Here is a 113,599-nt window from a genome sequence, read left to right on the forward strand (position 1 = left end):
GCTTGTGCTTGCGGCCGGGCTTTGCGTCACTGACCGGGCGCAGGAAGCGGCGATAGGCGGAGTTGCCGATCAGCGCCTTATCGCCGCGCGTCAGCTGACGATCGAGGGCGGCGACCACCTTGCGCCTGGTCTCGGCCTCTTCGATGGCCACCGCCTCGTTGCGGCAGACGATATAGCGCTTGCCCGCGACCTTGACCTCCTTGATGAAGAGCTGGGTCTCGTCGCCACCGGCGCGCTCGAGGCAGAGCGGGGTGTAGGGGCGCTCATCGGCCAGCACCACCTCGCGGACGATGCGGTCGGTGCGTTCCCTTGCGCCGAGCACGTATTCCAGCCCGCGCTCCTCCAGCGCGGCGATCGTCGCGGCACTGATCATGCCGCGATCGGCGACGACGCAGACCCGGCCGATGCCGAAGCGCGACCGCAGGCGGTCGATCACCGGCACCAGCACCGAGACATCGGCGGTGTTTCCTGGCCACATCTCGGTGCAGATTGGCCTTCCGTCCTGATCGATCACCACGCCGAGGATCATCTGCGCGAGCTGTGGGCGGTAATCCTTGGAGTGGCCCCGCGCGCCCAGCGTCTCGCCGCCGGCACCTTCGAAATACAGCGAGGTGGTGTCCATGAACACGACCGAGAGGTCGGTGAACAGATCATGCCGTCGGGCGAAGAGACGCTCTTCCACCAGATCCTTCACCGTCCGTGGCGCAAAGGGCGTGGCATCCCCCTGTTCCTCGTCCGGCAGCTCTTCGCCGAGCCAGGCCATGGCGCGGTAGAGGTGATGCAGGCCGAGCTCCTCGGTGCCGGGAATGTCGTAATCCTCGAGCCATTTGTCGCAGGCGCGATCCGAGCCCGAGACCATGATCCGGTGGAGCACGGTGGCGAACACCGCGCGCTCGACCGGGAACTCGAACTGCCGCCCGGCCAGCAGCTCCTCGAACACAGCAGCGATCCCGCTCTCCTGCCACAGTCGGCCGAACAACAGCGGCGCGCCGATCCGCTTGCAGCTCAGCCCGTCCGGATTGCCTGCCGCCAGCTGGGCCAGGACCGAGGCACGGTCGGCATAGCGCGCGATCGAGGCGGCGAGGCGGTCGAGACCTCCATCGGCCAGGACGACTTCCTTCCGGCCCAGGTTCTTGATGATGCGCTGCTTGCTGCGCCCGTCCTCACGGACGCTCTCGACCAGATAAAGGTAGCTGTAGCCGTTGATTCGCTTCTCGCGCACGAACATGCCGAATTGGCAGCCGAAAACCAATCATAAATCAAGTTAAAAGAAGCAATTTGCGCAATTATTTAGCACCACGTTTTTGCAAAATCCCGACGTGCCTACGAAAATCTCGAGTGAAATCAAAGATCTCAACTTACGATACCGTATCGTTCCGGGTTTGACTGTTTACTCAGCAGTCGGTAATATAGGCGACAGTTGGTGCTTTGAAGAATGATTGCACGAGACGTGGTTTGCGCTTGATGGCGGCGAGTTGGGCTTCGATTTTGTCCTGAAGCTTTTCGCCTTGGCGTAGCGGAGTCCGGGCGACGCCCGTCCGCTTCATGTGGCTCCAGACCAGTTCATCTGGGTTCAGGTCAGGGGCGTAGCCTGGCAGAAAATGCAACGTCAGCATTCCATTGGTCGACGCCACGTAGGCTTTCACCAGCGCTGTTTTGTGGGCAGGCAGCCCGTCGAGGACCAGGTGCACCGGCCTCGTGCGGTGCCGCATCATCCGGCGTAGCAGCGCTACGAACAACTCAGCATTCAGGCCGCCTTCATAAGTGCAATACCAGAACCCGCCGCGGGCTGTCACCGCCGAGGCGGCGCTGATCGATTGCCGTTGGCCCGGACGCTCGACGATCGGCGTCTGTCCCTTCACGCCCCAGGTCTTGCCATGCACGGCGTCGGCCCGAAAGCCGGACTCGTCCCAGAAAAAGACCTCGCCGCCACAGGACTTGGCCTGCCTGGCGATTTCAGGAAACCGCTCACGTCGCCATGCCTCGATCGCCTCCGGATCGCGCTGATAGGCACGCTGCAACGGCTTTTGCGGCGTCAGGCCCAGTTTCGACAGCAGTTCGCCCACAGCCGTCACACCGAGTTTGATACCAAACTTGCGCTCGATCAGTTCGGCCACAACGTGCCGGGTCCACAGCCCGAAATCCAGGCCGTATTGGCGCGGATCGCGGCCATTGATCCAACGCAACACCTGCTGCTCCTGGCGCGGCGTCAGACGCCGCGGCCGGCCGGTTGCCGGCCGTGACCGCAAGGCTTTCACCCCGACCCCAGGCTTCGATGCCGCGCTGAGCCATTTATAGATTGTTGTGCGGCTGAACCCGTATGAGGCAATCACCAAAGAGGCCGCTTCGCCCTCGCGCACCCGCTCTACAGCCATCAGCCGGATGGTTTCCAGGGTGCGATGATCAAATCTGCGACCGTCCCGTTTCATGCCAGAATTATATCATCCCCGCAAACATACGACTAGCAAAATGTCGTCTTAATTACCGACTGGTGAGTAATGAAAATAGCCGGAACCACGGAGATTGCCGTGGGTAATGACCGCCTGGGGCTCGCCCGCCGCGGCGGTTGAACGATCGAGCTTGTTGGCGACGATCGAGGCGAGACTTTTGTAGGTGAACGCACCGATCGCGACGGCGCGGTCGGCTACGGCCTCAGCGCGGGCGGGTTCGAGGTCCTTGAACAATCGGAGAATGCCGAGATAGGTCCGGAACCCCTGTTCGGGATGCGGCCGGCTGGCGAGGATGGCGGTGATCAGCCCTTCGGTATGCGGGCCGATGGAGGCGCCCCAGCGGCGGAACCGCTCCGGCGTCCATTCGGCGTAGCGCCGGTGGGCACTCGGCATGTGCTCGATATCGGTGCCATGCTTGCGGCCGCCGTAGCGACGCTGGTGAACCGCAATGCGCTTGCCGTGGTGGAATATCTCAATGCCGCGTTCGGTCGCGCGGGTATCGACCTGCTGGCGGATCAGTTCATGCGGCACCGAGTAGAAAAACCCGCAGACCTCGACGTGATAATCCAGCGCGACCCGTGCCAGACCCCATTCGGCGAATTCATAGTCGGATGCCGGCAACGCCGCGAGCGCGGGCCGCTCGATCGTCTCGAAGAGATGCCGGCGGCTGACGCCGATCCGGCGCATGACATAGTCGTTGATCCGATCGACCATGCCGGCGATCGCCTGGTTGGCCTCGGCCAGCGAGAAGAACGTCTGCCGGCGCAGACGCCCCAGGATATAGGTTTGAGCAAAGCGTACCCCGGATTCCACCTTCGCTTTATCGCGGGGCCGGAACGGACGCGCAGGGAGCACACCGACCCCGTAATGTGACGCCATGCGCCCGTAGCTGAGGTTGATCTCGGGATCGTAGAACGATGGCTTGTTGACGCCGGACTTCAGATTATCCGGCACTATCAGCCGCGGAACACCGCCAAATGCGCGGAACATGCGGACATGCGCGCCAATCCAGTCCGGCAGCGTCTGGGTCCAACTCGCCTCCGCATAGGTGAAGCTCGATGCGCCGAGCACGCCGACGAAGATCTCCGCCTGTCGAACTTCGCCACTCGCCCGATCGACAATGCCAATCCGCTTGCCGGAATAATCGACGAAGACCTTGTCGCCAGCACGATGATCCTGGCGCATGACCGGTGACAGGCGGGCCTCGAATTCCCTGAACAGTTCGCAGAACCGCGAATATCCGTAACCGTCCGGGTGCTGGTCACGGTACTCCTCCCAAAGCACCTGCAGATTCATCCCAGGCCGCTTCAGTTCGCAGACCAGTTCGTCCCAGGCCGGCTCGGCACGGCGCCGAACCCCTGCTGTCAAATCGCGTCCAACCGTGACCCCTTTTCGCGTCCAATTCCGACCCCTTTGGGCGTTAGACGAGGCGTTATCGACGTGGGCTTATCCACGTAGTGCATAGGGGGGACCCGCGATCTTCGTCGCGCGCCATAGAGCGCGAGCGGCGGAGATCGTGGGGGGTTCCTGTGCGCCCACGTGGATAAGCCGGGTGGGGGTCTGGGGAGGGTTTTTAGTCAGCTTCGGTTCTTGAAGCGCCAGCTTTCGTTGCCGGTTTCGATGATGTCGCAGTGATGGGTGAGGCGATCCAGCATGGCTGTGGTCATCTTGGCGTCGCCAAAGACCTGCGGCCAATCTGCAAAGGCGAGATTTGTGGTGATCAGCAGCGAGGTGTTTTCGTAGAGCTTGCTGATCAGGTGGAACAGGAGCTGGCCACCGGCCTGGCTGAACGGCAGGTAGCCGAGTTCGTCGATGACGATCAGATCGTGGCGAAGCAGCCGTTCAACCAGATTGCCGCTGCGACCGGCGGCCTTCTCCTGTTCCAGCTGGTTGACCAGATCGACGAGATTATAGAACCGGCCGCGCGCCCCGGCGCGGATGACGGCGGCCGCCACGGCGATGCACAGATGCGTCTTGCCGGTGCCGGTGCCGCCGATGAAGATGCCGTTCCGCTTGCCCTCCAGGAAGCTGCCGGTCGCCAGCTCGCGCACCAGTCCCTCGTCGATCGGCGTGCCCTTGAAGGTGAACGTGTCGAGATCCTTCAACACCGGGAACTTGGCGCTGCTGATCCGATAGGTGATCGACCGGGCTTGCCGGAAGGTGCGTTCCGCGCGGATCAGGCTGGCGATCAGACCGTAGAACTCATCGCGCCGCGCCACGCCCTTGCCGGCGATCTCGTCGAAGCTTGCGCGCATGCCGTGCAGCTTCAGCTCGGCCATCGCTTCGAGGATGTCCTGCCGTTCCATCAGGCAGCACTCCTGAGCCTGTCGTAGCGGCCGCAATCGGCAAGGGGCTCGACTTTCAGGCGCAGGGCGTCGGGCGTGATGATGCTCGGCGGCACCGGCGGCTGCAGCCGGCGCGCCAGGATGGCGAGGATGACGTCGCCGCTGGCGATCCCGACCTCGAGCGCCTCGGCACAGGCCGCCTCGACCGCGGCCAGACCGTGATCGAGCACGGCTGCCAGTATCTTGACGAACTGGCGGTCGCCGTCGGCGTGCTGCTTCAGCTTCGCCCGGGCGGCCGCAAGGCCAGGCGGCAGCTGCCAGTCCTTGAACGGCGCGCCATTGCGCAGCGCCCCCGGCTTGCGCACCAGGATCGGCAGGTAGTGCCAGGGATCGTAGATCACCTGGCCACGCCGGAAGTCCCGCGGATGCTCGGCGACGACCTCGCCGTCCAGCAGCACGACAAGGCGCGCCGCATGCGAGCGCACCTGAACCATCCGTCCAGCGGCACGGGCATCGACGCTGTAGCGGTTGTGGTCCGCCATGATCAGGCAGGTCGTGCTCGCACGCACCACCTTCTCGACGAAGCCATCGAACGGTCCGCGCATCGCCATCAGCTGCGGGCGTTCGTCCTCGAACACCGCCCAGATACTCCGGTCCTTGACCTCGGGATGCGGCGTCCGCCTGGCAAAGGCGACGCATTCGTCCTCGAGCCACGCGTTGAGCTCGGCAAGGCTGCCGACCCGCGGCCTGGGCCGGAACAACTGGTCACGCAGATTGCCGACCTGGTTCTCGACCTGACCCTTCTCCCACCCTGCCGCAGGCGTACAGGCCACCGGCTCGACCAGGTGATGCGAGCACATCTGCAGAAATCGCCGGTTGTAGCGACGCTCCTTGCCCAGGAAGATCGCCTCCACCGCCGTCTTCATGTTGTCGTAGATCCCACGCCGGCAAACGCCACCAAAATACGCGAAACCCTTGTCGTGCGCATCGAAGACCAGCTCCTGGGTCTCCCGATGATACGCCCGAACGAACGGCATCCGGCTGTGCGACAGCTTCATGTGCGCAACCTTCACCGTCACCGGCAGCCCCTGCAGCGTGATCGCCTCATGGCTCCAATCGAACTGGTAGGCTTCCCCCGGCGCAAAGCTCAGCGGCACATAAGCCCGCACCGGAACCCGGGCATGTTCACGCCGCCACGCCTTGGCAAATCGATGCACGCTGTCATGCGCGCCCTCATACCCGAGCCCCCGCAGTTCCTCGAACAGACGCTGCGTCGAGCGCCGCCCCCGCCGCGGCAAGCCCGCTTCCCGCTCCAGGATCGCCGTCAGCCGCTCAACCCACTCCCCAAGCTTCGGCGCAGGCTGCACGTCACGCGCATACCGAAACGCCGTCGCCGAACCCCGGACGACCTTGCGCACCGTCGCACGCGAAACCGCCAGACGCCGCACAATCTCCTTGATCGGCAGATGCTCATCAAAATAAGCCCGCCGAATCTCCCCAATCCGATCATCCCCCGAGAAATCTCCCAAACTCACCACGAGCGTTAGGGAGGGTCCTGACACCATTCGTCAGAGGGGTCGAAATTCGACGCGATTTCCGCCCCTCAGGGGGTCACTATTGCAAGCGAATTTACACACCAGGCTGACAAGGAGCCCTGCGGATCAGTATCAATCAGGACCGCAGGCCCGTCTCCAGCAATCTCGGCCGCCACAGCGAGATGCGCAGCAAGAGTGGTTTTCCCTGAACCGCCCTTCTGGCTTGCAAGAACGATAACGTGCATTTTGGCTTTATGTTTAGAACGATTGCGTGTTTTCGTTCATCCCATAAAGCGTGAAAACGTGCAATACCACTATAACGTTTAAACTGAAGTTTTTACTTGGGAATGACCTGAACGTGGCGGATAGCCTCGCGTAGCGCTGATTTCTTGCGAGCGTTTTGTGTCCATAAATGGGGCTTGCGGTGCGACTCGATCTGTGATTCGCTCGGGTTATGTTCATCGATGTGGTTCCGAATGGCCGATCGGCGCCGGCCGTGCTGTTGCGGGAGAGTTTCCGCGAGGGGCGGAAGGTTCACAAGCGTACCATCGCCAATCTGAGCCAGATGCCGCCCGCGTTGATCGATGGCCTACGAGCGCTGCTCGCGGGTGGCGCGGTGGTTGGTGGTGCCGATCAGGCGCTGGAGATCCGGCGTTCGCTGCCGCATGGTCATGTGGCGGCGGCACTCGGGATGATGCGCAAGCTCGGGATACCCCGCCTGCTGGGCCGGAGGGCGTCGCGCGAGCGCAGTCTCGCCCTGGCGCTGATCGCCGGCCGGGTGATCGCGCCGGGATCGAAGCTCTCGACCCTGCGCGGCCTGAACCCGGAGACCGCAACATCGAGCCTCGGGCAGATGCTTGATCTCGGTGTCATTGAAGAGCGCGAGATCTATGCGGCGCTGGACTGGCTGGGCACGCAGCAGGGGCGGATCGAACGGGAGTTTGCAAGGCGCCATCTGCGCGACGGCACGCTGGTGCTCTACGACGTCAGTTCATCCTACCTCGAAGGCCGGCATTGCGAACTGGCACACCACGGATACAGCCGGGATCACCGGCCCGATCGGCCGCAGATCGTCTATGGTCTGCTGTGCGATCGCGAGGGGCGGCCGATCGCAGTGGAAGTGTTCGAAGGCAACACCGCCGATCCGGCGACGATCGCCGCCCAGGTGGAGAAACTCAAGCGCCGGTTCCATCTCGAGCGCGTCGTCCTGGTGGGTGATCGCGGAATGATCACCACGGCGCGGATCCGCGAGACGATCAAGCCGGCGGGGCTGGACTGGATCAGCTGCCTGCGCGCGGGGCAGATCCAGGATCTTGCCGAGGGACCGCTGCAGATGTCGCTGTTCGACGAGCGCGATATCGCCGCGATCACGTCGCCCGATTATCCGGGCGAGCGGCTGATCGCCTGTCGCAACGCCGCCCTGGCGACCGAACGACGGCGCAAGCGCGAGGCGCTGCTCGTGGCCACCGAGACGGAACTGGCGCGGATCCGGGATGCGACACGGCGCAAACGCGCTCCTCTTCATGGCGAGGCCGCGATCGGGCTGGCGGTGGGGGCGGTGATCAACCAGCGCAAGATGGCCAAGCATTTCGATCTCACCATCACCGCCAGCCGCTTCGATTTCCAGCGCAACGCCGCCAGCATCGCGCGCGAGGCGGCCCTCGACGGCATCTATGTCATCCGCACCAGTGTGAGCGCGGACGTCATGAGCGAGACCGAAGCCGTGTCAGCCTACAAGGATCTCTCACGGGTGGAACGGGCGTTCCGGTCCCTCAAATCGGTCGATCTCGCGATCCGCCCGGTGCATCACTGGCTCTCGCCGCGGGTGCGTGCCCACGTCTTCCTCTGCATGATGGCCTATTACGTCGAATGGCATCTGCGCGACGCCCTCAAGCCCCTGCTGTTCCAGGATCACGACCGGCCAGGCGCGGAAACTGAACGCTCATCGCCGGTTGCCCCCGCATCGATATCCCCGGCCGCCGATCGCAAGCGCGGGCGACGCCGCAACGACCAGAACCTGCCGATTTCGAGCTTCACCGACCTGATGGCGCATCTCGCCACACAGACCCTCAACACCGCCTCCCTACCCAAGGCGCCGAACGCCACCTTCACCGCTCTGGCAAACCCCACGTCGCTGCAAACCACCGCCTTCGCCCTGATCGGGATCGACCCCATGCGTGTCCAGTAAGCGGCAAAATCAGATCTCGAAGTTCACCGATAAATACAGGGAATTTGCTTTCGAATCAGTGAAAACTTCAGTTTAAACGATTTTTTCTTTTCGTGCTTTCGTGCTTTCGTGTTTTCGTGCTTTCGTGCTTTCGTGCTTTCGTGCTTTTAGGTATGCCTAAAATGCCGGCCCAACTCAAGCAGCCTCATCGCGACCTGCCTTACGTGGTCGTCCGCCCTTACGTCCGTTCACCTGGGCGCTACTCCGCTTCGCTGACGAAGTTGCCTTGCCGCCGCGGCTCGCAAAAAGCGCAGCGACGCTCGGCGCCGGCAGCATCGCCGGGAGAACGGCCGTCAGGAGACCGTTCACGCCGACATGGATATCGCGATCCTCCAACGCGATCGCCGATCCGTCCGGCCAGAGTTCCAGCCCGGCGAGATCCTCTTTGCTCACGTCCTGAAGCGCCCCGATCCACTGAAGAGGGATCAGAAAACCGGCATTCCGGGTGGTGATGATCTCGAGCGCATCGCGCTCCGGTACGTAGCGAACCGATTGGGCTCGAATCTCCGTCTCCGCCTCGGTCCGACCGGCCGCCAGAGCATTCGCATAGTCCGCATCCGTGATCCGCTGCTTGGTCATGATCGCAATCTCACTTCTCTCGTCGTGCCGTCCCGAAGGATCAGCCGCAGCACTTCATTCCCGGGGTCATAGTCCGCCTCCGCAATCTGACGCGCCCCCGATTCTCGGCCCGGCAGCAGCTCGACGGCTCCGGCATCAAGAACACGCGCCCATTGGTTCGTCAGGCACGTGGTCCGCCGGATCTCCCACCAGGCCTTTCGGCAATCCGGCAAGCGCGCCTCGACCTCGCCGAGGAGACGATTAAGCGTGCGCTGCAGGGGAATGTTCTTCAGCGGCGCGATGCTGAGCAGCGTCACATCGTCACCGAGATACAAAAACCCGATCCGCGCGATCCAATCGTCGCCTCGATGCCGGGCATGAACATGTGGCGGACAGTGATCGTCGGCAAAGACGTAGACCACGGCACCGGTCGCCTCGGACACGAACACCCGACTCATGGCTTGATAATAACCTATCGGCTTGGGTTTTCAAGGGTACGCCGATCAGGCCGAAACCGGATTCATCCCCACATTCTGCGGGCGATGTCCTGCTCTTCGGCGCCGACCGCGTCGGCGTAGATCGCGGTGGTGGAGAGCTGGGCGTGGCCAAGCCATTTCTGCACCAGGTTGAGGGGGATGCCGGCGGAGACGGCGGCCACTCCGAAGCCGTGCCGCAGTCCCTTGGGCGAAGCGTGCGGCCCGGACAGGCCGGCGTCTTCCATGACGTGATGGACGGCACGCCAGCCGGTCATCCGCGACCAGGGCCAGAGCCTTGTGCCGCGTCCCTTATCCCGGCGGGACTGCAGTTCGCGGATCCCGTGAACCAGATCGAGCGCCTCGAGCAGGGCAGGGGGGACGGGCACGGCACGGTAGATCCCCGCGCGGCGCTTTTTCAGCGTTTCGAAGACGATCACCCCGCCGGCGAGGTCGGCCCGGTCGGCGGTCAGCGCCAGCGCCTCGGACAGGCGGCAGCCGGCGAAGGCCAGGGTCATGCAGAGGGTCCGCACCTGACGATCGACGCGTTCGGCCGCGGCGAGGAAGGCTTTCCGTTCGCTCTCGGTGAGATATTTCCGGGCGCCGGTCTCGTCATAGAGGCTCATCCCCTGGGGCCGGGCAGGGTACGGCGCCGGCGGCACGGGAGATGCCGCAGTCGTTGTGGAGCGCCGACGCGCAGCTTTGACCCGCGTTCTCGCCCGGGACGCAGCTGGCCGGCTCACCATGGCAGGGCGGGCTGGTCGCGATAGCCGCGCCGGCGCTTCGCGCGGGCGAGATCGGCGAGGGCATCGAGGGCGCTGCCAAGATCGGGATAGGGGTCAACCCGCAGCCGCGAGCTGGTGCCGATCCGCCCTCAGATCCGGGCGAGCTGGGGCCGGCCGAACAGATCGGGCCAGACCTCGAGCCGGTAGAAGCGCCGTTCGTTCCACTCGGGGCGGATCCGGGTCAACGCGACGCGCTCCGGGAACAGTGACAGCTGCACCGGCGCGGCGCCGCGATTGCGCGGTCGACGCGGGCGCCGACGGCTCCGGGACGGGGTCGCATTCGATCCGATGTCGGGATGAGTCGACGGTTTGGGCGTCATTACCCGAGAATCGTATCAGATCGGGCGCCCGACCGCCAGGCGAAAGTCCGCGGCCACCGCCCAAACCCGCTGCGGGGCAGGGCAGGGTGGTCGCGCGATCTTCCGTGATGATCAGGGCAGGTTTGCCGATCCGGCTACGGCCGGGGCTGGCGTACCGCAATGCTTCAGGCGCATGAATCCGGGCATCCGTCAGGCGAGGGCAGGGGGCCCGCCTGTTACACTATTACCAAACCTGGATCATTGAACGACACAGCTTCCGACCCCTGGCTGCCTTTCGAGGCGGTCAACTTGCAGCGGCTTCACGCGCCGCACAGGCTTCAACCATGTGTCTCGAAAACCGGGCGCGGTACAGGCCACCGCAGCCGAGCGCCGCTGCGCCAGACTCCTGCACGGGTCGCTCCGCGGCGCTCGGCCGCTCCGTCGTTGTCGTTTTCTGATCAGCCATCGTACACCTCCAGCGCGCACAGCGTCCGCTTATGAGGTGTCTCATTCAACCGTGCCGCGGGGGAGTCTGGCTACGAGCGCGCGCCAAGCGGTCGGGATCGGTAGGGGCCGAACGACAAAGTCTGCGCTGTTGGCTTGAAGCCGCAGGAATTATGAAGTAATCTGCAAAATTACAGTATCACCGAATTTTGAATCGGGAAATGATGCACCTGCATTCTACTTGACAGGGGTTTCGGCGGTCGCGGGGGCGGTGCGGTTCGGCCAAGCAAACGCCGATGGGGCGACCAACGGAGTCTACTTAGCCATCGGATGGTTCAAGTGACTATCATCGTAATGACCGAAAGGCCCTGCAATGACTATTGACAAGAAATCCACCGCACTGTCGCGACGGAACGATGCACCGCGAACGCTATTGCAACCGGAGCAATACCCGGTGCCGCAAGGCTGCTGTCCAGCCGACCCGCAAAAGAGTTGGCTACAAGTTCTAAAAGATGACTTTGGAGAAGCCGGTGTGGACTGGTCATTGACCAATATTAGCGACGGCGCCACCGTACGCTTTCGCTCCGATGCACAAGGCGTTCATTGGAGGTTTCTTACCAGTGGTTTGGCCAAGACATAACCTTGACTTTGGCCATTTTTGGTTCACGCGATCAGGTTCAGGCCGTGTTGTCGAAGACACCGTGCTCGAGGGCAGTACGGTAGATGGCGGCTGGCAGTTTGGGGTCGTCGGCGAGATCCTTGCGGGGCTGGTAGCGGCTCGCTGGAACCTGGTTTGATCCGACTGTGGCAGCGGTCTTTGCCGATATCTCCCAAGAGGGATGGTTATGGCAGGGCCTAGCAGCCGAGGGGCTCGACGCACGCGTCCAGGTGCTTGAACCATCCGATCTGGTGTTGACAATCGACGAGGACGGGCTGGATCGTACGACCGCTGCCTTTGCCGACGTCATCGATGCAAAGAGCAGTTTCACGAGTGGCCATAGCCGACGTGTTGCCTTTTATGCAGATGCCATCGGAGCCCGGATCGGCTGGACAGGATCGCAGCGTAGGCGGTCGCGACGCGGCGCGCTGCTCCATGACATCGGCAAACTTGGCGTCTCTAACCTGAAGTTTTTACTTGGGAATGACCTGAACGTGGCGGATAGCCTCGCGTAGCGCTGATTTCTTGCGAGCGTTTTGTGTCCATAAATGGGGCTTGCGGTGCGACTCGATCTGTGATTCGCTCGGGTTATGTTCATCGATGTGGTTCCGAATGGCCGATCGGCGCCGGCCGTGCTGTTGCGGGAGAGTTTCCGCGAGGGGCGGAAGGTTCACAAGCGTACCATCGCCAATCTGAGCCAGATGCCGCCCGCGTTGATCGATGGCCTACGAGCGCTGCTCGCGGGTGGCGCGGTGGTTGGTGGTGCCGATCAGGCGCTGGAGATCCGGCGTTCGCTGCCGCATGGTCATGTGGCGGCGGCACTCGGGATGATGCGCAAGCTCGGGATACCCCGCCTGCTGGGCCGGAGGGCGTCGCGCGAGCGCAGTCTCGCCCTGGCGCTGATCGCCGGCCGGGTGATCGCGCCGGGATCGAAGCTCTCGACCCTGCGCGGCCTGAACCCGGAGACCGCAACATCGAGCCTCGGGCAGATGCTTGATCTCGGTGTCATTGAAGAGCGCGAGATCTATGCGGCGCTGGACTGGCTGGGCACGCAGCAGGGGCGGATCGAACGGGAGTTTGCAAGGCGCCATCTGCGCGACGGCACGCTGGTGCTCTACGACGTCAGTTCATCCTACCTCGAAGGCCGGCATTGCGAACTGGCACACCACGGATACAGCCGGGATCACCGGCCCGATCGGCCGCAGATCGTCTATGGTCTGCTGTGCGATCGCGAGGGGCGGCCGATCGCAGTGGAAGTGTTCGAAGGCAACACCGCCGATCCGGCGACGATCGCCGCCCAGGTGGAGAAACTCAAGCGCCGGTTCCATCTCGAGCGCGTCGTCCTGGTGGGTGATCGCGGAATGATCACCACGGCGCGGATCCGCGAGACGATCAAGCCGGCGGGGCTGGACTGGATCAGCTGCCTGCGCGCGGGGCAGATCCAGGATCTTGCCGAGGGACCGCTGCAGATGTCGCTGTTCGACGAGCGCGATATCGCCGCGATCACGTCGCCCGATTATCCGGGCGAGCGGCTGATCGCCTGTCGCAACGCCGCCCTGGCGACCGAACGACGGCGCAAGCGCGAGGCGCTGCTCGTGGCCACCGAGACGGAACTGGCGCGGATCCGGGATGCGACACGGCGCAAACGCGCTCCTCTTCATGGCGAGGCCGCGATCGGGCTGGCGGTGGGGGCGGTGATCAACCAGCGCAAGATGGCCAAGCATTTCGATCTCACCATCACCGCCAGCCGCTTCGATTTCCAGCGCAACGCCGCCAGCATCGCGCGCGAGGCGGCCCTCGACGGCATCTATGTCATCCGCACCAGTGTGAGCGCGGACGTCATGAGCGAGACCGAAGCCGTGTCAGCCTACAAGGATCTCTCACGGGTGGAACGGGCGTTCCGGTCCCTCAAATCGGTCGATCTCGCGATCCGCCCGGTGCATCACTGGCTCTCGCCGCGGGTGCGTGCCCACGTCTTCCTCTGCATGATTGTTGATTTCCGCTGAGATCTGACCCGGGAAGGCCGGATTTTTCCACTGAGATTTGACCCATGTTTGACTGTTTCCCCGTCTGGAAGAGGCGGGGGCGAACGGAGTGTTGGACATGGCGTTTTTGAGCATTATCCGCCGGTGGCATAAGCGTGAGCATGTGCCGATCCGAGAGATTTCCCGGCGCACAGGCGTGTCGCGGAACACGATCCGCAAATATCTTCGGTCTGATGTGATTGAGCCGAAGTTTCAGGTTCCGGACCGGCCGAGCAAGCTTGATCCTTATGCCGAGAAGCTTTTGGCGTGGCTGCGCCGTGAAGCTGGCCGGCCGCGCAAGCAGCGGCGGACGGTCAAGCAGCTATACGGTGATCTCGTCAGCCTGGGCTATGACGGTTCCTACAATCGTGTGGCGGCCTTTGCCCGGGCTTGGAAGGGGGAGTGCCAACGGCTGCAGCAGACCGCCGGCCGGGGAACCTTCGTGCCCTTGGCCTTTGCGCCTGGCGAGGCGTTCCAGTTTGACTGGAGCGAAGATTTTGCGATCATCGGTGGCGTCCGCGTCAAGTTGCAGGTGGCGCACACCAAACTGTCGCATAGCCGGGCGTTCATTGTTCGGGCCTATCTGCTGCAGACACATGAGATGTTGTTCGACGCGCATAACCACGCCTTCCAAGCTCTCGGCGGCGTACCGCGGCGCGGGATTTACGACAACATGCGCACCGCCGTTGACAAGGTCGGCCGTGGCAAGGAGCGCAGCGTCAACGCCCGCTTCCTGGCGATGACCAGCCATTATCTCTTCGAGGCCGAGTTCTGTAATCGGGCCGCCGGTTGGGAGAAGGGGCAGGTTGAGAAGAACGTCCAGGATGCACGCCACCGCCTGTGGCAGTCCATGCCTCCGTTCGAAAGCTTGGACGCCCTGAACGACTGGCTGGAGCGGCGCTGCGGGAGCTGTGGGAGCAGACCGCGCATGGCAACGAGCCGGGAACCATTGCCGATGTCTGGGCCAGCGAGGTTGAGAGCCTCATGCCTGTGGGCCGTCCGTTCGATGGGTTCGTGGAACACACCAAGCGGGTCTCCTCGACCTGCCTGATCCACTTGGAGCGTAACCGCTACAGCGTGCCGGCCTCTTTTGCCAACCGGCCGGTCAGCCTGCGGGTCTATCCCGACAGGCTGGTGGTGGCGGCGGAGGGGCAAATCATCTGCGAGCATCCGCGCATCATCGACCGGACGCACAACGGCCCAGGGCGCACTGTGTATGACTGGCGGCATTATCTGGCGGTGATCCAGCGCAAGCCGGGCGCCTTGCGCAACGGTGCGCCGTTCCTGGAATTGCCCGATGCCTTCAAGCGGCTGCAGCAACATCTCCTGCGCCGTCCTGGCGGTGACCGGGAGATGGTGGAGATCCTGGCCCTGGTGCTGCACCATGACGAGCAGGCGGTGTTGGTGGCGGTGGAACTGGCGCTGGAGGACGGCGTGCCGTCCAAGACGCATATCATCAACCGGCTCCACCGGCTGATCGACGGCAAACAGGCTCCGCTTCCGGTCATCACCGCGCCACAGGCACTGACATTGGCCAATGAACCCAAGGCTGACGTCGAGCGCTACGATAGCTTGCGCCAATCTGAGGAGGCCCGCCATGCGTCATGATCCCGCCACCGGCGCGCTCGTCATCATGCTGCGCAGCCTCAAAATGCACGGCATGGCACAGGCCGTCGATGAACTGGCCCAGCAGGGTGCCCCGGCCTTCGAAGCCGCCATCCCGGTACTCTCCCAGTTGCTCAAGGCCGAGACCGCTGAGCGCGAGGTCCGCTCCATGGCCTATCAGTTCAAGGCCGCCCGCTTCCCGGCCTATCGCGACCTGGCCGGCTTCGACTTCGCCAGCAGCGAGGTCAATGAGGCCCTGGTCCGCCAGTTGCATCGTTGCGACTTCATCGAACCCGCCGACAATGTCGTGCTCGTCGGCGGCCCGGGCACGGGCAAAACCCACATCGCCACCGCGCTCGGCGTGCAGGCCGTCGAGCATCACAAAAAGCGCGTCCGCTTCTTCTCCACCGTCGAGCTGGTCAATGCTCTGGAGCAGGAAAAAGCTCAGGGAAAGGCTGGGCAAATCGCCGGCCGTCTGATCCATGCCGACCTCGTCATCCTCGATGAGCTTGGCTATCTGCCTTCAGCGCCTCAGGCGGAGCTTTGCTGTTCCATCTGCTCAGCAAGCTCTACGAGCGCACCAGCGTCGTCATCACCACCAACCTGAGCTTCAGCGAATGGTCCGCCGTCTTCGGCGACGCCAAGATGACCACCGCGCTCCTCGATCGCCTCACCCACCACTGCCATATCCTCGAGACCGGAAATGACAGCTTCAGGTTCAAAAATAGCTCCGTGCAGAAATCCCAAAAACGAAAGGAGAAAAATCCAGCCTTGACCCCATCATGAAACTCAAATCATAAACTATGGGCGGGTCAAATCTCGATGGAATTCCCGGGTCAGATCTCAGCGGAAATCAACAACTGGTGGCTGCTTGTGTTGTCGTGCAAGCCAAAGGTCATAGTTTGCCTGCATCCCAAGCCATGCCTGCGCCGTGCTCACGCCAGCCTGTTCAAGCCGGATCGCCAAATCAGGGCTAATGACAGCCCTGGCGTTCAACACGCGCGACAACGCAGCGCGGGACATAGCCAGCCTGTGGGCGGCCTCGGTAACGGAAAGCCCCGCTCGCCGATGACATCCTCTCTGAGCAGTTCGCCAGGATGTGGCGGATTAAGCATCATTTTGCCTTCTCCTGATGGTAGTCTTGATAGTTTACCTGCTGATTCCGGGCTCAATTCGCCCGGGATTCCGAGATTAACTCGCCCGGGATTCCGGGAATTATTCGCCCACCTATTCCGAGATTAATTCGCCCACCTGTTCCGACTTTTATTCGCCCAGGCGGGCGGGGTTGGCCGGGTTGGCTTGAGGTCTCTGCTGGCTGGTTCAGGTTCCCTCCCTTTGGCTGATCGAGGGAGCGGATGAATGCCAGTGGAGCGGATTGCGATGCGCGATGTGCGCGAGATTGTCAGATTGAGGATGGCGGGGCTTTCGACCCGCCAGGTGGGGATCCGGGTCGGGGTTGCGGCATCGACGGTGCGCTTGACGCTGCGGCGACTGGAGGCGGCCGGGCTCGATGGGCCAGGGGCTCTGGCGCTGTCCGAAGCGGCATTGGAAAGGCGCTTGTTCGACGGCGCGGTGGGCAAGCGGCCGGGGCATCGACGTGTGGATGAGCCGGACTGGGGGCGTATCCGCCGCGAGTTGCAGCGCAAGCACGTGACGCTGTCGATCCTGTGGGACGAGTATATTGCCGAGCACCCGGATGGGTATCGCTACAGCCGGTTCTGCGAGCTCTACCGGAGCTGGGAAGCCCGGCTACCGGTGACGATGCGCCAGACCCACGCATCGGGCGAGAAGCTGTTCGTCGATTATGCCGGCGACACGGTGCCGGTGGTGATCGACCGGCTCACCGGCGAGACGCGTGCGGCCCAGATCTTCGTCGCCGTTCTCGGCGCATCGAGCTTCACCTATGCTGAGGCGACCTGGACCCAGACCCTGCCGGACTGGATCGAGGCGCATAATCGCACTCTGGCAGCAATTGGCGGCGTGCCGGCGCTGCTGGTGCCCGACAACGCCAGGGTCGCGATCATCCGCGCCTGCCTCTACGATCCACAGGTCAACCGGACCTACACCGATATGGCGCGCCATTACGGCACGGCCATTCTCCCGGCGCGGCCGCGGCGGCCGCGTGACAAGGCGAAGGTCGAGGTGGCGGTTTTGCTGGCGGAGCGGTGGCTGCTGGGCAAGCTGCGCAACCGGGCATTTTACGGCCTCGCCGAACTGAATGCCGCGATCGCTGAATTCTGCCGCTGGCTGAACGAGGAGCGGGTCGTCCGTCGCCTGGGGGCGACAAGACGGCATCTGCTGGAAACACTCGATCGTCCCGCGCTGAAGGAACTGCCGGCCGAACCCTATGTGCTGGCGCAATGGCGGCGCCGGCGGGTCGGCATCGATTATCACGTCGAGATCGAGAAGCATTTTTACTCCGTCCCCTACCGGCACGCCCGCGCCGAGGTCGAGGCCCGGTTCACCGTGCGCACGGTCGAGATCTTTCTCCGTGGCGAACGGATCGCCGTGCACGCACGCAGGCCGGGTAACGGCAAACACACGACGATCGCCGAGCACATGCCCTCGAGCCACCGGCGTTATGGCGACTGGACCATCGCACGGATCCATCAGGAAGCCGCACGGCTTGGTCCCTCGGTCGCGACACTCTGCACCCTGATCCTCGAACGCCGGCCTCATCCGGAGCAGGGGTTCCGCGCCTGCATCGGCATCCTTCGCCTGGCCCGCAGTGTTGGCGCCGACCGGCTCGATGCCGCGGCCGAGCGCGCGCTCACCATCGGCACCCTGACCTACGGCTCGGTCAAATCCATCCTCGATAACCGGCTGGAGCGAGCCGCCGGCACCGCCAGTCCCGATCCCACCCCGATCCGCCACCCCAACATCCGGGGCGGCGGATATTTCCACTGATGACAAGGAGAAGCCTCATGCTGAACCATCCGACCCTCGATCAGATCCACCAGCTCGGTCTTGCAGGCATGGCCCGCGCGTTCACCGAGCTGCACGCCAATCCCGAAACCCCCAGCCTCAGTCACGCCGAATGGCTCGGTCTTCTGCTCGACCGCGAGATCACCGTCCGACGTGACAAGCGGTTGAGCACAAGGCTGCGCCATGCCAGGCTGCGCCATGACGCTGCAATCGAGGATGTCGATTACCGGAGTGCCCGCGGCCTCGATCGGGCTCTGTTCCAGAAGCTGATCCAGGGTGAGTGGATCGACGCGCACGACAATCTCGTCCTGAGCGGGCCGACAGGGGTCGGAAAATCGTGGCTGGCCTGTGCCCTCGGTCACAAGGCATGTCGCGATGACAGGACCGTGCTCTATCAGCGCGCCCCCAAACTCTTCGCAGAACTCGCGGTCGCCCGCGCCGAAGGGCGTCACGGCCGGATGATCCGCACCCTCGGTGCCGTCAATCTACTGATCCTCGACGACTTCGGCCTTGCTCCACTCGACGCCGGCGCCCGTCACGACCTGCTCGAGATCGTCGAGGATCGCTACGGCCGCCGCGCCACCATCATCACCAGCCAGATCCCCCCGGCGCATTGGCATGAGCTGATCGGCGATCCGACCTACGCCGACGCCATTCTCGACCGTCTGCTCCACAATGCCCACCGCATCGAACTCACCGGCGAAAGCCTGCGCAAGATCCGCAAGCAAACCCCAAAAACCGCTTGACCCAACGAGAACAGGAGAGCAACGAAATCAACAGCCACAGAGACCGCTACCCGGGCGAATAAATCTCGGAATCCCCGGGCGAATAAACGTCGGAATCGTGGGCGAATTAAAATCGGAATCCATGGGCGAATTCTCCGGAATCCGCAAGTTTACCAACTCAACGCCAGTCTCAACGAACCGAAACGTCACTCTCCAACTGGCTCTGTTGCAAATTTTGTGAGCAGGGGGGAGTGACGTATTCTGGATGAGAGCCGGGCTTATCGGGCCGCCTCGCGGTCCGTTTGTTGGCCGATGAGCTGGACTGCGTCGGCAAGGGCGCAGGCGCCGAGGCCGAAGGCACGCTCGACCAGACGTGCCTCGCCGCAAATGTCACGCGTGAGATTGAACATGGCGGCCTGCCCCTTGCGCAAGACCCGCATCACCTCGAAGCCCTTGATCGTGGCATAGGCCGTCTTCAGTGTCTTGAAGCCGCGCACCGGGCGGGTCAGGTGCTTGAGCTTGCCGTGGTGCGCCTCGACGACGTTGTTCAAGTATTTGACCTGGCGATGGCGTCGGTCGGCGCCTTGTCGGTATTGATGATCTCGGGTTTCTCCAAGTCCTTCAATCCGTTCAGTGACTTGCCCGGAAAACGCTTTGCCGCCTTCGTATTCCGCGTTGGCGATAGTTAGGAATCGATCGTGTTCCCCTGCTTGTCGACGGCACGGTACAGATAGGCCCATGCGCCACGGACCTTGATATAGGTCTCGCCGCCCCGCCAGCTCGTCGAGGTTGGCCGCCGCCATTGCCAGCGCAGCAGCTTCTCAATCTCCGGGCATATCGCTGAACCCAGCGGTAAATCGTCGAATGATCAACGTTCACGCCGCACTCAGCCATCATCTGCTCAAGATCCCGATAGCTGATCCCATACCGGCAGTACCATCGCACCGCCCAAAGCACGATCTCACCCTCGTAATGCCGCCCTCTGAACGCTGACACCACCGCTCCTCCTCCAGCCCGCATCCAATCCCATCAGAGACAACCAGAATTCGCAACAGAGCCCTCACGCTGTCCGACTGAATGCCGGGAGGGCGGTCGTAACCGCAACGACCGCTTGGGAGAGCAGGGGAAGATTGCTCGACGGCGTGCGGGGAGGCGAGGGTTGCGATTGCGCTGAGGTTCAGGTCGGCGGCGACTGGCCCAGCCGCACGACGACATGGCGAACCGCGCCGTCGGTAGGAAAGCCTATGGCGTCACCTGTGAAGATCACGCCGTCCACGGTCGTCTCGACGATGCCGCGGCCGACATGGTCCTGGTCTTCGATCCGGATGGAAAGGACGCCGTCCGGCCCCCTGATCTCCGCTTCGGCCAGCCCCCAGGCCCTGGGCAGGCACGGATCGATCAGGAGTGCCCCGTTGCGTAGCCGCAGCCCGAGGATCCCCTCGATGCCAAGCCGCAGGGTCCAGGCCGCCGAGCCGGTGTACCAACTCCATCCGCCTTGTCCGGCATGCGGCGCAACGCTCGCGATATCCGCCGCAAGCACATAAGGTTCCACCCGATAATGCGCGGCATCGGCCCGCGACGCGGCATGCCGGATCGGGCTGAGAAGGTCGAAGATTTCCCATGCGCGATCGCCGTCGCCAAGACCGACGCAGGCAAGGCCAAGCCACGCGGCGGCATGCGTGTACTGCCCGCCGTTCTCACGGATTCCCGGTGGATAGGCCTTGATGTAGCCAGGATCGCGCGAGGTACGGTCGAATGGCGGCCAGAGCAGCCGCACGATCCTCTCGTCCGGGCGGACGAGTTCCCCTGCCGCGGCCGCGACGGCGGTGCGCGCCCGCTCCGTCACGCCCGTCCCTGCGAGAACGGCCCATGATTGCGAGATCGAATCGATGCGGCACTCGGCGATGTCGGAGGCGCCCCATGGCTGTCCGTTATCGTCGAATGCGCGCACATACCACTGCCCGTCCCAGGCGTGCTGTTCGATGGCGTTTCCGAGTTCCTCGGCCCGGCGTGTCCAGCGTGTCGCGAGGTCGCCGCGTTCCAGGCGGGTTGCCAGGCCGGCGAAGCCGCGCATCGTCGCGATGGCGAACCAGGCGAGCCAGACGCTCTCGCCGCGCCCCCGCGCGCCCACCCGGTTCATGCCATCGTTCCAGTCGCCCGCACCCATCAGCGGCAGGCCATGCGCGCCGCGCGTATCCCCATGCTCCAGGGCGCGCTGGCAGTGCTCGAACAGGGACCGGCGTTCCGGTCCCGCATCAAACTGCGCGTAGCGATCGTCCTCGTCCGCCAGCAGCGGGGCGGCGCGCAGGAAGGCCACATCTTCCTGCAGGATCGACGCATCCCCGGTCGCTTCGACGTATCGGGTCGTGACGTAGGGAAGCCAGAGCAGGTCGTCCGAGCACCGGGTCCGCACGCCGCGATCCTGCGGCGGGTGCCACCAGTGCAGCACGTCGCCTTCCTCGAACTGCCGGGCCGCGCAGGTCAGGATATGAGCGCGCGCCCGCGCCGGTGCGACATGAAACAGGGCGAGAATGTCCTGCAACTGGTCGCGAAACCCGAGCGCGCCACCGGCCTGGTAGAACCCCGCCCGCGCCAGGATTCGTGAGGCGAGGGTCTGGTACAGGAGCCAGCGATTGGCCAGCAGGTCGAACGACGCATCCGGCGTGCGCACCCGGACCGCGCCCAGCCGTTGCTCCCAGCAGCGGTTCAGTGCCGCGAAGGCGTGATCGGCATATCCTGCCTGGCGAACGGTTTGCGCCAGTTCGGCCGCATGCGCGCGATCATTTCCCTGGCCGAGAGCGAAGACGACCTCCGCCTCGCCGTTCGCGGCAAGATCGAGATGCACCTGCAAGGCCGCACACGGATCGGCGCCGGCCCGGACGCGGCCGCCCAGATCCCAGCCGAGCAGACCCGCAGGCCGGTCAAGACGGCCTTCGCGCCCCAGGAAATCCTGACGGTCCGTGGTAAGGCTGTGGGGTGCATGGTCGGAGGTCAGGAACGCCACGCGTTCGGTGAAGTCCGGGTTCCATGGATTGCGTGCGAACAGGGCCTGGCATTCGGGATCGTAGTCGCAGACCACCTGCGGGCGGACGATGCTGCCGAGCGCGCCCAGCAGCCACGCGGCGTAATAGGTTGCCGTGATCCGCCGCGCGCGGGGGCGCAGGTTGCGCAACCGCAGCCGCGCCAGCTTCACGGGCTGATCGGACGACACGAAAATCAGCAGTTCCTGCTCCAGCCCGTGACTGTGCTGGCGCCAAATGGTGTAACCCGCGCCGTGGCGGATCTGGCAGGCGGCATCCGCGCCGGCGGGCTCGGGCGTCGGGGTCCAGATCTCGGCGGTTTCCTCGTCGCGCAGATAGACTATTTCGCTCGGTGGATCGGCGACCGGATCGTTGGTCCAGGCGGTGAGGCGGTTTTCCCCGCTGTTGACGGCCCAGGTGTACCCGCCACCGGCCTCGGTGACGAGGCAGCCGAATTCATCGTTGGCCAGCACGTTGCTCCAGGGGGACGGCGTTCGCGTGCCCGGCTCGAGGTGGATGACATATTCGCGCCCATCCTCGGAGAAGCCGCCGAAATTGTTGTCGAACACCAGGCCGGTCGGACGGGTGAGTGGCGGGTCGGCCGGCGCGACCGGCGGTGCGCCGGTCGGCTCGAAGCGCGGCAGCATGGCACGCGGCTCGGCCGCGCGCTCGAGCTGCCGGGAGAGCGAGCCCTGTGTCTCGTCCAGCACGACACGCGCGACGGATTCAAGCAGGCCCCGGTCCTCGCCATGGATCAGGTCGGAAAAGATCAGATGGATTCCGCCGGCACGGCCGAGCAGTTCGTGCGCGCCGCCCTCGTGCAACAGGGCAAGAACACGCTCGCGCACGGGTTCCTCGTATCCCGAGACGCCCACCCGCAGGATCACGAGATCCACCTGAAGCCCGCGTCGCCGCCAGAATTGCAGGGCGCGAACGAGCAGCGGCAGGAGTCCCATTTCATTCTGGCCGCTCGCCCGCAGCAGCAGGATCGGCAGGTCGCCCGAGATCCCGAGCCCCCAGAGACGCGGCTGGCCGAGCCGATTGGCGGCAATCCCGGCCGGTGTGGCGCGCAAGGTCTCATGTGGATGAATGAGCAGCGACGCGAGGGTGGCGATTTCCGGCAGGCGTTCAGGCCGCAGGCCGATCCGCTGCGCCTCCCGCCCCGCCGCGGCGGCTGCGTCACCCAGCGCCCAGTCGAGCGCGGTAAGTTCGGCGTAGCGTTCCGCCAGTTCCAGGACCGACCCGCGGGAGCCGGACACCATGGTCAGGAACGCGAACTGCCGGCGCTCCTGCGGCGCGAGTTCGAGCCGTACCTGCAGGGACATGACGGGATCGAGCGTCCAGCCGACCGTTCCGGCCAGCCCCTCGACGATGCCGCGCGGGCGCCGCATGTCGCCGCCGCGACCGAGGAACGACCGGCGGTCGGTATCGAACCCGGCGAGCTCCATGTCGGGCCGGTCGAACACGACACGATGCAGCAGCACCGGTGGGGCATCGTGGGGGCTGCGGGGCCGGCGGGTGAACAGCAGGCCATCGAACCGGGCCACATGCTCGCTGCCGACGAACAGCTTGCTGAACGCGGGGTGGCGTTCGTCGTCCAGCGGCGGCGCCAGCACGACCTCACCATAGCTGCTCAGCCGCACGACACGCGGCCGGTCGCTGTTGTTCACGACGGTCACGCGGCGGATTTCCACGTCATCACCGGGCACGATGGCGACTTCCATGCCGATGCCGATCTCATGGTCGCGGCGGTTGAACGCGGCGAGATGGGCATGAAACACCACCCGTGCGTCGTCCGACTCGATACCGCAGGGCTGGCGACCGACGGACCAGACCGCACCGCTGTCCTCGTCGTTCACATAGATCCACAGCCCATGGTCGTCGCGCGTGGCGTCGGGCAGCCAGCGGGTGATCGCCTGCCGGCGCCACCAGAGCGCGCCGCCGCCGGCCTCTGAAATCCAGCAGGTCAGGCTGCCATTTCCAAGAACATTCATCTGGGGGAAGCCGCTCCCGGTTGCCGGGGCCCATGCCTGCGGTGCCGGCAGCGCGGCGCGCTGCGAGACGGGTTTGCTCTCGTCCTCCTCCGCCTGCTCGCGCACAGGTTCCGGTGGCAATTCCCAGGGAACCCGCTCCTCGAGCAGGAGTTCGATCGCCCGGATGCGCGGGTCCCGGCGCAGGCGGGTCACCAGGATATCGTCGTGCACGGCATTGCCGATCGCCGCCAGGATCATGCCCTGGTGGTGCACCATGTAGCTGCCTACCGTGGCGAAGGTGCGTCCGACCGGCACCCGCTCCGGCGTGAAATCCGCGGCTTCGAACGCGCCGTAGGTGCCGGACAGTCCGATCTCTTCAAGCGTCCGCAGGTTCCGCACCGCCTCGCCCGGACGAACGGCAAGTGCCAGGGCGCTCGCATAGGGGGCGACCACGCGATCCCGCGCCAGCCCGCGGCGCAGGCCGAGCCCGGGCACGCCGAAGGCATGGTACTGGTAGTGATGGTCAGAATTGAGCACGGCATACGCCGATTCGGAAACGCCCCATGGGATGTCGAGACTGCCGGCGTATCGGCGCTGGGTATCCACCGCCGTCCGCTCGCTGCGCGTCATCAGCGTATCGGGGCCACCGCGCAGGAGGAGCGAGGGCATCAGATATTCGAACATGGACCCGTTCCAGGACATGAGCGACATGCCGCTGCGCAGGCGGGTGATCGGGCGGCCGAGAAAGAACCAGTGCTCGGCGGGAACGTCTCGTTTCGCGATCGCGAAATAGCTGGCCATCCGCGCCTCGGACGCGAAGAGGTCGTAGTGGTGGGGATCGATCCTGTCGGAACTGGCGTTGTAGCCGATATGAAAAAGCCTGGAGTCCCGATCGTAGAGCAGATCGAACTCCATGGCCGTCGCCATGGCGTCGGCTCGTGCCGCAAGGGCGCGCAGGCTGTCGCCCAATCCGTCTTGTGCAACGCCGCTGCGGGCGAGCGCGGCATCGAGTTCCGACAACCATTGCGCGCTCGCCGGATCCGGTGCCAGCGCCGCCGCTTCGGCCACGGCCCTGCGTATCCGCGCCCGCGCGTCGCCGGCCTTCGCCGGGGGCAAGACGGGAGACAGCTCGTCCTTCATCTGCCGGACCAGGTCCGCGCATGCCGGCGGGGCCGTGTCCATCAGGGCCAGCCAGGGGTGGAGACGGTCGAGATCCCGCTGCATGCTGGCGAGATGATGGTGCACGCGCTCCAGCCAAATGCGCAGTTCGCGCAACGATCCGGCGGGGAGTGCATCGGACGCGCCTGCGATCGTCTCCGTGATCATCGCCTCGAGTTCGGGACACTGACGCTCGCAGATCCCGACGAGGGCGGTCCGCCAGCTTTCCGGGTCTGCGCGAACCGTCACGGCATACCCTGCGAGCGTTGCAGCGGTCGCGCGCAAGTCTGCCACCTCTGCGTGCCGAACGCGTTCCAGGGCCTCCGCCAGCAGACCAAGGGTATCGGCCAGACCGTCCCACAGCTTGCTGCGCAGTGCCGGCGCATCCGCCGCCTCCAGGCAGCATTCCTTCAAGGTGACAAGGCAGAGCGCCAAATTCCCGCTGTCGACCGTCGAGACATAACGCGGTTCAAGCGGGTGCAGCAGCCTCGTGTCATACCAGTTGAGGAAATGGCCTCGGTAGCGCTCGAGCCGGTCAAGCGTGTCGAGAGCGGCGTGGACACGGGCGTTCAGATCGCTCGAGCCGAGATATCCCAGGTCCCAGGCGGTGACCGTCGAGAGGAACATCATGCCGACGTTGGTTGGCGACGTTCTGTGGGCAAGCTCCGCGTAGGGTTGCTCCTGGAAATTGTCCGGTGGCAGCCAGTTGTGCTCAGGGCCGACGAAGACCTCGAAATAGAGCCACGTCCGCCGTGCCAGACGGCGCAGGTAGGCGCGCTCGTCGGTTGTCAGGTCCGGCCGGGACAATCGGGACGAACGGCTGGTCCACACGGCAATTCCCGGCGCTGCGATCCAGAGCAGGAGTATGGGCGCAGCGGACGGGAACGCCCAAGGGTCGCTGACCGCGATCAGGACCGTGCAGGCCATCGCCACGAACGGGCTGATCCACAGCACCCGCCAGGCGGTGGCATGCGACCGGGTGGCGGCGAAATGGATCTCGGAATGAGCGGCTGAAGTCCATTCCAGAAGGTGTTGACGCGAAACCAGGAGCCGCCACAAAGTTCGCGCGATGGCATCGAGCGCGATGGCCGCATCCTGCGTCAGGAAGACGATGGTCAGCCCCCATCGCCCGGCGTGCTCGGTCAGGCGCCTCCACGTGCCGCGCATCAGTTCGCGCGGGCGGCCGCGCGCGAAATCGCTCAGGACCTCGGTGAACAGGGCGATACCGAGCGGGGCGATCGCGACGAGGGTCCACACCCAGGGGCTTCCAGGCAGGATCAGCCAGCCGGCCACGAGGAGTGCTACGAGCGCTATCGGAACCAGGCTGCGACGAAGATTGTCAAGTATCTTCCAGCGATCGAGTGTCGACAACGGGTTTTCGACACGCTGCCCATGGGCGGCGGGAACCCGCCTGAACAGCCAGGGCAGCAACTGCCAGTCGCCGCGCACCCAACGGTGCCATCGGCGGCTGAACTCGAGATAGCCGGCGGGAAAGCCTTCATAGACAACGATGTCGGATGCCAGCGCGACCCGACCGTGGGCACCTTCGAACAGATCGTGGCTCAAGAGCGCATTCTCGGGCACTCTGGCATCGAGGCCCGCTTGGAACGGCGCGACCTCGTAGATCCCCTTGCCGACATAGCTCCCCGCGCCGAAGAGATCCTGGTACACATCCGAAACGGCCCGGCTGTAGATGTCGATTGCCGTATCCCCCGTGGCAAGCTGGGCAAACAGCGATCGCATGCCGCTATCTGGCCGAATTTCCGCACGCGGCTGGATCACGGTGTAGCCGGACCGCACACGCCCCGTAGCCGCATCGATGACCGGGCTGTTCAGCGGGTGTGCCAATGCGCTCACCAGACGATTGACGGCACCCGGCGGCAAGATGGTGTCGGCATCGACGGTGACGACGAAGCGCCGCCCGCGAAGGGCTTCGGTATCTCCCTCCTGCAGCGGGAAGGCGGGCGTCTGGTCTCCCAGCACGAGGCGATTGAACTGCTCGAGCTTGCCGCGCTTCCTTTCCCACCCCATCCAGCTTCCTTCGGCGGCGTTGAAGCGGCGGGCGCGGTGCAGCAGGTGAAACGGGCCGTCGCCGCCTTGTCCATACCGCCCGTTGAGCCGGCGGATGCCATCCACCAGCGCCTCGTCCACCGCATCGTCACCGGGCATGTGCTCGGCAGGCGCATCGGTGTGATCGCTCAGCAGCACGAAGCGGAGCGTGGCATCGGGGTTGGAGAGCCAGTGCAGTTCCAGGCGTTCGATGAGCCCGGGGACCTCGCTCGTGGCACCGATGATGATCGGCATGACGACCGCGGTGGCGCACTCGGGCGGAATGCCGTTCTTGAGGTCGAGCTTGGGCAGGACGCGTGGTCGCACTAGCAGTGTGATGACCCAGTGCACGACGGCGACCGAGAGTATGGATGCCGGCAGCACAGCCAGCAGGATGCCGAACGTCCACCCAAGCGGCCCCGCGTCGGCGCTGGCGAGATAGAAGGCCGGCGGCAGCAGCGCCGCCACGCCGGTGATCACGAGCGCAGACGCATAGAGCCGGCCGGGGTGCCGCTGCGCCCAGCCTCGTGCCGATGCTGCCAGGGACGGGTGGTAGCCGATCGCCGTCTCCGTCTCGTCCCGGCGATGTCCGATCAGCCAGTGGCCCACATGCCCGGCCTGTTGCGACGGGTCCGCGGCCTTCGCCAGGTTGATGACTTCCCGGGCCACGTCCGTCTCGGGGCGGGCAACATCATCCGCGAGTTGCTCGATCACCTTGCGATAACGGTCGCGGCTTTCGAAATCCATGCGCGCATAGATTTGGGCCGGATCAGTTTGCAGGATCGCCTCGACCTGGCTGGAGCTGTCGAAGAAATCATTCCACGAGACAGTGTCGATGACGCCGAGATTGCCCAGCGCACGCGATACGCACTCGGTGTCGTCCAGCGGCCCGAGCATGGCGACACAGGACGAGAGCGCGAAGGGTGGCTTCAGTCCGGGAACGAGCCGCGCGAACGCGGCCACCAGAAGCTCCAGGCACGCGAGCCTCAGCATGGTCGGGAACGCCCACAACTCGGCGATCGTGAGGGGTGCCTCTTCCTGGTAGGCGCGGATGAACCGTACGGCAGCCGAAAGCGAAACCTGCAGCCGGCAGGCGCGCAGCAACCCGTGCGCAAGATAGAAGATTCGCGGCAGACCTTCGTCATTCCCGGGCCCGGCCAGACGCGGCAACCTTCTGTAGAAAGCCCGCGGCAGATCCTCGCGAATTTGTCGGGCCGCGCGAAGGACCTGATAGTCGTTGTCCAGCAGCCAGTCGGCCGCTTTCGTCGCCTCGGGTTCCGGATCGGCGCAGCTGGCCCGGGCACGATCAAGCCAAGCTGCAAGCGCCGTGATGTGCTGCCAAGCCGCAATGGCTTCCGGCGCCTGATTGCTGACCCGGTGCAGGTCCCGGAGTTCCCCGGCTGTCGTTCTGATCAGATCCGGGTCCGTATCCATTCCCGCGGCCTCAGGGCGAGGCCTGGTCAGATACGCGGTGGCGTGCGCATGTCGGCGCAGGAACCGGGTGGCGCTGCGACCGCGCCGTCCGGGGGCGCACGATCAAAAGCGGCGTTGTCGGATGGTCGATCTGATACGCCGCGGTGCTGCCGTGCGGAACGTCCACATAGCCGCTGCGGCCATGCGATGACAGGACAACAAGGTCCGCCGCCTCGTCAACGATGGCCCGTGCGAGGCGCCTGCGGACGTCGCCGCCCCGGAGCACGAGGCTGCGGGCATGGATACCCTGATCCGCCAGATGGCTCCGGGTCCGGTCGAGATACTCCCGCGCCACCCGTTCGTTGCGGCGGACGAGGGTGTCGGACAGTTCCCGAGCTTCGGTCTCTGGCGGCCCGATTTCGGTCAGTTCCGGAACTGGCACCACATGAACGAACACGATTTCTCCCTCCCGGGCGCGTGCCAGGCGGACGGCCATGGGCACAGCGCTCTCGGCCCGGCACGATCCGTCAAGTGGCACCAGGATCTTCCGATACGCAACGGGGCCGCCATCGGCGACGCCATCGGGCACCAGCAACACCGAGCCGATCGCATGGGCGATGACGCTGCGTGCCGTGTTGCCGTGACTTCCGGTCGTCGCCTGGTCCTCGCCCTGTGTACAAAGCACCGTGAGGTCGACATCGTGGTCGCGGGCCCATAACGCGATCTGTTCGCCCGGTTCGCCCTCGATGACCTGTGCCTGGATCCGTGCCGGCGCGATGTCCTGTGCCGCCACGATCTGCAGCATGGCCTCCCACGTCTCGCGGCGGTGGATTTCCCATTCGACCGGATCGGGCGGGGATCCGCCCGCCGGTTGCGTCTCGATGACCCTGATCAGGGTCAGCTCGCCGTCCAGTGCTTGCGTGATCGCGGCCGCATGCGCCATCACCTTCCGCCCCATGGCCGAGGTGTCGACACATGCCATTATGCGCGGAGGCGCGGTGGAAGGATGAGTTGCGGAGGGCGCTTCGGCAGGTATGCCGGAATCTCGATTGGCCGGTGGATTCGTCATCATCGAACCTTCCAAGGCGAAAGCTTCGCTCGTCATGGCGCCCTCGCCTCTGCATGAGAAAAAAATGCTAGTCCAAGCCGCCATGCGCGACATTGACCTGCGTCAATGTTCTGTCGCGACGACTGTATCGGTCCGGATCGGGATGTCGCCCGGAATTCCGAAACAGGGCGGGCGGCGCGCCGAATGCCGTTGCGGCAGCGGCACGGGAGGCGGGTGGGCAGGCTTCGAGCGGTTCTGCCTCAGTGCTATGTTCGCGATCCCGCGCGCGACGAGGGGGCAGGATGCGGCGGTGCCGTGCGGACTACCGCTTGCGCATCCTTCTCTGCCGCCGCTTCTTCAGGTTCCTCATCCATGATGGCACCGTAGCCCGAGACGATGTCGAGGAGTTCCGAGGTGATCGCGTTCTGCCGGATCCGCCGATGCTCGATGTGCAGCTCATCGATCTTCTCGGCGATGCTGTGGTCGGCCGCCTGCATGGCCTCGAGACGCTCGGCGTGTTCGACCGTCTGGGACTGGATGATCGCGGTGAAGACGCGGGCGAACAGGAGCTGGCGCACCAGCCTGCGAAAGAGCAATTCCGGCGCCCCTAGCGGGACCGGCAGGCGATGCGACGGCCAATGTCGCGCGCGCAGCCCGGCAAGCCAGGCCGGATCGAGCGGCAGCAGGCGGGTTTGCACCGGCGTAACCGCTCCCATCTCGCCCGGGCGCTGGTAAAACAGCACCAGTTGATCGACGCCCTCATTCTCCTGCCAGTGATCGAGACGGGTCAGCACCGCGCCGACCGTGTGCGACAGCCCCTCCAGCGTCGCGGGGGCCTGCTGATGGCCGTCCGGCGGTTCGGCCGCGGCGCGCCAGCTTGCATCGACGCGCGACCCGATCGTCAGCACGAGGCGGGTTTCGACCGCCGCGCCGGAAGTGGCAAGGCTGTCCAGTGCGAAAGCCACGAGCCTTTCGTTGAAGGCGCCGCAAAGGCCGATTTCGGAGCCGACCAGCATCACCGCCGTGCGGCCGCGCCTGGGTGCACGGCTCTCGATCTCGGCGCCATCGAGCGCGCGAAGGACGACCTGCAGGCCCATCTCCACCGTCTCCAGGTAGCGCGCCATCGCCTGCTCGGCCAGTTCGTAGCGGCGGATGGCCACGGACGAGATCGTCTTCATCGTGCGCACCACCGCCTGCAGTTTCCCGGCGGTCTCGATGTGGCGGGACAGTTCCTCGAGCGTGGCCATCACACCTCCTGGCCAAGGGCCGCACGCGCCGCGGACAGGATCGCCGCCCGCCGTGTGCCCTCGAGCGGGGCGCCGGCCGCGATCTCTCCCGCTTCCTCAGTTGCGCTCACCGCCCGGATGACATCGGCGGCCGCTGCGGCCATCCCGTCGACGGCAATGGAATCGAACAGCCCCTCGGCCACGGCCAGCAGCAACGCGATCTGATGGGCGACTGTTGATTTCCGCTGAGATCTGACCCGGGAATTCCATCGAGATTTGACCCGCCCATAGTTTATGATTTGAGTTTCATGATGGGGTCAAGGCTGGATTTTTCTCCTTTCGTTTTTGGGATTTCTGCACGGAGCTATTTTTGAACCTGAAGCTGTCATTTCCGGTCTCGAGGATATGGCAGTGGTGGGTGAGGCGATCGAGGAGCGCGGTGGTCATCTTGGCGTCGCCGAAGACGGCGGACCATTCGCTGAAGCTCAGGTTGGTGGTGATGACGACGCTGGTGCGCTCGTAGAGCTTGCTGAGCAGATGGAACAGCAAAGCTCCGCCTGAGGCGCTGAAGGGCAGATAGCCAAGCTCATCGAGGATGACGAGGTCGGCATGGATCAGACGGCCGGCGATTTGCCCAGCCTTTCCCTGAGCTTTTTCCTGCTCCAGAGCATTGACCAGCTCGACGGTGGAGAAGAAGCGGACGCGCTTTTTGTGATGCTCGACGGCCTGCACGCCGAGCGCGGTGGCGATGTGGGTTTTGCCCGTGCCCGGGCCGCCGACGAGCACGACATTGTCGGCGGGTTCGATGAAGTCGCAACGATGCAACTGGCGGACCAGGGCCTCATTGACCTCGCTGCTGGCGAAGTCGAAGCCGGCCAGGTCGCGATAGGCCGGGAAGCGGGCGGCCTTGAACTGATAGGCCATGGAGCGGACCTCGCGCTCAGCGGTCTCGGCCTTGAGCAACTGGGAGAGTACCGGGATGGCGGCTTCGAAGGCCGGGGCACCCTGCTGGGCCAGTTCATCGACGGCCTGTGCCATGCCGTGCATTTTGAGGCTGCGCAGCATGATGACGAGCGCGCCGGTGGCGGGATCATGACGCATGGCGGGCCTCCTCAGATTGGCGCAAGCTATCGTAGCGCTCGACGTCAGCCTTGGGTTCATTGGCCAATGTCAGTGCCTGTGGCGCGGTGATGACCGGAAGCGGAGCCTGTTTGCCGTCGATCAGCCGGTGGAGCCGGTTGATGATATGCGTCTTGGACGGCACGCCGTCCTCCAGCGCCAGTTCCACCGCCACCAACACCGCCTGCTCGTCATGGTGCAGCACCAGGGCCAGGATCTCCACCATCTCCCGGTCACCGCCAGGACGGCGCAGGAGATGTTGCTGCAGCCGCTTGAAGGCATCGGGCAATTCCAGGAACGGCGCACCGTTGCGCAAGGCGCCCGGCTTGCGCTGGATCACCGCCAGATAATGCCGCCAGTCATACACAGTGCGCCCTGGGCCGTTGTGCGTCCGGTCGATGATGCGCGGATGCTCGCAGATGATTTGCCCCTCCGCCGCCACCACCAGCCTGTCGGGATAGACCCGCAGGCTGACCGGCCGGTTGGCAAAAGAGGCCGGCACGCTGTAGCGGTTACGCTCCAAGTGGATCAGGCAGGTCGAGGAGACCCGCTTGGTGTGTTCCACGAACCCATCGAACGGACGGCCCACAGGCATGAGGCTCTCAACCTCGCTGGCCCAGACATCGGCAATGGTTCCCGGCTCGTTGCCATGCGCGGTCTGCTCCCACAGCTCCCGGCAGCGCCGCTCCAGCCAGTCGTTCAGGGCGTCCAAGCTTTCGAACGGAGGCATGGACTGCCACAGGCGGTGGCGTGCATCCTGGACGTTCTTCTCAACCTGCCCCTTCTCCCAACCGGCGGCCCGATTACAGAACTCGGCCTCGAAGAGATAATGGCTGGTCATCGCCAGGAAGCGGGCGTTGACGCTGCGCTCCTTGCCACGGCCGACCTTGTCAACGGCGGTGCGCATGTTGTCGTAAATCCCGCGCCGCGGTACGCCGCCGAGAGCTTGGAAGGCGTGGTTATGCGCGTCGAACAACATCTCATGTGTCTGCAGCAGATAGGCCCGAACAATGAACGCCCGGCTATGCGACAGTTTGGTGTGCGCCACCTGCAACTTGACGCGGACGCCACCGATGATCGCAAAATCTTCGCTCCAGTCAAACTGGAACGCCTCGCCAGGCGCAAAGGCCAAGGGCACGAAGGTTCCCCGGCCGGCGGTCTGCTGCAGCCGTTGGCACTCCCCCTTCCAAGCCCGGGCAAAGGCCGCCACACGATTGTAGGAACCGTCATAGCCCAGGCTGACGAGATCACCGTATAGCTGCTTGACCGTCCGCCGCTGCTTGCGCGGCCGGCCAGCTTCACGGCGCAGCCACGCCAAAAGCTTCTCGGCATAAGGATCAAGCTTGCTCGGCCGGTCCGGAACCTGAAACTTCGGCTCAATCACATCAGACCGAAGATATTTGCGGATCGTGTTCCGCGACACGCCTGTGCGCCGGGAAATCTCTCGGATCGGCACATGCTCACGCTTATGCCACCGGCGGATAATGCTCAAAAACGCCATGTCCAACACTCCGTTCGCCCCCGCCTCTTCCAGACGGGGAAACAGTCAAACATGGGTCAAATCTCAGTGGAAAAATCCGGCCTTCCCGGGTCAGATCTCAGCGGAAATCAACAATCCATCATCTGTACGAACTCCTCGTCCTGCTCGGCGCCCACCTTGGTGGAGACGAAGATGGCGAGATGCCCGATCTTGTGGTCCAGACAATAGACGATCGTCTGATCGGCGGCACGGATCTCATCGACGCTGCGATACAGATCGAGAATCCAGCCAAGCGACTGCGGCGGCGGGCTGATGTTGTCGGCGGTCGAGGCGAAAGCGATGATCGGCGATCTGATGTTGCGAAGATCGAAGATCCTGCCATCGCTCGACGCCAACTGACCGCGCGTCAATTTATCGCCGATGAACAAATTGTCGACGAGGAACTGCAATTCATCGCCGTTGAGCTGGATGAAGTCGCCCCACCACTTCTCGAATGCGAGGTAGCGCGCGCCGCCGGTGTCGATGTGGGTATAGACGTCATACTGCTTGCCCCACAGCCAGTTCGCCGGGTTCAGGCTGTCGAAGTTCATCACCAGCGCGGTGCCGTCGAACCTGCCGCGGCCGAGATCGCTGGTCATCGCGGTCAGCCAGCTGCCGCCGAGCAGACCGCCGGCATAGCGCATCGGATACTTGCCGTGCACGCCCTGCCAGTACGACATCGGCGAGCCGGCGACGAGGCACGGCCCGAACAGGTCCGGCCGCAGCATCGCCACCATCAGGGTCTGGTAGCCCGCCTGGCAGTTGCCGATCGCGAACGGACGCGGTGCGCCGGGATGCAGCGCGACGACGCGCTCGAAGAACGCCACCTGACCTTCGACGACGTCGAGGAATTGCTGGCCAGGTTCGGGCGTCGCCGCGAAGCTGATGAAGTAGACCGGATGCCCGGCGTCCAGGGCGTCGCCGATCTCGCTCTCCGCCTTGAAGCCGCCGATGCCGGGACCCTGGCCGGCCCGCGGGTCCACCACCACGACCGGCCGCTTGCGTGGGTCGGTAATCACCCCTGGCGGTGGCGTGATGCGCAGCAGCGAGTAGTTCATCGGCCGCGGCAGCGCTTGGCCGCTCATCACCAGGTCATGGTCGAACCGCAACACCGTCGCCACCGGCCGTGCGGTGATCGCGATCTCGTCGTTGCCACGCTGCCGCAACAGCTCGAGGAACAGAACGCTGCGCTGGAACGCGTCGATCATGTATTCGGGCCAGGCGGTGGCAAGCTGGACCGCCGCAGGGCCGGCGTCGGCTGTCGCCGGTCCGTGCCCGGCCCTGCCCGGCGCCGGCTTGTGTCGCGCTGCGAAATCAATGGTCATCCCGATCTCCCTGGGGCGTCGCTCGGGCCCGGATGCGATTGCCACGCAACCGCCGCATCGCGCGGCGGCCGCCAAGGCGGTTTGGTTGCTTGCGGCCATCGGCCCGCTGCACGGCGCGGCTGCACGTCCCAGCCCGGCGGCAGCGCCATCCGGATGCCGGGAAAAGCGCGGATCCTGCGTTGAGGCATGGCGTTACCCGACGCGGCGACAGACAGGTTCGGCAACGATCGATCCGTCTGCGCCATTCCGCCGGACGCCCGGCTGCCGCCAGCGGCCGGTCGCGCATCATTCAGCGCTCTGGCCAGCCCTCCATTACGGCCAGATGGTCCAGGCTGCGCATGATCGAGGGATCGTTGCGAAGACTTGCGCAGGCATCCGGTGTCTTCCGGGCTGCGGCAAGTCGGATCCGCTGCAGCGCATCGCCCATCTTCTCGAAATGAACCAGGCCGGCCGGCGACAGGTACTTGCCCTGCATCCCCCACAGAGCGCCAGCCAGGGCATAGGCCTGGATCACCGATGCGCCCTGAATCAGCGCGTTCCACTGCCGACTTCGCACCTCGCACGAGGCGGCGCGCGCGGCGACCGCGACGATCCTGCTCATCGGCTGCATCTGCGCCTGATACGCCGCGGCCTTCTCTTCGGGTTGCGCCGCTCCGGCGACGATCGGCGCCATAACCAGAGCGATCACCGCAATTGCCCGCATCATCGCGATCCTCCTTTGCCATCAATGCGGCGAGATGATCGACCGGGTCGCCGGTCCCGAAGCAGCCGGCATGTCGGTTCGAGCATGAGCATCTCCGCCATCTCCAGCTTCAGTCGTGGACGTCCCTCGGCCGTCGGTCGCGCGCCCGGCACCGGCGGCCGCCGCCATGCCGGTTGCGGCTGGGAGCGGTACGCGGGCGGCGTCGGGTCGATTGCCGCCGCGTGCATCGACCTGACTTGCCTTCGCCGTCGGGACCTGCTGGCTCGCCATCGTGATGATCGAGGCCGACCACAGGGCGAAGACGACCGCCGATGCGATCAGCAGCACGGTCGGACCCAAGGCGACCAGCAGCCCGGCCGGGCGCAGCACGGTCGTCGAATTGCGGGCGGTCGCCGTGGCATCGGGAACTGCCGTGGGTTCGGGCCGATCGGGCAGGAGGGCAAGCACCTGTGTCGCGATGGTGCCCGGCTCCGCCTGCAGGGGCGACGCATTCGGCAGATCGGCGATCATCCTGGTCAGCCGCGCCTGAGCGGCTTCCTTCGGCAGCCGCGCGAACACGGCGGCTTCCTGCCAGGGGTCGAAATCGAGCCTGGCCAGCGCAGAGAGCACGCTGACGATCAGGCCTTTGCTGTCCTCGCCGATGGGTGCGAACAGGAACGCATCGAAGGGTGAGCGGGTATTGAATTGCGCGCGGGCCATTTCGGCTACCGCCTTTCATGTTCGCTGCAATGGGCGGGTCATGGTCGACCGCCACGAGGCTGAGCGATGAGGCGACCATAGGACAGTTCCGAAATCCGCGTCAGGGTCGGAATCTACGGGCTCTGCGCGCCCGGACGCCGATCGCTATATCTGCAAAGCCATGCCCGGGTTCGCGGTCATGAGGCAGACCTGAGGAAAGATCCCCTGTTTTGCGGCGGATTTTCGATGCGGATTCGGGGCGTGTGCCTAAGCGGTGGGTTTGGCTTGGGACGGTTCGATGACTGTGAGTAGCTTCTTTGGCTCTGATATTCCGAGGTTTTTAAGGATCTCGGCAGCTTCGGGGCTGATTTTGGTCTTCTAAACAATTGTCCGGCCGGCGATCTGATAGCGGACCGCCTTGAGGCCGGCGAGGATGTGGGCAATCCGCCCGGCATCATCGAAGTCGCGCTCATCCAGAGCCTGGTCCGCAACGGGGACGTCGCGGACACAGTTGCCGATTATGGCTATCTGATCGTCGATGAATGCCATCACCCGTCGGCGGCAAGCTTCGAGCTTGTCGCTCGGCGATCGAAGGCACGGTATGTGGTGGGCTTGTCCGCGACCGTGGCCCGCAAGGACGGCTATCACCCAATCATCTTCATGCAATATACCCTGCAGTGTTCGCTGCCGGGGGCATTGTCGCGGGCATGCCAGTCGGCTGCGCGCAAACCCAGGTCGCAGCGATGCTTCACATGCGACGGGCGAACATGTCTCGGTCGCGGCAGGCGCTCGCTGGCGACGTCCGTGCAGTGACGCAGGCCCGTTCGCGACGGTCGTGGCCACGCGTCTCGATCTGGCAAGGCGGCCGAGACCGCACGGTTGATCCGGCGAACGCCGAGATACTTGCGGCGCAATGGGGCGAGCTGCATGGCCAGGATACGGCGCCGAGGACCGACGAGGTGGCATCGGGGCATCGGCATCGGACCTGGGGTCGGCCCGATCGACCGCCCGCCGTCGAGATCTGGACGCTGCCCGCGATCGGGCACGCCGGGCATCCGGTCTACTTCATCAGCTTCGCGGCGACGCCCGAACCTGGCCAGCAATTCCTCGACGTCGTCGAAGGTCAGGTGGCGTTCTTCGAGCGCGTCGTCGCGCTGCATCCCGGCGCACCGCGTCCGTTCGCGATCGGCAACTGCCAGGCGGGCTACCAGACCCTGATGGTGGCGATGCTGCGGCCGGACCTGTTCGGGCCGTGCCTCGTCGCCGGCTCGCCGATGTCGTACTGGCAGGGCGTGCACGGCAAGTATCCGATGCGCTATGCCGGCGGTCTGCTCGGCGGCAGCTGGCTGACCGCGATGACCAGCGATCTCGGCCGCGGCAGGTTCGACGGCACCGCGCTGGTGATGAACTTCGACAGCCTGAACCCGGCGAACTGGCTGTGGGGCAAGCAGTATGACGTCTATACCCACATCGACACCGGCGGCGCGCGCTACCTCGCATTCGAGAAGTGGTGGGGCGACTTCATCCAGCTCAACGGCGATGAATTGCAGTTCCTCGTCGACAATTTGTTCATCGGCGATAAATTGACGCGCGGTCAGTTGGCGTCGAGCGATGGCAGGATCTTCGATCTTCGCAACATCAGATCGCCGATCATCGCTTTCGCCTCGACCGCCGACAACATCAGCCCGCCGCCGCAGTCGCTTGGCTGGATTCTCGATCTGTATCGCAGCGTCGATGAGATCCGTGCCGCCGATCAGACGATCGTCTATTGTCTGGACCACAAGATCGGGCATCTCGCCATCTTCGTCTCCACCAAGGTGGGCGCCGAGCAGGACGAGGAGTTCGTACAGATGATGGATGTCATCGACTGCCTGCCGCCGGGTCTGCATGAAATGATCATTTCGCCGCGGCCGGCCGAAACGCCGCGTGGCGGCTTCGTCACCGGCGATTGGATCGCCCGCTTCGAGACCCGCCCACTCGACGACATCTGCGCGCTTGGGCGCAACAGCTCCGAGGACGATCGCGCCTTCGCCGCCGTCGCGCGCCTGTCGGCCCTCAACCTCGCGGCCTATCGCAGGGTCCTCCAGCCGCTGGTGCGCGCGCTCGCGAACCAGCCGATGGCCGACCTCACCCGCGCCCTGAATCCGCTGCGGCTGAGCTACACGATCTTTGCCGACCGCAATCCATGGATGCAGGTTGTGCGGACGATGGCCGCCGGCGTGGACGCGGCGCGCCGGCCGGTGGCGGCCGACAATCCGTTCCTCGCGCTGCAGACGCAGGTTTCCGACCAGATCATCGCCGGACTGGATGCCTACCGCGCCGCGCGGGACATGATGGCCGAGCAGGTCTTCTTCGGTGTCTATGGCTCGCCGTTCGTGCAGGCGCTGCTCGGCATCACGGACAGGACCGAAGCAAGGCCACCGCCCGGCCCGTCCCCCGAACAACGGGCGCTGCAGGAGGTCCATGCAAAGGCATACGCCGCCAAGCTCAAGTCCGGCGGCTTCGACGAAGCGCTGACCAGGGCGGTGCTCTACGTGCTCGCGGCCGACCACGTGCTCGACCAGCGCTGCGCGCTCGCGCTCAACGCCGCGCGCCGGACGGTCATGCACCTGTCGCTTGCCGCGTTCAAGGCGGTGGTGCGGGATCAGGCATTCCTGCTGCAGCTCGAGCGCGAGCAGGCGATGGCGGCGCTCGCTGTGCTGGTACCTGAGGCGGACGCGCGGACAGCGCTGCTGAGCCAGGTGCGCGCGATCGTCGGCGCGGCCGGCCCGCCGAGTTCGGCCGAGAGCGACCGCCTGCTCCGACTGAAACAAGCGCTGGCGCCGCCACCGCGCCGCCCGACCGCCACCGCCGCGGCCTCGGGAAAGCCGCAGGCGGTGTCGCACTGAATCGAACGTGCCCGATCTCGGCGAGCGGGACGGCGCGTGACGATGGCAATGCCCTGGTGACCCAGGCGTGACATCAACCATGCCGCGGCTCACCCGACGCGAGGCGCGGCGCAGACAGGACGATGAGACATGACGAAGACCGCTGTCGGTCACGCCGACGCGCCCGCCTCCAAGCCGAACGCCGAAGCCGTGGCCAAGGCGGGATCGAAATCCGAGGCGAAGGACGATTTGAAGACGCTGCCTTTGGCGGCGGTCGAGAAAGAGCTGCGCTCCTCGCCCGACGGTCTCAGCCAGGCCGAGGCGGAACGGCGCCTGAAGCAGTATGGTCCGAACGAGATCGAGGAGAAGAAGACCAGCGAGTTGCTGACCTTCCTCGGCTATTTCTGGGGGCCGATCCCGTGGATGATCGAAGTGGCGGTGATCCTGTCGGCGGTCGCGCGGCATTGGCCGGACTTCGTGATCATCCTGGTGCTGCTGCTGGCCAACGCCCTTGTCGGATTCTGGGAAGAGCACGAGGCGGGAAACGCGATCGCCGCCCTGAAGGCCACGCTGGCGGTCAAGACAAGGGTGCTGCGGGACGGCAAGTGGGTCGCGCCGGCGGCGCGGGAGCTGGTGCCGGGCGACGTCATTCGCGTTCGCCTGGGCGACATCGTGCCGGCGGATGCGCGCCTGCTGGACGGCGACCCGGTGGAGGTGGACCAGTCGGCGCTGACCGGCGAGTCGCTGCCGGCCACCCGCAAATCCGGCGAGGCGATCTTTTCCGGCTCGATCATTCGTCGGGGCGAGATCGGCGCGCTGGTCTATGCCACCGGCGCGAAGACCTATTTCGGCAGAACGGCCGAGCTGGTGCAGGGGGCGAAGAGCGTCAGCCATTTCCAACGCGCGGTCCTGAAGATCGGCAATTATCTGATCATCCTGGCGATGGTCATGGTATCGGCGATCATCGCCGTCGCAGTAATCCGCGGCGATCCGATCCTCACCACACTGCAGTTCGCCCTGGTGCTGACGGTGGCGGCGATTCCGGTGGCGATGCCGACGGTTCTGTCAGTGACGATGGCGGTCGGCGCGCGCATGCTGGCCAGAAAGAAGGCGGTCGTCACACGGCTGGTGGCGATCGAGGAGCTGGCGGGCGTCGATGTGCTGTGCGCGGACAAGACCGGCACGCTGACGCAGAACAAGCTCACGCTGGGCGATCCGTTCGGCGTCGATGGCGTCACGCCGGCGGAGGTGGTGCTGGCCGGCGCTTTGGCGTCGCGCGTCGACAATGACGACACCATCGATCTGGCGGTTCTGGGCGGGCTGAAAGACGATCAGGCCCTCAAAGGCTATGAGCCTGGCCATTTCCAGCCATTCGACCCGGTGCACAAGCGCACCGAGGCCGCCGTCACCGGTCCTGACGGCAAGGCGTTCAAGGTGACGAAGGGCGCGCCGCAGGTGATCCTGGCGCTCGCCGCCAATGCCCCGCAGGTGAAATCCGCCGTCGATAAGGCGGTCGGCGAATTCGCCGCGCGCGGCTTTCGGGCCTTGGGCGTGGCGCGGGCCGAGGGCGATGGCGACTGGCAGTTCCTTGGTGTTCTGCCGCTGTTCGATCCGCCACGCGAGGACGCCAGAGCCACGATCGCGGCGGCCGAACGCATGGGCGTGAAGGTCAAGATGGTGACCGGCGATGCGCTGGCGATCGCGCAGGAGACCGCCGGCAAGCTCGGCATCGGGTGCAACATCCTCGATGCCAGCACCCTGGGCGACGAAGCGCAGCAGAAGACCCCGGCGGCGGCCAAGGCGATCGACGATGCCGAGGGCTTCGCGCAGGTGTTCCCCGAGCACAAATTCCACATCGTCGCGGCGCTGCAAAGTCGCGGCCATATCGTCGGTATGACCGGCGACGGGGTGAACGACGCGCCGGCGCTGAAACAGGCCGATTGCGGCATCGCCGTCGCAAGCGCCACGGATGCGGCGCGCGCGGCGGCGGCCATCGTGCTGATGACACCCGGTTTGTCGGTGATCATCGACGCGATCCAGGAGAGCCGGAAAATCTTCCAGCACATGAACAGCTACGCGATCTACCGCATCGCGGAGACCCTGCGCGTGCTGCTGTTCATGACGCTCGCCATCCTGATATTCAACTTCTATCCGCTGACGGCGGTGATGATCGTGTTCCTGGCGCTGCTCAACGACGGCGCCATCCTATCCATCGCCTATGACAACGTCCGCTACAAGAACGCGCCGGAGGTGTGGAACATGCGCCTGGTGCTGGGGATCGCCACGGTGCTGGGCGCGGTCGGGCCGATTGCCGCGTTCGGGCTGTTCTTCCTCGGCAATCGCGTGTTCCATCTCAGCCATCCGCAGCTCCAGACCATGATGTATTTGATGTTGTCGGTCGCCGGTCTGATGACGATCTTTCAGGCCCGCACCCATGGGCCGTGGTGGTCGATCCGCCCGGCGCCGATCTTCCTGGGCGCGGTGACCGGCGCGTGGACGGTGGCCACTCTGCTGGTGCTGTTCGGGGTGCTCATGGCGCCGCTTGACTGGCGGTTGGTCCTGTTCGTCTGGGCCTACGCCCTGGCGTGGTTCCTCGTGACCGACCCGGTGAAACTGCTGGCGTATCGGCTCCTCGATCCGGTCAAAGACGCGAGCAGGCCCGAACCCGAAACTCGAGCCAAAGCCAGGCGCGAGCCGGACTCCCGCGCCAGGCCAACGGCCACGACCGAAGTCGGTGCCAATGCCACCGCCACCAGCGAAGCCGGACCTGACGCCACGATCCAAGGCAAGTCCGCGGCAGCGCCGAAGCCCGAACCTGAGTGAAAATGCAGTTCAGCACCGTTGGCTCCATTGTGAGCGAGAAGCTGGAGAAGGGCAGATGACCGTCGAAGCCGACTATCGTGCGCGTTACGACAACACGCTGCTTCCCATCGCCAAGACGCTGGAAACGCTCTTGTAGGAGCTTCTTTCACGCCAGCCTCGGATCGACCGGATATCGACGCGACCGAAGTCCGTCGATCGGTTCGTTGGCAAGGCCAGCTCACGTAAAGCGGACGGTAAACCCAAGTACAACGGCTCTGTTGCAAATTTTGTGAGCAGGGCAGCGCCGCTCGTGCGCCATGGATCAAGTTCTTCCGCAAATAACGATTGCCGCGTTTGCTGATGCCGAGCAGGCGCGGTTTTCCACCCGTTGTCATTTGCCGTGGAACGAGCCCCAGCCACGCCGCCATGTCTCGCCCACGTTTGAATGCCTGCGCCTCGCCGACCGCCGCCGCCAGCGCCGTAGCATTTATCGTTCCAATTCCTGGGATTTTGGTCAAACGTCGCACAGCCACGTCGTCACGAGCCAACTGAACGAACTCGGCGTCGAAGCCGGTGATCCTCTGGTCGAGTGAACGCCATTCCGCCCGAAGATCTTCGATCAACGTCCGGATGCGCGGGCTCAACGCGGCAAAACCGCCATCTTCGGCCAATGTCTCAAGCTCGGCTTCCAGTTTCCTCCGGCCTTGCGGAACGACGATCCCTCGCTCCAGCAGCAACGCCCGCAAGTGATTGATCAGCGCCGTCCGTTCCGAGACGAGGCGCTCCCGGGCTCGGTGCAAAGCCTGGAGATCAGATTGGTCCTGGCTCTTCACCGGCACGAAACGCATCGTTGGCCGCGTCGCAGCCTCTGCGATCGCCTCCGCGTCGAGATCATCGTTCTTCTGCGCCTTCACGTACGGACGGACATATTCCGGCGACGTCAGCCACACCTCGTGGCCCCGCGCGGCGAAAATCCGCCCGAGGTGATGAGCGCCGCAACATGCTTCCATTGCCACAATGCACGACCCAAGCTCGCCAACGAAACTTTCCAACGTTCCCCGCCGAAGTCTCCGCCTCAAAACAACCCGGCCGGCGGCGTCCATGCCCACCACGCTGCAAGAGTTCTTCCCAAGATCGATGCCGAGAATCATGATATCCATCGGTCTGCTCCTCTCTCCAAACCAGCGGCGATACTACCCGATCGCCACGAGAGGGGCGGGCCATCCCATAATCACAGACGTCGCTCATGCCCACAAACAGCAGCCTCAGACGACATCACAGCAAAAAGGTCGTCCCCACTGCGCTTACTCCACATGGTGTCTCCGGCAAGGCTTCGAACACCTGCCCGGAATCACAGCCGGCCCAACCATCCAACCCCTCATCAAAACCGTTACACCCTCATTCCGAAATGGCCTCTTAGCGCGCATCATTGATGGGGCGATTGGTTTCGCGGAGTCCGGCCACTCGAATGGAAATCCGCGCGGCGACGATGCAGGATCGGAGCCTATTATGGGCCAAAGGCATACCCGGCAGCTTCGGATCAATTCGTTGTCATTTTGGGTGAGACAGCGTATTGGTTGGGTAATTGATCCGGGACAGGAGTATCGGCGCCATGAAACCGCCGCAGCCTGCCGCCCAGCAAACGCGCCACCAAGCGGTATCAGATATAGCAGCCATGACAACGCCGGGGCGATTCCTTGTCGTGGGCATTGGTGCCGCAGCCGCCAGTGGAGGGCCCGCTACCGAGCGATCAGGTCAATCTGACGGACGAGGAATCGCGGATCATGCCAGTAGCGGGCGGCGGGTTTGAGCAATGCTACAACGCGCAGGCGGTGGTGTCGGCGGACAGCCTGCTGGTGGTGGCCACCGATGTAGTGCAGGCGCCGAATGACAAGCAGCAGCTTGAGCCGATGTTGGACAAGATTGCTGAACTGCCTGCCGCACTTGGCAAAATCGAAGAGTTGCTGGCCGACAACGGTTATTTTAGCGAGGGCAATGTGAACGCCTGCGCCGCCGCGGGGATTGAACCGGTGATCGCGATGGGGCGTGAAGCGCATCATCCCTCGCTGGCCGAACGGTTCGCAGAAGACCCGGTGCCGCCGGAGGATCCCACGCCGGTTGCATCAATGCGTCATCGGCTCCAGACGAAAGAAGGCAAAAAGCGCTACGCTCTGCGCAAGCAAACTCCTGAACCAGTATTCGGCATCATAAAATCGGTACTCGGGTTCCGCCAGTTCCTGCTGCGTGGCCTCGACAAGGTCCGCGGAGAATGGAGCCTCGTGACCATGGCGTGGAACATGAAGCGGATGTTCGCCCTGGCAGAGGCAAACTGAGCCAGATCATGCCCTTTTGCGTCGATTTGGGACGCCTGTGAGGGGCGCAGTGATCGTCGGCACACCGGCCGAGGTCTCAAACGCGGATTCCGCTATCCAGTCACGCAGCGGGAACCCTCATGCAGGCGCCAATGACTTCGTCCCGCCAAACATCCCAAAGCTAACTCCGACAGGCTGCTAGGGTCGGGCAAATCTCCTACTGGATGGCCGTGATCACGTCGCCCGATTATCCGGGCGAGCGGCTGTTTGCCTGTCGCAACGCGACCCTTGCGGACGAACGCCGGGCAAGCGCGAGGTGCTGCTGGCGGCCACCGAGACGGACCTGTCACAAATCCGGGATGCCACACGGCGCAGGCGTGCCCCACCTTCATGGCGAAGCGGCGATCGGGCTGGCGGTGGGAGCCGTCATCAACAAGCACAAGATGGCCAAGCATTTCGATCTCACCATCACCGCAAGCCGCTTTGATTTCCGGCGCAGCGAGGCCAGTATCGCGCGGGAGGCGGCTTTCGACGGCATCTATGTCATCCGCACCGGTGTGAGCGCGGACGTCATGATCGAGACCGAGGCGGTGTCGGCCTACAAGGATCTCTCCCGCGTGGAACGGGCATTCCAGACCCTCAAATCGGTCGATCTCGCGTTCTGCCCGGTGCATCACGGCGGGTGCGTGCCCACGTCTTTCTCTACATGATGGCCTATTACGTCGAGTGGCATCTGCGCGATGCCCACAAACCTCTGCTGTTCCGGGATCAAGACCGGCCTGGGGCCGAGGCTGAACGCGCGTCGCCCGTCCCACCCGCATCGACATCCTTGGCCTTCGACCTGATCGGGATCGACTCCATGCGTGTCCAGTAAGCGTCAAATCCAGATCAGAACTTCATCGGTGAATGCGGGAGGTTTCCGTTCCAATCAGTTGAAAATTATTTTTTATCAATAACCTAGAGCGGTACGGTCCGGCTCTGAATGCTGCGCAGCCGGCTTATCCGACCAAGGTGACCAACTCGGAATAGGGTGGCAATAAAGGATCTGCGGTGTAGAGGCGCATCGGCTGGCTCATAGCCTGGGCGATCAGGAGCCGGTCAAAAGGATCGCGATGGTGCGCTGGCAGTTTGGCGACCAGTATCGCGGCATCGGAATGAACGGGTAGCTCCGTGAAGCCTGTATCCAAAGCGGCGCGCAGAATCTGTTGTTCGTCGAATACAAAATCTGGCCGGCCGAGGCCGGCCTTGATGGCGATTTCCCAAAGGCTGGCCGCGCTGAACATCACCTCGTTGCCGGGATCCTCAAGCGTCCACCGCGTGGCGTCGTCTAGCCGATCTGGTTCGGCCAAGGCCCACAGCAGCAGGTGGGTATCGAGCAACAGGCGCATCAACGCCCCTCAAAGTCGTTGTTGATATTCTCTGGCAGAGGAGCGTCAAAATCTGCCGGCACGGTGAATTTTCCGGTTAGCCGGCCAAGACGGCGAGGTTTTGGTTCCACCGTGCTTTGCAAGGGCACCAGGCGCGCGATGGGTTTGCCGGCGCGGGCAATAAGAATCTCCTCGCCATCGGCGACGGCGTCTAGCAAGCGGGAGAGATGGGTTTTGGCGGCGTGAATATTGACGGTTTGCATGAGAGAACTCCGAAGAGCGCCCCGTATCATATCGGACTAGACTTAGTCCAGTCGATATTTATTGGGAATTATAGGAGGGTGGTCGCGTAAATGTTGAGTTTATGCGCCAATGAGAACTAGGCAGCAGACGGTTTGGCATCTTTCACCCTGTACCAGGCGGCGATCGCGGCGACGCCGAGCAGCGCGCCGAGACCGCCGAGATTGACGACGATCTGCATCGCCCATCCGTCATCCGTGTCCATGACGATCCGCCCGGCATACGAGAGCAGGATACTCGCGCAATAGGTTGGCAGGCCGTACTGGCCGATCAGGACGAAGACACGGGCCAGGCGGCTGGCCAGAAATCGCCCACCGGCGCGGACATGGCGGGAGGCGAACCAGGCAAGCGAGAGAATCGAGGCGAGCCGGTAGGGATGCAGGCCAGTCTTGTCGATATTGCTCACGAAGGGCTTGAGCATCGGTGGGATATGCTTCGCGAGCGAGGGCTCGATCCAGGTGGTCAGCAGGATCGCAAAGCCGATCAGCAGCAGCACGACCGCCACCACATCGGTCGCGAGACCGGGCAGATCCGGCTTCCCGTAGCGCGAAAACAGCATGCCGAGCACAAAGAGCAACTGCCAGGTGAACGGATTGAAGAACCAGCCATGACCACTTTGTGTCGGCAAGTTCCAGCCAAAAATCCGTGCGCCGGCATAGAGGCCGACACTGAGCACGAGCAACGTGCGCGGAAAGCGAAGCATGAAGAGCAGCGGCGCAATGCCGCCCATGATCGCGACATAGAGCGGCAGGACGTTGAGATAGGCGGGCTGGTAGAGCAGCGGCACGGCCTCGATGATCGCCGACAACGGCTTCGCCACCAGATGATCGATGCCGACGCCGGAGATGTATTGCGGCCGCGCGAACCAGATCGCAGCGAGCGCTACCTGTGCTGCGAAGAGCACGAAGAGGAAAATATGCGCGATATACAGCGTCCACGCGCGCTTCAGCATGTCCGCCGAGGCGGAGAGCGGCCCCGCCCGATCCATCTTGCGGCCATAGACAAGAGCGGCCGCGAAGCCGGCAAGGAGGATGAAAATCTCCGTCGCGTCGTTCAGCGCAAGGTTGCGCACGGTGAAGCGGGCCAAGGTGTCGTGCGGGATATGGTCGAGAAAGATGCAGAACAGCGCGATGCCGCGGAAGAAATCGACCCTGAGGTCGCGCCCGTCGCGGACAAGTTGCATCATTCGACATTTCCCAGATGGACGGCCCGTCCGCCCCTAATTGACGCTAGAATAGGCTGATAATTGACCAACCGGAAGACGAATTGGGGTGGCGGCAGCCTCTGTAGAGGCCAAGTTGCCAATCCGAACGGCCATGACCTGCCTCGGCAACACAATTCTCGCTGGTTTTGCAGCGAAATGGCATATTCCGCCCTTCGTTTGCCCCGATCTTTCAATCGGCGTTGTCGCAAGGCGATCTCCGTGATCTAACGAAACGAAGCACGCGACCGGAAGGTGATTTCCCGGCCGCGTTTCGGTGTGGAGAAGCCGTCGTCCTGTTATTTTGCGGGCGCCGGCTGCCAAGGGCTGGGCTGCCATCCCGCATGCTGCCAGGCGCCCGGTCCCGCCATCGGTCCGCGATGCTGGAAACGGTGCGGGCGGTGCGGCGGCGCGATCCGGGTCAGCGCGTCCGCGAGGATGCGGTCGAGGCCCGCGCCGCGTCGTGCGGCGTCGCCGGCGAGGCCGGATTCCGCGCGGAGGCGAATCGCGCCCAGCGGATTGCGGATTTCATGCGCCAGCCCCGCCGCCATCCGTCCCAGCGAGGCGAGTTTCTCCTGCTCGGCGATGCGCGCGCGGGCGCGGCCGAGGCGGGCGGTAGCGCCATTCAACGCGGCGATCAGTCGATCAAAATCGGGTTCGCCGGTCAGTGGTAGTTTTGCTTCGGGGTCGGTGGCGAGGCCGGCTTCGACGGCGGTGAGGCGGCGGGGGAAGCCGAGCACCAGACGCGTGAGGAGCCAGGCCGAGACCAGAAGGAAGAGCAGCAGCACGGCCAGGCCGCCGGCGGCAAGTTTCGAGAAGGGCGTGCGCAGCAGGTCGAGCCGGACGATGGTGAACCCCGCAAGGTCTTCAGCCGGGCTGCCAAGTGGGCAGGCGGCGATCACCGCACGGTCGCCGAACCCTCCGCGCTGGCGCAGCACCAGATGGTCCGCGTCCAGCGCTGCCGCGGTCGCCGCGGAGATGCCCGCGTCATGCGGCGTAACGACGCCGATCGACGCGAGTGCCGTACCGCCCGAGACGATGCCGCCGGCGACATCGGGAAACGGCCGGAGCCCGAAGGCCGCAACACCTATCAGCCCCTTGCGAAACACCTCGTCCTGCGGCGCCGATCCGAGCCCGGCGCTATAGAATCCATAGGCGCGCGCAATCGAATCGCAGGCCCGGGCGGCGACCTGCCGGTCACGCGCGAGGCTCGCCGTCGCCGATTGATGGAACAGCCCGATGATCAGCCCGCCCGCGATGATCGCGGCGATCAGCGAGATTGACCAGAGCAGCGCGAGTCGGGCGCGAAGCGAACGCATCCTCGGAGCGTGACCGATCGGCGCGCGACACGCCAGAGGCTCAGGCAAGCTGACACGCTGCGAACCAGGCAATCGTCCCTGCGTCGCCATCAACCAAAGAGCAGGGGCATACGGGAAAAGCGGCGAATATCGCGTGCTTAAGGGATATTGAGGAAACAACAGCCGTGCGCATTCTTGATATTTCATGACGTATCATGATAAATCAAGGAAAGATTGGAGATGTATCATGGCAGCCCAAATCCGTGAAAAATTTGCGACCCAGGTGAATTCTGAGATTCTCTCCGCGGTGCGCCGCCTCGCGCAAAGCGAGGGGCGGCAGTTGCAAGCGCTGGTGGATGAGGCGCTCGCCGACCTGATTGAAAAGCGCAAGCAGGGCCGGCCCCGCGCCAATGTGATGGCCGCCTATCAGGCGAGCCACGAAAAATTCGGGACGCTGTATAAAAAGCTGGCTGAATGACAGACTATCTGACCGTCATCGAGGTTCTGGCTATCCATGCAGACCAAATCGAGCGCTACGGTGGCGCCCATGGCGTGCGTGATCCTGGCCAACTGGAGGCGGCCCTGTATCGCCCGCGGACGGGATATTATGGCGATCTGATCGACGAGGCTGCCGCGTTGTGGGAGAGTCTGGCGCAGAATCATCCGTTCATCGATGGCAACAAGCGCACGGCTTTTGCTGTTACCTATACCTTCCTGGTCATCAATGGTGCTGGGATGCAGGCCGATCCAGATGAGACTTACGATTTTATCGTCAGTCTGTATGAAGCGGACAGTTTCAGCTTTGAGCCGCTGGTCGCCTGGCTGCGGCGGGTGGTGGTGCCGCCTAACGCCTGATGATTCTCCTGCCGTAGCAAAATTGGGGCAGCTGGCGGGGGGCGGCAGAAGCCAGTTTTGGCCTTGAACGGCGGGGTTAGAAGAGGTTGTTCCCTTAGGCCCGACTTCAACAGTGGAACCCGGAACGATACGGTAACGGCACGATATAGGATTGGAAGATAACGGTTTTTTCGGAGCCGTTTGAAGATTTTTCAAAAACGTAGTGCCACGTATCGCGCGATTGTGTGTTGCTTTTTGCTTGCATCGGCTCCGTAGCGTGGTGTCTGGAGTCGGGGTCATGTTCTTCCGCATCAAACCATCAGATGGCCGTCGCTACCTGCAGATCGTCGAGAACAAGCGGGTCGATGGCAAGGTCCGCCAGGTTGTGCGGCTGACCATCGGCCGGATCGACGAACTCGAAGCAAGCGGCCAGCTCGCGATTTTGGTTATCGATGCGATGAGGCAGGTCGAGCCGACCTACTTCTCGGACGGCTCCAGCTCACGTCGCAAGCAGCCAAAGCGGAGTGTGTCATGTGCGTCCGTCTCCGCCGTTGCTTCCCCTCAAATCGAGAGAACCATTCCGATATAGCAACACACTCAACAGCGTGAGACCCGCAACAGAAGAGACGAGCGAGGCGGAAAGAATTCCAAGCTTGGCTTCGTTGAGTAAGACATCTTGAAATGCCTGATCGGCAATGAATAGCGCCATGGTGAAACCGATGCCAGTAAGAAGAGCGCCGCCGACCAGCGCCCCCCAGCTGAGCCCCGCCGGCCGAATGGCGACACCCGTGCGCACCGCCAGCCAGGCGAATCCTGTGACGCCGATCGGCTTGCCGAAGACAAAGCCCGCCATCACCGCCAACGAGACAGGGTTAATAAGCCCCTTGCTCGAGATCGGAACCCCCGCGTTCGCGAGCGCGAAGAGCGGCATGATCCCGAATGCGACCCAGGGATGGAGCATGGCCTCGAGTCTTTCGACAGGCGACAACGTCTCGCGCACCGCGATGGCGGCCACCTGCAGTGCCCGATTATCTTCGGTATTACCGCTCCAGTGATCCCCTGGCGGGTAGGAGAGCACCTTTCGCAAGATGTCCCCCAGACGCTGGTCGCTCACCCAGCCAGCCGTAGGTGTCATGAGCCCGAGTATGACGCCGACAATCGTCGCGTGAATGCCAGACGCGTCGACGGCAAGCCAGATTATCGCCCCAGCCAGAAAGTAGGCGCGGATGTTACGAACGCCGAGTAGCGCCATTCCCCGAACCATCGCCAGCCCAACAACACCGAGCGCAAGGGCAATCCAGTCGAGTGGTCGGCTGTAGCCAACGGTGACTACCAGGATGGCGGCCAGGTCGTCGACCACCGCAAGCGACAGCAGAAAGACGCGCAGGCCCGGTGGTACACGCGAACCGAGGAGTGCCAGGCAGCCGATGACGAAAGCTGTGTCGGTCGGCATCACGATGCCCCAGCCATGCTGTCCAAGCTGGCCATGCTGCAGTGCCAGATACAAGGCCGCGGGCACAAGCATACCTCCCGCCGCAGCTGCGACCGAGAGAGCCACCATGCGTGGATTCCGAAGCTCACCAAGCACCACTTCGCGCTTCATCTCCAGCGCAACGATGAAGAAGAACAGCGTCATCAGTCCGTCGTTGATCAGATCCCGCAACGAGCGCAGAAACTGGAATGCTCCGATCCGGATGCCGATCGGTGTCTCCCAGAGAGTTCTGAAGCCATCGGCCCAGGGTGAGTTGGAAAGCGTCAGTGCAATGACCGCGGCCAACAGGAGAATGCCACCGCTCGCGGTTTCGATGCGCAGGAACTGTGAAAACGAGTTGGTCAGCGCGTCGATATGCGTGATCGGCAGCTCGTTGTGCTGCAGCTCGCCCTTCTGGTCTGGATTCATTTCTGCTGTTCCAAAGAATATCTCAGAGCCGGACCGAAAAAGATAGTTGAGCGATTTCAGTAAGTTGTGATTCAGTTCGTTTGCGAAGACGGACGGAGACACGATGACCTGGACTGAAATCGCTCGGCGACGATATTGCCGGGCCGGATTGCGCTACGCAAGCGACCTCACCGACGCTGAATGGGCCATGATCGAGCCGTTCATGCCCGCTCCGCAGCATCGAGGCCGACCCCGAAGGGTGGCGCTTCGAAGGATTGTGGAGGCCATCTTCTACATGCTGGCAACCGGCTGTCAGTGGCGCCAGATCCCGAAGGAATTCGCTCCGTTCACCACCGTGCAGGGGTATTTCTACCGCTTCTGTCGTGACGGCACGTTCGATCGCATCAATCACGTCCTAGTCATGCAGGCGCGGGAAATGGCCGGACGCGAGGCTTCACCCACAGCCGGTGTGATCGACAGTCAGTCGGTCAAGACCACCGAAGCCGGCGGGCCGCGCGGGTTCGATGCCGGAAAGAAGATCAAGGGCCGCAAGCGCCACATCATCACAGATACAATCGGCCACCTCGTCGGTGCCGTCGTTCATCATGCCGGTATTCAGGACCGCGACGGGGCGCCCGACGTGCTCAAATCCGTCAAATCCCTGTATCCCTGGTTGCGGCACATATTCGCTGACGGCGGTTATGCCGGTCCTAAACTCAATGGACGCCTCGCCAAAATCGGCAAATGGACCATACAGATCGTAAAGCGCTCCGACGCCGCGAGCGGGTTTGAACTCCTGCCGCGGCGCTGGGTGGTAGAAAGAACCTTCGCCTGGCTCGGCAGATGCCGACGTCTCGCAAGGGATTTCGAGGCCACCGTTACCAGCGCCACCGCATGGCTCTTCCTCGCCCATATCCGCCTGCTCACACGAAAAATCGCCCGTCACCGATAGTCGCACTACCATTCAGATTCGGGCTCTCAAGAACGATCCGACCCGCGCAGGGTTGTTCGGAGGCAATCCGTCCGGTTCAGCCCGATTTATCCTGAAGTTTTTACTTGGGAATGACCTGAACGTGGCGGATAGCCTCGCGTAGCGCTGATTTCTTGCGAGCGTTTTGTGTCCATAAATGGGGCTTGCGGTGCGACTCGATCTGTGATTCGCTCGGGTTATGTTCATCGATGTGGTTCCGAATGGCCGATCGGCGCCGGCCGTGCTGTTGCGGGAGAGTTTCCGCGAGGGGCGGAAGGTTCACAAGCGTACCATCGCCAATCTGAGCCAGATGCCGCCCGCGTTGATCGATGGCCTACGAGCGCTGCTCGCGGGTGGCGCGGTGGTTGGTGGTGCCGATCAGGCGCTGGAGATCCGGCGTTCGCTGCCGCATGGTCATGTGGCGGCGGCACTCGGGATGATGCGCAAGCTCGGGATACCCCGCCTGCTGGGCCGGAGGGCGTCGCGCGAGCGCAGTCTCGCCCTGGCGCTGATCGCCGGCCGGGTGATCGCGCCGGGATCGAAGCTCTCGACCCTGCGCGGCCTGAACCCGGAGACCGCAACATCGAGCCTCGGGCAGATGCTTGATCTCGGTGTCATTGAAGAGCGCGAGATCTATGCGGCGCTGGACTGGCTGGGCACGCAGCAGGGGCGGATCGAACGGGAGTTTGCAAGGCGCCATCTGCGCGACGGCACGCTGGTGCTCTACGACGTCAGTTCATCCTACCTCGAAGGCCGGCATTGCGAACTGGCACACCACGGATACAGCCGGGATCACCGGCCCGATCGGCCGCAGATCGTCTATGGTCTGCTGTGCGATCGCGAGGGGCGGCCGATCGCAGTGGAAGTGTTCGAAGGCAACACCGCCGATCCGGCGACGATCGCCGCCCAGGTGGAGAAACTCAAGCGCCGGTTCCATCTCGAGCGCGTCGTCCTGGTGGGTGATCGCGGAATGATCACCACGGCGCGGATCCGCGAGACGATCAAGCCGGCGGGGCTGGACTGGATCAGCTGCCTGCGCGCGGGGCAGATCCAGGATCTTGCCGAGGGACCGCTGCAGATGTCGCTGTTCGACGAGCGCGATATCGCCGCGATCACGTCGCCCGATTATCCGGGCGAGCGGCTGATCGCCTGTCGCAACGCCGCCCTGGCGACCGAACGACGGCGCAAGCGCGAGGCGCTGCTCGTGGCCACCGAGACGGAACTGGCGCGGATCCGGGATGCGACACGGCGCAAACGCGCTCCTCTTCATGGCGAGGCCGCGATCGGGCTGGCGGTGGGGGCGGTGATCAACCAGCGCAAGATGGCCAAGCATTTCGATCTCACCATCACCGCCAGCCGCTTCGATTTCCAGCGCAACGCCGCCAGCATCGCGCGCGAGGCGGCCCTCGACGGCATCTATGTCATCCGCACCAGTGTGAGCGCGGACGTCATGAGCGAGACCGAAGCCGTGTCAGCCTACAAGGATCTCTCACGGGTGGAACGGGCGTTCCGGTCCCTCAAATCGGTCGATCTCGCGATCCGCCCGGTGCATCACTGGCTCTCGCCGCGGGTGCGTGCCCACGTCTTCCTCTGCATGATGGCCTATTACGTCGAATGGCATCTGCGCGACGCCCTCAAGCCCCTGCTGTTCCAGGATCACGACCGGCCAGGCGCGGAAACTGAACGCTCATCGCCGGTTGCCCCCGCATCGATATCCCCGGCCGCCGATCGCAAGCGCGGGCGACGCCGCAACGACCAGAACCTGCCGATTTCGAGCTTCACCGACCTGATGGCGCATCTCGCCACACAGACCCTCAACACCGCCTCCCTACCCAAGGCGCCGAACGCCACCTTCACCGCTCTGGCAAACCCCACGTCGCTGCAAACCACCGCCTTCGCCCTGATCGGGATCGACCCCATGCGTGTCCAGTAAGCGGCAAAATCAGATCTCGAAGTTCACCGATAAATACAGGGAATTTGCTTTCGAATCAGTGAAAACTTCAGTTTATCCTGCTGGCGTCGGGTCGGGCAGGGACAGCGCGTACCGGGCCGTGCCGGAGCCGGTCGTCATCGATCGGAGCGCCGGCACTTTCGCCGGCCAGCAATCCAACGCACGCCTCGCATCTGACCCGACTTGAACAGCGACCTGAAAATAGTCCAATGAAAACAGCCATGTATTGTGGGCGCGTGGTTTCTTAGCACCACACCCTGCGGCTTTCGGGAGGATTTGGATCAGGAAGCGGATGCGTCTCGCACGTTGGCTGGCAGGGCGACGCCGGCGGCCTTGAAGATCGGCCCGATCGAGTTGGTTGCTGGGGTGCGCAGGACGATCTGCTGCCCGCGCTTGCTGATGGTGACCTCCTGGAGGCGGTCGAGATCACGCAGGAGATCGGCCCATTCGACGCGCTTGCCGGCCCGGCGGAGTTTTTCGTCGAGCGCCTGGTGCAGGATCAGCGCGAGGAACGAGCAGAAGACGTGGCCGCGGATGGCGGCGTCGGAGGAATGGTAGATTGGCCGGGTGCGCATTGTCGCCTTCGCGACACGGAACAGCCGTTCGACATTCTGCAGGTCCCGGTAGCGGATCACCGCCTGCAGCGGTGAAATCCGGGCGTTGGAGCGCAGCACGAAGACGCCGTCGAAGCGGGCTTCCTCGGCGAGCTTGCCGGCGTCGATCTCGAACAGCTTGTGCTTGCGGCCGGGCTTTGCGTCACTGACCGGGCGCAGGAAGCGGCGATAGGCGGAGTTGCCGATCAGCGCCTTATCGCCGCGCGTCAGCTGACGATCGAGGGCGGCGACCACCTTGCGCCTGGTCTCGGCCTCTTCGATGGCCACCGCCTCGTTGCGGCAGACGATATAGCGCTTGCCCGCGACCTTGACCTCCTTGATGAAGAGCTGGGTCTCGTCGCCACCGGCGCGCTCGAGGCAGAGCGGGGTGTAGGGGCGCTCATCGGCCAGCACCACCTCGCGGACGATGCGGTCGGTGCGTTCCCTTGCGCCGAGCACGTATTCCAGCCCGCGCTCCTCCAGCGCGGCGATCGTCGCGGCACTGATCATGCCGCGATCGGCGACGACGCAGACCCGGCCGATGCCGAAGCGCGACCGCAGGCGGTCGATCACCGGCACCAGCACCGAGACATCGGCGGTGTTTCCTGGCCACATCTCGGTGCAGATTGGCCTTCCGTCCTGATCGATCACCACGCCGAGGATCATCTGCGCGAGCTGTGGGCGGTAATCCTTGGAGTGGCCCCGCGCGCCCAGCGTCTCGCCGCCGGCACCTTCGAAATACAGCGAGGTGGTGTCCATGAACACGACCGAGAGGTCGGTGAACAGATCATGCCGTCGGGCGAAGAGACGCTCTTCCACCAGATCCTTCACCGTCCGTGGCGCAAAGGGCGTGGCATCCCCCTGTTCCTCGTCCGGCAGCTCTTCGCCGAGCCAGGCCATGGCGCGGTAGAGGTGATGCAGGCCGAGCTCCTCGGTGCCGGGAATGTCGTAATCCTCGAGCCATTTGTCGCAGGCGCGATCCGAGCCCGAGACCATGATCCGGTGGAGCACGGTGGCGAACACCGCGCGCTCGACCGGGAACTCGAACTGCCGCCCGGCCAGCAGCTCCTCGAACACAGCAGCGATCCCGCTCTCCTGCCACAGTCGGCCGAACAACAGCGGCGCGCCGATCCGCTTGCAGCTCAGCCCGTCCGGATTGCCTGCCGCCAGCTGGGCCAGGACCGAGGCACGGTCGGCATAGCGCGCGATCGAGGCGGCGAGGCGGTCGAGACCTCCATCGGCCAGGACGACTTCCTTCCGGCCCAGGTTCTTGATGATGCGCTGCTTGCTGCGCCCGTCCTCACGGACGCTCTCGACCAGATAAAGGTAGCTGTAGCCGTTGATTCGCTTCTCGCGCACGAACATGCCGAATTGGCAGCCGAAAACCAATCATAAATCAAGTTAAAAGAAGCAATTTGCGCAATTATTTAGCACCACGTTTTTGCAAAATCCCGACGTGCCTACGAAAATCTCGAGTGAAATCAAAGATCTCAACTTACGATACCGTATCGTTCCGGGTTTGACTGTTTAAGTCGGGTCTGACAGATGCCGGCGAGCACCGATCAATAGTTGAGCTGACCGTGGAACCCGCCGCCGAACAACATGAACAGGACAAGGATAATGATAAGCACGGTCAAGAGGCCGCCGAACCCGCGGCCTCCATAATAACCCGACCGATAGCCGTAGTATCCGCCGCCGCCAAAGAGAAAGATCAGCACCAGGATCAGCAGGATGAGGCCCATGATTGTCTCCATTCCAAATTAGGTTACAGGTCGGTCTGATCAGGCGTTGCAGCTGCCATCCGGCCCGATGGTATCGGCCCTCAGGGGGTCACTATTGCAAGCGAATTTACAGCCTGGCGCTACGAGCCATCGGATTCAGCCTCCGATAAGCATTTAGCCCGATCAAGGCGCCGTCGGTTCAACCAACAATCACTGCATGAACCAACCGTGGCTGATGACTAGGGACTGACCAGTGAGCGCATTGTTCGGAAAGCCCGCAAAGTAGAGTACGGCGTCGGCAACGTCGCCTACCGTCGTGAATTCGCCATCCACGGTGTCCTTGAGCATGACGTTGTGAACCACCTCGTCGTCACTGATGCCGAGTTCCGCTGCTTGCTCCGGGATCTGCTTCTCAACAAGTGGTGTACGGACGAATCCGGGGCAGACGACATTTGCGCGGACATTGTGCTCAGCCCCTTCCTTGGCCACCACCTTGCAGAGGCCGATAAGTCCGTGCTTCGCGGTGACGTATGGCGCCTTTAGCTTCGACGCTTCTTTCGAATGCACCGAGCCGATATAAACAACTGCGCCGCTTTTCTGGGCATACATGTATTTCAGGCAGGCGCGCGTGGTGAGGAAGGCGCCGTCGAGATGAATCGAGAGCAACTTCTTCCAATCCTGGAAGGGGAATTCAGCGAGCGGCTTGACGATCTGGATGCCGGCGTTGCTCACCAGCACATCGATCCGGCCGAATTTCTTTGCGACCGAAGCAACACCGTCCTCCACCTGATTCTCGTTGGTGACGTCCATTGCCACCGCCATCGGCTCGGGGCCAAGCTTCCCAATTTCATAGGCAGCCTTGCGAGCAGCCTCGATATCAAGGTCGGCAATCACGGCGTGCCCCCCATCGCGGGCGAATTGTTCGGCGATGGCGCGGCCGATGCCGCTGGCGGCGCCGGTGATGATACCGACCTTGCCGTCGAAACGGACCATGGAGAACTCCTATTGCTGCGTGGTGATTCCGAAGGGGCGAATCAGGCGAGATAGTCGTGCACGACCTCACCGAGATCGAGCGTGAGATCGGCGAGAATATGAGCCGAGGAGAGAACCTCGCGCACCGGCAGATCGGCGACCGGGGCGAGCGCGTGCGGATAGAGTGCGAGCGCGGCGGGGCCGGTCCAGGCGCCTTTCAGCTCGATGTCGCTCATATGAAAGCGCACAAGCTCGCAGATGCGCGGCGATCCATCGACATGGGGGATGATCTTGAGGAGGAAGTTCGGTTCGCGCATCGAGGCGAGGACGGGGCCCGGGTCAAGTGTGTGGTGCTTATAGCCCATAGTGCCGGTCGCGACCCGGATGCGGCCATAATCGAGCGTGCCCACCAGCGTGTCGATCTCGACTTCGAGGACCGGCCTCGCGAGCTTCTTTGGAAAGCCCCAGATTTCTCGGCCGCCGGCAATCGGAGGATGGTCGTTCAGGAACATCGAGTGGACATAGACGCCTGACTTGCCCTTGTAGCGCACAGGGATGACCTGGCCGGATTCTGTGTAATCGCCGAAGCCGGTACTGTCCGGCATGCGGATAAATTCGTATTTCACGACGTCATCAGCGAGTTCGAGCGGTTCAGGGATCAGCTTCTCTAACGCCGCGCGGTCGGTTCGATAGGTGATGATAAGGTATTCGCGGTTGACGAAGCGGTAGGGGCCTTTCGGGAAGCCGGGGCTGGTCAGCGGCATCGCGAAAGCTGTTCTCTTGATCGTCGCAATGTCCATTGTTGCTATCCTTGATGGTTAAGATTTGATCTTGGTGATGTCGAAAGTCCTCATGCCGAGATCATGCGGGTGCGGTTCCCGCCAGGGGGCGGCGGTGAGGGCACGGGTGGCGTCGCCACGGCCGTATTGCCAGCGGCGCTCGGCTGTCGCCATGTCGAACTGCACGTCCTTGTTGGCCCCCTGCGGACGACCAGGCCGGTAGATCAGATGGACGACGTCGATCTGCGCAGGGCAGGAGAATTCTTCGAGATGTTGGGTGATCGGATCGCCGCGCAGCTCCGGCGGGAGTCTTTCGAGGAAGGCGCTGACACGCCGGCGCAGATCCTGCCGGCGCTTTTCCGCATCGGTGTTGTAGCGCGTGCGGCTGGAATAGCGGATGTCCTTCTCTCGCTCGGCGACTTCGTCGAGCGTGGTCGGCATGATGCCGCTGGATGGGAAGAGGTCGACCTGAAAGACGAGGCTGTCCTCACGCGGTTCGCTGCGCATCATGTATTCGAGCGGGGTGTTGGATACGAGGCCGCCATCCCAATAGGCTTCCCCGTCTATCTCAACCGGCGGGAAACCGGGCGGCAGGGCGCCGCTCGCCATGATGTGTTCGGGTGTCAAGCGGTGTTGGGCGCTATCGAAATAAATCATATTGCCGGTCCGGACCTGCACGGCGCCAACGGCGAGGCGCGTGGTGCCACTGTTGATCCGATCAAAATCGACAAGCTCTTCCAGTGTTTGGCGTAGATGGGTGGTGTCGTAGAAGCTGAGCGGGCTTGCAGCGATGAAGTCGAAAGGCGGGCGAGGGCGGAAGAAGCCTGATTGTCCGAATAGGACGGCGCTGAGGGCGCTGAGCTTCTGCTCCGCCGCGGCAGGCAGTGGCATAGGGGTGGGGATGAAACTGGGCGGCGGTGTGGTGATCCGGCGCCAGAATTCGCGGAGGCGTTCAAGGCGGCGTTCAGGCGGATTGCCGGCGATCAGGCTGGCATTTATCGCGCCGATGGAAACGCCGATCACCCAGTCTGGGTCGTATGCATGCTCAGCGAGCGCTTCATATGCCCCAGCCTGATACGCGCCGAGCGCACCGCCGCCTTGTAACAAGAGAATGTTGCGAGGCATCTTAGTCGAAGTCGGGGACGCAACGCGAGCTGGCTGAAGATTTCGATTGGATGTAGCAGGCATGGAAAAGAGCCTTTCGGACAGAGCCGTCAGATTCGAGGAAGGCCGCGGAAGCAGGTGCGGACGCACCGGAATGGGGTGAGCTTGCGTGGCGCGCGCATCGGGATCTGGAAGCTCATCTCAGGTGCGCAGGATCTCGCTTGTTAGCAAGTCTGCATAATCCGATGTTGTGCAGTGCGGCAGGCCGCTCACCAGGCTGTGTGGTCCTCGGATCTGCTTGACGCTGGGCGCGAACGAACACAGAGATAGTCAATGCTTCTGCTCCGGACGAGAGTGTTCTTGGAGTCCGGCGCGAAGGATCGGCCAGCAATATCTCTGCATCATGAACAGCCGTCGCCTACGAGGAAGATCGTTTGCGCCCACCATAGCGTCGTGGCCTTTCGGAACTGTTGCATACCAAGCGCTCGTCGCTTGTTTTCTGAACGAGACTCCGGGGCTATGGCAGCACAATTTCGGTGCGATCCGCTTTCTCGCGTACCAAATGCGTCCACATCAGCTGGGATTCGCAGTGATTGGCAATAATCGGAAGCGGTAGTGTCAGGAATTCCGTGTATGGGTGGCGGTTGAACATCTGCCGCCATGGCCCTTACGAAGCGATCGCCGAAGATGACGGAGAACTGAGCCTTTGCCATAGCCCATTCTCGCGGCGGCATCACCGTGGTGTCACGGTCGTGGTGGTTTGTGATGTCAAGGTCTGCGCCATTGCGCCGCCGGCGAGCGCCGTCATCGCCGCGACGCCGACAATTAGGAACTTGTTCATGTCATGGTTTCCAATTCGTACCGCCTGGGGTGTTCGAGACCTGGCGTCACTATGGATAATGGCCCCTGGGCACGGATCGTTGTAGGCTCGGATTCTACTCATAACACGGGTGTTATACCAACCTGAGGTTCCGTTTACTCGAATGTGAGTTGGTGCGGCTCGGGCGGGTATGATTCGCTGAGAGCTCGAATCTACTCAGCAGTCGGTAATATAGGCGACAGTTGGTGCTTTGAAGAATGATTGCACGAGACGTGGTTTGCGCTTGATGGCGGCGAGTTGGGCTTCGATTTTGTCCTGAAGCTTTTCGCCTTGGCGTAGCGGAGTCCGGGCGACGCCCGTCCGCTTCATGTGGCTCCAGACCAGTTCATCTGGGTTCAGGTCAGGGGCGTAGCCTGGCAGAAAATGCAACGTCAGCATTCCATTGGTCGACGCCACGTAGGCTTTCACCAGCGCTGTTTTGTGGGCAGGCAGCCCGTCGAGGACCAGGTGCACCGGCCTCGTGCGGTGCCGCATCATCCGGCGTAGCAGCGCTACGAACAACTCAGCATTCAGGCCGCCTTCATAAGTGCAATACCAGAACCCGCCGCGGGCTGTCACCGCCGAGGCGGCGCTGATCGATTGCCGTTGGCCCGGACGCTCGACGATCGGCGTCTGTCCCTTCACGCCCCAGGTCTTGCCATGCACGGCGTCGGCCCGAAAGCCGGACTCGTCCCAGAAAAAGACCTCGCCGCCACAGGACTTGGCCTGCCTGGCGATTTCAGGAAACCGCTCACGTCGCCATGCCTCGATCGCCTCCGGATCGCGCTGATAGGCACGCTGCAACGGCTTTTGCGGCGTCAGGCCCAGTTTCGACAGCAGTTCGCCCACAGCCGTCACACCGAGTTTGATACCAAACTTGCGCTCGATCAGTTCGGCCACAACGTGCCGGGTCCACAGCCCGAAATCCAGGCCGTATTGGCGCGGATCGCGGCCATTGATCCAACGCAACACCTGCTGCTCCTGGCGCGGCGTCAGACGCCGCGGCCGGCCGGTTGCCGGCCGTGACCGCAAGGCTTTCACCCCGACCCCAGGCTTCGATGCCGCGCTGAGCCATTTATAGATTGTTGTGCGGCTGAACCCGTATGAGGCAATCACCAAAGAGGCCGCTTCGCCCTCGCGCACCCGCTCTACAGCCATCAGCCGGATGGTTTCCAGGGTGCGATGATCAAATCTGCGACCGTCCCGTTTCATGCCAGAATTATATCATCCCCGCAAACATACGACTAGCAAAATGTCGTCTTAATTACCGACTGGTGAGTAAATGGTAGTATGGCTATCGATGACGGGCGATTTTCCGTGTGAGCAGGCGGATATGGGCGAGGAATAGCCATGCGGTGGCGCTGGTAACGGTAGCCTCGAAATCCTTTGCGAGGCGCCGGCATCTGCCGAGCCAGGCGAAGGTTCTTTCCACTACCCAGCGTCGTGGCAGGAGTTCGAACCCGCTAGCGGTGTCGGAGCGCTTGACGATCTGTATGGTCTATTTGCCGATTTTGGCGAGGCGCCCATTGAGTTTGGGGCCGGCCACCCGGCTGCCTTGGCTACGCCCGACCTTGCTGATCCGGCCGTGATGTGCGGCCCCAAGGCCAGACTGGCGCACGCGGGGGTTCAGCCCGAAATAGCTCACCAGCTTCTGCGGGCTCTTGAAGCGGCGGATGTCACCAATCGCCGCCATCAGGCCCGTAGCCACCACCAAGTTGACGCCAGTGATCGTCAGGAGCCGCTTCACGGCAGGATCGTCCAGCGCTCCTTTCGCAACCTCTCGATCAAGTTCCTCTAGATCTTCCGCCAGACGATCAAGCTCCCGAACGTGCCGTTCAATGGCGGCGCGCTCATCGTCCGGCACCGGCTGGCGACCCAGCCAAGCTCGGCCGCGGGCGTTGAATAGATCAGAATGTGGACATCTCGGGATCAGGTGGGCGTGCAGGATGGCGTGTACCTCGTTCTTGATCCGCGTCCGATGTCGAACAACCTGATAGCGCCGCGCCACCAGGCGGCGCATGCGCTCGGTTGCCGGGTCCGGTGTCCAGATCTCCAGCAGGAATCCGGCTGCATGCAGGCTCGCCAAGGTGCCCGCATCGACCTTGTCGGTCTTCACATGCGCATGGGCGATCGCCTTCACCTGCAACGGATTGGCGATGATGACCCGCGCCACGAAAGGTGACAGCACGCGCGAAACCGCCATGCAGTTGCCTGTCGCTTCGATGACCACCTCATCTGTCGCCTGAAGCCGCTTGCCGAAGCCTTCCAGTCCTGTGCGGGTCATGTCGACCCGCCCGGCGTGCCGAAGCACGCCGTTCTCCCATATCACCACCTCGCCGAAGGTTCGGTGGATGTCGATGCCAATCACGCGGCGCATGCAACCTCCTATCGTTGCCAATGACGACGGGAGCGGCCGGGCGACACGACAACTACGGATCCGCGCTCTCAGCGCAACCGGGCGAGTCGCAGAGGCGGCCAGCTACTAACCCGAGCTCGAAGCTCATCGTACGCGACGGCCTGCCCGCACCTTCGTGCTCCCGGTGCCTCTGTCCCGGATGCTCGCAGCATACACCTCGATTCGAAGATCAAGGAAGGAACATCGGCACCGATCATCTCATACCGGTTACGAATGCGATCGAACGTCTGCACGAGGAGTTCAAGCGCCGGATCAAAACCCAGACCGTCCTCCCCTCCGCCGAGACCGCGGCCATGTTGTTCTGGTCATTGCTCGCATCCGGGCAGATCACCATGCGCAAAGTCGACGGGTGGCAGAGCCTCGGAGAGCCACCCGCCTCAATGCCTCTTGATCTCGTCGCCTGACCTCGTCATGCTCCCCAAACCGGAGACGCCGCCAAAGGCAATTTCCACACAAACCGCGACGCCATCTTGGGCGGGGTATGAGTGGGCTTCCTTGGATGAGGTTTGCGGTGACGGTAGCGATACCGCGTTTGGACTTGTCGGCTATGGCGCTGCGTGAGCGGGCGGCTCGTGCGACGGATGCGAAAGTTTCGAGGCGGCTGCTGGCGATAGCTCTTGTTCTTGAAGGCTGGTCTCGGCGCCAAGGCTCGCCAGGGCAACGTCCCGACTCCATGCGTGGAACCGAGCCGTGCCCTGGCGCAGTCGATTAGCGCGCCCGCCTGACGACAGCGCGCTCGTATTACTGATAACCAATCAGTGTCAGAGCGTTAGTTATCGCTCTTTGGTTCGCACAAAGCTATGCTGATCGACCCTATCATCGAGCCCAGTGGCGTTGGACTAGCGATTAGTGGGCGCTCTTGCTTTTGGCGCTGGCCGCCTTGGACGCCTCATGCGCCGTGGTGGAGAGCGTCATTGCCTTGTCGGCGTGTTCGAGGCCGGTCTTGTGGTCGCCTTTCTGATGTGCTTCGGCGGCCATGCGGGCGGTCTTGGCGGCGGATTCATGGGCTTCGGCCGCCTTCGTGTGGCTCATGGAGGGCATGGTGTATTTCCTTGTTTCTAAATCTGTCATTTCTAGTCATGCCAGCCGGAATCGAAGTTCGCGGCCAACTATCTCCATATAGGCCCCCGCCGCGAGTGCGCGAGGATCGGCTTTTACTCAGCCAGGATGCCATGGTCGGTCAATCATCCGGCTTTGGGTAGATTCCGAGTCTTTCCGGTGAGGCCGGAATGTGAGGAAATCCCACTCGTGCGTCTGTACACGTTGACGGAACGCGATCAGAGACCGCGCGCGGTCAACGCGCGCCGATTCCGAACAACACCACTCGTACCGTGCGCAACAGGATCCGAAAATCCAACCCGCGGCTGCGATGTCGGAGATAATAGAGGTCATAACTCAGCTTGTGACGCGCGTCTTCAACCGAGGCACCATAAGGATAATTGACCTGCGCCCAACCGGTGATCCCCGGTGGGATTTCGTGCCGGCTCTGATAGTTCGGAACGACCTCGGCGAGCTGGTCGACGAAATGCGGCCGCTCGGGCCGGGGCCCGATCAGGCTCATGTCGCCGCGCAGGACATTGAGGAGCTGCGGCAATTCGTCAATGCGCGTCAGGCGCAAAAACCTGCCCACCCGCGTCACCCGCGGGTCGCCGACGCTGGCCCAGCGTGGACCGTCGCGCTCGGCATCGACCCGCATACTGTGGAATTTGAGCAGGGTGAAAATTTTGCCATGCTGCCCGACCCGGGTCTGACGATAGAAAACCGGGCCTGGCGAATCGAGTTTGATCAGCCCCGCCGCGACCACCGTGACCGGCAGCGTCAACACCAGCAATGCACTGCCGGCGATGAGATCGCGTCCCCGCCGCTCAGTGGCGCTCCAGCGTCCGGCAGTGATCGCCCAAAGCCTGCTCCGCCTCACGACCGCCATCGCTTTCTTCCCCTCTGTCCGGCCCACGTGATGGAAACGGCTGCGATCCCGCCTACCCCATCGCGGAATGGCTCAGGGGTTGAAACGAAGGTGTCGAGATCGACCACCATCCCTGCAACCCTAGGCGCGCGGCGCGTGAAGGCCAGACTCGGAGAGTACCCAAACCCGCTCAGGCGGTTTGCATGCGCCTTTTTGGTTGACATCGCGCGGCGCCGGGCCAACGCTCATCAGTGTGACCGGAGGCGATGGACAATGGGGTCTGGCTCTGCCACTTCGCGCCCAGTTGGAAGGTAACGCTCATGCGTCATGCAAAATCGCCAGACGCCGGTGCTACGCGCGCGCAACCTACGGCGCGTTCACGGGCGGCGATGGGCGTCGAGAAAGATCGGGACGATTTCCCGGTGGTGGCGATCGGCGCCTCGGCGGGCGGGCTCGAGGCCTGTCGGCGGCTTTTGCATGCCTTGCCGGCCGACACCGGCTTGGCGTTCATCCTGGTCCAGCATCTCGATCCCAACCATGAAAGCATGTTGGTCGATCTGCTTTCCAGCGCCACCACCATGGCCGTCGTGCAGGCGAGCGAGGGCATGCCGATCGTGCCTGATCATCTCTACGTCATTCCCCCCGGGCGCTATCTCTCTGTCGCCGCCGGCGCGCTCCATATCTCGCAACCGGAAGCGCGCCACGGCGCCCGTCTGCCGTTCGATCATCTCCTCACCACGCTTGCGCTCGCTTATGGTCAGCGCGGGATTTGCGTGATCCTCTCAGGGACCGGGGCCGATGGCTGTCTCGGTCTCAAGGCGGTGAAGCAGCATGGCGGCATGGTTCTCGCCCAGGATCCCACCGAGGCGAGCTATGACGGGATGCCGCGGAGCGCGATCGCGACCGGTCTCGTCGATCGCGTGCTGGTGGTGGAGGAAATCTCCTCGGCGCTCAGCCCCCAACGGGCGGCGCCGACCCACGGCCCGGAGGCGCCGCCGCCCGCGTCGGCGTTTGATCACCTGGCGCCCGATCACCTGGCGCGCGTGATCGGGTTCCTGCGCGGCCAGACCGAGCACGATTTCACCCATTACAAGCCCGGAACCCTGCAACGCCGCATTGAGCGGCGCATGGCGATGGCCGCGCTCGCCGCCGATGACGTCGAAGACTACCTCGAAATCCTCCGCACCGACCAGCGCGAGCGCGATCTTCTGATCAAGGATCTGCTCATCAACGTCACCAGGTTTTTTCGTGATCCGCGGGTGTTCGACGTGCTGGCCGCCCAGGTCATCCCAGGCCTGCTCCACGGCCGCGGGTCTGATCAGCCGATCCGTCTCTGGGTAGCCGGCTGCAGCACCGGCGAAGAAACCTACTCCCTGGTGATGCTGTTTCGTGAAGCGATCACCGCCGCCAAACTCAATATCAGGCTCCAGGTTTTCGCCTCGGACGTCGACCCCGAGGCCGTCGCCACGGCACGCGAGGGGGTCTATCCGGAGGCGATCGCCAAGAACGTCTCGCCGGCGCGGCTGTCGCGTTTTTTCGTGCGCGAGGAACAGGGCTATCGCGTTTCGCCGGAACTGCGCGCGGTGGTGGTGTTCACCATCCAAGACGTGCTGGCCGATCCGCCCTTCTCCCGGCTCGACATGATATCGTGCCGTAACCTGTTGATCTATCTGATGCCCGATGCCCAGACGAAAGTGCTCTCGCTGTTCCATTTCGCGCTCGTCGAACGCGGCATCCTGCTGCTCGGCAGTTCGGAGACGGTGGGCAGCATGGAAGGGAATTTCGAGGTCATCGCCAAATCCGAGCGTATCTATAGCCATGTCGGCCGCGCGCGGGCGGGGGAACTCGGCGCGATTCTGGCCACCGCCGACGGCACCCGGCTGCTAGCGCGGTCGGGGCCAGGCCAGCCGCCCTCGCGCGATGCCGCCTATGGCGAACTCTGCCGGCGGGTGGTGCTTGAAACCTATGCCCCGGCGGCGGTTTTGATCACCCATGGCTACGAGCAGCGTTACGCGCTCGGGCCGATCGACCGCTATCTGCGCGTGGCCCCTGGCGCGCCCACCCATGACCTGCTCGCCATGGCGCGTCCGGGTCTGCGCATCCGGATTCGAGCTGCGGTGCATGAAGCGACAACGAGCGGCGCGCGTGTCGTCGTCGCCGGCGGGCGTGGCGCTCCCGGGGATGGGGGTGGCCGCTTCTCGATCGCCGTCCATCCGCTGCAAAGCGAGAGGGAGGCCTTGTTGCTGCTCTGCTTCCTCGACGAGCCGGCGCCGGAAAACCCTCCTGGCCGCGCGGCGACGCCGGGCGAGAGCCAACGGATCGCCGAACTCGAACAAGAACTCGCCGCGACAGGCGCGGAACTGCAAGGCGCCATCCGCAATCTCGAAATCTCCGGCGAAGACCAGCGCATCGCCCATGAGGAGGCGCTCTCGATCAACGAGGAATTCCAATCCACCAACGAGGAGCTGTTGACCTCGAAGGAGGAGTTGCAATCGCTGAACGAGGAGCTGACCGCGCTCAATACCCAGTTGCAGGAGACGCTGGAGCGGCAGCGGACCACGTCCAACGACCTGCAGAACATCCTCTACAGCACCGACGTTGCGACCTTGTTTCTCGACCGCGCGCTGAACATCCGCTTTTTTACACCTGCCACGCGCGCGCTGTTCAACATCATTCCGGGCGATGTCGGCCGTCCGCTGCGCGATCTGACATCGCTTGCAGTCGATCGCGCGCTGGCTGCGGATGCGCGCGCGGTGCTGAGCGGGGCGGCGGCGATCGAGCGCGAGGTGGAGACCGATGCCGGCACCTGGTTCGTCCGCCGCATCCTGCCCTATCGCGGCGAGGACGATGCGATCGATGGTGTCGTCCTCACCTTTACCGATATCACCGAGCGCAAACGAACCACGGAGATCTCGCAAAGCGCCCGCCAGCAGGCGGAGCTCGCCAATGTCACGAAATCGCGCTTCCTCGCCGCTGCCAGCCACGATCTGCGCCAGCCGCTACAGTCGATCACGCTGGTGCAGGGGTTGCTCGCGCAGACGGTGCAGGGCGAGCGGGCGCGGGCGCTGGTTGCGCGTCTCGATGAAACCCTCGGCGCCATGGCCGGCATGCTGAACACGCTGTTGGACATCAACCAGCTCGAGGTCGGGGCGGTGCAGCCGGAGATCGTCGCCGTGCCGGTAGATGAGATCTTCGCGCCTTTGCAGGAGGAGTTCCTCTATCATACCGAGGCGCGTGGGCTTGCGCTGCGCGTCGTGCGCTGTGGCGCGACGATCGCAACCGACGCCCGCCTGTTGGGCCAAATGATCCGCAACCTGCTCTCCAACGCCGTGAAATACACCGAGCAAGGCCGGCTTCTGCTTGGCTGCCGCCGCCATGGCAGGACGCTCCGCATCGAGATCTGGGATACCGGCATCGGCATTCCTGACACCGAACTGAACGGGATTTTCGAGGAGTATCACCAGCTCGGCAATCCGGCGCGCGAACGTAGCCGCGGGCTTGGCCTCGGCCTTGCGATCGTGCGCCGGCTCGGGAACTTGCTCGGGCATCGGGTATCAGTGCGCTCGCGCATGGGCCGCTGGTCGATGTTCGCGATCGAGGTCGCGCTGGCGCCGAAGCCGGGCGCGGCGGCAGCGGTCGCCGACGACGATGCCGAGAGCGCCGGCGATATCCTTCCCCGTCTCGGCACCATCCTGGTGGTCGAGGACGATCCCGAAGTGAGTGACCTGCTGACCCTTTTACTCGAGGGCGCCGGGCATCGCGTGGCGCGCACCGCCGGTGGCGGCGCGGCGCTCGACCTGGTGCGGCGTGGCGGCGTGCGGCCGGACCTGATCATCGCCGATTACAACCTGCCCGGCGCGATGGACGGGCTGCGCCTGACGGCGGCGCTCTGCGAGGCGTGGGGCCGGCATATCCCGGCGATCCTCCTGACCGGCGACATCTCGCTCGGCGCCATGCGTGACGTCGCCCGCGCGGAGTGTCTGCTGCTCTACAAGCCGGTGAAGGTGCCGCAATTGATTCGGGCGATCCAACGCCTGCTGCCGACGGCGCCCGACGTGCCGGCGCCGGCGCCGCGATCGACGGTGGCGCCGGATACGGTGGTCATCTACGTCGTCGACGACGATAATCACATCTGCAACGAGATCCGCGCGGTGCTGGAAGCGGATGGCCGGGCGGTGGAGGATTACGCCTCCGGCGAGGCGTTCCTCGCCGCCTATCGCCCCTACCGCGAGACCTGCCTGCTGCTGGACGCCTATCTGCCGGGCATGAGCGGGCTCGCGGTTTTGCAGCGGCTGCGCGAAATCGCCGCCCCGCTGCCGGCGATCGTCATCACCGGCCACAGCGACGTCGCCATGGCGGTGCAAGCGATGAAGGCGGGAGCGGAGGATTTCATCGAGAAACCGATCAGCCGCACCCATCTCTTGGCCGCAGTCGCGCGCGCCCTCGAACACGCCCGCGATCAGAATGCGCGCAGCGCCTGGCGCGCCACCGCGAGCAGCCACATCAAGGGGCTGACGCGGCGCCAGCGCGAGATCATGGAGCGGGTGCTCGCCGGGCAGCCGAACAAAAACATAGCCGCCGATCTCGGGATCAGCCAGCGGACGGTAGAAAACCACCGTGCCAAGGTCATGCAGCGCACCGGCGCCCGCTCGCTGCCGGCATTGGCGCGGCTGGCGATGGCGGCGGCGGACAACGGGGATGTCCCGCGGAATGTTGAATTAGGGGGAGCGGCGTTGCCTGCCTTGAGCCGCTAGGCTCGGGGTGTGTGATCCACTGAGGAAAGGCAACGCCATGAAGAGAGATAGCAGATGCGCAGCGGCGACGCTGCCTGGAATTGTCAAAGATGCCTGGGAGGCTGTTGGGGCGAGCTTTGAACGGTTCTGCCTCAGCGCGGGGGTGGCGACATTGACCGTGATGATGGAGCAGGACGCGGCGGCGCTGTGCAGGCCGCATCATGGCCGTTAGGCTGGCAAGGTTGGGCATCGATGGGGCAGGATCCGGGGACCGATCGGCTTCAATGGCGGCAAGGTCGTGATCGAGCGGCCCCGGGTTCGTGCCCGGGACGGCAAGGCGGAGCTGGCTCTGCTCTTCTGGTCGCGGGCGGGAATCTCGGCCAGCGGCAGCACCGCGTCCACCATCCCGGTTGCGATCGCGCTGGCCGGCATGCCATCATACGCCGCGTCGTCCGGATGCTGGGCGATGATGAGTCCGGCGTGCTCGCGGATCGCCCGGATTCCGATGCTGCCATCCGCACCGGTGCCCGACAGCACGATCGCCGCCGCTCGCTGCCCGTAGAAGGCGGCCAGCGAGGGCAGCAGAAAATCGAACGGCAGGCGCGCCCCATGTCGGGCCGGGGGCGGCGACAGTTTCAGCACGCCGTTATCGACCGCCAGATACACGCCGGGCGGTTGAGATAGACGGTTTCGGGCTCGACCGATAATCCGTCCTCCGCCTCGCGCACCGTCATACCGGTGTGGACCGAAAGCAACTCGGCCATCATGCTCGGATGGGGCGGGTCGAGATGCTGGACGATAATGAAAGCCATCCCGGAACGATCGGGTATCGCCTCGAGAAGCTTGCGGCACGCATCGAGGCCGCCCGCGGACGCACCGATGCCGACGGCCAGAAAGCCGCTTGGCGCGGTTATCTCAGACACGTCTGGTGCCACGTGTCGGTGAGGTTGCCGGGCGGCGACGGTTTCGTCATGCCGATACTCCTTTCCCGGTTAATCCTGTTCAGGTTGCGTCTTTCCCGGTTCCATTTCGTCTACGATAGAGAACTTCGCTGATCATGACAACGAATCCATGCGGCGCAGCCGATGCCGGACGAACATTTCGCATAGGGTAGATTCCGATCCTGCCCGATCCTCATGCAAGTTCCTATTCTATTGAGCAGCGGAATTTCCCTGCCGCACGCGCTTCAGGGAAATCCCCATCGCCGCGAATGACACAGGGGCTCGCAGAGCGACCCGTCTGGCCGCCGCGGCGCCATCAGGAGCTTTCCCATGAAATCGCGCAGAGCGGACTGGCTCGCCGTTTCCATCGGAGCCGCCCCCACACTTGGTGGCTGCGGCACCTCGCCAGGAGGCCGGGCCTTGTCCGGCGCCGCGATCGGTGCCGGGACGGGTGCGGTTATCGGGTCGGTGACCGGCATCGGGCCGGGTGGCGGCGCGCTGATCGGCGGCGGCGTTGGCGCCGCGGTCGGTGGTCTGACTAGCCCGAACACGATCAATCTGTCACGCGGCTGACAGGGTCGCCCGATCCCGGAGCGGTGCGCCACGCGCGGCCTCCACGCCACTTACACAGCTTGAAACCAGGAGAAAATCGATGAAACGCATTCTATTCATGACCGCAATCGGCGCCGGCCTCGCCTTTGCCACCGCCGGCGCGAACGCACAGACGACATCATCGACAACGACATCTACCTCGGTGTCACCACCGACCGACGAGACGGTTCCGGCGCCGGTCATGGCGCCGCCGAGCGGCACGCTGAGCACGACCGAGACCAACCGAAGCGTCGATGCGGCGGGGAATACGTCGGAATCGCGGGAGACAACCTATGGCAACGAAGACGGGGCGGTCAGCGAATCCACCAAAACCACCACGGTGGTGCCGCCACCGCAATCGACCACGACGACGGACACCACTTCGTCCTACTCGACAACGAAATGAACTGGAGAATATCATGAGCCCAAACAAGATCGCGGCACGCGCCGTGCTTGCAACGTGGATGATCGGCGCCGCCCTGACGCTCGCCAGTTGCGGGTACGGTTCGACCGAAACCGCGACGACAACGACGGAACGCACGAGCACCTCGACGACCGCGCCGGCGCCGATGCCGCCGATGCCGGGCACGCCCGGTACTACGACTACTCAAACCACGCATTCTACGACGACGCAGTGACGTGACGAAGTTGCACGCCATCTCGTCGCATACGTAGTTTCCGAACCTGTTCAGCGAGCGGCCGGATCTGCCAGATTTCACGGCCAGCCGCCCGCAATGCATCAATGGTATGAAAAACGAGGTTGAGGATATGGGAGTTAGAATAAGACAGGGAAGCAATATCTATTTGTTAAGGGCTGCGCCGCTCGACGCCCATATCGGCGGGCAGATCAAGGCGCGGCGCACGGAACTTGGACTGACCAGTAAGCAACTCGCCACGGCATTGCGTTTGCCGGACGCAAGGATCGCCGCTTACGAGATCGGCAGTCAGCATATTGGGCCAGAGGAACTGAGCCAAATGGCACAGACACTTGGCGTCAACCTAGCCTATTTTTATGCGGAGCCGAGCTTCTCGCCGTAGGCGGATTTGCGCCGATTGTCCGTAAGCTCGCGGCATGGTGAACCTCTCAAGGAACACCAGTTTCACAGCGTCCCCGCGTCGCGGAAGCACTATCGTGAGTCACTCCCCACAGGATTTGGTATTAGGAGGCGTGGACAAACCTGAACCAGAGGCGGATTGAGGCGAGGAGAGTGAAACCGAGGAAGCTGCTGGCGGTTTGATCGTATCTTGTGGCGATCCGGCGGCTGTTCTTGAGTTTGTTGAAGCAACGCTCGATACGATTGCGGAGTGTGTAGAGAGGGCGGTCGACGGAATGCTGGATGCGGCGGTTTCTCTTGGTCGGGATTTCGGGGATTGTCCCGCGGTCGCGTGCGTCCTGCCTGATCGCGTCGCTGTCATATCCCCGATCAGCGAGCAGGATGCCGGGATCACTGTCGCGCTCTTCCATCAGGTCGGCATAAGCTGTGCTGTCGTGAGCCTCGCCGGGGCTCAGGATGATGCCGATGGGCAGCTGCGGATTCCGATTGAAGCCGGCCAGGTATTCCGAGGTGAAGCCGGCCACCGTTCCGATTTGAAGCCGGCCGGCATTCCGATTTCATTCCGGCCACCTGACTGAGGTTTTGAGCGTTATTTGGCTGGGTCAGCGACTCGGGCATCTGCCTTCTCGTGATCAACCACGTGGAGGATTGGATGCCGGCCAGGAGAGAGCTGACGATGCGGCAGATACGACAGATGTTGCGGCTTGCCGGGGACGGCATCAGCGCGCGGGAGATCGGGCGGATGCTCGGTGTGGCGCGCAGTACGATCCAGGATAACCTGAAGCGGGCACAGGAGGCGGGGTTGGCGTGGCCGGTGCCGGCCGAGCTGACCGATGCGGCGATCGAAGAGCGGCTGTTTGCCCGCAGTGGCTACAAGCAGGGGGTTCGGCGCCGTGCCGAGCCGGCCTGGGACGAACTGGTCTGCGAACTGAAGCGGCCTGGGATGAATCTGCAGGTGCTTTGGGAGGAGTACCGTGACCAGCACCCGGACGGTTACGGATATTCGCGGTTCTGCGAACTGTTCAGGGAATTCGAGGCCCGCCTGTCACCGGTCATGCGCCAGGATCATCGTGCTGGCGACAAGGTCTTCGTCGATTATTCCGGCAAGCGGATTGGCATTGTCGATCGGGCGAGTGGCGAAGTTCGACAGGCGGAGATCTTCGTCGGCGTGCTCGGCGCATCGAGCTTCACCTATGCGGAGGCGAGTTGGACCCAGACGCTGCCGGACTGGATTGGCGCGCATGTCCGCATGTTCCGCGCATTTGGCGGTGTTCCGCGGCTGATAGTGCCGGATAATCTGAAGTCCGGCGTCAACAAGCCATCGTTCTACGATCCCGAGATCAACCTCAGCTACGGGCGCATGGCGTCACATTACGGGGTCGGTGTGCTCCCTGCGCGTCCGTTCCGGCCCCGCGATAAAGCGAAGGTGGAATCCGGGGTACGCTTTGCTCAAACCTATATCCTGGGGCGTCTGCGCCGGCAGACGTTCTTCTCGCTGGCCGAGGCCAACCAGGCGATCGCCGGCATGGTCGATCGGATCAACGACTATGTCATGCGCCGGATCGGCGTCAGCCGCCGGCATCTCTTCGAGACGATCGAGCGGCCCGCGCTCGCGGCGTTGCCGGCATCCGACTATGAATTCGCCGAATGGGGTCTGGCACGGGTCGCGCTGGATTATCACGTCGAGGTCTGCGGGTTTTTCTACTCGGTGCCGCATGAACTGATCCGCCAGCAGGTCGATACCCGCGCGACCGAACGCGGCATTGAGATATTCCACCACGGCAAGCGCATTGCGGTTCACCAGCGTCGCTACGGCGGCCGCAAGCATGGCACCGATATCGAGCACATGCCGAGTGCCCACCGGCGCTACGCCGAATGGACGCCGGAGCGGTTCCGCCGCTGGGGCGCCTCCATCGGCCCGCATACCGAAGGGCTGATCACCGCCATCCTCGCCAGCCGGCCGCATCCCGAACAGGGGTTCCGGACCTATCTCGGCATTCTCCGATTGTTCAAGGACCTCGAACCCGCCCGCGCTGAGGCCGTAGCCGACCGCGCCGTCGCGATCGGTGCGTTCACCTACAAAAGTCTCGCCTCGATCGTCGCCAACAAGCTCGATCGTTCAACCGCCGCGGCGGGCGAGCCCCAGGCGGTCATTACCCACGGCAATCTCCGTGGTTCCGGCTATTTTCATTAAAAGGACCAACCATGCTGACCCATCCGACCCTCGATCAACTGCACGACCTTGGCCTGCATGGCATGGCCAAGGGATTCAAGGATCTTGGGGCGCATCCCGAGACCGCCAGCCTCGATCATGCCGCGTGGCTGGCGTTGCTGCTCGATCACGAGACAACGCTGCGGCGGCAGAAGCGTTTTGAGCGGCTGGCCCGCGTGGCCAAGCTGCGCCAGGCGGCCACCGTCGAAGATATCGATTATCGGACCGCACGTGGTCTGGATCGCGCGATGTTCCTCAAACTCGCCGGATGCGACTGGATCCGTACCCATCCGGTCAGAGCCGCGGACGAGTCTATTTGGCTCTATCTCGGTGGATCAGGATGAGCTCGCGCAGATTTTCGATACCAAAGTCGGTGAAGGCTATGACGCCGCCGTCGCTGAGGTTGTAAACCCAGATCAGGCCGTCTTCGGGTTCCATCTCATTGGCGATGTCCGCGAGCCACTCCTCATCCTCGCCGAGGTCCCTGGCGACACGGTCAATCGTGAAGACGTGGTGGATTTTATTGGTCTGCACGATCAGGCGGCCAGGGCCCAGGATTGCGGTGTCCAGTTCCATGGCATCAATTTCTCGATGCTGGCGACTGGATGACTGGCGATGCGCGCGAGGATGTCGGCGAGCCATGCCTGTGGGTCGACGTTGTTCATCTTTGCCGTCGTGATCAGGCTGTACAACATGGCGGCCCTTTGACCACCGCGATCGGAGCCGGCGAATAGCCAGGATTTTCTGCCCAGAGCAAGGGTGCGTAGGGCACGTTCGGCCGCGTTATTGCTGAGACAAATCCGCCCGTCGGTCAGGAACCGGGTAAATGATGACCAACGGTTCAGCATATAGTCGATCGCCTTCGCCACATCGTTGTGGCGTGAGAGTTTGGCGCGCTCGGCGCGCATCCAGATCTCGAGTTCAGCGACGAGCGGGGCGCCGAGTTGCTGGCGCACCGCCAGGCGTTCAGCGGGTGACTGACCGTTGATCTCCCGCTCGATCTCGAACAGCGCGTCGATGCGCTGCACCGCGGCCAAGGCCATCGGCGCCACGAAGGCGGGGGTCTTACCCTGGGCCTTGCGCTTCGCGTTCCGCGCGATATCGGCCAGCTCGAAGAATTTTCGTCGGGCGTGCGACCAGCACGCCGCCTCGATGATCGGTCCAGGAGATCGGTTCAACTCGTAGAGCTTGTTGTAGCCGCCATAGGCATCGGCCTGGAATATGCCGCGGTATCCGGCGAGATGGGTTTGCGGATGAACGCCGGCGCGGTCACGTGAATAGTAGAACACCGCGCTGGGGGAACCCGATCCGCCGAACGGCCGATCATCACGCACATAAACCCACACGCGCGCCGTATCGGTCTGCCCTCGTGCCATCACCGGCACGGTGGTGTCGTCGCCATGCAGGCGCGCACCCGCGAACACCATCGTCTCGATGTGCTTGAACACCGGCTCCAGCGCCACGCAGGTAGCACCAATCAGATCGGCCAGGGTCGAGACGCTGAGGTGGATGCCTTCCAGTGCGAACCGTTCAGATTGACGGTTCAGCGGCTGATGCTGGCCGAATTTATCGTAGGCGATCATCGCGAGCAGGCCGGGACCGGCAAAAGCGCGTGGAATGGTGTGGAAGGGTGCTGGTTCCTGGCTGATCTTCTCACAATCGCGGCAGGTGAATTTCTCCCGCACATGCTGGATCACCTTGTATTGGCGGGGGATGGATTCCAGTGTCTCGGTCACCGTCTCCCCGAGCTTGGCGAGCCGCGATCCACCGCAGCAGGCGCACTGGGTCGGACCTGGCAGCACAACCCGCTCGCGTGGCAGGTGTTCGGGGAAGGGTTGGCGTGATGGGCGGTTGCGAGTGAAGCCGGCGACAGTCGTGGTTTTGGCCTTCGCGGCCACCTGCTCGGCGCGGAGTTCGTCCTCGGTCGCGGTGGTCTCGAGATCTTCGAGTTCCAGTTCCATCTGATCAAGCAGCCGCGCCGTGCGTTCCGCCTTGGGGCCGTAGAGCGCACGCTTGAGCTTCTCGATCTGCAGCTTCAGATGCGCGATATACGCTGCGGTATCGGACCGCCGAGCACGGTCGCCCAGAATGATCGCCTTCAGCGCAGCGATATCATTCGGCAGGGTCGAAGGATCGAGATCCATGCCCCGTATAGAATCACGAATTTCCAGGGTTTCGCTACAGAAATCCGCTCTGGACCAGGATTTTCCCCAGAATCTTCGCGCCTACCCGGCCGCTTGCGGCCGCCAGGTTTGTTGTGGATTTCGCCAGTCGATCCCCTCCAGAAGATAACCGATCTGACCAGCGGTGAGGGACACAACGCCGTCCGCAGTCTGCGGCCAGATAAACCGCCCTCGATCAAGGCGTTTCGAATACAGCGACATCCCCACGCCGTCGTGCCAGATCGCCTTGACCAGCGACCCGCCGCGTCCGCGAAAGAAAAAAACATCCCCGCAGAACGGCTCCCGTCCCAGACCTTCTTGCACTTGCAACGCGAGCCCCTTCATCCCGCGGCGCATATCCGTATGCCCCGACGCCAGCCAGACCCGCACACCGGCCGAGACCGGGATCACCGCCGCACCGCCGTCAGCACCCGACGCAAGGCGGCAACCCCAACTCCATCATCAACCCGAACACACGTCCCGTCCGGCAGCACGATCTCGATCCGGCTCGCATCGCATCGCGTGGCTCGCCTCTGCGACATCGGATCAACGCTCGCGTCGTTCACCGAAGCTGACTTGCCTGCCGCCCGCGGCATCGACAGTGCCGCACTCGCCATTACCCGCACCGGAATGAATTCCGGTACCATCGGCACCGGCACCAACTCACCACGCCGAACCTGACCGCGCCACTTCCACAATTGCCCTCTCGAAATCGCGTGCCGCCGCGCAACCAGCGCAAACACCGCACCCGGCGCCTCAGCCTCCGCCACAATCCGAAGCTTGTCCTCATCCCGCCAGCGGCGCCGGCGCTCTACCCCCGTGATAATCTCCATCCGCCCGCCGCCCCTTACCATGAATCAGCTCGTAGCAGCGCTCTTATGCACGCCTCCTTGCCGTACCGGCAGGCGGTTCACACCGGATGGATACGTTTCCCCCTTGCCCTCCCGCACCGCTTCAAGAATCCGTGCCTTCGGCACCCGACCAAAATAGTTCTCCTCCGTCGGTCTCCAGCCCGCAGCCACCATGTCGAGATTGACGGCACGCGCCAGTTGATCGCCATGCGCCAGCGCATCGGCTCGCCGGTTCCATGGTTCCTTAACCACATTGATGGTCAGAGCCGCACAATGAGCAAACAACGCCGCCTGGCTATCGTAATCGAAGCCCATCAGCACGTCCCAGAGATCGGCAGGCTGCTCCGGCAATTGCTTGCCCCATTGTGCATGACGGGCATCGATCGCCTGGGCCGATGCAGTTTCGGCAAGGCCCGGCGCCTGTGCCGAGAAGCTGGACTGCTTGGCCGTAATCTCCAGGCAGGAGAATGCGGCGTAGCGATAGAAGGCGCTGAGGCAGAGCGCATGCAGCACCGCCAGAAACGCCAATTGCGGCTCGTTCGCCACGCTGTCGCGCAGCGCCAAGGTGCGATGGGCAGTCAGTTCCGTCACCAGCCGATCCGATAACGGCCGGATGGTGTTCTCATCCTCGGCCGTTTCTGGTTCTGCACCCGATACGCCACCAATCGTGATCAACGCGCGGTGCACCGGCGCATCGGTGTTGCTCGGTGCCGTCGTCGTCACAACACCATCCGCATCCTCGCCCTCAACCGATATTGGCTCGACGGGCGTTTCATCCTCCGGTCGCACGAAGCCGCGCTCGACCCGCAAGCTTCCCTCTCCATCAATGCTGACAAAAATACCCGACCGCGCGACATCGGCAGGGTCATACCGGATCGGCCGGTTCTCCAGCGCCGCGATAGCGGCTTCGATCTCTCCAAGGCGCCGATCAACCGCCTCAGGCCATTCGTCAGCGTCAGCATGATCTGCCTCCAGCGTCGCATACTCGGCCTGCAGCGCCCGAAGGCTTGAGCTCTCCGCCTCGGTGAGTTCAACAATCTTGCCGACCAGGCGCTTCAGGCCCGCGCTATGGCCGTAGCGAAACTCCGTCGCGACGGTGATCCATTTCCAGCCTTCATCGCGCAAAATTTCGGCTTCGCTGCGAAGCTTCTCGGCCACCAACCGATCAAGCAGTGCCGGGTCTTGCAGCCAACCCCCATCATCATGCTGAAACAGATCGCGCATGATCACGCCGCCAGCAGCCTCATAGGCATTCACGCCGACGAATAAGGCCCGCCGATCACTGGCGCGAACCGCCCCCTCGGTCAGTTGGCGGCGGATCGTGTAGGGCTCCTTGTTATAGGCATGCGCGAGAGACTCCCAAACTTGTTCCTGGCGGTCATGGTCGCCGGTGACGGTGAAGGCCATCAATTGCTCCAGCGTCATGCCGTCCTCAGCATAGAGATCGAGCAGTTTGGGTGAGACTGCCGCAAGGCGCAGGCGCTGCTTCACCACATTGGCATTCACGAAGAACCGCGCCGCGATCTCTTCATCGCCGAGCCCCTTCTCACGTAAGGCCTGGAACGCGCGAAACTGGTCGAGCGGATGGAGTGCCACGCGTTGGACGTTCTCCGCGAGCGAATCTTCCTCCGCAATCCCCCCCGCGCGCACCACGCACGGAACCGGCGCCGTCTTGGCCAGGCGCTTTTGCTTGACCAACAATTCCAACGCCCGAAACCGCCGCCCACCGGCCGGGACCTCGAACATGCCGGTTTCGAGCCCGTCAGCATCGATGACAGCGCGCACGCTGAGACTTTGCAGCAAAGTGCGCCGGGCAATGTCCTCCGCCAGTTCTTCAATCGAAATCCCGGCCTTTATCCGGCGGACATTCGATTGGCTGAGGATCAATTTGTTGAACGGAATATCGCGCGAGGCGCTGAGGGTGATTTTCTGAATGGCACTGGCCATGATTTTTCTCCGCGACGGGCCGCTGGAAGCCACTCTCCCAACCGATTGCACCGTCACGAATTTTTGCGCCGTCCTTTCACTCTGCTTCGCTGTGCAACCGGTAAGCCGGAGAACCGGAAAATCGCAACACCGGACAAAAGGAAACTCGGCAAACCGGAGAGGCGGAAACGCGGTTATCTGGGTGTACGTTCCCGCTGAAACCCGGTAAGGCGGGCGCAATGATCTTAGGCGGCTTGCATCCCATCATGGGCTACAGCTGCCGGAGCCGCTCCGGCCGTATCCGATCGAAACCCCAGTATGTAGTCGGCCGCTTTCGACGCGGCGCTGGCAGCACGCACGATGGCCCGGTTATCCTCGCGCAGCACCTCAAGCCAGGCCCCGATATAATCGGCATGGCGCACCGTCGGCGCGATGCCGAGCGATGCGCATAAATAGGCGGCCGAAATTTCGGCGATGAGCTCCTCAGACGCATATTTCTTCGAGCCGAATGATCCGGTCAGATCGCGGTTCAGGCGCGAGGGATGGCCGCTAGCATGGCTGATTTCGTGAAGGGCGGTCCGATGCCAGTTGATCGGCTCGAAATAGGCTTGCGGTGGCGGCACCCGCACGAAATCATGGCGAGGATCGTAGAAGGCTCGCTCACCGCCGATCCGGAAATCAACGCCGGTTGCCCGGATCAACGCCTCCGCCTGCGGCAGAACGAGATCGGTTTCGACCGGTGGCGCCGTTGCGGTTATTTGATCCGGCAGCCCCTCACACTGCGCGGTGTTAAACACCGTGAAGCGTTTCAAGAACGGGATGGCTTGCGCTTCCTCGCCAACTTCCGCCGCGCGGCGGCGTTCATCGTCCGGTGTGAATCGGTCAGCATAAACAACAATTGTGCCGCGCTCACCCTTGCGCACATGGCCACCGAGCGAGAGCGCTTGACGAAAGGTCAGCCAGCTCTGGCCGGCAAAGCCGTGCTCGATAACAGCACCCCAGAGAATCAACACATTGATCCCGGTGTAGCAACGTTGGGTCGAGGCATTTTTGGGCATGGATAGCGGGGCTTTTGCCGCAATCGTCCCCCAGGGCTGGACCCATGGAGCCCGGCCAGCCTCCAACTCAGCGATGATTTTGTCAGTGATTTCGGCATAGAGCCCCGCCCGGTCCTGACCGGTGCGGGCGCGTTCGGTATATCGGGACATCGCACATCTCCGCGACGGGCGCCGCGAGCCTCTCTCGCGACATCGAACCCGTCACGGAAAAACCGATCTGCACTCTCACTCTTGGGCGTTGCGTGATCTCCCCTCAGAAGGGGTAGGCCGAGACGAGAGGCTCGGTCGGAGGGGAAGGCTTTCCCGCTTATCCGGACTTGTCTTTATGGCTTCCTTGAAAACTGTCAGAAATTTATCTATATTTCCAACAGGAGAAAGACGATGACGCGACTGACCGAACAGATTTTGGCGCATACGACGGGATTGCCCGAAGGCGCCCCTATGTCCGCCAAGGGCTTGCTCCACCTCGGGAACCGGGCGGCCGTGGATCAGGCATTGTCGCGTCTGACCGAACGCGGGCAGCTCATCCGTGCCGGCCGCGGCGTTTATATGCGTCCCGTCGCCAGCCGATTCGGCACGCGCGCGCCGTCTGTCGAACAGGCTATTGAGGCTGTCGCGACCCAAAGGGGCGAGATCATCGTGTCGAACGGCGCCGCTGCGGCGAACGCTCTTGGCTTGACGACGCAGGTGCCCGTCCGTTCAGTCTATCTGACCTCCGGCCGCAGCCGAAAGATGCACCTTGGCAAGCAGGTCGTGGAATTGCGGCACGCGCCGCGCTGGCAACTGGCCCTGGCCAACCGTCCGGCGGGGGAGGTCGTGCGGGCGCTGGCCTGGCTCGGCCCCGAAAGGGCAGAAGCTGCACTCACGACATTGAAGCGGAAAATGCCGCCAGGCGTGTTCGGCGAACTGGTCGCCGCCGCGCCGCAGCTTCCGACGTGGCTCGCGCAAAGCGTCGGAAGGGCGGCGTATGGCTGACTTCTTTCTCCAGCTTTCGGCTCAGGATCGGCGCGACGCGCTGGGCATCGCGGCCGACCGATCCGGCCGTCCCGCCCATCTTCTTGAAAAGGATGTGTGGGTGGTGTGGTCGCTGGCGACCCTTTATGCCGCACCACTCGGCGAGCATCTGGTTTTCAAAGGCGGCACGTCGCTGTCGAAAGCCTATCAGATCATTCGCCGGTTTTCGGAGGACGTGGATCTGACCTATGACATTCGGGCGATTGCGCCCGATCTGGTCGGGGACAATGGCGAAGGGCTGCCGAAGACGCGAAGCGAGGAGAAGCGCTGGTCCAGCGAGGTCCGTCGGCGGTTACCGGCATGGGTCGCGGAAACCGTGCAGCCCTTGATCGCGAATGCTCTCACCGCCGAAGGACTTGCAGCGAGGATCCGCGTCGAGGAGCGTAAGCTCTTTATCGACTATGAGGCGACCGCCGTTGGGTCCGGCTATGTGGCGCCCAGCGTCATGCTGGAGTTCGGCGCCCGTTCGACGGGAGAACCGGCGAGCCTGCGCGATGTCATTTGCGATGCGGCCGGCCTGATGGATGGGTTAATATTCCCAACGGCGCGACCGCGCGTTATGCACGCCGAGCGGACCTTCTGGGAGAAGGCGACCGCCATCCATGTCTTCTGCCTCCAGGAACGGCTGCGCGGCGACCGCTTCGCACGACACTGGCACGATGTTGTCCGGCTGGATGAAGCCGGCTTCGCGGAGGCTGCTATCGCCGATCGCACCTTGGCCAACGCCGTCGCCCGCCACAAGTCGATGTTTTTCGCAGAGAAGGCAGCCGACCGCGCGCCGATCGACTACGCATCGGGGGTCAACGGCGGCTTGATGCTCGTACCGGTCGGCGATGGAGCGAAGGTGTTGGAAGATGACTATATCAGCATGGTCGAGGATGGGCTGCTCTTCGATGACGCCGAGCCGTTCGAGGCGCTCATGGCGCGGTGCGCAGATTTAGCCACGCGCGCGAACAGCGCGGCCAAATAAGAAACTGGTTGGCGGTGGCGAGAAACAGATCGAGACGGTCGCGCGGCGGCGCGGCAATGATTTGCTGGTAGGCGGCGGTCGTCATTGGCGCGCGCCGTCCGTGGTGTTCGGGCTAAGAAGGTCGCGGAGGAACTCATGCATCCAGATCGGCAAGGCCGACAGGCCAGACCGCAGGTCGTCGCGGATCGCTTGTCCGTGGCTGGGATCGGCGAATAGACGGTGCAGTGCGGCGCTCACCCGCGCCCGCTCATCGTCGTTGTCCAGCAGTCCTGCATCCAGTGGAGCGCTTGAACAACCCGCATGGCGGGCCGACCAGCCCAGAAGAGGCGGCTGGGTGCTGCGTACTTGAAGTGGATCTCCCGATTGCCGGGCTTGATGTGCTTCAGGCGAGCATCGACGAGGACCTCGATGCGGGCCGGCACGGCTGTGGTGAGGGCGAGGTCGTTGGCGGCGGTCATATCGTCCACTACGGCGCCAGCTTGATCGCGACGTGTCACGGCGCGGATGACGGCCCGATAGTCGGGAACGGTTGTGTGGCCCGTCAGACTGCTTTTGCGGGGCCGGTCATAGAGCCCCCGGTCAATGCGGCGAAGCTCTCCGGAGGGGACGAGACGCTGCAACGTCTTATCCACGGCGGCGCGGCTGCTGAGATCCACGAAGTCGCTTGGCGTCCAAACCTCCTCTGGGTCTGACGCGATTCGATCGAGCAGCTGGGCGCGAAGGACACCCCGCTGTGCCCACTTTACTCGAACGCCATATCGCTTGCTACGACAGATGCACGAGAACCACCGGCGCCATCATTCTTACTGTCGGTATTGGGGGCGAATATCCGCCATGTCCAAACGATACGACATTTTTCGGACGCCTTCACGGGTTGACCGAAACATGTTGCTTTATTCCGACGCTGGCGCTGGGAACACGGCGGCGGCAAGGCGCCAAAGATAGTCCGAAGTTTGCTACACATTTCGCACAAATAGTCGCCTGACACTTACCCTATTCCATGCTCATGAGATGGCGGCTTCCAGGCGCCGCTCGGCGCGATCGCCGCTTGTGCGCGCCGGTGTCGCCCGGCCGTCAAGGATACCAGCCATCTCTGCAGCCACACGGTCGGCAGTCATTCTGAGCGCTTCATCAATGTGGATGTAGCGCTGGGTGACGCCGCGGGCCGAGTGACCGAGCAGTGCCGCGATGGTCAATTCGGAAAAACCTAGATCGCCGGCCAGGCTGGCAAAGGTATGGCGCAAGGTGTGCGGCGTGATGTCGGCCAGCCGCGCCTTTTCACAGACGCGATCAAGCACGCGCACCACGCCGACAAAATGGCCTCCGCCCCAATCAGCTGGAAAGAAGTAGGGCGATTTCGTTTTTGGTTGACCGAGCAACAGCTCGATGGCGGCACGCCCGATCACCCGCGTTTGCGCACCGCTTTTGGTGTCAGGGAACCGAATCGCCTCTTCTTCCTCATCCAGCCATGCGCGTTGCAGTCCCAGGCCCTCCATGCGTCGGAAGCCGGTGAGCAGCAGGAAGCGTATGGCCGCAAGTCCGGTCGGATTCTCCCCCTCCTCGGCGACGGCGCGAAGCGTCTTGCCCAACCGCTCGATCTCCGCGCGACTGAGACGCCGCTCACGGGGCTGCGCGGCGAGCTTTCGAACGCCCTTGGCGGGATTGGCTTCGATCCGTCCAAGGCGCACGGCATGTTCGAAGATGGCGTGGAGCGTCGATATTGTCCGCGCCGCGACGCCTTCGCCGCCGGTCGTGGCGCCGCCACGGCTGCCGACGCGCGCTTTCGACGTCTTACCCGCGGCAATGTCGGCTTGCGCACCTTCGATGTCGCCGAGCTTGAGCGAGCCGATCTGCCGGCGCCCGAGCAGAGGTTTGATGTGGGCCTCGATACGGCTCCGATCCATCGCCAAGGTGGACGCCTTGATGGCGCGTCGGCGCCGGCCGAGGATGCGCCCGGTCTCAGCCTCGACGATGTACCAATCGCAAATTTCGGCGACGGTCAGGAGTCTCGCCGCCTTAGCTTCATCGGCGACAGGGTCGATGCCCTTGGACACGGCGACGAGCTTCTCGTGGGCGATGATACGAGCCTCCTCGACGGTCATCAGCCCATAGCGCCCGATCACTACCCGTCGGGGCCTGCCCTCGGGGGTGCGGTACTGGATGACGAAGCTCTTGAGGCCCGACGGCATGACTTGGACGCCGAAGCCTCGCAGCTCGCGATCCCATCGGAAACTCTCCCGAACCTTGACCCCAACCTTCGAAGGTTCCGGAGCCTTGAGGGCGTCCACGACGCGCTTGGTGAGCTTTTCTCCAGCCATATCAGGCACCTACTGGAAGTTTGTTTAGAATTAGCCGATTATAGACCTCAACGAAGCAAATTCCAAGCACTTGAAAGCAAGTCGCGGGGTAGGTCGGGATACTGACGGCAGAGATGTTCGTGGCTATCTAGTTGATTTATCCTATAAACGCTTGCTCTAGCGGGAAGCCGGATACACTGGCGTAGGCTACTCGGGCACCTTGCCAAGGTTGGGGTCGAGGGTTCGAATCCCTTCGCCCGCTCCAAGTTTTCTTAGGAAAATCAGAGAGATAAAGACGGCCCTTCGGGGCCGTTTTTGCTTACCTGGGGTGCCGCTGTATATCGGGTAAGCAAGGGGTAAGCTCGCGAAGACCGGTTTTTGGCGGCCGATGCCATTGTTAGCGCTGGATCTGGCGTTGTCAGTGCATGGCAACGAACGGCGAGCTCAGCCTACGGATCCGCGCTTACCCCAAGGGCCGTCCGCAGGCGGGTAAGCAACTCGGATAAGCACCGGCGGGGAATCGCATTGTGTGAATGGATCTCCGCGATCTCGCGCATGACGGCGCGGTGCCAGTCCAATGGGCCGGGACTTACCGCTTCAACCGCGTCGGTTCCTATCGCGGTCTCAGACCCCTTTCCGTGCGGGTGCCCAGCATGCTGGCAGCCTTGAATTAGCCCCGCTCGCTATTAAGATATATGGCGATATGCTTTAATAGCGGTAAGGCTAATTAAAGGATCGCTTGTGACGAACGGAGAGAACCAAAGGCTCGGGGCCTATGTCGAAACGAGCGCGGGAGGCGAGCGCGTGCGCGCCTATGTACCTGCGCCACTGCCGCCGAATCCGCCGCTCGAACTCGGGCGATTCATGCAGGTCTATGAGCGCGCCATCGCCGCGGTCGGGCGTCTCGACGGTGTGACGACGATCCTGCCCTCGACGCCTTTGTTCCTCTACATGTACGTCCGCAAGGAAGCCCTGCTGTCCTCTCAGATCGAGGGGACGCAATCCTCGCTGTCGGATCTGCTGCTGTTCGAAAATCATGAGGCGCCGGCCGTCGAACTCGACGACGTGACCGAGGTTTCGAATTACGTCGCGGCGATCGAGCATGGCGTCTCCCGGATGCGCGGCGGATTTCCGTTGTCACTCCGGCTGATTCGCGAAATGCACGCCATCCTGCTCAAGTCGGGACGAGGCGCCGCGAAGCAACCGGGCGAGTTCCGCCGCTCGCAGAACTGGATCGGCGGAACCCGGCCCGGCAACGCCCTGTTCGTGCCGCCGCCGCCCAATCGACTGGACGAATGCCTCGATGCGCTCGAGCGCTTCATGCACAGCGAGGATGCGGCGCTGCCTCCGCTCATCCGGGCGGGCCTGGCCCACGTCCAGTTCGAGACGATCCACCCCTTCCTCGACGGCAACGGGCGCCTGGGTCGGCTTCTCATCACGCTGATCCTGTGCGAGGCGGGGGTGCTGCGCGAGCCAATCCTCTATCTCAGCCTGTTCCTGAAGACCCGGCGCGACGACTATTACCGGCTCCTGCAGGAGGTCCGCCAGGCTGGGACCTGGGAGACCTGGATGGAGTTCTTCCTGACCGGCGTCGCGGAGACCGCGGAACAAGCCGCCGCGACGGCGCGCGATCTGATCGCCATGTTCGATGCTCACCGACAGCAGATCGCCGGCCTCGGCCGCGCGGCCCCATCCGCGCTCCGCGTCCACGAATTGATGCAAGCCAGCCCGATCGTCACCATCCAGACTGTCTCCGAAAAACTCGCCGTCTCATTCCCGACCGCCAGCACGGCGCTGGAAAACCTCGCCAAGATCAACGTCGTGCGCGAGACCACGGGACGGCAACGCGGCCGGATCTACGCCTATTCGGACTATCTGGCCTTGCTCGATCGCGGCACGGATCCGTTGCCGGCATGACGCGCCGGGGGAAATCGAAACCAAGCGCAACGTATATCGAGATGGAGGCGAACAGGGAGGGGCGGCAAAGTTTGTAGGAGGCGTCGGCGCGTATGCGGGCCGACGATGTGAACGGCGTGGATATAGAGCTTCGTGATTTGCGTTTGGCGCTCGTAACGTCACAGCACCGCAGCCTGCGACAGGCAGCGGAAGCTCTGAACATACGCCAATCGACCCTGAGCCGCCGGCTGCACGAGATCGAGCGCCAGCTCGGCGTGGTGTTGTTCGAAAGGACGAATGGGGGCACCCGCCTCACCACGGTAGGCCTGGAGTTCGTCGCGAGCGCCAAGCGGATACTTGATGACGTGGATACGGAACTCCAGCGGCTCAGGAGCAGGAGCCGTGGCGAACTTGGCCTGCTGGCGATCGGCGTTCATGCCTCCCCTTCGGCAGGGAACATGCACACGACGCTGGTCGAATACCATCGGCGCTTTCCGGATGTGGATGTGCGCACGGTCGATGGAAGCCATGAGCGGCTACTTTGCGCCCTCGCGGGCAACGCCGTCGATGTTGCGATCATGACCGGCCAAGCGACGGCGTGGGACGGCCGCGTGCTTCCACTATGGAGCGAGCGGGTGATCGTGGCTTTCCCCGAGCATCATGCACTTGGCCAAAATCCGAGGATTCGCTGGGCGGATCTTGCAAATGAAAAGTTCCTCGTCCCGCAGCAAGGCCCTGGACCGGAATTGGAAGGGCTGCTCACAGCGAAGCTTCGTCATGCGGTGGGCTCCCTGTTGATTTCCGCTGAGATCTGACCCGGGAAGGCCGGATTTTTCCACTGAGATTTGACCCATGTTTGACTGTTTCCCCGTCTGGAAGAGGCGGGGGCGAACGGAGTGTTGGACATGGCGTTTTTGAGCATTATCCGCCGGTGGCATAAGCGTGAGCATGTGCCGATCCGAGAGATTTCCCGGCGCACAGGCGTGTCGCGGAACACGATCCGCAAATATCTTCGGTCTGATGTGATTGAGCCGAAGTTTCAGGTTCCGGACCGGCCGAGCAAGCTTGATCCTTATGCCGAGAAGCTTTTGGCGTGGCTGCGCCGTGAAGCTGGCCGGCCGCGCAAGCAGCGGCGGACGGTCAAGCAGCTATACGGTGATCTCGTCAGCCTGGGCTATGACGGTTCCTACAATCGTGTGGCGGCCTTTGCCCGGGCTTGGAAGGGGGAGTGCCAACGGCTGCAGCAGACCGCCGGCCGGGGAACCTTCGTGCCCTTGGCCTTTGCGCCTGGCGAGGCGTTCCAGTTTGACTGGAGCGAAGATTTTGCGATCATCGGTGGCGTCCGCGTCAAGTTGCAGGTGGCGCACACCAAACTGTCGCATAGCCGGGCGTTCATTGTTCGGGCCTATCTGCTGCAGACACATGAGATGTTGTTCGACGCGCATAACCACGCCTTCCAAGCTCTCGGCGGCGTACCGCGGCGCGGGATTTACGACAACATGCGCACCGCCGTTGACAAGGTCGGCCGTGGCAAGGAGCGCAGCGTCAACGCCCGCTTCCTGGCGATGACCAGCCATTATCTCTTCGAGGCCGAGTTCTGTAATCGGGCCGCCGGTTGGGAGAAGGGGCAGGTTGAGAAGAACGTCCAGGATGCACGCCACCGCCTGTGGCAGTCCATGCCTCCGTTCGAAAGCTTGGACGCCCTGAACGACTGGCTGGAGCGGCGCTGCCGGGAGCTGTGGGAGCAGACCGCGCATGGCAACGAGCCGGGAACCATTGCCGATGTCTGGGCCAGCGAGGTTGAGAGCCTCATGCCTGTGGGCCGTCCGTTCGATGGGTTCGTGGAACACACCAAGCGGGTCTCCTCGACCTGCCTGATCCACTTGGAGCGTAACCGCTACAGCGTGCCGGCCTCTTTTGCCAACCGGCCGGTCAGCCTGCGGGTCTATCCCGACAGGCTGGTGGTGGCGGCGGAGGGGCAAATCATCTGCGAGCATCCGCGCATCATCGACCGGACGCACAACGGCCCAGGGCGCACTGTGTATGACTGGCGGCATTATCTGGCGGTGATCCAGCGCAAGCCGGGCGCCTTGCGCAACGGTGCGCCGTTCCTGGAATTGCCCGATGCCTTCAAGCGGCTGCAGCAACATCTCCTGCGCCGTCCTGGCGGTGACCGGGAGATGGTGGAGATCCTGGCCCTGGTGCTGCACCATGACGAGCAGGCGGTGTTGGTGGCGGTGGAACTGGCGCTGGAGGACGGCGTGCCGTCCAAGACGCATATCATCAACCGGCTCCACCGGCTGATCGACGGCAAACAGGCTCCGCTTCCGGTCATCACCGCGCCACAGGCACTGACATTGGCCAATGAACCCAAGGCTGACGTCGAGCGCTACGATAGCTTGCGCCAATCTGAGGAGGCCCGCCATGCGTCATGATCCCGCCACCGGCGCGCTCGTCATCATGCTGCGCAGCCTCAAAATGCACGGCATGGCACAGGCCGTCGATGAACTGGCCCAGCAGGGTGCCCCGGCCTTCGAAGCCGCCATCCCGGTACTCTCCCAGTTGCTCAAGGCCGAGACCGCTGAGCGCGAGGTCCGCTCCATGGCCTATCAGTTCAAGGCCGCCCGCTTCCCGGCCTATCGCGACCTGGCCGGCTTCGACTTCGCCAGCAGCGAGGTCAATGAGGCCCTGGTCCGCCAGTTGCATCGTTGCGACTTCATCGAACCCGCCGACAATGTCGTGCTCGTCGGCGGCCCGGGCACGGGCAAAACCCACATCGCCACCGCGCTCGGCGTGCAGGCCGTCGAGCATCACAAAAAGCGCGTCCGCTTCTTCTCCACCGTCGAGCTGGTCAATGCTCTGGAGCAGGAAAAAGCTCAGGGAAAGGCTGGGCAAATCGCCGGCCGTCTGATCCATGCCGACCTCGTCATCCTCGATGAGCTTGGCTATCTGCCCTTCAGCGCCTCAGGCGGAGCTTTGCTGTTCCATCTGCTCAGCAAGCTCTACGAGCGCACCAGCGTCGTCATCACCACCAACCTGAGCTTCAGCGAATGGTCCGCCGTCTTCGGCGACGCCAAGATGACCACCGCGCTCCTCGATCGCCTCACCCACCACTGCCATATGCGGATTCCGGAGAATTCGCCCATGGATTCCGATTTTAATTCGCCCACGATTCCGACGTTTATTCGCCCGGGGATTCCGAGATTTATTCGCCCGGGTAGCGGTCTCTGTGGCTGTTGATTTCGTTGCTCTCCTGTTCTCGTTGGGTCAAGCGGTTTTTGGGGTTTGCTTGCGGATCTTGCGCAGGCTTTCGCCGGTGAGTTCGATGCGGTGGGCATTGTGGAGCAGACGGTCGAGAATGGCGTCGGCGTAGGTCGGATCGCCGATCAGCTCATGCCAATGCGCCGGGGGGATCTGGCTGGTGATGATGGTGGCGCGGCGGCCGTAGCGATCCTCGACGATCTCGAGCAGGTCGTGACGGGCGCCGGCGTCGAGTGGAGCAAGGCCGAAGTCGTCGAGGATCAGTAGATTGACGGCACCGAGGGTGCGGATCATCCGGCCGTGACGCCCTTCGGCGCGGGCGACCGCGAGTTCTGCGAAGAGTTTGGGGGCGCGCTGATAGAGCACGGTCCTGTCATCGCGACATGCCTTGTGACCGAGGGCACAGGCCAGCCACGATTTTCCGACCCCTGTCGGCCCGCTCAGGACGAGATTGTCGTGCGCGTCGATCCACTCACCCTGGATCAGCTTCTGGAACAGAGCCCGATCGAGGCCGCGGGCACTCCGGTAATCGACATCCTCGATTGCAGCGTCATGGCGCAGCCTGGCATGGCGCAGCCTTGTGCTCAACCGCTTGTCACGTCGGACGGTGATCTCGCGGTCGAGCAGAAGACCGAGCCATTCGGCGTGACTGAGGCTGGGGGTTTCGGGATTGGCGTGCAGCTCGGTGAACGCGCGGGCCATGCCTGCAAGACCGAGCTGGTGGATCTGATCGAGGGTCGGATGGTTCAGCATGAGGCTTCTCCTTGTCATCAGTGGAAATATCCGCCGCCCCGGATGTTGGGGTGGCGGATCGGGGTGGGATCGGGACTGGCGGTGCCGGCGGCTCGCTCCAGCCGGTTATCGAGGATGGATTTGACCGAGCCGTAGGTCAGGGTGCCGATGGTGAGCGCGCGCTCGGCCGCGGCATCGAGCCGGTCGGCGCCAACACTGCGGGCCAGGCGAAGGATGCCGATGCAGGCGCGGAACCCCTGCTCCGGATGAGGCCGGCGTTCGAGGATCAGGGTGCAGAGTGTCGCGACCGAGGGACCAAGCCGTGCGGCTTCCTGATGGATCCGTGCGATGGTCCAGTCGCCATAACGCCGGTGGCTCGAGGGCATGTGCTCGGCGATCGTCGTGTGTTTGCCGTTACCCGGCCTGCGTGCGTGCACGGCGATCCGTTCGCCACGGAGAAAGATCTCGACCGTGCGCACGGTGAACCGGGCCTCGACCTCGGCGCGGGCGTGCCGGTAGGGGACGGAGTAAAAATGCTTCTCGATCTCGACGTGATAATCGATGCCGACCCGCCGGCGCCGCCATTGCGCCAGCACATAGGGTTCGGCCGGCAGTTCCTTCAGCGCGGGACGATCGAGTGTTTCCAGCAGATGCCGTCTTGTCGCCCCCAGGCGACGGACGACCCGCTCCTCGTTCAGCCAGCGGCAGAATTCAGCGATCGCGGCATTCAGTTCGGCGAGGCCGTAAAATGCCCGGTTGCGCAGCTTGCCCAGCAGCCACCGCTCCGCCAGCAAAACCGCCACCTCGACCTTCGCCTTGTCACGCGGCCGCCGCGGCCGCGCCGGGAGAATGGCCGTGCCGTAATGGCGCGCCATATCGGTGTAGGTCCGGTTGACCTGTGGATCGTAGAGGCAGGCGCGGATGATCGCGACCCTGGCGTTGTCGGGCACCAGCAGCGCCGGCACGCCGCCAATTGCTGCCAGAGTGCGATTATGCGCCTCGATCCAGTCCGGCAGGGTCTGGGTCCAGGTCGCCTCAGCATAGGTGAAGCTCGATGCGCCGAGAACGGCGACGAAGATCTGGGCCGCACGCGTCTCGCCGGTGAGCCGGTCGATCACCACCGGCACCGTGTCGCCGGCATAATCGACGAACAGCTTCTCGCCCGATGCGTGGGTCTGGCGCATCGTCACCGGTAGCCGGGCTTCCCAGCTCCGGTAGAGCTCGCAGAACCGGCTGTAGCGATACCCATCCGGGTGCTCGGCAATATACTCGTCCCACAGGATCGACAGCGTCACGTGCTTGCGCTGCAACTCGCGGCGGATACGCCCCCAGTCCGGCTCATCCACACGTCGATGCCCCGGCCGCTTGCCCACCGCGCCGTCGAACAAGCGCCTTTCCAATGCCGCTTCGGACAGCGCCAGAGCCCCTGGCCCATCGAGCCCGGCCGCCTCCAGTCGCCGCAGCGTCAAGCGCACCGTCGATGCCGCAACCCCGACCCGGATCCCCACCTGGCGGGTCGAAAGCCCCGCCATCCTCAATCTGACAATCTCGCGCACATCGCGCATCGCAATCCGCTCCACTGGCATTCATCCGCTCCCTCGATCAGCCAAAGGGAGGGAACCTGAACCAGCCAGCAGAGACCTCAAGCCAACCCGGCCAACCCCGCCCGCCTGGGCGAATAAAAGTCGGAACAGGTGGGCGAATTAATCTCGGAATAGGTGGGCGAATAATTCCCGGAATCCCGGGCGAGTTAATCTCGGAATCCCGGGCGAATTGAGCCCGGAATCAGCACCTCGATCGCCTCACCCACCACTGCCATATCCTCGAGACCGGAAATGACAGCTTCAGGTTCAAAAATAGCTCCGTGCAGAAATCCCAAAAACGAAAGGAGAAAAATCCAGCCTTGACCCCATCATGAAACTCAAATCATAAACTATGGGCGGGTCAAATCTCGATGGAATTCCCGGGTCAGATCTCAGCGGAAATCAACAGTGCGGGGTCGGATGATCGCATGAACAGGTAGGCAAGTGACCCGTGAGGAACCGGCCTATCCGAGTCTCGTCGATGTCGCCTGGTCCAGCGCCCTGGCTATGTAGCCAGTCGCCAAAGTGAAGAGCTGAGGCCGTATATCGGCGACGGCGCTTAGCTCCATAACGGCTGCGCACGAGATAGTCGGTGTAGAAGCCCATGATGGGCCAGAGAACATTATCTGGATCTTCGATCCTGATCTGAAGTCGTGAGGGTGTCGGCATGCTCGATCTCCATTCTGGGGATTTCGAGCAGGCCTCTGGATTATGTGCATTTCAACGTGAAACGACTGGCTCTGCGATAGCACTATTAGCGCATGAGCAGCACGGGCACGCGGACAGTGCGGATCATCGCGGTTGTCGTACTGCCAACGATCAGGGTCCTGAGCGGTGAGTGACCATAAGCACCCATCACCAAGATCGCGCCCGGTGTCGCCCCCACAACGTTGGTGATCACCTCCTCGGCCTTGCCTTGGCGGAGGGTTGTGGTCACGTCGCGACCCTCGAGCTTGGTAAGCGCATCGTTGAGCAACTCGCGATGCTTGTCGTCCTCGGCACCGGCCGACACGATATGGACGGGCAGGCCGCGGAATAGCGGCGAGTTGGCGCAGCGTTCGAGCGCGCGGCCTGCAGCCTGGCTGGCGTCATAGGCGAGCACGACAACTCGCGGAGTTTCTATGGCGCGGGAAGCGATGAGGACTGGCCGGTTGCTCGCACGTACGACGCGCTCAACCTTCGAGCCGATATGATCCTGCGCAAATTCGTGGCTGGCGCCGCGTTTGCCGATTACCACGACCCGCGCCTCGGCCTCGCGCTCCAGGATCGTCTCGACGATGCCTCCGTGCCGATGAAGCGGCTTCACATCAACGGCGCCGGCCGCCTTCAACCGCTCCGTGCTGGTAGTAATCAAAACCCGCCCCCGCTCGACCTGAAGCCTGGCGTCGGCTTCCTCAAGTTGTGTGAGCTCCTCCAGCAGGCTGGACTTGACGCCGAGTCCGATCGCGCCCGAAAGGTCGTGCCGTTCGGCAACGGCGTCCTTGCGCTGGACCACGTGAAGAAGCTCGATCGGCAGTTCCAGCTTTCGAGAGGCCCAGGCGGCAAGGTCACAGACCGAGGCGGCGTAGCTGGAGGCGTCGATACAGGCGAGAACGTTCTCCATCTTATCTCTCCTCAATGCGACGCCAGAAGCTTTTCAGCATTCGGCTTGTCATGGACAGCGAAGCGCTCGACCATCGCCGCGCTCGGTTCGTTCAAGCCAACCACTTCGACCTCCGTTCCTGCGCGTCGGAAGCGGATCACGGCTTTGTCGAGCGTCCCGACACCCGTGATGTCCCAGAAGTGCGCATCGCTGAGATCGATGACCACACGGTCCAACACCTCCTTGAAGTCGAACGCTTCGGCGAAGCGTTCAGCCGACGCGAAGAAAATCTCCCCGGAGATCTTGTAGGTGCGTGTGCGTTCATCGTCCGATAGCGCGGATGTCACGATGAACATGCGTTTGACCTTTGAGGCGAAGAACAGGCCGGACAGCACGACGCCGGTGACCACGCCCGCCGCCAGGTTTCCGGTCCACACCACAATCACAACGGTGGCCACCATCACCAGCGAAGACTGCCAGGGATGACGGCGGATATCCTTGATCGATCGCCAGGAGAAGGTGCCGATCGAGACCATGATCATCACCGCGACCAAGCTGGGCATCGGAATACGTGCGACGAGTGGATTGAGCACCACCAGCAGGAAGAGAAGGAACACGCCCGCGACCAGCGTGGACAGACGCGTCGAGCCACCCGACTTCACGTTGATGACCGACTGGCCGATCATCGCGCAGCCGCCCATGGCCCCGAGAAAGCCGGTGAAGAAGTTGGCGATGCCTTGGCCGCGCATCTCTCGGGCCTTGTTCGAGGGCGTGTCGGTGAAGTCATCCACGATCTGAGCTGTCAGCATCGACTCGAGCAAGCCCACGGCCGCCATCGTCAGCGAATAGGGAAGGATGATTCTGAACGTCTCGAACGTCAGGGGCACATGCGGCAGTGCAAAGACCGGAAGCGATGTCGGCAGCTTGCCCATGTCACCGACGGTGTTCACATGGATGCCGCCATAGATGGTGATGATCGTAAGGATGACGATGGCGACGAGAGGCGACGGCACTGCCTTGGTGAGGCGGGGTAACAGGTAGATGATCGCCAGCCCGCCAGCCACCAACGCGTAGGTGATTGGTGGCACGTGAATCAGCTCCGGCAACTGCGCCATGAAGATCAGGATAGCGAGCGCGTTGACGAAGCCCGTGATAACGGATCGCGAGACGTACTGCATCAGGAGGTCGAGCCGAACCAATCCGGCGATCACCTGGAAGACGCCCATCAGGATCGTGGCGGCGAACAGATACTCTACACCATAGTCGCGCACGAGCGGAATGATGACCACAGCGACCGAGGCGGTCGCCGCCGAAATCATCCCCGCACGGCCGCCGGTGAAAGCGATAATGACGGCGATCGAGAAGGAGGCGTATAGGCCGACCCGAGGATCAACGCCGGCGATGACAGAAAACCCGATTGCTTCCGGAATCAGCGCCAGGGCGACCACAATCCCGGCAAGGATGTCGGCGCGCGGATTGGCGAACCAATCGCGTCGAATGGAGGCGAAACTTGGCATTTATTGTTCAGTACTGAAAGTAAAGCACCCGCCGCGCTCGCTCGATAAAGCGGCATGCTGGCGTCGACGACCTCGATGAGGCCGCGATGCTTTGGTTGCCCCGGGGATTGGCGCCGGGCCGAGCCACCCGAAAAACCGGGTCCGACGAACTGCGCATTCCTTCTAGCGTACGTTCATTTTTGCTGCAAGTGCGAACGCATCGCGCTCCAGCGCATCGCGCGCGACCGCGCCAAATCACGATCCCGTTGGAATCGCCCAGATTATGCGCAGCCCGACTCGCGCCGGGCTGCGCTATCGCCAGACTCTTCAGTCCGAGCTGTCCATAATCTCCCACGGATCATAATCGTGGATGACGGCAGCGGGATCGCCGTCATATTCGGCGGCCAGCATGACGCCGTAGTTGCCAGTGTCAGCATGGAAGACGACGACGCAGACCATGAGGGTGGTGGCGAGGTTCCAGCCGTTGGCGAATGCGAGGGCTTGAGACATTGATCCGGCTCCTGTGCTGAGGCGGGGACCATCCCCGCGCGACAGGCGCCCGATGTGTCCGGCCGAGGGCCGCGATCACCGCGCAGGCGAAGACAAGCGGCGGCACGCTCCAGCGTAAGCCGACCCCTTGCGGGTTGATGGCGTCAGGCCCGCGGACGGACCAAGGATCAGCGCTGATAGACGCAGGGACGGCGACCGCCGGCAGGAGCCGCGTCTGAAAGCCCGCCGCCAGCGGGTGGAACCTCGTCACCCTCACGGTGCGCAGGCCGATCAGCTAAGGTGTGCTCTCGAGACGAAGTGACGGTCGAGGTGCGCGGCATGGCGGAGTTCACGGGACGCGACCTGCACCTGGTGAAGAAGGCGCTCGCCATTGCGGTGTTGGCGATCGAGCGGCAGCCAGGGCCTTTTCAATCGGCGTCCGATCAGAGCGACATGAAGGCGCTCCTCGACGGCTTGATCGAGAACGATACGGAGTTGGCGCACTATGCTCACGCGGCCCGGATCGCGGTCACGGGTGAACCGGATTGAAAGGCGGTTTTGCGGAAAGCCGATAATCCACCTCTGCGGATTCACGTCACTGTGCAGAAAGGGCAAGGCGGCGCTCACGCGCCGCCAAATTTCCAGACCGGGATGCCGAGCTTCTTGGCCTTGTCGGCGAGGTTGTCCTGGATGCCGGTGCCGGGGAAGTGCATCACACCGATCGGCAGGACCTCCAGTATGGCGTCGTTGCGCCTGAACGGCGCGGCCTTGGCGTGTTTCGTCCAGTCAGGTTTGAAGGCGATCTGCGGGACCTTGCGGTTGTCGGCCCATTTGGCGGCGATCAGCTCGGCGCCCTTTGGCGAGCCGCCGTGCAGCAGCACCATGTCCGGATGCTTGGCGTGGACCTGATCGAGCTTGGCCCAGACCAGCCGGTGATCGTTGAAGTCGAGCCCGCCGGTCAGAGCCACCTTCGGCCCCGCGGGCAGGAGCACCTGGTTGTCGGCGCGCCTCTTCGCGGCCAGGAAGTCGCGGCTGTCGATCATCGCCGCGGTGAGGTTGCGATGGTTGACCTTCGACCCGTTGCGGGGCCGCCAGGCCGAATGGGTGTGGTGCTCGAATTGGTCGGCGGCTTGGTCGCGCATCAGCTCGAAGGCGTTGCGGCGTTCGATCAGCGTCTGCCCTTCCGCCGTCAGGCGCTCCAGCTCGACGGACTTGACCTCACTGCCATCCTGTTCCCGTTGCGAGCGATGCTGCGCCAGCTCGTTGTCGTCGAGTTCGCGCTCGATCCGGTCGATGGCGCGGTGGAAGACATTCACCGTCGACCAGAGCAGGTCCTCGAGGTCGGGTTCGAGGCGCGTGTCTAACAGCGCCACCACGAGGGCGTCGAAGATGTCGGCGATGCTGCCGGCGAGGATCTGTGCTTCGGGAAGCGGCCTGGGGTCGGGTTCGTCGTGGAAGGGACGGTAGCCATAGAGCTGGAGTTCGTGGAGGACTTGGTCGGTCGGGGATGCGCTGTGGCGCGGCTCGAAATCGTCGTCGTTGTCGGTGGTCATCGCGGCTTTCCTCGTCGGATCGGCCGCGCCCATCGCGGCCTTCATGGCGACGAAGGCGGCGGGCGGAGCGGACCTGCACCCGCAGCGTGAGCTGCGGGCCGGAGCCTCGGCGGAGGACCGAAGGGGGCCGACTATTTTGTCTCGCGATGTAAAGGCGGCTTTGCCGCCGACGGAAAATAGTCGGCCCACAAGGTTGCCGGTCCGGGCCGTTTGCCGCCCGATCGCCCTCTCAGAAGGCCGTGGGCGTGGTTCTCTCCGACGCTGACGGAAAGCATAACCGCCGACCCTATGGCGACGGCGCTGCCGCGCCCCATCCCCGTTCCGGCTGTGCCGCCAGCTCCATGAATCGGGCGACATCCTGCGCCGCGATCTGCACCCGGCTTGCGGCCCGAAGCGTGTCGATCCCGAGCAAGCGGAGATCCTCGTTGAAGTCGCCGAGCCGCGGCGAGATCACGATCGCCTCGATTCCGGCCTCCTGCGCGCGTTCGATCAACGTCGCCATCGCGCCGTCGCCGGCCGGATCGTCGTCGCAGGCAATGTAGAGTCGGCGCAACGTGTCCGGGAACAGGATGGCGGAGAGATGCGCCGCCGAGAGCGCCGCGACCATCGGCATGGCGGGAAGGACGCACCGGAGCGACAGCATCGTCTCGATGCCCTCGCCGGCCGCCATCACCTCGCCCGCCACGCCAAATCGAACGGCGTGACCGAGCAAGTCGCCCATCGCTCGCCTCGGGGTGTCGATCGGCGCCTTGCCGAGCGTCGCCTCGGAGAAGCCGCCGGGATCGAGCCAGGTACGATGCGCCCCGGTCAAATGACCCGCGAGATCGGAGACGGAAGCGATCATCGCCGGCCTGGTCTCGGTCGGGCTGTGCTCGTCAGGCCGATAGTAGCAGCGCGGGTGGAAGCGCAGGCTTCCGGTTCCGTGCAAAGCCGTAATGCCGCGATTGCGGAGATACGTTTCTACGAGAGTGCGAGACAGCGGCAGTGACATGGCGAACAGTCGCCGCGCCGCTTCCGGCGATCCTGTCGGAGCAGTCGGTGTGCGCGATCGGGGATGTTCCGGCTCCGGTTCGGGATGTGGCAGGCTGAGGAACGAACGCGCCTCATCGGCGACGTCCTTGAAATCGACCAGTCCGCAACTCTCCCGGATCACATCGAGCAGGTCGCCATGTTCGCCGGTAGCGGCGTCAGTCCACTTGCCGGCCGGCCCTTTGGCTGATTCCTGAAGCCGGACGAACATCGAACGGCCCGGCGTGTTGCGGACGTCACCCACGAGCCAGTAGCGGCCCTCCCGCCGCCCGGCAGAAAGGTAGTGGCGACACACCGCCTCGGCGTCGCGCGCGAGACGGTGTGCCAGTTCGGAGGCGTCGTGGCGGGCCATCACGCGGTTTCCCGCTCGCTGATGCGCAGGGCCGGATATTGGTCGAGCACCTTCGTCAGCACACCGGCGCCGGTCGCATCCGTTGGCACGAACATACGCAGCTTCCAGGAGATGATCTCACTGAAGAGGCCGTAGGCGCGCAGGCGATCGCGCATGGTGTCGGCGAAGCCTGACAGCTCGATGCGGTGAGCGCCCATGACCCGCACCCGGTGGAGCTGCAAGCCGTCGGCGAGGTCGAGGACGGTTCGTCCCTCGATCAACGCCGCGAAGGCCGCATCCGGCGTCATGGCGGTCGCCCCGGTCAGCGAGGCGTTCGCTGCCCAAACGGCTGAGACCCTGCGGCCGATGATGCGTTCGCCTGCGTCGGTCTGTAGCCGATAGACGCGCGTCGACTCGTTCGGCAGGCGCTTCCAGATCGGCAACAGCAAGCCGGCGACGATGTGGATCGTGCTGTCGGCAAACTCGGGGACCTCCGACACTTCGCGAGTCCATGCGGCGGCGAACACCTCGCGGTCGGCCGCCTGCCAATGGCTTTCGTCCATCATCTTCAGCGAGGCGTGATGGTGCTCCATCGGCCGGATCAGTCGAACGCGGCGTTCGATCTCGCCATCGTCGAGCATCAGGCTTGGCGCCGGGATCTGTACGGCGGCCCGGCCCGAACGCTCGTTGATCAGCAGCATCGCGCGGGGATCGGCGAGGTGATCGAGCGCGTCGTCCAGCGTCACCGGATGATTGCGCCGGCGCTCGGTGATCGTGAGCAGCCGGGTTTCCGCGCCCGTCGCGGGATGGGTGTAGATCGCGCGGCGATCGGTGACGACGAAGCTCTCGGCCCGCAGCGTCTCCAGGCCGACGTCATAGACGCCGCTGGCGATGGCGCCCTCGATCTTGGCGTTCAACAACTGCTCGAACGCCGTGAACAGCACGCCCTGAAGGTCGATGGTGAGCGCCAGCAGGCGGTTGAGGAAGGTCGTGATCGGCGGCAGCTCGTCCTTGATGCCGCCTGTGTCCATGAGCTTGAGGCCGGTGGCGTCCTCGAACATCTGGAGCGAGCAGTCTTCGATCTTGCCGCGCACAAGCAGCAGATAGAGCTGGCGCAGCGCGTCGCGGGCATAGTGGGATTCCAGATTATCCTCGGGCCTGAACAATCCCTGTCCGCCGGTCTGGCGCTGACCGCGGGTGATGGCGCCCAGCGTGTCCAAGCGACGGGCGATGGTCGAGAGGAAGCGCTTCTCGGCCTTCACGTCGGTGGCGATCGGTCGGAAAAGCGGCGGCTGCGCCTGGTTGGTGCGGTTCGTCCGCCCGAGGCCCTGGATCGCGGCGTCGGCCTTCCAGCCGGGTTCGAGCAGATAGTGGACGCGCAGGCGGCGGTTCCGCGCCGACAGCTCGGCGTGGTAACTCCGGCCCGTCCCGCCCGCCTCCGAGAAGACGAGGATGCGCTTCAGGTCGTCCATGAAGGCGGCGGTCTCGGCGAGATTGGCGGAGGCGGCGCGGTTCTCGACGACGAGGCGGTCGCCCTTGCGCACCACGCGGCGCGAGCGTCCGGTCACTTCGGCCACGAGGTCCGTGCCGAAGCGCTGGACGATCTGGTCGAGCGCGCCGGGCACTGGCGGCAGCGAAGCAAGCCGCTCGATCAGCTCGTTACGACGGGCGACGGCCTCGCGGCTCTCGACCGGCTGGCCGTCGCGGAAGACGGGCCGGGAGGAGAGATTGCCCTCACTGTCGGTGAACGGCTCGTAGAGCTGCACCGGGAAGGAATGGGCCAGGTAGTCGAGAACGTACTCGCGCGGTGTGATGTCGACGCGAACGTCGCTCCATTCCTCGGTCGGGATCTCGGCGAGCCTCCGTTCCATCAGCGCCTCGCCGGTCGAGACGATCTGGATGACGGCGGCGTGGCCGTCCGCCAGGTCCTGATCGATCGAACGGATCAGCGTCGGCGTCTTCATCGAGGTCAGCAGGTGGCCGAAGAAGCGCTGCTTGGCGCTCTCGAAAGCCGAGCGGGCCGCCGACTTCGCCTGCCGGTTCAACGTGCCGGTCTCGCCGGTAATGTTGGCGGCCTGCATCGCGGCGTCGAGATGGTTGTGGATGATGGCGAACGCGCCGGCATAGGCGTCGTAGATGCGGCGCTGCTCGGCGGTGAGCGGATGCTCGACCAGCTCGTATTCGACGCCGTCATAGGAGAGCGAGCGGGCCGTGTAGAGACCGAGCGAACGGAGATCGCGGGCGAGCACTTCCATGGCGGCGACACCGCCGTCCTCGATCGCCTCCACGAACTCCGCGCGCGTGGCGAAGGGGAAGTCCTCGCCGCCCCAAAGGCCAAGCCGCTGGGCGTAGGCGAGATTGTGGACGGTCGTGGCACCCGTCGCCGAGACATAGACGACCCGCGCGTCCGGCAGCGCGTGCTGCAAGCGCAAGCCTGCACGGCCCTGCTGCGAGGGCGCGACATCGCCGCGTTCGCCCTTGCCGCCACCGGCGTTCTGCATGGCATGGCTCTCGTCGAAAATGATCACTCCGTCGAAGTCGGAGCCCAACCATTCAACGATCTGGCGGACGCGCGAAAGCTTCTCGCCGCGGTCGTCGGACCGCAGCGTAGCGTAGGTTAAAAATAGGACGCCTTCGGCCAGGCGGATCGGCTTGCCTTGGGGGAAGCGCGACAGCGGCGTGATGAGCAGGCGCTCCATGCCGAGTGCCGACCAGTCGCGCTGTGCGTCCTCGAGCAGCTTGTCGGACTTGGAGATCCAGACCGCCTTGCGGCGCCCCTTCAGCCAGTTGTCCAGGATGATGCCGGCCGACTGGCGGCCTTTGCCGGCGCCGGTGCCGTCACCCAGCATGAAGCCCCGGCGAAAGCGCACGGCGTTCGGCGCATCGTCGCGCGAGGCGGTGACGAGATCGAAGGTCTCGTCCACCGTCCAGGCGCCTGCGAGATAGTCGCCATGCGCTTCGCCGGCATAGATCACGGTCTCGAGCTGGGCGTCAGAGAGAACGGCCTCGCTGACGAGACTGATCGGGAGGCGCGGCCGATAGCTGGGCTTCGGCGGCGCGACCGAGGACATGGCGGCGGATTGCACCAGCTTGGTGGGATGCGCCTGGGCTCCGGGAATCCGGATCGATTGGAGCCGGTATTCCTCATAGATCGCATCGCTGAGACGCGCGCCCTCGGGCGGCGTCCAGTCGATGGTCTCGTAGGCGAGATCGACCGCCTCCGGATCGGCGACCGAAGGCTTGACTGGGTGTGCCCCAGCAGCGCGGGTGAGATAGCCGCGCACCGTCCGCGGTCCGGCGGCGGCCGACACGGGGATGGCGAAGCTCGGCGCGGGCGTCAGACGCGCCGGAACTTGCTCGCCGATCCAGCTCAGCAACGTGGCGACGTCGGGTGCCATGCCTCGTGACGCCGGCAAGGCGGACGGGTCGTCAGACGGTGCCTTGTCGATGACGATCAGCCGCGTGTCGATGCTCGTGCCGTGCTTGGCATAGACCGCCCCATCGATCGCTGCCGTGAAGACGATGCGGCCGCGCTCCTGCAAGCGGATGAAGGCGTCGCGCCAGGCCGGGGCGTCGGGCGAAAAGTTCGCGCCGGTGATCGCCACCAGCCGCCCGCCATCGGCGAGGCGCGCAAGGGCCGAGGCGATGTGGCGATAAGCGGTATCAGCCATACGGCCGGACACATTCGCCATTGCCGAGAACGGCGGGTTCATCAGCACGACGCTCGGGACGACGGCCGGGTCGAGGTGATCATCGATCTGGACGGCGTCGAGGCGCGTGACGGCGACGGCCGGAAAGAGGGAAGAGAGCAGCGCGGCCCGGACCTCGGCCAACTCATTCAAGACAAGCGCGCCGCCGACGATCTCGGCCAGGATGGCGAGGAGCCCGGTGCCGGCCGATGGCTCCAGCACGCGATCCGCCGGTCCGATGGCGGCCGCGGTCAGGGCCGTGAGGCCGAGCGGGGTCGGCGTCGAGAACTGCTGGAAGGTCTCGCTCTCGGTCGAGCGGCGTGTGTGGGTGGGGAGAAGGCCGGCGATCTTGGCCAGGGCGGAAAGACGCAAAGCCGGAGAGCCGGCTTGCCGGAACAGCGCCTTTCCGTATTTGCGCAGGAAGAGGACGGTCGCGGCCTCGCAGGCATCGTAAGCCGTCTTCCAGTCCCAGGCACCGGAAGCGTCGGAAGCGCCGAACGCCGCTTCCATTGCGGCGCGCAGGATCGCGGCATCAACCCGCTGGCCGCGCTCGAGGTGAGGGAGGAGTCGCTCTGCGGCGGCGATGATCGCGCCGGCCGCGTCAGGATGAGGAACAGGTGTCAGCGGCGCGGCCTGGTCGGCCGTGATCAGAGAAAGGTCGTTCATGAAGGGAGCCTCGGGAGAGCGGGAACGGACGAGCCGGCCGGCTGCTCTCTCTCGGACCGCACCGGCTCAAACCCGTCCCGGCCGCCCTCTTCCTCTCATCACGCCGCCGCCTTCACGGCGCGCCACCACGCGATCCGCTCTTCGCGGCTGGCGTTTGCCAGCCGACGTAGGAGATCGCCGTGGCAGGGGAGCGGCGCGCAGAAGCAGACGAGGTCGCGGCCGCGCAGCTCGTCGAGCGCGCGCAGCAGATGGTGCTGATCCGCGAGCCAGCGTTCGTGCTTCGCAATGACGGCGGTCCGATCGCCGTCGGGGCCAATCCGAAACGGATTGCCCCATTTGCTGCCGCGGCCGATGTACACGGCACCGGCTGGGACGCCAGTCACTCGCTTGTTGAGAACCTTGCACATTGGGCCGCCTCCGATCCGTTAGACGGTCTCGGCCAAGGACGGCGTAGAGCGGCGACGGTCACGCGCCCAGCGCGGAAACGGCTTGCCCGTTGACCGGCGCTACGCGGCGTCCAGGCAAGACACGCCCGAGGATCGTGGGCGAGCGTTACAAGGTTCGGGGAGCAAAAGGCTGACTGTTGATTTCCGCTGAGATCTGACCCGGGAATTCCATCGAGATTTGACCCGCCCATAGTTTATGATTTGAGTTTCATGATGGGGTCAAGGCTGGATTTTTCTCCTTTCGTTTTTGGGATTTCTGCACGGAGCTATTTTTGAACCTGAAGCTGTCATTTCCGGTCTCGAGGATATGGCAGTGGTGGGTGAGGCGATCGAGGAGCGCGGTGGTCATCTTGGCGTCGCCGAAGACGGCGGACCATTCGCTGAAGCTCAGGTTGGTGGTGATGACGACGCTGGTGCGCTCGTAGAGCTTGCTGAGCAGATGGAACAGCAAAGCTCCGCCTGAGGCGCTGAAGGGCAGATAGCCAAGCTCATCGAGGATGACGAGGTCGGCATGGATCAGACGGCCGGCGATTTGCCCAGCCTTTCCCTGAGCTTTTTCCTGCTCCAGAGCATTGACCAGCTCGACGGTGGAGAAGAAGCGGACGCGCTTTTTGTGATGCTCGACGGCCTGCACGCCGAGCGCGGTGGCGATGTGGGTTTTGCCCGTGCCCGGGCCGCCGACGAGCACGACATTGTCGGCGGGTTCGATGAAGTCGCAACGATGCAACTGGCGGACCAGGGCCTCATTGACCTCGCTGCTGGCGAAGTCGAAGCCGGCCAGGTCGCGATAGGCCGGGAAGCGGGCGGCCTTGAACTGATAGGCCATGGAGCGGACCTCGCGCTCAGCGGTCTCGGCCTTGAGCAACTGGGAGAGTACCGGGATGGCGGCTTCGAAGGCCGGGGCACCCTGCTGGGCCAGTTCATCGACGGCCTGTGCCATGCCGTGCATTTTGAGGCTGCGCAGCATGATGACGAGCGCGCCGGTGGCGGGATCATGACGCATGGCGGGCCTCCTCAGATTGGCGCAAGCTATCGTAGCGCTCGACGTCAGCCTTGGGTTCATTGGCCAATGTCAGTGCCTGTGGCGCGGTGATGACCGGAGGCGGAGCCTGTTTGCCGTCGATCAGCCGGTGGAGCCGGTTGATGATATGCGTCTTGGACGGCACGCCGTCCTCCAGCGCCAGTTCCACCGCCACCAACACCGCCTGCTCGTCATGGTGCAGCACCAGGGCCAGGATCTCCACCATCTCCCGGTCACCGCCAGGACGGCGCAGGAGATGTTGCTGCAGCCGCTTGAAGGCATCGGGCAATTCCAGGAACGGCGCACCGTTGCGCAAGGCGCCCGGCTTGCGCTGGATCACCGCCAGATAATGCCGCCAGTCATACACAGTGCGCCCTGGGCCGTTGTGCGTCCGGTCGATGATGCGCGGATGCTCGCAGATGATTTGCCCCTCCGCCGCCACCACCAGCCTGTCGGGATAGACCCGCAGGCTGACCGGCCGGTTGGCAAAAGAGGCCGGCACGCTGTAGCGGTTACGCTCCAAGTGGATCAGGCAGGTCGAGGAGACCCGCTTGGTGTGTTCCACGAACCCATCGAACGGACGGCCCACAGGCATGAGGCTCTCAACCTCGCTGGCCCAGACATCGGCAATGGTTCCCGGCTCGTTGCCATGCGCGGTCTGCTCCCACAGCTCCCGGCAGCGCCGCTCCAGCCAGTCGTTCAGGGCGTCCAAGCTTTCGAACGGAGGCATGGACTGCCACAGGCGGTGGCGTGCATCCTGGACGTTCTTCTCAACCTGCCCCTTCTCCCAACCGGCGGCCCGATTACAGAACTCGGCCTCGAAGAGATAATGGCTGGTCATCGCCAGGAAGCGGGCGTTGACGCTGCGCTCCTTGCCACGGCCGACCTTGTCAACGGCGGTGCGCATGTTGTCGTAAATCCCGCGCCGCGGTACGCCGCCGAGAGCTTGGAAGGCGTGGTTATGCGCGTCGAACAACATCTCATGTGTCTGCAGCAGATAGGCCCGAACAATGAACGCCCGGCTATGCGACAGTTTGGTGTGCGCCACCTGCAACTTGACGCGGACGCCACCGATGATCGCAAAATCTTCGCTCCAGTCAAACTGGAACGCCTCGCCAGGCGCAAAGGCCAAGGGCACGAAGGTTCCCCGGCCGGCGGTCTGCTGCAGCCGTTGGCACTCCCCCTTCCAAGCCCGGGCAAAGGCCGCCACACGATTGTAGGAACCGTCATAGCCCAGGCTGACGAGATCACCGTATAGCTGCTTGACCGTCCGCCGCTGCTTGCGCGGCCGGCCAGCTTCACGGCGCAGCCACGCCAAAAGCTTCTCGGCATAAGGATCAAGCTTGCTCGGCCGGTCCGGAACCTGAAACTTCGGCTCAATCACATCAGACCCGACTTAAACAGTCAAACCCGGAACGATACGGTATCGTAAGTTGAGATCTTTGATTTCACTCGAGATTTTCGTAGGCACGTCGGGATTTTGCAAAAACGTGGTGCTAAATAATTGCGCAAATTGCTTCTTTTAACTTGATTTATGATTGGTTTTCGGCTGCCAATTCGGCATGTTCGTGCGCGAGAAGCGAATCAACGGCTACAGCTACCTTTATCTGGTCGAGAGCGTCCGTGAGGACGGGCGCAGCAAGCAGCGCATCATCAAGAACCTGGGCCGGAAGGAAGTCGTCCTGGCCGATGGAGGTCTCGACCGCCTCGCCGCCTCGATCGCGCGCTATGCCGACCGTGCCTCGGTCCTGGCCCAGCTGGCGGCAGGCAATCCGGACGGGCTGAGCTGCAAGCGGATCGGCGCGCCGCTGTTGTTCGGCCGACTGTGGCAGGAGAGCGGGATCGCTGCTGTGTTCGAGGAGCTGCTGGCCGGGCGGCAGTTCGAGTTCCCGGTCGAGCGCGCGGTGTTCGCCACCGTGCTCCACCGGATCATGGTCTCGGGCTCGGATCGCGCCTGCGACAAATGGCTCGAGGATTACGACATTCCCGGCACCGAGGAGCTCGGCCTGCATCACCTCTACCGCGCCATGGCCTGGCTCGGCGAAGAGCTGCCGGACGAGGAACAGGGGGATGCCACGCCCTTTGCGCCACGGACGGTGAAGGATCTGGTGGAAGAGCGTCTCTTCGCCCGACGGCATGATCTGTTCACCGACCTCTCGGTCGTGTTCATGGACACCACCTCGCTGTATTTCGAAGGTGCCGGCGGCGAGACGCTGGGCGCGCGGGGCCACTCCAAGGATTACCGCCCACAGCTCGCGCAGATGATCCTCGGCGTGGTGATCGATCAGGACGGAAGGCCAATCTGCACCGAGATGTGGCCAGGAAACACCGCCGATGTCTCGGTGCTGGTGCCGGTGATCGACCGCCTGCGGTCGCGCTTCGGCATCGGCCGGGTCTGCGTCGTCGCCGATCGCGGCATGATCAGTGCCGCGACGATCGCCGCGCTGGAGGAGCGCGGGCTGGAATACGTGCTCGGCGCAAGGGAACGCACCGACCGCATCGTCCGCGAGGTGGTGCTGGCCGATGAGCGCCCCTACACCCCGCTCTGCCTCGAGCGCGCCGGTGGCGACGAGACCCAGCTCTTCATCAAGGAGGTCAAGGTCGCGGGCAAGCGCTATATCGTCTGCCGCAACGAGGCGGTGGCCATCGAAGAGGCCGAGACCAGGCGCAAGGTGGTCGCCGCCCTCGATCGTCAGCTGACGCGCGGCGATAAGGCGCTGATCGGCAACTCCGCCTATCGCCGCTTCCTGCGCCCGGTCAGTGACGCAAAGCCCGGCCGCAAGCACAAGCTGTTCGAGATCGACGCCGGCAAGCTCGCCGAGGAAGCCCGCTTCGACGGCGTCTTCGTGCTGCGCTCCAACGCCCGGATTTCACCGCTGCAGGCGGTGATCCGCTACCGGGACCTGCAGAATGTCGAACGGCTGTTCCGTGTCGCGAAGGCGACAATGCGCACCCGGCCAATCTACCATTCCTCCGACGCCGCCATCCGCGGCCACGTCTTCTGCTCGTTCCTCGCGCTGATCCTGCACCAGGCGCTCGACGAAAAACTCCGCCGGGCCGGCAAGCGCGTCGAATGGGCCGATCTCCTGCGTGATCTCGACCGCCTCCAGGAGGTCACCATCAGCAAGCGCGGGCAGCAGATCGTCCTGCGCACCCCAGCAACCAACTCGATCGGGCCGATCTTCAAGGCCGCCGGCGTCGCCCTGCCAGCCAACGTGCGAGACGCATCCGCTTCCTGATCCAAATCCTCCCGAAAGCCGCAGGGTGTGGTGCTAAGAAACCACGCGCCCACAATACATGGCTGTTTTCATTGGACTATTTTCAGGTCGCTGTTCAAGTCGGGTCAGACCGAAGATATTTGCGGATCGTGTTCCGCGACACGCCTGTGCGCCGGGAAATCTCTCGGATCGGCACATGCTCACGCTTATGCCACCGGCGGATAATGCTCAAAAACGCCATGTCCAACACTCCGTTCGCCCCCGCCTCTTCCAGACGGGGAAACAGTCAAACATGGGTCAAATCTCAGTGGAAAAATCCGGCCTTCCCGGGTCAGATCTCAGCGGAAATCAACAGCGCGGCGCAACCCAGCGCGCCTCGACGGCGCTGCGCGACCGCTTCGCCGCCGGCCAACGCGCCGCCTGGTCGGCCACCGGCGGATCTGGCGGAGATGCTGCCGGCGCATCCCAGCCCGCAGCGGCGCCCAGTGGCGCGCCGGCCTGGGCCCAGCGCCTGCGGCGGCAAGCCGTTTCCCGGGCGGCGCAGAACATCATCCACGAAGGCGAAGGCCGGGGCGGCGGCATGCGGCCCAATCTGCGGGGAGACGGAACATGAGGTGGCGCCGCTTCTCCTCCCGTCTCGGCGACACCGAGACGCCGGCCACGCCCTATCAGCGCGCCGGGCAACTCTGGGACCAGCGCATCGGCTCCGCCCGCGTGCAGGCCGCGAACTGGCGCCTGATGGCGTTCGGCTGTCTCGCCCTTGCCGCGGTCGTCACCGCCGATGACATCCGCACCCATGCCCGCGCCATGGTCACGCCCTTCGTGGTCGAGGTCGATCATCTCGGCGCGGTACAGGCGGTCGCCCCGGCACGGGCCGACGTGCAGCCGACCGATACCGAGATCGCCTACTTCCTCGCCCAGTTCATCGAGCGCGTGCGTGGCCTCTCGGTCGATCCCGTCGTCGTCCGCCAAGCCTGGCTCGACGCCTATGCGCAGATCACCAGCCACGCCAAGCCGATGCTCGATACCTATGCCCGTCAGGCCGATCCATTCGGCCAGATCGGCAAGCGCGCCGTGACCGTGGACGTCACCAGCGTCGTCCGCGCCAGCCCAAATTCCTTCCGCATCGCATGGGTTGAGCATCCGTTCCAGGACGGCACCGCCCTGCCGCCCGAGCACTGGACCGCGATCCTGACCGTGGTGATCCAGACCCCGCATACCGAGGCGGCGCTGCGACAGAACCCGCTTGGCATCTACATCGATGCGATCAGCTGGGCGCGCGAGGTGAACACCACCCAGACCGAAGGATCGACGCCATGAGGTTTTCGTTCGCCCTCGCGTGTGGCGGTGCGTTGGCACTTTCGGCCTGCGCCCAACCTGTGCCGAAGATCGCCTACGACAACCCCCAGCCCGCGCACTTGCTGCCGTCGCCGCCAGCGCCGGTCCAGGTCGTGACGTTGCCCGAACCGCTGCCGCTGCCGGGGCAACTCAAGAAGCTGCCGCCGACCACGGCGGGCCGACCATCACCGCAGCCCGCCAACCCCATCGCGCGCGTGGCCCTGGCCAACGCCGCGGCGCGCATCAACCCGACGCGCGACGGCTACATCAACGCCATGCAGGTGTTCCCCTGGTCCGACGGCGCGCTTTACGAGATCTACGCCTCGCCGCTGCACGTGACCGATATCGCGCTCCAGCCGGGCGAGCACCTGATCTCGATCGCCGCCGGCGATACCGTGCAGTGGAAGATCGGCAACACCACCAGCGGCGCGGGGGCTGATCAGCAGGTGCACGTGCTGATCAAGCCGATTTCGGCCGATCTGCCGATGAACAACATCGTCATCATGACCGACCGGCGCGCCTATCATCTCGAGGTGCACCCGACCAAGGACACCTACATGGCCGCGGTGTCCTGGAACTACCCGCAGGATGATCTGCTGGCGCTGCGGACGCAGAACGCCGCGGCGACGGATTACGCGAACGCCGTGGCGGCGAATGATGTGAACATCGCGGCGCTGCATTTCCGGTATCGGATCAGCGGCGATGATCCGCCCTGGCGGCCGGTGCAGGTCTTCGATGACGGCTCCAAGGTCTATGTCCAATTCCCACCGGGGATCGCCCAGGGCGACATGCCGCCGCTGTTCATCCTCGGCGCGCCGGGCGGCAAGGCGGAGATCGTCAATTACCGCGTGCGCGGCAACACCATGATCGTCGATCGGCTGTTCGCCGCCGCCGAACTTCGCCTCGGCGCCGGGCCGCAGCAGGTCGTGCGAATCACGCGGACCGATGGGCACGGCTGATGGCGGGTCCCGAAGATCCGGGGGGCGGGCAGCGGCCGTCACCCAAGGCTGACCCGGCCGATTTCGCGCTGCGATCGCGGCCACGTGCGGTGACACGTCTCTCTCGCCGGGCGTTGGTCGTGGCCGCCGGCGGACTTGCGGTCTGCGTGGTGGGCGCGGTGTGGTGGGCGTTCGCGCTGCATAGCTTCCGGATCACCACCGGCAAGGAGCTCTACAATACCAATGTTCGACCCTCGGCCGATGCGATCGGCGGCCTGCCGAACGGCTATGCCGGCCTGACCAAGCCCAAGCCGGCGCCGGCGCCACCACCTTCGGTGCCCCGGCTCGGGCCGCCACTGCCGGGTGACCTCGGGCGGCCGATGCTGGGGCAAGGAGCGTCCACTGCCTTCGCGACACCACCGAATGGAGCGGACCAGGCCGCCGCGCGGCTGCGGGCGCAGGCCGCCAATGCGGGGGTGTTCTTCACCGTTGCTGCGAACATGGGCGGCACCAACGGTGCAGCCGGCACCGCGTCAGGCGCCGCCCCGTTGGGCCAGCCGGCTCCGGGCACTGCGGGGGGTGACGGCGCACTCGCCGCACCGCATGGCGACCAGAACCAGCAGGACGCCAAGCAGGCCTTCCTGAACAGCCCGATCGATCGCGCGATCTACTCGCCCGACCGGCTGCAGACCCCGCTCAGCCCTTACGAACTGATGGCCGGCACCGTGATTCCGGCGGCGCTGATCACCGGGCTGAATTCCGACCTGCCGGGGCAGGTGATCGCCCAGGTGACGCAGGACGTCTATGACAGCGTCTCCGGCCGCACCCTGCTGGTCCCCCAGGGCGCGAAACTGATCGGCAAATACGACAGCGTCGTCGCCTACGGCCAATCGCGAGTGTTGCTGATCTGGACGCGGCTGATCATGCCCGACGGCAGTTCGGTGGTGCTCGACAACCTGCCGGGCGCCGATACCCAGGGCTATGCGGGCCTCGAGGACGGCGTCGATTACCATTTCTGGCGGCTGCTGCGCGGCGTCGCGCTGTCCTCGCTGCTCGGCGTTTCCAGCGCGCTCGCGACCAACAACGTGGTCGGCGGTACCGGGACGGGCAACGTGATCATCGCCCTCGGCCAGAGCGCGGACCAGGCCGCCAACCAGGCCGGGCAGTCGATCGTCTCGCGCGACCTCGGCGTTCAGCCGACCCTGACCGTGCGCCCGGGCTTCCCGCTCGATGTGATGGTCAACCGCGATATCGTGCTGCGGCCCTATGGGGGCGGGTGAGGAGGACGACGATGGCCAAACTCCGCATCGGCTCGCTGCCCGACGATAGGCCGGTGAAGCGCACCATCACCTTCACTGCGGCGCTGGACTCGCTGATCCGCGACTACGCCGCCGCACTCGCGGCACAGGAGGGCCTGTCCCAGGCGCCACCCGTCGAGAAGCTGGTGCCGATCATCGTCGAACGCTTCATTGCCTCCGACCGGGCGTTTCGGGCTCCTGTTCACCGGGTGCCGCCGCCCGTGCCGCATAAGCCGCCGCCAAATTCAGAACCGTCACCGTCCAGCCGGGAACGCGAGGGAGATCAGCCAACCATCGCCGGGTCGGAGTGACTGCGGTCGGGAGAGCGCGCAGCAGCGCGTTGCGTATTGCAAAAAGAGCTACGGTCTCCTACATTCGCGCCATGGCGAAGGGGACCACCATGACCGGCACGGCCAAACGCAAAGACTACCCGCTCTCGATGCGGCTCCCGGAAGGCGACATCGCCATCATCGACCGTGCCGCCGACCTGCGCGGCCGGTCGCGGACCGACTTCGTGCGGGAGGCGGCGGTCCGGGCCGCCGAGGAGGTCCTCATGGAAAGCACGCTGCTGCGCATGACCCCCGAGGGCTTTGAGGCGTTCGTCCAAGCCGTCTCCGCGCCCGCCGCCCCGGTCCCCGAGATGGTGGCATCCCTCCGCCGCAAAGCGCCGTGGGAGAAAGGCGCGGCGAAGCGCTGATGGCGGAGCCGCCGCTCTCCACGCCCGAACTGCTGAATGCCGGCCACGACGTATCCCGGTTCTCCTGCGGCAAGCCCTCGCTGGATCATTGGCTGAAGACCCGTGCGCTCGCCAATCAGCAGAAGGGGTTCACGGTGGTCATGGTCGTCCAGGTGGCAGGCCGAGTGGTCGGCTATTACGGCCTGGCGCCAACCGCCATCGTTCCCGCCGCCCTGCCGCGATCGATCCGCACCGGCCAGCCGCCGAACCCGGTGCCGTGCATTCTGCTCGGTCAGCTTGCCACCGATCAGGCCTGGGTCGGGCGGGGGATCGGCACCGGGCTGTTCAACCACGCGCTCGCCCGGAGCGTCAGTGGCGCCGCGCTGATCGGCGGGCGCGCCTTGGTCGTCAATGCCGTCGATGACGAGGCGGCAGCGTTCTGGCGCCGCCGCGGGTTCCTGCCGTCAAGGGACGACGCACTGGTGCTGTTCCGGTCCATCGCCGACATCGCCGCCTCCCTGACGGCAGCGGATCCCAGTTTGAGATGATCCGGCGAACCGCCGGTCTCCGCTGCCCTCTTTGGCACGCCGACGACATGGTTGTAACGTCCATGTGACAAGGCGGCCAGCCATTGGTAGGGAGGCGGAATCATGACTAAGCCATTCTTCGAACAGCCGATTCTGAACTCCCCCTATGCCGTCCCGACTCGCCACCATGCGCTGGACGCGGACGGCCAGCCCCTTGACCTGCCCCCGATCGAGGGGCGCCGCGACCCGCTTTACGTGGCCCCCGTGCCTTCGCCCAGGAAGCAGAAGGGCAAGGGCAAGCAAGCCTGGGGCTCGGCGATCCCCCCAACCTGTCCACCGACGAGCAGGCCAACAACCCGACGCCGATCATCAACGAGATCCGGAACCAGGTCACCTCCTTGCGGGACCTGCACAACTCGGCGGACTGTGGTGTCACGCCCGCCCCCCAGCGGCTCCTCAAGCACTAGCGTCGCCACGACCGGCGGCTGGGGCCGCGCCCATTGTTCTGTGACGTGGAGGCGGCCGAGATCGCCATATGGATGACCGAGATCTCCGGCCGCCGGCCGCAGGCACGAGGCACGCGAATCTGTTCGCGCGCGGCTCGACCGCCGAAGCCATAGGCTACGCATTGAACCTCTGGAATCGGCTGGTGCGGTTCGTCGACGACGGCGGCATCGAGATCGACCCGAGCACGGTCGAGCGGACCATGCCGCCGGTAAGCGCCCGACCACCGCGCCGTCCGTCGACGCGAGTTGCGGTGGTTGGGCACTTACCTTGCAGCGACGACTAAGGATTGACATAGCGGGAGTACTATCAGCCACCCGCAGAGGAAGATGCATGAACGGACACTCCGCCGCCCGGGACGAAGCTGCGGTCACGCGAATCGTCTCACTGAGACTGGCCGTCGGCTTGCTGGGCGAGCGTGACAACGCGGGTTGGTGGGCATCCGGGTTCATGTCGCCGACGAGCATGGCGTTCCTGACCCCGATCTTCGGCGCGGGTGCGGTTCAGGCCCGGTACCAGGGCGTCCTTGAGGCCGCCCGGCGGGTCCACGACGAGCGGATCGGCATAGGCCGCGCCTTCCACCCCTTCCGCCTCCCTGAAACCGTCGAGCAACGCCTAGATGAGGCCGTGCAAGCTGCCGGCCAGAAGCTTGCCGACAGCGTGTTCTCCGCCGATACAGCGAGGGGCATGCTTGCAAGCCTTGCCGGTACCCCGGTCGAAGCCAAGGAGGGGCCAACCCTACTTGGGCCGGCGGACATGCTTGAGGGGCTGGAATGGGCCTCGGGGGCAGCCGCTCTTTATACCGCCGCGTTTGCGGTCGGCATCCAGTGCTTCCCCTATTTCAGGGACCCGCGATGACGGGTGCGCGGAAATACACGACACAGCTCCAGGCCGGGCTCGGTCTCGTACCCGAGACCGTAAAGCTGCTGCACGCCTGGGATCCGGGTATGAGCGGACAGGATCTACTCAAGGCCGCGCTCGCTTCCGGAGATTTTCCGACGATGGCTGCGCGGCGACTGCGCAATATTATAATTGAGGCATTCTGTCCTAGATATCTCATCGATGGCGGACTGCCCGCCAGGCTACTTAAGGCCATTTCGGGAGGTATCTCCCGGGAAGATTTTCGAGCGCTCTGCTTCGTTTTCACGTGCCGCGCGAATC

95 protein-coding genes, 15 pseudogenes and 1 other annotated feature (2 of these 111 running past the window's edge) are annotated in these 113,599 nt (G+C 64.0%); of the genes and pseudogenes, 47 read left to right on the plus strand and 63 right to left on the minus strand.

The genetic code is table 11. The features are described 5' to 3' along the window. The 6 genes and pseudogenes from ACIDOCELLA78_RS81125 to ACIDOCELLA78_RS81150 form a co-directional block, all read right to left on the minus strand. Positions 1 to 1,228 carry the 5' portion of an IS1634 family transposase gene (locus ACIDOCELLA78_RS81125; protein WP_201727475.1) on the minus strand. The gene continues 449 nt to the left of window position 1, outside the view, so 1,228 of the gene's 1,677 nt are visible here — the first part of the coding sequence; the start codon lies at positions 1,226 to 1,228; its stop codon lies off the left edge, out of view. Between the two features lie 166 nt (positions 1,229 to 1,394). Next, positions 1,395 to 2,429, minus strand: coding sequence for an IS630 family transposase (locus ACIDOCELLA78_RS81130; protein WP_201727480.1), 1,035 nt, complete (start codon positions 2,427 to 2,429; stop codon positions 1,395 to 1,397). 48 nt (positions 2,430 to 2,477) lie between these two features. Then, on the minus strand, positions 2,478 to 3,818 hold the full coding sequence (gene istA, locus ACIDOCELLA78_RS81135) for an IS21 family transposase (protein ID WP_283770795.1): 1,341 nt from the start codon (positions 3,816 to 3,818) through the stop codon (positions 2,478 to 2,480). Between the two features lie 209 nt (positions 3,819 to 4,027). Further along, positions 4,028 to 4,756, minus strand: coding sequence for an IS21-like element helper ATPase IstB (istB, locus tag ACIDOCELLA78_RS81140; protein ID WP_201727481.1), 729 nt, complete (start codon positions 4,754 to 4,756; stop codon positions 4,028 to 4,030). Beyond that, positions 4,653 to 6,300, minus strand: a pseudogene (gene istA, locus ACIDOCELLA78_RS81145) (IS21 family transposase). The gene istB (ACIDOCELLA78_RS81140) and the pseudogene istA (ACIDOCELLA78_RS81145) overlap by 104 nt, the downstream one beginning before the upstream one ends. Positions 6,301 to 6,371: 71 nt before the next feature. Then, a pseudogene (locus ACIDOCELLA78_RS81150) lies at positions 6,372 to 6,515 on the minus strand (AAA family ATPase); the annotation flags it as partial. Positions 6,516 to 6,724: 209 nt separating this feature from the next. Between ACIDOCELLA78_RS81150 and ACIDOCELLA78_RS81155 the strand changes: the two are divergent. After that, positions 6,725 to 8,458, plus strand: coding sequence for an IS1634 family transposase (locus ACIDOCELLA78_RS81155; RefSeq protein WP_201727483.1), 1,734 nt, complete (start codon positions 6,725 to 6,727; stop codon positions 8,456 to 8,458). 174 nt (positions 8,459 to 8,632) lie between these two features. Here ACIDOCELLA78_RS81155 and ACIDOCELLA78_RS81160 read toward each other — a convergent pair whose 3' ends face one another. The 5 genes from ACIDOCELLA78_RS81160 to ACIDOCELLA78_RS81180 all read right to left on the minus strand — a co-directional run bounded on the left by ACIDOCELLA78_RS81160 (position 8,633) and on the right by ACIDOCELLA78_RS81180 (position 10,531). Further along, positions 8,633 to 9,076 (minus strand): DUF2442 domain-containing protein, encoded by a 444-nt coding sequence (locus ACIDOCELLA78_RS81160; protein WP_201727484.1) that lies wholly within the window; start codon positions 9,074 to 9,076, stop codon positions 8,633 to 8,635. After that, positions 9,073 to 9,498: a hypothetical protein gene (locus tag ACIDOCELLA78_RS81165; RefSeq protein WP_201727485.1), complete on the minus strand. Its 426-nt coding sequence runs from the start codon at positions 9,496 to 9,498 to the stop codon at positions 9,073 to 9,075. The genes ACIDOCELLA78_RS81160 and ACIDOCELLA78_RS81165 overlap by 4 nt, the downstream gene beginning before the upstream one ends. 77 nt (positions 9,499 to 9,575) lie before the next feature. Next, positions 9,576 to 10,154 carry a site-specific integrase gene (locus tag ACIDOCELLA78_RS81170; RefSeq protein ID WP_201727486.1) on the minus strand — a complete coding sequence of 193 codons (579 nt, stop codon included), beginning with the start codon at positions 10,152 to 10,154 and terminating at the stop codon, positions 9,576 to 9,578. Between the two features lie 113 nt (positions 10,155 to 10,267). Continuing rightward, a complete protein-coding gene (locus ACIDOCELLA78_RS81175; RefSeq protein ID WP_307850848.1) occupies positions 10,268 to 10,396 on the minus strand; it encodes a hypothetical protein in 129 nt (42 codons plus the stop codon). Between the two features lie 6 nt (positions 10,397 to 10,402). Further along, positions 10,403 to 10,531, minus strand: coding sequence for a hypothetical protein (locus ACIDOCELLA78_RS81180; protein ID WP_307850837.1), 129 nt, complete (start codon positions 10,529 to 10,531; stop codon positions 10,403 to 10,405). 1,112 nt (positions 10,532 to 11,643) lie between these two features. Between ACIDOCELLA78_RS81180 and ACIDOCELLA78_RS81185 the strand changes: the two genes are divergently transcribed. The 5 genes and pseudogenes from ACIDOCELLA78_RS81185 (at position 11,644) to istB (ACIDOCELLA78_RS81205) (ending at position 16,129) form a co-directional block, all read left to right on the plus strand. Beyond that, positions 11,644 to 11,853 (plus strand): hypothetical protein, encoded by a 210-nt coding sequence (locus ACIDOCELLA78_RS81185; protein ID WP_214006261.1) that lies wholly within the window; start codon positions 11,644 to 11,646, stop codon positions 11,851 to 11,853. Positions 11,854 to 11,860: 7 nt separating this feature from the next. Beyond that, positions 11,861 to 12,229 carry an HD-GYP domain-containing protein gene (locus tag ACIDOCELLA78_RS81190; RefSeq protein WP_201727487.1) on the plus strand — a complete coding sequence of 123 codons (369 nt, stop codon included), beginning with the start codon at positions 11,861 to 11,863 and terminating at the stop codon, positions 12,227 to 12,229. A gap of 75 nt (positions 12,230 to 12,304) precedes the next feature. Further along, the gene (locus tag ACIDOCELLA78_RS81195; RefSeq protein WP_249674893.1) at positions 12,305 to 13,720 is read left to right on the plus strand and encodes an IS1634 family transposase; all 1,416 of its coding nucleotides are present in this window, start codon (positions 12,305 to 12,307) and stop codon (positions 13,718 to 13,720) included. 97 nt (positions 13,721 to 13,817) lie between these two features. Further along, a pseudogene (gene istA, locus ACIDOCELLA78_RS81200) lies at positions 13,818 to 15,346 on the plus strand (IS21 family transposase). Further along, positions 15,336 to 16,129: pseudogene (gene istB / locus ACIDOCELLA78_RS81205) on the plus strand (IS21-like element helper ATPase IstB). The pseudogenes istA (ACIDOCELLA78_RS81200) and istB (ACIDOCELLA78_RS81205) overlap by 11 nt, the downstream one beginning before the upstream one ends. A gap of 57 nt (positions 16,130 to 16,186) precedes the next feature. On the opposite strand, the gene ACIDOCELLA78_RS81210 reads toward istB (ACIDOCELLA78_RS81205), so the two are convergent. After that, entirely contained in the window at positions 16,187 to 16,366 is a 180-nt protein-coding gene (locus ACIDOCELLA78_RS81210; protein WP_249674903.1) for a HigA family addiction module antitoxin, read from the minus strand. 357 nt (positions 16,367 to 16,723) lie between these two features. Between ACIDOCELLA78_RS81210 and istA (ACIDOCELLA78_RS81215) the strand changes: the two genes are divergently transcribed. Both istA (ACIDOCELLA78_RS81215) and istB (ACIDOCELLA78_RS81220) read left to right on the plus strand, forming a co-directional pair. Next, complete coding sequence (istA, locus tag ACIDOCELLA78_RS81215; protein WP_201727680.1) at positions 16,724 to 18,250, plus strand: IS21 family transposase; 1,527 nt, start codon at positions 16,724 to 16,726, stop codon at positions 18,248 to 18,250. 17 nt (positions 18,251 to 18,267) lie between these two features. Next, positions 18,268 to 19,014: an IS21-like element helper ATPase IstB gene (gene istB / locus ACIDOCELLA78_RS81220; protein WP_201727488.1), complete on the plus strand. Its 747-nt coding sequence runs from the start codon at positions 18,268 to 18,270 to the stop codon at positions 19,012 to 19,014. A gap of 257 nt (positions 19,015 to 19,271) precedes the next feature. On the opposite strand, the pseudogene ACIDOCELLA78_RS81225 reads toward istB (ACIDOCELLA78_RS81220), so the two are convergent. The 11 genes and pseudogenes from ACIDOCELLA78_RS81225 to ACIDOCELLA78_RS81275 all read right to left on the minus strand — a co-directional run bounded on the left by ACIDOCELLA78_RS81225 (position 19,272) and on the right by ACIDOCELLA78_RS81275 (position 36,773). Next, a pseudogene (locus ACIDOCELLA78_RS81225) lies at positions 19,272 to 19,989 on the minus strand (IS6 family transposase). 181 nt (positions 19,990 to 20,170) lie between these two features. Further along, positions 20,171 to 28,627: a GH36-type glycosyl hydrolase domain-containing protein gene (locus ACIDOCELLA78_RS81230; RefSeq protein ID WP_201727489.1), complete on the minus strand. Its 8,457-nt coding sequence runs from the start codon at positions 28,625 to 28,627 to the stop codon at positions 20,171 to 20,173. A gap of 10 nt (positions 28,628 to 28,637) precedes the next feature. After that, on the minus strand, positions 28,638 to 29,711 hold the full coding sequence (locus ACIDOCELLA78_RS81235) for a universal stress protein (RefSeq protein ID WP_201727490.1): 1,074 nt from the start codon (positions 29,709 to 29,711) through the stop codon (positions 28,638 to 28,640). Between the two features lie 209 nt (positions 29,712 to 29,920). Further along, positions 29,921 to 30,901 (minus strand): F0F1 ATP synthase subunit gamma, encoded by a 981-nt coding sequence (locus ACIDOCELLA78_RS81240; RefSeq protein WP_201727491.1) that lies wholly within the window; start codon positions 30,899 to 30,901, stop codon positions 29,921 to 29,923. After that, on the minus strand, positions 30,901 to 31,095 hold the full coding sequence (locus tag ACIDOCELLA78_RS81245; RefSeq protein ID WP_201727492.1) for a hypothetical protein: 195 nt from the start codon (positions 31,093 to 31,095) through the stop codon (positions 30,901 to 30,903). The genes ACIDOCELLA78_RS81240 and ACIDOCELLA78_RS81245 overlap by 1 nt, the downstream gene beginning before the upstream one ends. A gap of 91 nt (positions 31,096 to 31,186) precedes the next feature. After that, complete coding sequence (istB, locus tag ACIDOCELLA78_RS81250; protein ID WP_013641220.1) at positions 31,187 to 31,981, minus strand: IS21-like element helper ATPase IstB; 795 nt, start codon at positions 31,979 to 31,981, stop codon at positions 31,187 to 31,189. Next, positions 31,971 to 33,500, minus strand: coding sequence for an IS21 family transposase (istA, locus tag ACIDOCELLA78_RS81255; RefSeq protein ID WP_201727493.1), 1,530 nt, complete (start codon positions 33,498 to 33,500; stop codon positions 31,971 to 31,973). The genes istB (ACIDOCELLA78_RS81250) and istA (ACIDOCELLA78_RS81255) overlap by 11 nt, the downstream gene beginning before the upstream one ends. 107 nt (positions 33,501 to 33,607) lie before the next feature. Beyond that, on the minus strand, positions 33,608 to 34,942 hold the full coding sequence (locus ACIDOCELLA78_RS81260) for a DUF3141 domain-containing protein (protein ID WP_249674905.1): 1,335 nt from the start codon (positions 34,940 to 34,942) through the stop codon (positions 33,608 to 33,610). Positions 34,943 to 35,132: 190 nt separating this feature from the next. Continuing rightward, positions 35,133 to 35,549: a hypothetical protein gene (locus ACIDOCELLA78_RS81265; RefSeq protein ID WP_201727494.1), complete on the minus strand. Its 417-nt coding sequence runs from the start codon at positions 35,547 to 35,549 to the stop codon at positions 35,133 to 35,135. An 18-nt stretch (positions 35,550 to 35,567) separates the two neighbouring features. Continuing rightward, positions 35,568 to 36,245 (minus strand): hypothetical protein, encoded by a 678-nt coding sequence (locus tag ACIDOCELLA78_RS81270; RefSeq protein WP_201727495.1) that lies wholly within the window; start codon positions 36,243 to 36,245, stop codon positions 35,568 to 35,570. A gap of 357 nt (positions 36,246 to 36,602) precedes the next feature. After that, positions 36,603 to 36,773, minus strand: coding sequence for a hypothetical protein (locus ACIDOCELLA78_RS81275; protein WP_249674999.1), 171 nt, complete (start codon positions 36,771 to 36,773; stop codon positions 36,603 to 36,605). Between ACIDOCELLA78_RS81275 and ACIDOCELLA78_RS81280 the strand changes: the two genes are divergently transcribed. From ACIDOCELLA78_RS81280 to ACIDOCELLA78_RS81290, 3 genes are all read left to right on the plus strand, one after another. Then, entirely contained in the window at positions 36,705 to 37,037 is a 333-nt protein-coding gene (locus ACIDOCELLA78_RS81280) for a DEAD/DEAH box helicase family protein (protein ID WP_374223213.1), read from the plus strand. The two genes, ACIDOCELLA78_RS81275 and ACIDOCELLA78_RS81280, sit on opposite strands and share 69 nt — an antisense overlap. Next, on the plus strand, positions 36,932 to 39,112 hold the full coding sequence (locus tag ACIDOCELLA78_RS81285) for a DUF3141 domain-containing protein (protein WP_249674907.1): 2,181 nt from the start codon (positions 36,932 to 36,934) through the stop codon (positions 39,110 to 39,112). The genes ACIDOCELLA78_RS81280 and ACIDOCELLA78_RS81285 overlap by 106 nt, the downstream gene beginning before the upstream one ends. A gap of 129 nt (positions 39,113 to 39,241) precedes the next feature. After that, positions 39,242 to 41,914 carry a plasma-membrane proton-efflux P-type ATPase gene (locus tag ACIDOCELLA78_RS81290; RefSeq protein WP_201727496.1) on the plus strand — a complete coding sequence of 891 codons (2,673 nt, stop codon included), beginning with the start codon at positions 39,242 to 39,244 and terminating at the stop codon, positions 41,912 to 41,914. Between the two features lie 275 nt (positions 41,915 to 42,189). Here ACIDOCELLA78_RS81290 and ACIDOCELLA78_RS81295 read toward each other — a convergent pair. After that, positions 42,190 to 43,053, minus strand: a pseudogene (locus ACIDOCELLA78_RS81295) (IS110 family transposase); the annotation flags it as partial. Positions 43,054 to 43,608: 555 nt separating this feature from the next. Between ACIDOCELLA78_RS81295 and ACIDOCELLA78_RS81300 the strand changes: the two are divergent. Continuing rightward, a pseudogene (locus ACIDOCELLA78_RS81300) lies at positions 43,609 to 44,226 on the plus strand (transposase); the annotation flags it as partial. 356 nt (positions 44,227 to 44,582) lie between these two features. After that, positions 44,583 to 44,915: a hypothetical protein gene (locus tag ACIDOCELLA78_RS81305; protein ID WP_201727498.1), complete on the plus strand. Its 333-nt coding sequence runs from the start codon at positions 44,583 to 44,585 to the stop codon at positions 44,913 to 44,915. A 288-nt stretch (positions 44,916 to 45,203) separates the two neighbouring features. On the opposite strand, the gene ACIDOCELLA78_RS81310 is transcribed toward ACIDOCELLA78_RS81305, so the two are convergent. The 4 genes from ACIDOCELLA78_RS81310 to ACIDOCELLA78_RS81325 all read right to left on the minus strand — a co-directional run bounded on the left by ACIDOCELLA78_RS81310 (position 45,204) and on the right by ACIDOCELLA78_RS81325 (position 48,392). After that, on the minus strand, positions 45,204 to 45,593 hold the full coding sequence (locus ACIDOCELLA78_RS81310; protein WP_201727499.1) for a type II toxin-antitoxin system VapC family toxin: 390 nt from the start codon (positions 45,591 to 45,593) through the stop codon (positions 45,204 to 45,206). Beyond that, a complete protein-coding gene (locus tag ACIDOCELLA78_RS81315; RefSeq protein ID WP_201727500.1) occupies positions 45,593 to 45,835 on the minus strand; it encodes a type II toxin-antitoxin system Phd/YefM family antitoxin in 243 nt (80 codons plus the stop codon). Before ACIDOCELLA78_RS81315 ends, ACIDOCELLA78_RS81310 begins: the two co-directional genes overlap by 1 nt. A gap of 116 nt (positions 45,836 to 45,951) precedes the next feature. Beyond that, positions 45,952 to 47,055, minus strand: a complete 1,104-nt coding sequence (locus ACIDOCELLA78_RS81320) for an OpgC domain-containing protein (RefSeq protein ID WP_249674909.1) — start codon at positions 47,053 to 47,055, stop codon at positions 45,952 to 45,954. 317 nt (positions 47,056 to 47,372) lie between these two features. Next, positions 47,373 to 48,392 carry a histidine kinase dimerization/phospho-acceptor domain-containing protein gene (locus tag ACIDOCELLA78_RS81325; RefSeq protein WP_283770797.1) on the minus strand — a complete coding sequence of 340 codons (1,020 nt, stop codon included), beginning with the start codon at positions 48,390 to 48,392 and terminating at the stop codon, positions 47,373 to 47,375. Positions 48,393 to 48,618: 226 nt separating this feature from the next. Here ACIDOCELLA78_RS81325 and ACIDOCELLA78_RS81330 point away from each other — a divergent pair, with 226 nt between their 5' ends. The 3 genes from ACIDOCELLA78_RS81330 to ACIDOCELLA78_RS81340 all read left to right on the plus strand — a co-directional run bounded on the left by ACIDOCELLA78_RS81330 (position 48,619) and on the right by ACIDOCELLA78_RS81340 (position 49,794). Further along, entirely contained in the window at positions 48,619 to 48,849 is a 231-nt protein-coding gene (locus tag ACIDOCELLA78_RS81330) for a hypothetical protein (RefSeq protein WP_201727502.1), read from the plus strand. After that, a complete protein-coding gene (locus ACIDOCELLA78_RS81335) occupies positions 48,846 to 49,226 on the plus strand; it encodes a type II toxin-antitoxin system death-on-curing family toxin (protein WP_201727503.1) in 381 nt (126 codons plus the stop codon). Before ACIDOCELLA78_RS81330 ends, ACIDOCELLA78_RS81335 begins: the two co-directional genes overlap by 4 nt. 277 nt (positions 49,227 to 49,503) lie before the next feature. Next, entirely contained in the window at positions 49,504 to 49,794 is a 291-nt protein-coding gene (locus ACIDOCELLA78_RS81340; protein WP_201727690.1) for a hypothetical protein, read from the plus strand. On the opposite strand, the gene nhaA is transcribed toward ACIDOCELLA78_RS81340, so the two are convergent. After that, positions 49,735 to 51,207 carry a Na+/H+ antiporter NhaA gene (gene nhaA / locus ACIDOCELLA78_RS81345; RefSeq protein WP_249674911.1) on the minus strand — a complete coding sequence of 491 codons (1,473 nt, stop codon included), beginning with the start codon at positions 51,205 to 51,207 and terminating at the stop codon, positions 49,735 to 49,737. The genes ACIDOCELLA78_RS81340 and nhaA overlap by 60 nt on opposite strands. A gap of 1 nt (position 51,208) precedes the next feature. On the opposite strand from nhaA, the gene ACIDOCELLA78_RS81350 reads away from it, so the two are divergent. Together ACIDOCELLA78_RS81350 and ACIDOCELLA78_RS81355 are read left to right on the plus strand one after the other, a co-directional pair. Further along, on the plus strand, positions 51,209 to 52,036 hold the full coding sequence (locus ACIDOCELLA78_RS81350; RefSeq protein ID WP_201727504.1) for an IS5 family transposase: 828 nt from the start codon (positions 51,209 to 51,211) through the stop codon (positions 52,034 to 52,036). Between the two features lie 217 nt (positions 52,037 to 52,253). Beyond that, positions 52,254 to 53,987 (plus strand): IS1634 family transposase, encoded by a 1,734-nt coding sequence (locus ACIDOCELLA78_RS81355; protein WP_201727483.1) that lies wholly within the window; start codon positions 52,254 to 52,256, stop codon positions 53,985 to 53,987. 299 nt (positions 53,988 to 54,286) lie between these two features. Here ACIDOCELLA78_RS81355 and ACIDOCELLA78_RS81360 read toward each other — a convergent pair whose 3' ends face one another. The 8 genes and pseudogenes from ACIDOCELLA78_RS81360 to ACIDOCELLA78_RS81395 form a co-directional block, all read right to left on the minus strand. Next, positions 54,287 to 55,963, minus strand: coding sequence for an IS1634 family transposase (locus ACIDOCELLA78_RS81360; RefSeq protein ID WP_201727475.1), 1,677 nt, complete (start codon positions 55,961 to 55,963; stop codon positions 54,287 to 54,289). A 197-nt stretch (positions 55,964 to 56,160) separates the two neighbouring features. Beyond that, positions 56,161 to 56,340, minus strand: a complete 180-nt coding sequence (locus ACIDOCELLA78_RS81365) for a DUF3309 domain-containing protein (RefSeq protein WP_201727505.1) — start codon at positions 56,338 to 56,340, stop codon at positions 56,161 to 56,163. 189 nt (positions 56,341 to 56,529) lie between these two features. Further along, positions 56,530 to 57,312, minus strand: coding sequence for a 3-hydroxybutyrate dehydrogenase (locus ACIDOCELLA78_RS81370; RefSeq protein WP_201727506.1), 783 nt, complete (start codon positions 57,310 to 57,312; stop codon positions 56,530 to 56,532). A gap of 41 nt (positions 57,313 to 57,353) precedes the next feature. Beyond that, positions 57,354 to 58,091, minus strand: coding sequence for an acetoacetate decarboxylase (locus ACIDOCELLA78_RS81375; RefSeq protein WP_201727507.1), 738 nt, complete (start codon positions 58,089 to 58,091; stop codon positions 57,354 to 57,356). An 18-nt stretch (positions 58,092 to 58,109) separates the two neighbouring features. Beyond that, positions 58,110 to 59,195, minus strand: coding sequence for a patatin-like phospholipase family protein (locus ACIDOCELLA78_RS81380; RefSeq protein ID WP_249674914.1), 1,086 nt, complete (start codon positions 59,193 to 59,195; stop codon positions 58,110 to 58,112). 1,015 nt (positions 59,196 to 60,210) lie between these two features. Continuing rightward, on the minus strand, positions 60,211 to 61,245 hold the full coding sequence (locus tag ACIDOCELLA78_RS81385; protein WP_201727480.1) for an IS630 family transposase: 1,035 nt from the start codon (positions 61,243 to 61,245) through the stop codon (positions 60,211 to 60,213). Between the two features lie 82 nt (positions 61,246 to 61,327). Further along, positions 61,328 to 61,576: pseudogene (locus tag ACIDOCELLA78_RS81390) on the minus strand (transposase); the annotation flags it as partial. A 24-nt stretch (positions 61,577 to 61,600) separates the two neighbouring features. Further along, positions 61,601 to 62,410, minus strand: a pseudogene (locus tag ACIDOCELLA78_RS81395) (IS110 family transposase); the annotation flags it as partial. Between the two features lie 248 nt (positions 62,411 to 62,658). Here ACIDOCELLA78_RS81395 and ACIDOCELLA78_RS81400 point away from each other — a divergent pair. Further along, positions 62,659 to 62,853: pseudogene (locus ACIDOCELLA78_RS81400) on the plus strand (IS256 family transposase); the annotation flags it as partial. Between the two features lie 442 nt (positions 62,854 to 63,295). Here the strand turns inward: ACIDOCELLA78_RS81400 and ACIDOCELLA78_RS81405 are convergent. Next, the gene (locus ACIDOCELLA78_RS81405; RefSeq protein ID WP_201727509.1) at positions 63,296 to 63,490 is read right to left on the minus strand and encodes a hypothetical protein; all 195 of its coding nucleotides are present in this window, start codon (positions 63,488 to 63,490) and stop codon (positions 63,296 to 63,298) included. Positions 63,491 to 63,743: 253 nt separating this feature from the next. Beyond that, positions 63,744 to 64,376: a sugar transferase gene (locus ACIDOCELLA78_RS81410; protein WP_201727510.1), complete on the minus strand. Its 633-nt coding sequence runs from the start codon at positions 64,374 to 64,376 to the stop codon at positions 63,744 to 63,746. 368 nt (positions 64,377 to 64,744) lie between these two features. On the opposite strand from ACIDOCELLA78_RS81410, the gene ACIDOCELLA78_RS81415 reads away from it, so the two are divergent. Beyond that, positions 64,745 to 69,109 (plus strand): chemotaxis protein CheB, encoded by a 4,365-nt coding sequence (locus ACIDOCELLA78_RS81415; RefSeq protein WP_201727511.1) that lies wholly within the window; start codon positions 64,745 to 64,747, stop codon positions 69,107 to 69,109. 207 nt (positions 69,110 to 69,316) lie between these two features. Here the strand turns inward: ACIDOCELLA78_RS81415 and ACIDOCELLA78_RS81420 are convergent, their stop codons facing one another. Beyond that, a complete protein-coding gene (locus ACIDOCELLA78_RS81420; RefSeq protein WP_249674917.1) occupies positions 69,317 to 69,754 on the minus strand; it encodes a chemotaxis protein CheB in 438 nt (145 codons plus the stop codon). After that, on the minus strand, positions 69,724 to 69,981 hold the full coding sequence (locus ACIDOCELLA78_RS81425) for a chemotaxis protein CheB (protein ID WP_249674964.1): 258 nt from the start codon (positions 69,979 to 69,981) through the stop codon (positions 69,724 to 69,726). Before ACIDOCELLA78_RS81425 ends, ACIDOCELLA78_RS81420 begins: the two co-directional genes overlap by 31 nt. Between ACIDOCELLA78_RS81425 and ACIDOCELLA78_RS81430 the strand changes: the two genes are divergently transcribed. The 5 genes from ACIDOCELLA78_RS81430 to ACIDOCELLA78_RS81450 all read left to right on the plus strand — a co-directional run bounded on the left by ACIDOCELLA78_RS81430 (position 69,862) and on the right by ACIDOCELLA78_RS81450 (position 71,658). After that, entirely contained in the window at positions 69,862 to 70,143 is a 282-nt protein-coding gene (locus tag ACIDOCELLA78_RS81430) for a hypothetical protein (protein ID WP_249675001.1), read from the plus strand. The two genes, ACIDOCELLA78_RS81425 and ACIDOCELLA78_RS81430, sit on opposite strands and share 120 nt — an antisense overlap. A gap of 216 nt (positions 70,144 to 70,359) precedes the next feature. After that, a complete protein-coding gene (locus tag ACIDOCELLA78_RS81435; protein ID WP_201727512.1) occupies positions 70,360 to 70,602 on the plus strand; it encodes a YMGG-like glycine zipper-containing protein in 243 nt (80 codons plus the stop codon). 79 nt (positions 70,603 to 70,681) lie between these two features. After that, positions 70,682 to 71,026: a hypothetical protein gene (locus ACIDOCELLA78_RS81440; protein WP_201727513.1), complete on the plus strand. Its 345-nt coding sequence runs from the start codon at positions 70,682 to 70,684 to the stop codon at positions 71,024 to 71,026. Between the two features lie 13 nt (positions 71,027 to 71,039). Further along, complete coding sequence (locus tag ACIDOCELLA78_RS81445) at positions 71,040 to 71,258, plus strand: hypothetical protein (RefSeq protein ID WP_201727514.1); 219 nt, start codon at positions 71,040 to 71,042, stop codon at positions 71,256 to 71,258. 109 nt (positions 71,259 to 71,367) lie between these two features. Next, positions 71,368 to 71,658, plus strand: coding sequence for a helix-turn-helix transcriptional regulator (locus tag ACIDOCELLA78_RS81450; protein WP_201727515.1), 291 nt, complete (start codon positions 71,368 to 71,370; stop codon positions 71,656 to 71,658). 121 nt (positions 71,659 to 71,779) lie between these two features. Here the strand turns inward: ACIDOCELLA78_RS81450 and ACIDOCELLA78_RS81455 are convergent, their stop codons facing one another. Beyond that, positions 71,780 to 72,199 (minus strand): IS5 family transposase, encoded by a 420-nt coding sequence (locus ACIDOCELLA78_RS81455; RefSeq protein WP_201727516.1) that lies wholly within the window; start codon positions 72,197 to 72,199, stop codon positions 71,780 to 71,782. A gap of 128 nt (positions 72,200 to 72,327) precedes the next feature. Between ACIDOCELLA78_RS81455 and istA (ACIDOCELLA78_RS81460) the strand changes: the two genes are divergently transcribed. After that, entirely contained in the window at positions 72,328 to 73,869 is a 1,542-nt protein-coding gene (istA, locus tag ACIDOCELLA78_RS81460) for an IS21 family transposase (RefSeq protein WP_201727517.1), read from the plus strand. 11 nt (positions 73,870 to 73,880) lie between these two features. Then, positions 73,881 to 74,231 carry an ATP-binding protein gene (locus ACIDOCELLA78_RS81465; protein ID WP_249674919.1) on the plus strand — a complete coding sequence of 117 codons (351 nt, stop codon included), beginning with the start codon at positions 73,881 to 73,883 and terminating at the stop codon, positions 74,229 to 74,231. Here the strand turns inward: ACIDOCELLA78_RS81465 and ACIDOCELLA78_RS81470 are convergent. The 6 genes from ACIDOCELLA78_RS81470 to ACIDOCELLA78_RS81495 all read right to left on the minus strand — a co-directional run bounded on the left by ACIDOCELLA78_RS81470 (position 74,200) and on the right by ACIDOCELLA78_RS81495 (position 80,034). Next, entirely contained in the window at positions 74,200 to 74,463 is a 264-nt protein-coding gene (locus ACIDOCELLA78_RS81470) for a hypothetical protein (protein ID WP_249674923.1), read from the minus strand. The two genes, ACIDOCELLA78_RS81465 and ACIDOCELLA78_RS81470, sit on opposite strands and share 32 nt — an antisense overlap. After that, the gene (gene tnpC / locus ACIDOCELLA78_RS81475; protein ID WP_201727518.1) at positions 74,424 to 76,031 is read right to left on the minus strand and encodes an IS66 family transposase; all 1,608 of its coding nucleotides are present in this window, start codon (positions 76,029 to 76,031) and stop codon (positions 74,424 to 74,426) included. The genes ACIDOCELLA78_RS81470 and tnpC overlap by 40 nt, the downstream gene beginning before the upstream one ends. Positions 76,032 to 76,112: 81 nt before the next feature. Then, a complete protein-coding gene (gene tnpB / locus ACIDOCELLA78_RS81480) occupies positions 76,113 to 76,460 on the minus strand; it encodes an IS66 family insertion sequence element accessory protein TnpB (RefSeq protein ID WP_201727519.1) in 348 nt (115 codons plus the stop codon). Continuing rightward, positions 76,457 to 76,882 carry an IS66-like element accessory protein TnpA gene (gene tnpA, locus ACIDOCELLA78_RS81485; RefSeq protein ID WP_201727520.1) on the minus strand — a complete coding sequence of 142 codons (426 nt, stop codon included), beginning with the start codon at positions 76,880 to 76,882 and terminating at the stop codon, positions 76,457 to 76,459. The genes tnpB and tnpA overlap by 4 nt, the downstream gene beginning before the upstream one ends. A gap of 24 nt (positions 76,883 to 76,906) precedes the next feature. After that, the gene (locus ACIDOCELLA78_RS81490; RefSeq protein WP_201727521.1) at positions 76,907 to 78,847 is read right to left on the minus strand and encodes a ParB/RepB/Spo0J family partition protein; all 1,941 of its coding nucleotides are present in this window, start codon (positions 78,845 to 78,847) and stop codon (positions 76,907 to 76,909) included. A gap of 224 nt (positions 78,848 to 79,071) precedes the next feature. Then, positions 79,072 to 80,034 (minus strand): ArdC family protein, encoded by a 963-nt coding sequence (locus tag ACIDOCELLA78_RS81495; RefSeq protein ID WP_201727522.1) that lies wholly within the window; start codon positions 80,032 to 80,034, stop codon positions 79,072 to 79,074. A 231-nt stretch (positions 80,035 to 80,265) separates the two neighbouring features. Here ACIDOCELLA78_RS81495 and ACIDOCELLA78_RS81500 point away from each other — a divergent pair, with 231 nt between their 5' ends. Continuing rightward, complete coding sequence (locus tag ACIDOCELLA78_RS81500; protein ID WP_201727523.1) at positions 80,266 to 80,859, plus strand: DUF6088 family protein; 594 nt, start codon at positions 80,266 to 80,268, stop codon at positions 80,857 to 80,859. After that, complete coding sequence (locus ACIDOCELLA78_RS81505) at positions 80,852 to 81,868, plus strand: nucleotidyl transferase AbiEii/AbiGii toxin family protein (protein WP_201727524.1); 1,017 nt, start codon at positions 80,852 to 80,854, stop codon at positions 81,866 to 81,868. Before ACIDOCELLA78_RS81500 ends, ACIDOCELLA78_RS81505 begins: the two co-directional genes overlap by 8 nt. Before the next feature lie 81 nt (positions 81,869 to 81,949). Here the strand turns inward: ACIDOCELLA78_RS81505 and ACIDOCELLA78_RS81510 are convergent, their stop codons facing one another. From ACIDOCELLA78_RS81510 to ACIDOCELLA78_RS81520, 3 genes are all read right to left on the minus strand, one after another. Further along, the gene (locus ACIDOCELLA78_RS81510; protein WP_201727525.1) at positions 81,950 to 82,105 is read right to left on the minus strand and encodes a hypothetical protein; all 156 of its coding nucleotides are present in this window, start codon (positions 82,103 to 82,105) and stop codon (positions 81,950 to 81,952) included. After that, on the minus strand, positions 82,102 to 82,644 hold the full coding sequence (locus tag ACIDOCELLA78_RS81515; protein ID WP_307850849.1) for a DUF6088 family protein: 543 nt from the start codon (positions 82,642 to 82,644) through the stop codon (positions 82,102 to 82,104). The genes ACIDOCELLA78_RS81510 and ACIDOCELLA78_RS81515 overlap by 4 nt, the downstream gene beginning before the upstream one ends. 228 nt (positions 82,645 to 82,872) lie before the next feature. Then, positions 82,873 to 84,186, minus strand: coding sequence for a site-specific integrase (locus tag ACIDOCELLA78_RS81520; protein WP_201727527.1), 1,314 nt, complete (start codon positions 84,184 to 84,186; stop codon positions 82,873 to 82,875). Between the two features lie 720 nt (positions 84,187 to 84,906). Here ACIDOCELLA78_RS81520 and ACIDOCELLA78_RS81525 point away from each other — a divergent pair. The 5 genes and pseudogenes from ACIDOCELLA78_RS81525 to istB (ACIDOCELLA78_RS81545) form a co-directional block, all read left to right on the plus strand. Then, positions 84,907 to 86,082, plus strand: a complete 1,176-nt coding sequence (locus ACIDOCELLA78_RS81525; RefSeq protein ID WP_201727528.1) for a Fic family protein — start codon at positions 84,907 to 84,909, stop codon at positions 86,080 to 86,082. A gap of 92 nt (positions 86,083 to 86,174) precedes the next feature. Next, positions 86,175 to 86,327, plus strand: a pseudogene (locus ACIDOCELLA78_RS81530) (LysR family transcriptional regulator); the annotation flags it as partial. A 192-nt stretch (positions 86,328 to 86,519) separates the two neighbouring features. Beyond that, positions 86,520 to 86,876 (plus strand): LysR substrate-binding domain-containing protein, encoded by a 357-nt coding sequence (locus tag ACIDOCELLA78_RS81535; RefSeq protein WP_249674927.1) that lies wholly within the window; start codon positions 86,520 to 86,522, stop codon positions 86,874 to 86,876. Positions 86,877 to 86,966: 90 nt separating this feature from the next. Continuing rightward, positions 86,967 to 88,496, plus strand: coding sequence for an IS21 family transposase (gene istA, locus ACIDOCELLA78_RS81540; protein ID WP_201727493.1), 1,530 nt, complete (start codon positions 86,967 to 86,969; stop codon positions 88,494 to 88,496). Then, positions 88,486 to 89,184 (plus strand): annotated as a pseudogene (gene istB / locus ACIDOCELLA78_RS81545) (IS21-like element helper ATPase IstB); the annotation flags it as partial. The gene istA (ACIDOCELLA78_RS81540) and the pseudogene istB (ACIDOCELLA78_RS81545), both read left to right, overlap by 11 nt. A 144-nt stretch (positions 89,185 to 89,328) precedes the next feature. On the opposite strand, the gene istB (ACIDOCELLA78_RS81550) reads toward istB (ACIDOCELLA78_RS81545), so the two are convergent. After that, positions 89,329 to 90,075, minus strand: coding sequence for an IS21-like element helper ATPase IstB (gene istB / locus ACIDOCELLA78_RS81550; RefSeq protein ID WP_201727488.1), 747 nt, complete (start codon positions 90,073 to 90,075; stop codon positions 89,329 to 89,331). A 17-nt stretch (positions 90,076 to 90,092) separates the two neighbouring features. Further along, the gene (gene istA / locus ACIDOCELLA78_RS81555) at positions 90,093 to 91,619 is read right to left on the minus strand and encodes an IS21 family transposase (RefSeq protein WP_201727680.1); all 1,527 of its coding nucleotides are present in this window, start codon (positions 91,617 to 91,619) and stop codon (positions 90,093 to 90,095) included. A 227-nt stretch (positions 91,620 to 91,846) separates the two neighbouring features. Between istA (ACIDOCELLA78_RS81555) and ACIDOCELLA78_RS81560 the strand changes: the two are divergent. Continuing rightward, a pseudogene (locus ACIDOCELLA78_RS81560) lies at positions 91,847 to 91,972 on the plus strand (ATP-binding protein); the annotation flags it as partial. Between the two features lie 419 nt (positions 91,973 to 92,391). On the opposite strand, the gene ACIDOCELLA78_RS81565 reads toward ACIDOCELLA78_RS81560, so the two are convergent. From ACIDOCELLA78_RS81565 to ACIDOCELLA78_RS81575, 3 genes are all read right to left on the minus strand, one after another. Next, the gene (locus tag ACIDOCELLA78_RS81565) at positions 92,392 to 93,240 is read right to left on the minus strand and encodes a universal stress protein (RefSeq protein ID WP_201727530.1); all 849 of its coding nucleotides are present in this window, start codon (positions 93,238 to 93,240) and stop codon (positions 92,392 to 92,394) included. Between the two features lie 11 nt (positions 93,241 to 93,251). After that, positions 93,252 to 94,736 (minus strand): SulP family inorganic anion transporter, encoded by a 1,485-nt coding sequence (locus ACIDOCELLA78_RS81570; protein ID WP_201727531.1) that lies wholly within the window; start codon positions 94,734 to 94,736, stop codon positions 93,252 to 93,254. Positions 94,737 to 94,829: 93 nt separating this feature from the next. Further along, positions 94,830 to 94,882 (minus strand) — a sequence feature (sul1 is cis-regulatory element that is thought to sense ions involved in sulfur or methionine metabolism; They are found in Alphaproteobacteria). Positions 94,883 to 95,042: 160 nt separating this feature from the next. Next, positions 95,043 to 95,225 (minus strand): hypothetical protein, encoded by a 183-nt coding sequence (locus ACIDOCELLA78_RS81575; RefSeq protein WP_201727532.1) that lies wholly within the window; start codon positions 95,223 to 95,225, stop codon positions 95,043 to 95,045. Between the two features lie 318 nt (positions 95,226 to 95,543). On the opposite strand from ACIDOCELLA78_RS81575, the gene ACIDOCELLA78_RS81580 reads away from it, so the two are divergent. Continuing rightward, positions 95,544 to 95,753, plus strand: coding sequence for a hypothetical protein (locus ACIDOCELLA78_RS81580; protein ID WP_201727683.1), 210 nt, complete (start codon positions 95,544 to 95,546; stop codon positions 95,751 to 95,753). Positions 95,754 to 95,827: 74 nt separating this feature from the next. On the opposite strand, the gene ACIDOCELLA78_RS81585 is transcribed toward ACIDOCELLA78_RS81580, so the two are convergent. The 6 genes and pseudogenes from ACIDOCELLA78_RS81585 to istA (ACIDOCELLA78_RS81610) form a co-directional block, all read right to left on the minus strand. Then, entirely contained in the window at positions 95,828 to 96,757 is a 930-nt protein-coding gene (locus ACIDOCELLA78_RS81585; RefSeq protein WP_201727684.1) for a DUF2493 domain-containing protein, read from the minus strand. 286 nt (positions 96,758 to 97,043) lie between these two features. Continuing rightward, entirely contained in the window at positions 97,044 to 98,138 is a 1,095-nt protein-coding gene (locus ACIDOCELLA78_RS81590) for a toprim domain-containing protein (RefSeq protein ID WP_201727533.1), read from the minus strand. Continuing rightward, positions 98,138 to 102,472, minus strand: a complete 4,335-nt coding sequence (locus ACIDOCELLA78_RS81595) for a strawberry notch family protein (RefSeq protein WP_201727534.1) — start codon at positions 102,470 to 102,472, stop codon at positions 98,138 to 98,140. The genes ACIDOCELLA78_RS81590 and ACIDOCELLA78_RS81595 overlap by 1 nt, the downstream gene beginning before the upstream one ends. Before the next feature lie 98 nt (positions 102,473 to 102,570). Beyond that, the gene (locus ACIDOCELLA78_RS81600; protein WP_201727535.1) at positions 102,571 to 102,879 is read right to left on the minus strand and encodes a DUF4326 domain-containing protein; all 309 of its coding nucleotides are present in this window, start codon (positions 102,877 to 102,879) and stop codon (positions 102,571 to 102,573) included. 247 nt (positions 102,880 to 103,126) lie between these two features. Beyond that, positions 103,127 to 103,921, minus strand: coding sequence for an IS21-like element helper ATPase IstB (istB, locus tag ACIDOCELLA78_RS81605; protein ID WP_013641220.1), 795 nt, complete (start codon positions 103,919 to 103,921; stop codon positions 103,127 to 103,129). Continuing rightward, positions 103,911 to 105,317: pseudogene (gene istA, locus ACIDOCELLA78_RS81610) on the minus strand (IS21 family transposase); the annotation flags it as partial. The pseudogene istA (ACIDOCELLA78_RS81610) and the gene istB (ACIDOCELLA78_RS81605), both read right to left, overlap by 11 nt. Before the next feature lie 184 nt (positions 105,318 to 105,501). Between istA (ACIDOCELLA78_RS81610) and ACIDOCELLA78_RS81615 the strand changes: the two are divergent. Beyond that, positions 105,502 to 107,178 carry an IS1634 family transposase gene (locus ACIDOCELLA78_RS81615; RefSeq protein WP_201727475.1) on the plus strand — a complete coding sequence of 559 codons (1,677 nt, stop codon included), beginning with the start codon at positions 105,502 to 105,504 and terminating at the stop codon, positions 107,176 to 107,178. 103 nt (positions 107,179 to 107,281) lie between these two features. Here the strand turns inward: ACIDOCELLA78_RS81615 and ACIDOCELLA78_RS81620 are convergent. Next, positions 107,282 to 107,398 (minus strand): annotated as a pseudogene (locus ACIDOCELLA78_RS81620) (HTH domain-containing protein); the annotation flags it as partial. On the opposite strand from ACIDOCELLA78_RS81620, the gene ACIDOCELLA78_RS81625 reads away from it, so the two are divergent. From ACIDOCELLA78_RS81625 to ACIDOCELLA78_RS81670, 10 genes are all read left to right on the plus strand, one after another. Continuing rightward, positions 107,354 to 107,770 carry a hypothetical protein gene (locus ACIDOCELLA78_RS81625; RefSeq protein WP_201727691.1) on the plus strand — a complete coding sequence of 139 codons (417 nt, stop codon included), beginning with the start codon at positions 107,354 to 107,356 and terminating at the stop codon, positions 107,768 to 107,770. The pseudogene ACIDOCELLA78_RS81620 and the gene ACIDOCELLA78_RS81625 sit on opposite strands and share 45 nt — an antisense overlap. Continuing rightward, positions 107,767 to 108,477, plus strand: coding sequence for a conjugal transfer protein TrbF (gene trbF, locus ACIDOCELLA78_RS81630; RefSeq protein WP_201727537.1), 711 nt, complete (start codon positions 107,767 to 107,769; stop codon positions 108,475 to 108,477). The genes ACIDOCELLA78_RS81625 and trbF overlap by 4 nt, the downstream gene beginning before the upstream one ends. Further along, positions 108,474 to 109,454: a P-type conjugative transfer protein TrbG gene (trbG, locus tag ACIDOCELLA78_RS81635; protein ID WP_201727538.1), complete on the plus strand. Its 981-nt coding sequence runs from the start codon at positions 108,474 to 108,476 to the stop codon at positions 109,452 to 109,454. The genes trbF and trbG overlap by 4 nt, the downstream gene beginning before the upstream one ends. Before the next feature lie 119 nt (positions 109,455 to 109,573). After that, positions 109,574 to 110,713 (plus strand): TrbI/VirB10 family protein, encoded by a 1,140-nt coding sequence (locus ACIDOCELLA78_RS81640; RefSeq protein ID WP_249674929.1) that lies wholly within the window; start codon positions 109,574 to 109,576, stop codon positions 110,711 to 110,713. A gap of 11 nt (positions 110,714 to 110,724) precedes the next feature. Beyond that, positions 110,725 to 111,042, plus strand: a complete 318-nt coding sequence (locus ACIDOCELLA78_RS81645; RefSeq protein WP_201727540.1) for a DUF2274 domain-containing protein — start codon at positions 110,725 to 110,727, stop codon at positions 111,040 to 111,042. Positions 111,043 to 111,131: 89 nt separating this feature from the next. Further along, positions 111,132 to 111,428: a DUF1778 domain-containing protein gene (locus ACIDOCELLA78_RS81650; RefSeq protein WP_201727541.1), complete on the plus strand. Its 297-nt coding sequence runs from the start codon at positions 111,132 to 111,134 to the stop codon at positions 111,426 to 111,428. Beyond that, a complete protein-coding gene (locus ACIDOCELLA78_RS81655) occupies positions 111,428 to 111,955 on the plus strand; it encodes a GNAT family N-acetyltransferase (protein ID WP_201727542.1) in 528 nt (175 codons plus the stop codon). Before ACIDOCELLA78_RS81650 ends, ACIDOCELLA78_RS81655 begins: the two co-directional genes overlap by 1 nt. A gap of 514 nt (positions 111,956 to 112,469) precedes the next feature. After that, positions 112,470 to 112,724 (plus strand): transposase, encoded by a 255-nt coding sequence (locus ACIDOCELLA78_RS81660; RefSeq protein WP_201727543.1) that lies wholly within the window; start codon positions 112,470 to 112,472, stop codon positions 112,722 to 112,724. Positions 112,725 to 112,771: 47 nt separating this feature from the next. Continuing rightward, on the plus strand, positions 112,772 to 113,296 hold the full coding sequence (locus tag ACIDOCELLA78_RS81665) for a BrxE family protein (RefSeq protein WP_201727544.1): 525 nt from the start codon (positions 112,772 to 112,774) through the stop codon (positions 113,294 to 113,296). Beyond that, positions 113,293 to 113,599, plus strand: partial view of a BrxA family protein gene (locus ACIDOCELLA78_RS81670; protein WP_201727545.1) — the 5' portion only. It continues 482 nt past the right edge of the window; the window shows 307 of its 789 coding nt (coding positions 1-307); it begins with the start codon at positions 113,293 to 113,295; its stop codon lies off the right edge, out of view. Before ACIDOCELLA78_RS81665 ends, ACIDOCELLA78_RS81670 begins: the two co-directional genes overlap by 4 nt.

This window comes from Acidocella sp. C78, from assembly GCF_907164655.1.

Coding starts and splice junctions, on each gene's coding strand:
- ACIDOCELLA78_RS81650 (WP_201727541.1), top strand. CDS start 111,132: ATGACCGGCACGGCCAAACGCAAAGACTACCCGCTCTCGATGCGGCTC.
- ACIDOCELLA78_RS81450 (WP_201727515.1), top strand. CDS start 71,368: ATGAAAAACGAGGTTGAGGATATGGGAGTTAGAATAAGACAGGGAAGC.
- ACIDOCELLA78_RS81310 (WP_201727499.1), bottom strand. CDS start 45,593: ATGCGCCTGTTGCTCGATACCCACCTGCTGCTGTGGGCCTTGGCCGAA.
- ACIDOCELLA78_RS81260 (WP_249674905.1), bottom strand. CDS start 34,942: ATGGCCGCAAGCAACCAAACCGCCTTGGCGGCCGCCGCGCGATGCGGC.
- ACIDOCELLA78_RS81645 (WP_201727540.1), top strand. CDS start 110,725: ATGGCCAAACTCCGCATCGGCTCGCTGCCCGACGATAGGCCGGTGAAG.
- ACIDOCELLA78_RS81465 (WP_249674919.1), top strand. CDS start 73,881: ATGCTGACCCATCCGACCCTCGATCAACTGCACGACCTTGGCCTGCAT.
- istB (WP_013641220.1), bottom strand. CDS start 103,921: ATGCGTCATGATCCCGCCACCGGCGCGCTCGTCATCATGCTGCGCAGC.
- ACIDOCELLA78_RS81320 (WP_249674909.1), bottom strand. CDS start 47,055: ATGCAACTTGTCCGCGACGGGCGCGACCTCAGGGTCGATTTCTTCCGC.
- ACIDOCELLA78_RS81435 (WP_201727512.1), top strand. CDS start 70,360: ATGAAATCGCGCAGAGCGGACTGGCTCGCCGTTTCCATCGGAGCCGCC.
- ACIDOCELLA78_RS81405 (WP_201727509.1), bottom strand. CDS start 63,490: ATGCCCTCCATGAGCCACACGAAGGCGGCCGAAGCCCATGAATCCGCC.
- ACIDOCELLA78_RS81470 (WP_249674923.1), bottom strand. CDS start 74,463: ATGGAACTGGACACCGCAATCCTGGGCCCTGGCCGCCTGATCGTGCAG.
- ACIDOCELLA78_RS81585 (WP_201727684.1), bottom strand. CDS start 96,757: ATGACCACCGACAACGACGACGATTTCGAGCCGCGCCACAGCGCATCC.
- ACIDOCELLA78_RS81440 (WP_201727513.1), top strand. CDS start 70,682: ATGAAACGCATTCTATTCATGACCGCAATCGGCGCCGGCCTCGCCTTT.
- ACIDOCELLA78_RS81615 (WP_201727475.1), top strand. CDS start 105,502: ATGTTCGTGCGCGAGAAGCGAATCAACGGCTACAGCTACCTTTATCTG.
- istA (WP_201727517.1), top strand. CDS start 72,328: ATGCCGGCCAGGAGAGAGCTGACGATGCGGCAGATACGACAGATGTTG.
- ACIDOCELLA78_RS81500 (WP_201727523.1), top strand. CDS start 80,266: ATGACGCGACTGACCGAACAGATTTTGGCGCATACGACGGGATTGCCC.
- ACIDOCELLA78_RS81325 (WP_283770797.1), bottom strand. CDS start 48,392: ATGCGTTCGCTTCGCGCCCGACTCGCGCTGCTCTGGTCAATCTCGCTG.
- tnpC (WP_201727518.1), bottom strand. CDS start 76,031: ATGGATCTCGATCCTTCGACCCTGCCGAATGATATCGCTGCGCTGAAG.
- ACIDOCELLA78_RS81445 (WP_201727514.1), top strand. CDS start 71,040: ATGAGCCCAAACAAGATCGCGGCACGCGCCGTGCTTGCAACGTGGATG.
- ACIDOCELLA78_RS81160 (WP_201727484.1), bottom strand. CDS start 9,076: ATGACCAAGCAGCGGATCACGGATGCGGACTATGCGAATGCTCTGGCG.
- ACIDOCELLA78_RS81655 (WP_201727542.1), top strand. CDS start 111,428: ATGGCGGAGCCGCCGCTCTCCACGCCCGAACTGCTGAATGCCGGCCAC.
- ACIDOCELLA78_RS81275 (WP_249674999.1), bottom strand. CDS start 36,773: ATGGCATTCATCGACGATCAGATAGCCATAATCGGCAACTGTGTCCGC.
- ACIDOCELLA78_RS81385 (WP_201727480.1), bottom strand. CDS start 61,245: ATGAAACGGGACGGTCGCAGATTTGATCATCGCACCCTGGAAACCATC.
- ACIDOCELLA78_RS81590 (WP_201727533.1), bottom strand. CDS start 98,138: ATGGCCCGCCACGACGCCTCCGAACTGGCACACCGTCTCGCGCGCGAC.
- ACIDOCELLA78_RS81240 (WP_201727491.1), bottom strand. CDS start 30,901: ATGGCCACGCTCGAGGAACTGTCCCGCCACATCGAGACCGCCGGGAAA.
- ACIDOCELLA78_RS81565 (WP_201727530.1), bottom strand. CDS start 93,240: ATGGAGAACGTTCTCGCCTGTATCGACGCCTCCAGCTACGCCGCCTCG.
- ACIDOCELLA78_RS81490 (WP_201727521.1), bottom strand. CDS start 78,847: ATGGCCAGTGCCATTCAGAAAATCACCCTCAGCGCCTCGCGCGATATT.
- ACIDOCELLA78_RS81270 (WP_201727495.1), bottom strand. CDS start 36,245: ATGGCCCGCGCGCAATTCAATACCCGCTCACCCTTCGATGCGTTCCTG.
- ACIDOCELLA78_RS81380 (WP_249674914.1), bottom strand. CDS start 59,195: ATGCCTCGCAACATTCTCTTGTTACAAGGCGGCGGTGCGCTCGGCGCG.
- ACIDOCELLA78_RS81335 (WP_201727503.1), top strand. CDS start 48,846: ATGACAGACTATCTGACCGTCATCGAGGTTCTGGCTATCCATGCAGAC.
- istB (WP_201727481.1), bottom strand. CDS start 4,756: ATGGAACGGCAGGACATCCTCGAAGCGATGGCCGAGCTGAAGCTGCAC.
- ACIDOCELLA78_RS81495 (WP_201727522.1), bottom strand. CDS start 80,034: ATGTCCCGATATACCGAACGCGCCCGCACCGGTCAGGACCGGGCGGGG.
- ACIDOCELLA78_RS81505 (WP_201727524.1), top strand. CDS start 80,852: ATGGCTGACTTCTTTCTCCAGCTTTCGGCTCAGGATCGGCGCGACGCG.
- ACIDOCELLA78_RS81580 (WP_201727683.1), top strand. CDS start 95,544: ATGGCGGAGTTCACGGGACGCGACCTGCACCTGGTGAAGAAGGCGCTC.
- istA (WP_201727680.1), bottom strand. CDS start 91,619: ATGCGCGATGTGCGCGAGATTGTCAGATTGAGGATGGCGGGGCTTTCG.
- ACIDOCELLA78_RS81265 (WP_201727494.1), bottom strand. CDS start 35,549: ATGATGCGGGCAATTGCGGTGATCGCTCTGGTTATGGCGCCGATCGTC.
- istB (WP_201727488.1), bottom strand. CDS start 90,075: ATGCTGAACCATCCGACCCTCGATCAGATCCACCAGCTCGGTCTTGCA.
- ACIDOCELLA78_RS81600 (WP_201727535.1), bottom strand. CDS start 102,879: ATGTGCAAGGTTCTCAACAAGCGAGTGACTGGCGTCCCAGCCGGTGCC.
- istB (WP_013641220.1), bottom strand. CDS start 31,981: ATGCGTCATGATCCCGCCACCGGCGCGCTCGTCATCATGCTGCGCAGC.
- trbG (WP_201727538.1), top strand. CDS start 108,474: ATGAGGTTTTCGTTCGCCCTCGCGTGTGGCGGTGCGTTGGCACTTTCG.
- trbF (WP_201727537.1), top strand. CDS start 107,767: ATGAGGTGGCGCCGCTTCTCCTCCCGTCTCGGCGACACCGAGACGCCG.
- ACIDOCELLA78_RS81570 (WP_201727531.1), bottom strand. CDS start 94,736: ATGCCAAGTTTCGCCTCCATTCGACGCGATTGGTTCGCCAATCCGCGC.
- ACIDOCELLA78_RS81665 (WP_201727544.1), top strand. CDS start 112,772: ATGAACGGACACTCCGCCGCCCGGGACGAAGCTGCGGTCACGCGAATC.
- ACIDOCELLA78_RS81360 (WP_201727475.1), bottom strand. CDS start 55,963: ATGTTCGTGCGCGAGAAGCGAATCAACGGCTACAGCTACCTTTATCTG.
- ACIDOCELLA78_RS81285 (WP_249674907.1), top strand. CDS start 36,932: ATGCCAGTCGGCTGCGCGCAAACCCAGGTCGCAGCGATGCTTCACATG.
- ACIDOCELLA78_RS81330 (WP_201727502.1), top strand. CDS start 48,619: ATGGCAGCCCAAATCCGTGAAAAATTTGCGACCCAGGTGAATTCTGAG.
- istB (WP_201727488.1), top strand. CDS start 18,268: ATGCTGAACCATCCGACCCTCGATCAGATCCACCAGCTCGGTCTTGCA.
- ACIDOCELLA78_RS81430 (WP_249675001.1), top strand. CDS start 69,862: ATGGGGCGGGTCGAGATGCTGGACGATAATGAAAGCCATCCCGGAACG.
- ACIDOCELLA78_RS81535 (WP_249674927.1), top strand. CDS start 86,520: ATGCACACGACGCTGGTCGAATACCATCGGCGCTTTCCGGATGTGGAT.
- ACIDOCELLA78_RS81410 (WP_201727510.1), bottom strand. CDS start 64,376: ATGGCGGTCGTGAGGCGGAGCAGGCTTTGGGCGATCACTGCCGGACGC.
- ACIDOCELLA78_RS81375 (WP_201727507.1), bottom strand. CDS start 58,091: ATGGACATTGCGACGATCAAGAGAACAGCTTTCGCGATGCCGCTGACC.
- ACIDOCELLA78_RS81355 (WP_201727483.1), top strand. CDS start 52,254: ATGTTCATCGATGTGGTTCCGAATGGCCGATCGGCGCCGGCCGTGCTG.
- ACIDOCELLA78_RS81520 (WP_201727527.1), bottom strand. CDS start 84,186: ATGGCTGGAGAAAAGCTCACCAAGCGCGTCGTGGACGCCCTCAAGGCT.
- ACIDOCELLA78_RS81370 (WP_201727506.1), bottom strand. CDS start 57,312: ATGGTCCGTTTCGACGGCAAGGTCGGTATCATCACCGGCGCCGCCAGC.
- ACIDOCELLA78_RS81155 (WP_201727483.1), top strand. CDS start 6,725: ATGTTCATCGATGTGGTTCCGAATGGCCGATCGGCGCCGGCCGTGCTG.
- ACIDOCELLA78_RS81625 (WP_201727691.1), top strand. CDS start 107,354: ATGCTCACGCTTATGCCACCGGCGGATAATGCTCAAAAACGCCATGTC.
- istA (WP_201727493.1), top strand. CDS start 86,967: ATGGCGTTTTTGAGCATTATCCGCCGGTGGCATAAGCGTGAGCATGTG.
- tnpA (WP_201727520.1), bottom strand. CDS start 76,882: ATGGAGATTATCACGGGGGTAGAGCGCCGGCGCCGCTGGCGGGATGAG.
- ACIDOCELLA78_RS81315 (WP_201727500.1), bottom strand. CDS start 45,835: ATGCAAACCGTCAATATTCACGCCGCCAAAACCCATCTCTCCCGCTTG.
- ACIDOCELLA78_RS81170 (WP_201727486.1), bottom strand. CDS start 10,154: ATGAGCCTCTATGACGAGACCGGCGCCCGGAAATATCTCACCGAGAGC.
- ACIDOCELLA78_RS81350 (WP_201727504.1), top strand. CDS start 51,209: ATGACCTGGACTGAAATCGCTCGGCGACGATATTGCCGGGCCGGATTG.
- ACIDOCELLA78_RS81660 (WP_201727543.1), top strand. CDS start 112,470: ATGGATGACCGAGATCTCCGGCCGCCGGCCGCAGGCACGAGGCACGCG.
- ACIDOCELLA78_RS81290 (WP_201727496.1), top strand. CDS start 39,242: ATGACGAAGACCGCTGTCGGTCACGCCGACGCGCCCGCCTCCAAGCCG.
- ACIDOCELLA78_RS81340 (WP_201727690.1), top strand. CDS start 49,504: ATGTTCTTCCGCATCAAACCATCAGATGGCCGTCGCTACCTGCAGATC.
- ACIDOCELLA78_RS81195 (WP_249674893.1), top strand. CDS start 12,305: ATGTTCATCGATGTGGTTCCGAATGGCCGATCGGCGCCGGCCGTGCTG.
- ACIDOCELLA78_RS81415 (WP_201727511.1), top strand. CDS start 64,745: ATGGGCGTCGAGAAAGATCGGGACGATTTCCCGGTGGTGGCGATCGGC.
- ACIDOCELLA78_RS81575 (WP_201727532.1), bottom strand. CDS start 95,225: ATGTCTCAAGCCCTCGCATTCGCCAACGGCTGGAACCTCGCCACCACC.
- ACIDOCELLA78_RS81365 (WP_201727505.1), bottom strand. CDS start 56,340: ATGGGCCTCATCCTGCTGATCCTGGTGCTGATCTTTCTCTTTGGCGGC.
- ACIDOCELLA78_RS81185 (WP_214006261.1), top strand. CDS start 11,644: ATGCACAAGGCGTTCATTGGAGGTTTCTTACCAGTGGTTTGGCCAAGA.
- ACIDOCELLA78_RS81595 (WP_201727534.1), bottom strand. CDS start 102,472: ATGAACGACCTTTCTCTGATCACGGCCGACCAGGCCGCGCCGCTGACA.
- ACIDOCELLA78_RS81235 (WP_201727490.1), bottom strand. CDS start 29,711: ATGACGAGCGAAGCTTTCGCCTTGGAAGGTTCGATGATGACGAATCCA.
- ACIDOCELLA78_RS81210 (WP_249674903.1), bottom strand. CDS start 16,366: ATGTCCCGCGCTGCGTTGTCGCGCGTGTTGAACGCCAGGGCTGTCATT.
- ACIDOCELLA78_RS81130 (WP_201727480.1), bottom strand. CDS start 2,429: ATGAAACGGGACGGTCGCAGATTTGATCATCGCACCCTGGAAACCATC.
- ACIDOCELLA78_RS81230 (WP_201727489.1), bottom strand. CDS start 28,627: ATGGATACGGACCCGGATCTGATCAGAACGACAGCCGGGGAACTCCGG.
- istA (WP_201727680.1), top strand. CDS start 16,724: ATGCGCGATGTGCGCGAGATTGTCAGATTGAGGATGGCGGGGCTTTCG.
- istA (WP_201727493.1), bottom strand. CDS start 33,500: ATGGCGTTTTTGAGCATTATCCGCCGGTGGCATAAGCGTGAGCATGTG.